74 protein-coding genes and 1 pseudogene (1 of these 75 running past the window's edge) are annotated in these 83,982 nt (G+C 71.8%); 26 read left to right on the top strand and 49 right to left on the bottom strand.

The genetic code is table 11. From position 1 onward, the window contains the following. From OM076_RS11450 to OM076_RS11440, 3 genes and pseudogenes are all read right to left on the bottom strand, one after another. Positions 1-1,890, bottom strand: a pseudogene (locus tag OM076_RS11450) (hypothetical protein); the annotation flags it as partial. A 54-nt stretch (positions 1,891-1,944) separates the two neighbouring features. Continuing rightward, positions 1,945-2,649, bottom strand: a complete 705-nt coding sequence (locus tag OM076_RS11445) for an aminoglycoside adenylyltransferase domain-containing protein (protein WP_270039997.1) — start codon at positions 2,647-2,649, stop codon at positions 1,945-1,947. Beyond that, positions 2,642-3,064, bottom strand: a complete 423-nt coding sequence (locus OM076_RS11440; RefSeq protein WP_270039995.1) for a GFA family protein — start codon at positions 3,062-3,064, stop codon at positions 2,642-2,644. Before OM076_RS11440 ends, OM076_RS11445 begins: the two co-directional genes overlap by 8 nt. Before the next feature lie 67 nt (positions 3,065-3,131). Here OM076_RS11440 and OM076_RS11435 point away from each other — a divergent pair, with 67 nt between their 5' ends. Further along, complete coding sequence (locus tag OM076_RS11435) at positions 3,132-4,052, top strand: DUF5996 family protein (protein ID WP_270039994.1); 921 nt, start codon at positions 3,132-3,134, stop codon at positions 4,050-4,052. Here the strand turns inward: OM076_RS11435 and OM076_RS11430 are convergent. Further along, complete coding sequence (locus OM076_RS11430; RefSeq protein WP_270039993.1) at positions 4,039-4,245, bottom strand: hypothetical protein; 207 nt, start codon at positions 4,243-4,245, stop codon at positions 4,039-4,041. The genes OM076_RS11435 and OM076_RS11430 overlap by 14 nt on opposite strands. Before the next feature lie 353 nt (positions 4,246-4,598). After that, a complete protein-coding gene (locus OM076_RS11425; RefSeq protein ID WP_270039992.1) occupies positions 4,599-7,334 on the bottom strand; it encodes an EAL domain-containing protein in 2,736 nt (911 codons plus the stop codon). Here OM076_RS11425 and OM076_RS11420 point away from each other — a divergent pair. Then, on the top strand, positions 7,333-9,009 hold the full coding sequence (locus tag OM076_RS11420) for an FAD-dependent oxidoreductase (protein ID WP_270039991.1): 1,677 nt from the start codon (positions 7,333-7,335) through the stop codon (positions 9,007-9,009). The genes OM076_RS11425 and OM076_RS11420 overlap by 2 nt on opposite strands. Positions 9,010-9,012: 3 nt before the next feature. Here OM076_RS11420 and OM076_RS11415 read toward each other — a convergent pair whose 3' ends face one another. Next, positions 9,013-10,476 carry a WD40 repeat domain-containing protein gene (locus OM076_RS11415; RefSeq protein WP_270039989.1) on the bottom strand — a complete coding sequence of 488 codons (1,464 nt, stop codon included), beginning with the start codon at positions 10,474-10,476 and terminating at the stop codon, positions 9,013-9,015. A 75-nt stretch (positions 10,477-10,551) separates the two neighbouring features. Between OM076_RS11415 and OM076_RS11410 the strand changes: the two genes are divergently transcribed. Next, positions 10,552-10,989, top strand: coding sequence for a DUF6325 family protein (locus OM076_RS11410; protein WP_270039988.1), 438 nt, complete (start codon positions 10,552-10,554; stop codon positions 10,987-10,989). After that, the gene (locus tag OM076_RS11405; protein WP_270039986.1) at positions 10,986-11,210 is read left to right on the top strand and encodes an SHOCT domain-containing protein; all 225 of its coding nucleotides are present in this window, start codon (positions 10,986-10,988) and stop codon (positions 11,208-11,210) included. Before OM076_RS11410 ends, OM076_RS11405 begins: the two co-directional genes overlap by 4 nt. Here OM076_RS11405 and OM076_RS11400 read toward each other — a convergent pair. Continuing rightward, positions 11,207-12,574 carry an SH3 domain-containing protein gene (locus OM076_RS11400; RefSeq protein WP_270039985.1) on the bottom strand — a complete coding sequence of 456 codons (1,368 nt, stop codon included), beginning with the start codon at positions 12,572-12,574 and terminating at the stop codon, positions 11,207-11,209. The genes OM076_RS11405 and OM076_RS11400 overlap by 4 nt on opposite strands. A gap of 19 nt (positions 12,575-12,593) precedes the next feature. Here OM076_RS11400 and OM076_RS11395 point away from each other — a divergent pair, with 19 nt between their 5' ends. The 3 genes from OM076_RS11395 (at position 12,594) to OM076_RS11385 (ending at position 15,352) form a co-directional block, all read left to right on the top strand. Next, positions 12,594-13,031 (top strand): PPOX class F420-dependent oxidoreductase, encoded by a 438-nt coding sequence (locus tag OM076_RS11395; protein ID WP_270039983.1) that lies wholly within the window; start codon positions 12,594-12,596, stop codon positions 13,029-13,031. Positions 13,032-13,407: 376 nt separating this feature from the next. Next, entirely contained in the window at positions 13,408-14,028 is a 621-nt protein-coding gene (locus OM076_RS11390) for a YegP family protein (protein WP_270039982.1), read from the top strand. Positions 14,029-14,038: 10 nt separating this feature from the next. Then, entirely contained in the window at positions 14,039-15,352 is a 1,314-nt protein-coding gene (locus tag OM076_RS11385) for a sigma-54-dependent transcriptional regulator (RefSeq protein WP_270039981.1), read from the top strand. Between the two features lie 3 nt (positions 15,353-15,355). Here the strand turns inward: OM076_RS11385 and OM076_RS11380 are convergent, their stop codons facing one another. From OM076_RS11380 to OM076_RS11355, 6 genes are read right to left on the bottom strand one after another with little or no spacing between them, the layout of a single operon-like run. Further along, positions 15,356-17,143, bottom strand: a complete 1,788-nt coding sequence (locus OM076_RS11380; RefSeq protein WP_270039980.1) for a hypothetical protein — start codon at positions 17,141-17,143, stop codon at positions 15,356-15,358. Between the two features lie 17 nt (positions 17,144-17,160). Beyond that, positions 17,161-18,501 (bottom strand): hypothetical protein, encoded by a 1,341-nt coding sequence (locus OM076_RS11375; RefSeq protein WP_270039979.1) that lies wholly within the window; start codon positions 18,499-18,501, stop codon positions 17,161-17,163. 4 nt (positions 18,502-18,505) lie between these two features. Next, positions 18,506-19,957 carry a hypothetical protein gene (locus OM076_RS11370; RefSeq protein ID WP_270039978.1) on the bottom strand — a complete coding sequence of 484 codons (1,452 nt, stop codon included), beginning with the start codon at positions 19,955-19,957 and terminating at the stop codon, positions 18,506-18,508. 30 nt (positions 19,958-19,987) lie between these two features. Further along, positions 19,988-20,413, bottom strand: coding sequence for a hypothetical protein (locus OM076_RS11365; RefSeq protein ID WP_270039977.1), 426 nt, complete (start codon positions 20,411-20,413; stop codon positions 19,988-19,990). Positions 20,414-20,443: 30 nt separating this feature from the next. After that, entirely contained in the window at positions 20,444-22,774 is a 2,331-nt protein-coding gene (locus OM076_RS11360; RefSeq protein ID WP_270039976.1) for a metallophosphoesterase family protein, read from the bottom strand. Between the two features lie 32 nt (positions 22,775-22,806). Then, positions 22,807-24,051: an RNA polymerase factor sigma-54 gene (locus OM076_RS11355; protein WP_270039975.1), complete on the bottom strand. Its 1,245-nt coding sequence runs from the start codon at positions 24,049-24,051 to the stop codon at positions 22,807-22,809. A gap of 102 nt (positions 24,052-24,153) precedes the next feature. Here OM076_RS11355 and OM076_RS11350 point away from each other — a divergent pair, with 102 nt between their 5' ends. After that, positions 24,154-24,981 carry an amidohydrolase family protein gene (locus OM076_RS11350; protein ID WP_270039974.1) on the top strand — a complete coding sequence of 276 codons (828 nt, stop codon included), beginning with the start codon at positions 24,154-24,156 and terminating at the stop codon, positions 24,979-24,981. Here the strand turns inward: OM076_RS11350 and OM076_RS11345 are convergent. Next, entirely contained in the window at positions 24,876-25,247 is a 372-nt protein-coding gene (locus OM076_RS11345; protein WP_270039973.1) for a protease inhibitor I42 family protein, read from the bottom strand. The genes OM076_RS11350 and OM076_RS11345 overlap by 106 nt on opposite strands. Before the next feature lie 60 nt (positions 25,248-25,307). Here OM076_RS11345 and OM076_RS11340 point away from each other — a divergent pair, with 60 nt between their 5' ends. Then, entirely contained in the window at positions 25,308-25,586 is a 279-nt protein-coding gene (locus tag OM076_RS11340; RefSeq protein WP_270039972.1) for a hypothetical protein, read from the top strand. Positions 25,587-25,595: 9 nt separating this feature from the next. Here the strand turns inward: OM076_RS11340 and OM076_RS11335 are convergent, their stop codons facing one another. Together OM076_RS11335 and OM076_RS11330 are read right to left on the bottom strand one after the other, a co-directional pair. Then, on the bottom strand, positions 25,596-28,370 hold the full coding sequence (locus OM076_RS11335) for an ATP-binding protein (RefSeq protein WP_270039971.1): 2,775 nt from the start codon (positions 28,368-28,370) through the stop codon (positions 25,596-25,598). A gap of 59 nt (positions 28,371-28,429) precedes the next feature. Beyond that, entirely contained in the window at positions 28,430-31,315 is a 2,886-nt protein-coding gene (locus OM076_RS11330; protein WP_270039970.1) for a prolyl oligopeptidase family serine peptidase, read from the bottom strand. A 157-nt stretch (positions 31,316-31,472) separates the two neighbouring features. Between OM076_RS11330 and OM076_RS11325 the strand changes: the two genes are divergently transcribed. Beyond that, positions 31,473-32,732, top strand: a complete 1,260-nt coding sequence (locus OM076_RS11325; RefSeq protein WP_270039969.1) for a response regulator transcription factor — start codon at positions 31,473-31,475, stop codon at positions 32,730-32,732. Here OM076_RS11325 and OM076_RS11320 read toward each other — a convergent pair. Genes OM076_RS11320 through OM076_RS11255 form a run of 14 tightly spaced genes read right to left on the bottom strand, consistent with a single transcriptional unit; the run spans position 32,690 to position 48,848 of the window. After that, a complete protein-coding gene (locus tag OM076_RS11320; RefSeq protein ID WP_270039968.1) occupies positions 32,690-33,832 on the bottom strand; it encodes a hypothetical protein in 1,143 nt (380 codons plus the stop codon). The two genes, OM076_RS11325 and OM076_RS11320, sit on opposite strands and share 43 nt — an antisense overlap. Positions 33,833-33,835: 3 nt before the next feature. Further along, positions 33,836-36,076: a hypothetical protein gene (locus tag OM076_RS11315; protein WP_270039967.1), complete on the bottom strand. Its 2,241-nt coding sequence runs from the start codon at positions 36,074-36,076 to the stop codon at positions 33,836-33,838. 4 nt (positions 36,077-36,080) lie between these two features. Then, positions 36,081-37,499: a hypothetical protein gene (locus OM076_RS11310; protein WP_270039965.1), complete on the bottom strand. Its 1,419-nt coding sequence runs from the start codon at positions 37,497-37,499 to the stop codon at positions 36,081-36,083. Further along, positions 37,492-37,983: a hypothetical protein gene (locus OM076_RS11305; RefSeq protein ID WP_270039964.1), complete on the bottom strand. Its 492-nt coding sequence runs from the start codon at positions 37,981-37,983 to the stop codon at positions 37,492-37,494. The genes OM076_RS11310 and OM076_RS11305 overlap by 8 nt, the downstream gene beginning before the upstream one ends. Positions 37,984-37,985: 2 nt before the next feature. Next, complete coding sequence (locus tag OM076_RS11300; protein ID WP_270039963.1) at positions 37,986-38,330, bottom strand: hypothetical protein; 345 nt, start codon at positions 38,328-38,330, stop codon at positions 37,986-37,988. 1 nt (position 38,331) lies between these two features. Beyond that, a complete protein-coding gene (locus tag OM076_RS11295) occupies positions 38,332-40,335 on the bottom strand; it encodes a hypothetical protein (RefSeq protein WP_270039961.1) in 2,004 nt (667 codons plus the stop codon). Continuing rightward, on the bottom strand, positions 40,332-40,949 hold the full coding sequence (locus OM076_RS11290) for a hypothetical protein (RefSeq protein ID WP_270039960.1): 618 nt from the start codon (positions 40,947-40,949) through the stop codon (positions 40,332-40,334). The genes OM076_RS11295 and OM076_RS11290 overlap by 4 nt, the downstream gene beginning before the upstream one ends. Further along, a complete protein-coding gene (locus OM076_RS11285; protein WP_270039958.1) occupies positions 40,946-41,449 on the bottom strand; it encodes a hypothetical protein in 504 nt (167 codons plus the stop codon). Before OM076_RS11285 ends, OM076_RS11290 begins: the two co-directional genes overlap by 4 nt. Further along, complete coding sequence (locus tag OM076_RS11280; RefSeq protein ID WP_270039957.1) at positions 41,446-42,891, bottom strand: hypothetical protein; 1,446 nt, start codon at positions 42,889-42,891, stop codon at positions 41,446-41,448. Before OM076_RS11280 ends, OM076_RS11285 begins: the two co-directional genes overlap by 4 nt. Further along, a complete protein-coding gene (locus OM076_RS11275; protein WP_270039956.1) occupies positions 42,891-46,025 on the bottom strand; it encodes a hypothetical protein in 3,135 nt (1,044 codons plus the stop codon). The genes OM076_RS11280 and OM076_RS11275 overlap by 1 nt, the downstream gene beginning before the upstream one ends. A gap of 3 nt (positions 46,026-46,028) precedes the next feature. Beyond that, positions 46,029-46,277 carry a hypothetical protein gene (locus OM076_RS11270; protein WP_270039954.1) on the bottom strand — a complete coding sequence of 83 codons (249 nt, stop codon included), beginning with the start codon at positions 46,275-46,277 and terminating at the stop codon, positions 46,029-46,031. Between the two features lie 2 nt (positions 46,278-46,279). Next, on the bottom strand, positions 46,280-46,714 hold the full coding sequence (locus tag OM076_RS11265; protein ID WP_270039953.1) for a hypothetical protein: 435 nt from the start codon (positions 46,712-46,714) through the stop codon (positions 46,280-46,282). 10 nt (positions 46,715-46,724) lie between these two features. Beyond that, positions 46,725-47,879: a hypothetical protein gene (locus OM076_RS11260; RefSeq protein ID WP_270039952.1), complete on the bottom strand. Its 1,155-nt coding sequence runs from the start codon at positions 47,877-47,879 to the stop codon at positions 46,725-46,727. A gap of 24 nt (positions 47,880-47,903) precedes the next feature. After that, on the bottom strand, positions 47,904-48,848 hold the full coding sequence (locus OM076_RS11255; RefSeq protein WP_270039950.1) for a hypothetical protein: 945 nt from the start codon (positions 48,846-48,848) through the stop codon (positions 47,904-47,906). 257 nt (positions 48,849-49,105) lie between these two features. Here OM076_RS11255 and OM076_RS11250 point away from each other — a divergent pair, with 257 nt between their 5' ends. The 7 genes from OM076_RS11250 (at position 49,106) to OM076_RS11220 (ending at position 52,576) form a co-directional block, all read left to right on the top strand. Further along, positions 49,106-49,432 (top strand): ArsR/SmtB family transcription factor, encoded by a 327-nt coding sequence (locus OM076_RS11250; RefSeq protein ID WP_308214340.1) that lies wholly within the window; start codon positions 49,106-49,108, stop codon positions 49,430-49,432. Next, the gene (locus tag OM076_RS11245; protein WP_270039949.1) at positions 49,429-49,860 is read left to right on the top strand and encodes an SRPBCC family protein; all 432 of its coding nucleotides are present in this window, start codon (positions 49,429-49,431) and stop codon (positions 49,858-49,860) included. The genes OM076_RS11250 and OM076_RS11245 overlap by 4 nt, the downstream gene beginning before the upstream one ends. Next, positions 49,861-50,442: a dihydrofolate reductase family protein gene (locus tag OM076_RS11240; RefSeq protein ID WP_270039947.1), complete on the top strand. Its 582-nt coding sequence runs from the start codon at positions 49,861-49,863 to the stop codon at positions 50,440-50,442. An 85-nt stretch (positions 50,443-50,527) separates the two neighbouring features. Continuing rightward, positions 50,528-50,755 (top strand): hypothetical protein, encoded by a 228-nt coding sequence (locus OM076_RS11235; protein ID WP_270039945.1) that lies wholly within the window; start codon positions 50,528-50,530, stop codon positions 50,753-50,755. 50 nt (positions 50,756-50,805) lie between these two features. Next, positions 50,806-51,324 (top strand): RNA polymerase sigma factor, encoded by a 519-nt coding sequence (locus tag OM076_RS11230; protein WP_270039943.1) that lies wholly within the window; start codon positions 50,806-50,808, stop codon positions 51,322-51,324. Next, complete coding sequence (locus OM076_RS11225; protein WP_270039942.1) at positions 51,321-51,932, top strand: hypothetical protein; 612 nt, start codon at positions 51,321-51,323, stop codon at positions 51,930-51,932. Before OM076_RS11230 ends, OM076_RS11225 begins: the two co-directional genes overlap by 4 nt. A gap of 86 nt (positions 51,933-52,018) precedes the next feature. Continuing rightward, complete coding sequence (locus tag OM076_RS11220) at positions 52,019-52,576, top strand: dihydrofolate reductase family protein (protein ID WP_308214339.1); 558 nt, start codon at positions 52,019-52,021, stop codon at positions 52,574-52,576. 101 nt (positions 52,577-52,677) lie between these two features. Here OM076_RS11220 and OM076_RS11215 read toward each other — a convergent pair whose 3' ends face one another. Both OM076_RS11215 and OM076_RS11210 read right to left on the bottom strand, forming a co-directional pair. Continuing rightward, positions 52,678-53,280 (bottom strand): hypothetical protein, encoded by a 603-nt coding sequence (locus OM076_RS11215; RefSeq protein ID WP_270039940.1) that lies wholly within the window; start codon positions 53,278-53,280, stop codon positions 52,678-52,680. After that, entirely contained in the window at positions 53,277-53,816 is a 540-nt protein-coding gene (locus OM076_RS11210; RefSeq protein ID WP_270039939.1) for an RNA polymerase sigma factor, read from the bottom strand. Before OM076_RS11210 ends, OM076_RS11215 begins: the two co-directional genes overlap by 4 nt. A 129-nt stretch (positions 53,817-53,945) precedes the next feature. Between OM076_RS11210 and OM076_RS11205 the strand changes: the two genes are divergently transcribed. Continuing rightward, positions 53,946-55,085: a calcium-binding protein gene (locus OM076_RS11205; RefSeq protein WP_270039937.1), complete on the top strand. Its 1,140-nt coding sequence runs from the start codon at positions 53,946-53,948 to the stop codon at positions 55,083-55,085. Between the two features lie 141 nt (positions 55,086-55,226). Further along, positions 55,227-56,810 (top strand): type III secretion system effector protein, encoded by a 1,584-nt coding sequence (locus OM076_RS11200; protein WP_270039935.1) that lies wholly within the window; start codon positions 55,227-55,229, stop codon positions 56,808-56,810. Positions 56,811-56,814: 4 nt separating this feature from the next. Here OM076_RS11200 and OM076_RS11195 read toward each other — a convergent pair whose 3' ends face one another. The 4 genes from OM076_RS11195 to OM076_RS11180 all read right to left on the bottom strand — a co-directional run bounded on the left by OM076_RS11195 (position 56,815) and on the right by OM076_RS11180 (position 64,276). Continuing rightward, a complete protein-coding gene (locus OM076_RS11195) occupies positions 56,815-58,395 on the bottom strand; it encodes a hypothetical protein (protein ID WP_270039933.1) in 1,581 nt (526 codons plus the stop codon). Beyond that, the gene (locus OM076_RS11190; RefSeq protein WP_270039932.1) at positions 58,388-59,131 is read right to left on the bottom strand and encodes an ABC transporter ATP-binding protein; all 744 of its coding nucleotides are present in this window, start codon (positions 59,129-59,131) and stop codon (positions 58,388-58,390) included. The genes OM076_RS11195 and OM076_RS11190 overlap by 8 nt, the downstream gene beginning before the upstream one ends. An 87-nt stretch (positions 59,132-59,218) precedes the next feature. After that, positions 59,219-62,047 carry an FxSxx-COOH system tetratricopeptide repeat protein gene (gene fxsT, locus OM076_RS11185; protein WP_270039931.1) on the bottom strand — a complete coding sequence of 943 codons (2,829 nt, stop codon included), beginning with the start codon at positions 62,045-62,047 and terminating at the stop codon, positions 59,219-59,221. 309 nt (positions 62,048-62,356) lie between these two features. Continuing rightward, positions 62,357-64,276, bottom strand: a complete 1,920-nt coding sequence (locus OM076_RS11180; RefSeq protein ID WP_270039929.1) for a hypothetical protein — start codon at positions 64,274-64,276, stop codon at positions 62,357-62,359. Positions 64,277-64,403: 127 nt separating this feature from the next. Between OM076_RS11180 and OM076_RS11175 the strand changes: the two genes are divergently transcribed. After that, positions 64,404-64,691, top strand: coding sequence for a hypothetical protein (locus tag OM076_RS11175; protein WP_270039927.1), 288 nt, complete (start codon positions 64,404-64,406; stop codon positions 64,689-64,691). A 162-nt stretch (positions 64,692-64,853) separates the two neighbouring features. On the opposite strand, the gene OM076_RS11170 is transcribed toward OM076_RS11175, so the two are convergent. Continuing rightward, positions 64,854-66,212 carry an FAD-binding oxidoreductase gene (locus tag OM076_RS11170; RefSeq protein WP_270039926.1) on the bottom strand — a complete coding sequence of 453 codons (1,359 nt, stop codon included), beginning with the start codon at positions 66,210-66,212 and terminating at the stop codon, positions 64,854-64,856. Between the two features lie 87 nt (positions 66,213-66,299). Here OM076_RS11170 and OM076_RS11165 point away from each other — a divergent pair, with 87 nt between their 5' ends. Then, positions 66,300-66,935, top strand: a complete 636-nt coding sequence (locus OM076_RS11165) for a TetR/AcrR family transcriptional regulator (protein ID WP_270039924.1) — start codon at positions 66,300-66,302, stop codon at positions 66,933-66,935. Positions 66,936-66,950: 15 nt separating this feature from the next. Here OM076_RS11165 and OM076_RS11160 read toward each other — a convergent pair whose 3' ends face one another. Continuing rightward, a complete protein-coding gene (locus OM076_RS11160; RefSeq protein ID WP_270039923.1) occupies positions 66,951-67,700 on the bottom strand; it encodes a hypothetical protein in 750 nt (249 codons plus the stop codon). An 87-nt stretch (positions 67,701-67,787) separates the two neighbouring features. Between OM076_RS11160 and OM076_RS11155 the strand changes: the two genes are divergently transcribed. After that, the gene (locus OM076_RS11155) at positions 67,788-68,705 is read left to right on the top strand and encodes a serine/threonine dehydratase (RefSeq protein ID WP_270039921.1); all 918 of its coding nucleotides are present in this window, start codon (positions 67,788-67,790) and stop codon (positions 68,703-68,705) included. Here the strand turns inward: OM076_RS11155 and OM076_RS11150 are convergent. Together OM076_RS11150 and OM076_RS11145 are read right to left on the bottom strand one after the other, a co-directional pair. Then, positions 68,702-69,595 (bottom strand): hypothetical protein, encoded by an 894-nt coding sequence (locus OM076_RS11150; RefSeq protein WP_270039919.1) that lies wholly within the window; start codon positions 69,593-69,595, stop codon positions 68,702-68,704. The two genes, OM076_RS11155 and OM076_RS11150, sit on opposite strands and share 4 nt — an antisense overlap. Then, positions 69,592-70,218, bottom strand: a complete 627-nt coding sequence (locus tag OM076_RS11145) for a winged helix-turn-helix transcriptional regulator (protein WP_270039917.1) — start codon at positions 70,216-70,218, stop codon at positions 69,592-69,594. The genes OM076_RS11150 and OM076_RS11145 overlap by 4 nt, the downstream gene beginning before the upstream one ends. 81 nt (positions 70,219-70,299) lie before the next feature. Between OM076_RS11145 and OM076_RS11140 the strand changes: the two genes are divergently transcribed. Beyond that, entirely contained in the window at positions 70,300-70,842 is a 543-nt protein-coding gene (locus tag OM076_RS11140; protein WP_270039916.1) for a carbonic anhydrase, read from the top strand. Here OM076_RS11140 and OM076_RS11135 read toward each other — a convergent pair. Together OM076_RS11135 and OM076_RS11130 are read right to left on the bottom strand one after the other, a co-directional pair. Then, positions 70,811-71,515 carry a hypothetical protein gene (locus tag OM076_RS11135; RefSeq protein WP_270039915.1) on the bottom strand — a complete coding sequence of 235 codons (705 nt, stop codon included), beginning with the start codon at positions 71,513-71,515 and terminating at the stop codon, positions 70,811-70,813. The genes OM076_RS11140 and OM076_RS11135 overlap by 32 nt on opposite strands. An 86-nt stretch (positions 71,516-71,601) precedes the next feature. Next, positions 71,602-73,503 (bottom strand): LVIVD repeat-containing protein, encoded by a 1,902-nt coding sequence (locus OM076_RS11130; protein ID WP_270039914.1) that lies wholly within the window; start codon positions 73,501-73,503, stop codon positions 71,602-71,604. A gap of 277 nt (positions 73,504-73,780) precedes the next feature. Between OM076_RS11130 and OM076_RS11125 the strand changes: the two genes are divergently transcribed. After that, positions 73,781-74,980 carry a low temperature requirement protein A gene (locus OM076_RS11125; RefSeq protein ID WP_270039911.1) on the top strand — a complete coding sequence of 400 codons (1,200 nt, stop codon included), beginning with the start codon at positions 73,781-73,783 and terminating at the stop codon, positions 74,978-74,980. Here OM076_RS11125 and OM076_RS11120 read toward each other — a convergent pair. The 4 genes from OM076_RS11120 to OM076_RS11105 form a co-directional block, all read right to left on the bottom strand. Continuing rightward, positions 74,948-76,612, bottom strand: a complete 1,665-nt coding sequence (locus OM076_RS11120) for an MFS transporter (RefSeq protein ID WP_270039909.1) — start codon at positions 76,610-76,612, stop codon at positions 74,948-74,950. The genes OM076_RS11125 and OM076_RS11120 overlap by 33 nt on opposite strands. A gap of 15 nt (positions 76,613-76,627) precedes the next feature. Further along, the gene (locus OM076_RS11115; RefSeq protein ID WP_270039907.1) at positions 76,628-77,488 is read right to left on the bottom strand and encodes an ABC transporter permease; all 861 of its coding nucleotides are present in this window, start codon (positions 77,486-77,488) and stop codon (positions 76,628-76,630) included. Next, positions 77,489-78,508, bottom strand: a complete 1,020-nt coding sequence (locus OM076_RS11110; protein ID WP_270039905.1) for an ABC transporter substrate-binding protein — start codon at positions 78,506-78,508, stop codon at positions 77,489-77,491. 133 nt (positions 78,509-78,641) lie between these two features. After that, entirely contained in the window at positions 78,642-78,932 is a 291-nt protein-coding gene (locus OM076_RS11105) for an ASCH domain-containing protein (RefSeq protein ID WP_270039903.1), read from the bottom strand. A gap of 255 nt (positions 78,933-79,187) precedes the next feature. On the opposite strand from OM076_RS11105, the gene OM076_RS11100 reads away from it, so the two are divergent. Further along, on the top strand, positions 79,188-80,267 hold the full coding sequence (locus OM076_RS11100) for a sulfite oxidase (protein WP_270039901.1): 1,080 nt from the start codon (positions 79,188-79,190) through the stop codon (positions 80,265-80,267). A gap of 9 nt (positions 80,268-80,276) precedes the next feature. On the opposite strand, the gene OM076_RS11095 is transcribed toward OM076_RS11100, so the two are convergent. Both OM076_RS11095 and OM076_RS11090 read right to left on the bottom strand, forming a co-directional pair. Further along, positions 80,277-81,701, bottom strand: a complete 1,425-nt coding sequence (locus OM076_RS11095) for a hypothetical protein (RefSeq protein WP_270039900.1) — start codon at positions 81,699-81,701, stop codon at positions 80,277-80,279. Between the two features lie 164 nt (positions 81,702-81,865). Then, the gene (locus tag OM076_RS11090) at positions 81,866-82,864 is read right to left on the bottom strand and encodes a hypothetical protein (protein ID WP_270039897.1); all 999 of its coding nucleotides are present in this window, start codon (positions 82,862-82,864) and stop codon (positions 81,866-81,868) included. 66 nt (positions 82,865-82,930) lie between these two features. On the opposite strand from OM076_RS11090, the gene OM076_RS11085 reads away from it, so the two are divergent. Continuing rightward, positions 82,931-83,314, top strand: coding sequence for a hypothetical protein (locus OM076_RS11085; protein ID WP_270039895.1), 384 nt, complete (start codon positions 82,931-82,933; stop codon positions 83,312-83,314). 4 nt (positions 83,315-83,318) lie between these two features. On the opposite strand, the gene OM076_RS11080 is transcribed toward OM076_RS11085, so the two are convergent. Then, positions 83,319-83,982, bottom strand: partial view of a helix-turn-helix transcriptional regulator gene (locus tag OM076_RS11080; protein WP_270039894.1) — the 3' portion only. Its footprint extends 2,093 nt past the window's final position; 664 of the gene's 2,757 nt are visible here — the last part of the coding sequence; the start codon falls outside the window, past its right edge — the gene reads right to left on this strand; it ends in the stop codon at positions 83,319-83,321.

Raw genomic sequence — 83,982 nt, 5'->3', positions numbered from 1 at the left:
GGCGGCTGTCGCCGCGCCCGCGTGGGCGGCGGTCGCGGGCCCGCCGTGAGCGCCACCGGCGTCGGCAGTCGCCGCGCCGGCATGCCCGGCGCCGGCCGCGCCACTTGCCGGCCCGCCGTGCGCGGCTCCACCCGCCCCTCGAAGTGCGGCGATCGTGCGGCCGCCCGGGTCGATCCGGCCGTCCGGGCGGGGCATTCCGACGATCTCGGCTTGGTAGCGGGCGATCGCGTTGCCGAGTTCGGTCAGGTTCGCCCCGGGCGGGTGGCCGACGCCGACCAGCCGCGCGCATACGGCCGCGACGTCCGCCGCCTGGTTCTTGCCGCCGCGCCCGACCGATCCGCCGATGTGCAGCGCGACGAGGCCGGTGCCGGTGGCGGCCAGCGCGAGCATCACCGCGGCGTCGTCGACGAGGTGGCCGATGCCCTCCGACACCGCGCCCACCATCCCAGGACCGGCGGCCGGGGCGGCCGCGTGATCGTCACCGAACGCGCCGTCGGGCACGTCCGGCTCGATCTCCTGGTGGGTGATCGCCTTGTCGATGTCCGCGCGGGTCTTCGAGTAGCGGCTGACCCGCGCCGCCATCTGCTCGCGGTGCGTCTGCCAGCGAGCGACCGACCACTTCGCGTCGCCGCCCGCGGCGATCGCGGCGTCGGCCTCCGCCAGCGCCTTCGTTCGCCCGCCCTCGCCCCAGAAGGCGATGATGTGGTGCTTGCCGTTGTCGCGCGCGATCACGCTGCTGTTGCGGAAGAGCTCCCCGAGCGCGTCGGACAGCTGGGTCTTCTGCTCGTCGGTCACCTGCGCGCCTTCCGCGAGCGGGACCTGCTTCAGCGCCGCCTGGAAGTTCGCCCGCGCGCCCGCCGGCAGGTTCTTGTCCATCGAGTAGAAGTACGCCTGCCCGCGCGTGTCGAGCACCGACTCCGGCGTGCGCCCGCCGATGCTCTTGCCGAGCGTCTCGTGCACCTCGCCGCGCAGGTACTCGCGCTGCAGCCGCTGGATCTGCGGGTCCATCCCCGCCTGCCCGAAGCGGTTCGCCCACGCGGTGATCGTCTCCGCGTTGGGCCGGAAGAGCTCCATCATCGTCCGCTTCGCCGGCCCCCATTTCTTACCGTCGTGGACGAAGTCCTTGCCGTCGACGTCGAGGTCGGCGCTGCCCCAGTACTTGTCGAAGAGGTCGCGGCGGCGGTCCTTGATGAACGTCAGGACCTTCTGCAGCTCGCCCGCGGTGACCGTCCACTGTCCCTGCCCCCACGTCAGGACGCCGGCGTCTGAGCCCTCGACCGACGCGAAGCCGCCCTCGGCGGACGCGATCGAGCCCATGACCTTGTCCGTCGCGCTCGCGCCCGAGTGCTTGGTCACCGTCTCCTTGCCGTCGACGTTCGCGCCGTCGGAGCCGACCTCGTGCGCCGCGGGCGCGCTCGTCACGGTCATCGCCTCGACCGACTGCGGCTGCAGGCGGACCGTGATCCGCACCCCGTCGACCTCGCGCGTCTCGAACAGCGCTTTGACGTCCGCGGCCGCCGGGTCGTAGCGGACGTTGACCACGGCCTCGGTGCCGCTGACGATGTCCTCGAGGTACACCGGCAGGCGGTTGAGCGGCGTGTCGCCCTTCGGCTCGTAGGTGGCGACCGCGACCGAGTCGTCGCCGAAGTGCAGCGCCGCGGAGTACCCGCCACCCGCCGGCGTCACGACGAGCTTGGAGTCGAGCGCGGTGCGCAGCTTCGGCGCCGCGGGCTCGCGCGCGAGTCGCGAGGCCACCGCCTGGTTGCCGACCGAGCGCTGGAGCGAAAGGACCGCCGCGGCCGGAAGCAGGGGCAGCGCCTCCGGCCGCGGCAGAGCCGTGGTGGGTGTCGCGACGGGCGGGGACTCGATGAGCTCATGCGTCGCGGCCACGGCACCGGCGACCCTAGGACGACCCTGCACCCCCCGGCAATCGGTGACGCACCCTTAAATTTGGGCGAGCACCAACTCGACCACGGCATCGACCTCGGCCGCCGACGGCGCCGGCTCGGCCGGGTCCGCCCGCCGGGCGAGCGCCTTCGCCACCGGCGCCGGATGCTCGAGCCGCGCCACGGCCCACGCGGCGGCGTCGCCCTTGGAGAGCCAGCGGCCCTCGAGCGCCCACGCCCACGCCCGGCACGCCGCGATGATCGCCTGCGAGCCGTCGTAACCCGCCCACCAGACGAGCGACCGGCGATGCGCGGCGACGAGCATGGCGCGCGGCAACTCCGGCACGACCGTCCCCGGATCGGGACCGAACAACGACGCGGCGTTCTCACGGGCGATCGCCAGGTCGAGCACGAACCAGAACCGCTCCTCGGCGTCCGGGTCGTAGCCCTCGTGGTGGCCCATGCCCGGCCCGGTATTGAGGTTGAGCTGGAAGCGGGCGCCGGCGAGATCCTCACGCGCGTAGAGCACGAACTCGACGCCGCGCACCGGGCACGGCACCGCGGTCAGCGCGGCCGCCAGCGCCGACAACCGCTCCCGCGGGAGACGGTGCGACGTGACCGCCTGGACGTCGATGTCGCTGCGCGCCGGATCGAAGTCCCCGAGCGCCCCGGACCCGACCTGCCACGCCGCGATCAGCTCCTCGCCCAGCTGCGCGACGAGTCGACCGCGCAGCTCGGCGAGGTACGCGGCGACGTCAGCCATCCGCGTGGCGGCTCTCGGCGTGGCGCGGGAGCCCGTCGTCCGGGATCGCCTCCCACGGCGCCGCCGAGCTCACGAACTGCCGCACGCTGGGCCGGATGCCCGGGTCCTCGTCGAACGTGCCCATCCGGATCCCGATCGGGTCGGCGTGGCTCGGGTTGCGCCCGAACAGCGACGAGCCGCAATCGCCGCAGAACCACTTCTCGCCGCCCACCTCCGGCTTCCACGCGCGCAGCCGGTCCTCACCCGCGACGATCCGGAACGCGCCAGGCGCCGGGTGGGCATTCGGCGAGGCCGCCGCCCCGCTTCGCCGCTGGCAGCGCCGGCAGTGGCAGTAGCTCGCGGCCACAAGCGGCGCCGACACCTCGTAGCGCACGGCGCCGCAGTTGCAACCGCCCGTGAGAGGGAGGCGGGTCATCGCCGCATCATCGCGTACCGTCACGTGACGGTTGCGGTAGCGCGACCCGCGAGCGAAGGTGTGACGCGTGGAACCCGAATCCCCCTGGCCCGCGTTGCGCGTCGCCGACTGGCAGGCCACGCGCGACGCGCTGCAGCTGTGGACGCAGATCGCCGGCAAGGTGCGCATGGCGAAGGCGCCGATGGTCAACCACTGGTGGCACGTGACGTTCGCCATCACGCCGCGCGGCTTCACCACCGGCGCGATCCCGGACGGCAACCGCTTCTTCTCGATGACCTTCGACTTCGTGTCGCAGGTCCTGCGCATCGAAGTGCAGGGCGGGCGGGAGCGGGAGGTCCCGCTCGCCCCCGGCTCGATCGCGGACTTCTACGCGCAGACGATGGCCGCGCTGGAGGCACTCGGCATCGCGGTCGAGATCTGGCCCGTGCCGGTCGAGATCGAGCATGTGGTGCCGTTCGCGGAGGATGTCGAGCCGCGCGCCTACGTGCCCGAGCACGCCGCGGCCTTTCACGGCCAGCTCGTGCAGGCGAGCCGCGTGCTGGCGATCTTCCGCGGGCGCTTCGCGGGCAAGGTCAGCCCGGTGCACCTGTTCTGGGGTGCTCTCGACCTCGCGGTGACGCGCTTCTCCGGCCGCTCGGCGCCCAGGCACCCGGGCGGCGCGCCCAACTGCGCCGATTGGGTGATGGTCGAGGGCTACTCGCATGAGCTGGCGAGCTGCGGCTTCTGGGCGGGCGGCGGCGAGGAAGGCGCCTTCTACGCCTACGCCTGGCCGGAGCCGGACGGCTACCGCGAGCGCACGATCCGCCCGCCGGAGGCGTTCTACAACGCCGACGGCGGCCAGTTCCTGCTCCCCTATGAGGCGGTTCGCACGGCCGCGGACCCGGACGCGACGCTGCTCGCGTTCCTGCAGGACACCTACGAGGCCGCGGCCGACCTTGCCGGATGGGATCGCGCGGCGCTCGACTACACGCCGATCACAGGGCCATGACGACGAGCCGCGCCTCCTCGATCGTCGCGTTCGTCAGGGCCCGATAGCGCTGGATGGCCTCCAGCCGGCGGCCGGAGCGGGCGAGCGCCACGATCTCGTCCGGCACCACCGGGCCCCCGAGCGCGAGCCGCTCGGACACGCGCGCGAGCTGCGCCTCGATCTCGGTCAGCCGCCGCTCGACGTCGCCGGTCATCCGAGTCGCACCGGGAGCGGGCGGCTGTAGGTCGCGGCGGCCAGAGCGGGGGTACCACGGATCAGGATCAACACCAGTACAGCGAGGAGCATGGTTCTCATGTCTCCCAGCGAACCAGGCGCCGCGCCGCGCCACCACCGAGGTCGAACCCTGATCTTTTCGCTCAGGGCGGCCCCCAAGTCGCTGCGCGAGGCGATGTCCAAGGGGTGCCCCGGGAAAGTGTCGCCAGGCGAGAGTTAGACGAGGCACCCCTGTGCGGACCTGGGGTGCCCCGCGTGGCGTCATGCGGCGTCAGTTGCGCACGGCACCGGCGTGCCCCGATCGTCAGTGCCGACCCTCAGATGAGAGCCCGGTTACAAGGTCTCGGCGACCTCGAGCACCGGCTGCGGGCGGCCGTGGAAGTACCCCTGGGAGTAGTCGACGCCCATCTCGCGCAGCATCGCCGCCGTCTCGCCGTCCTCGACGAACTCGGCGATCGTCTTCATGCCCATGCCGCGGGCGATGTCGACCATCGACTTCACGACCAGCTGATCGGTCGGGCTGCCCCGGAGGTTGCGGATGAAGTCGCCGTCGATCTTGAGGTAGTCGAGCGGTAGGTGCTTGAGGTAGTAGAAGGAGGAGAAGCCGGCGCCGAAGTCGTCCAGCGCGAAGCGGCAGCCCAGGCGGGTGAGGCGCTCCGCGAAGGCGCGCGCCAGGTCCATGTTGGCGATCGCGGCGGTCTCGGTGATCTCGAACACCAGGCGGCCCGGATCGATGCCGGTCAGCGCGATCTCGCGCTCGATCAGCTCGGGCAGCTCACGGTCGCCGACCGACTTGCCGGAGAGGTTCACTTCGAGCCGGTGCCCGTCTTCGACGTTGTCGTCGGCGAGCAGGTGGATGGCGCGGGTCACGACCCAGCGGTCGATCTCCCCGATCAGACCGAAGCGCTCTGCGGTGTCGATGAACGCGCCGGGCGGGATGATCTCGCCGTCGTCGCCGATCATCCGGAGCAGCAGCTCGTGGTGGGTCGCGGCACCGGTGCTCAGCTCGATGATCGGCTGCCAGTACAGGACGAAGCGGTCCTCGTCGAGCGCGCGGCGGATCCGGTCGGCCCAGGCCAGGCGGGCCTGCATGTCCGCGACATGCTCGTCGTCGTGGTCGAAGACGTGGCAGCGATCGCCGCCCGCCTCCTTGGCCGCGTACATGGCCATGTCGGCGCCGGCGAGCAACTCGTCGACGCCTGACCCCGAGTCGTTGAACGGGACGACGCCGATGCTTGCGGTGGTCGTCACCGCCAAGGTGCCGATCGCCAGCTCCTGCGCGCGGACCGTGTTGAGGATCAGGTCCGCGACCCGCGTGGCCTCGTTGCGGTCGGCGCCCTTGAGGAGCACGGCGAACTCGTCGCCGCCGAGGCGGGCGACCACGTCGGTGTCGGCGAGCACACCCGTCAGCGCGCGGCCGATCATGCGGACGACCTCGTCGCCGGCGGTGTGGCCGTGGAAGTCGTTGACGTACTTGAAGCGGTCGAGATCGAGCAGCACGACGGCGCCGCGGCGACCCCGCACGGCGGCGTACTCGGCGAGCTCCTCCTCGAAGCGGCGCCGGTTGAAGAGCGCGGTGAGGTGGTCGTGGTCGGCGAGGTGGCGCAGCTGGGACTCGAAGCGGCGGCGCTCGGTGACGTCGCGCAGGATGCTGGTCACGACGATGCCGTCGGCCCCGCGAGCCGCGCTGAGCGTGACGTCGACCGGGAACTCGCTGCCGTCCTTGCGGACACCGATCAGCTCGACCGCCTGCTCGGGCGCGTCGCCGCCGGCGTCGACCCCGACGGCGTGGAAGCGGTCCGCCGCGCGCCGGCTCGAATGGGCCGCGAAGAGATCCTCCACCGGCCGCCCGATCAGCTCGCTGCGCAGGTAGCCGAACAGCTCCTCGGTGCGCGCGTTGGCGAGCACGATCCGCCGCGCGGCATCGACCTTGACGATCGGATCGGGCGCGGTCTCGAGCACGCGGGCCTGGTCCTCGGCCTCCTTGCGGGACGCGATGTCGCGGATGATCCCGCCGAAGAAGCGGCGCCCGCCGGTCTGCCAGGTCGAGAGCGAGAGCTCGATCGGGAACTCGGCGCCGTCGGCGCGCAGCCCGACGACCTCGACGGTCTTGCCGATGATGCGCGAGGAATCGGGGCGCTCGGCAACGCGCTTGAGCCCGGCGTCGTGCATCGGCCGGAAGCGCTCCGGCATCAGGAACGAGAGCGGCTGCCCGGCGACGGTGTCCCCGTCGAAGCCGAACATGCGCTGCGCGGCCGGGTTGAAGGAGATGATCCGCCCCTGGGAGTCCGCCGCGATGATCGCGTCGTTGGCGGATTCGGCGACCGAGCGGAACCGGCTCTCGGATTCGCGCAGCGCCTGCTCGGTCTGCATGCCCGCGAGCATCCGGCCGAGCTGGCTGCCGATGTGCGACGCGACCTCGAGCAGCCGGTCGTCCGGCCGGACGGCGTCGACGGAGAAGCATTCGATGACCGCGAACATCTCGCCCGCGATCGGGATCGGGAACGAGAACCCGCCGCGCAGACCGACCAGGCCGGCACACACGTGGCGCGGGAAGTTCGCATCGGCGGTCACGTCGACGATCCACTCGGCGCGACCGCTCTCGAGCACCCGCCCGGGCAGGCCGACGCCACGTTGCATCGCCGTGCGCTCGGTCTCCTCGCGGAAGCGGGCGAAGCGCGCCGGGTCGCTGAGGTACCACAGGCGCGAGGGCAGCATCCGCTCCGCGTCGGCGAAGTACACGTGCCCGACCGGCCAGCCCGTCCAGCGGCACACCTGCTCGACGCAGGCGCGCAGCGCGTCGTCGACCGACGCGGCGCGGCTGGTCGCCTCCGCGACGCGTTCGATCAGCCCGACGAGCTCGCTCGCGGGCGCGGCCGGCTCAGGCTTCCCCCGGCGCGCGACCGACACGACCGCGGCACCGACGCTGACCACGGCGGCGACGGTCGCAAGGCGCGCAGCATCTCGCTGGGTTCGGTCCATGTCCTCGTTGTTCGGCGCGCGCCGGGCGCCCTTGACAGGCGATGTTCTGGAGCGGACGACGGCGACGGCGGTAGCCTGCGTCAGCATGGCGACCACGCGGGTGATGCGTAGCGAGCGATTCCCCGACCTCGACGACGAGGTCATGTTCCCCCGGCTTTCCGACGCCAAGCTCGAGTGGTTCGCCAAGCGCGGGAAGCGGCGCACGTTCGAGCCCGGCGAGGTGCTGTACGAGCACGCGGTCCGCGACGCGCCGTTCTATGTCATCGAGCACGGCCTGGTCGAGCTGATCGATCGCAAGCCCGGCAAGGACGTCCACGTCGCGCAGGCCGACAGCCGGACCTTCATCGGCGACATCGCCGCCTTCACGGGCGAGCCGACGATCAGCGCCTGCGTCGCGGTCGAGACGACCGACGTGATCGCATTCGACCGCGCCGGGCTGCGCGACATGCTCGCCCGCTGGCCCGAGTTCGGCGAGCACATCTTCCGGACGCTGCTGGCCCGGCGCGCGTGGCACGAGGCCGAGGGCCACGGGATCATGCGCCTGATCGCCGCCCGCGGCTCCCGCCGCGCCTTCGAGGTCCGCGACCTGCTCGAGCGCAACCTCCTCCCCGTGCGCTGGTACGACGTCGACACCGACGAGGAGAGCGCGGCGATGCTCGACTGGCTCGAGATCCCGCGCTCGGAGACCCCGGTCCTCGTCCACGCCGCCAACGTCATGCGCAACCCGTCCGCGGCGCAGGTCGCGCGCTCGCTCGGCCTGCGTGCGGAGGTCGACGGCGAGCGCTTCGACCTGGTCGTCCTCGGTGCCGGGCCGGCCGGCCTGGCGGCCGCCGTCTACGGCGGCTCCGAGGGGCTGCGAACGCTGGTGGCCGAGGCGTGGGCGCCCGGCGGGCAGGCGGGGACGAGCACGCGGATCGAGAACTACCTCGGCTTCCCGAGCGGGATCTCCGGCACCGAGCTCACCCGCAAGGCGACGCTCCAGGCGCGCCGCTTCGACGCCGTGCTGTCGAGCTTCCACCGCGCCGTCGAGCTCGCCGACGGGCCGGAAGGACTCGTCCGCGTCGACCTCGACGACGGCCAGCACGTCCTCGCCCGCTCCGTCGTGATGGCGACCGGCGCTCGGTGGCGCGAGCTGAAGGCCGACGGCGTCGATCGCTTCCGCGGTGCCGGCGTCTACCACGCGGCGATGCCGACCGACGCCGAGCGCAGCCGCGACGAGGACGTGATCGTCGTGGGTGGCGGGAACTCCGCCGGCCAGGCCGCGATCCACCTCGCCTCGCGGGCGCGCAGCGTGCGGATCGTGGTCCGCGGGAACGCGCTCAAGTCGACCATGTCGCACTACCTCGTCGACCGCATCGAGCGCCACCCGCAGATCGAGGTGATGACCCAGACCGAGATCGCGTCCGTCGACGGAGCGGCCACGGTCGAGTCGGTCACCCTGCGCAACCGCGACGGGTCCGAGCAGCGGGTGACCTGCAGCGCGGTCTTCGTGATGATCGGCGCCGAACCGTGCACCGAGGCCTCGACGGGCATGCTCGCCGTCGACCCCGCCGGCTACCTGCTCTGCGGCTCAGGCGCGGCAACCTGCGACGGCTACCTCAACTGGCCGCTCAAGGACCGCGAGCCGCACATGCTGGAGACGGTGCGGCCGGGGGTGTTCGCGGCCGGGGACGTGCGCTCAGGCGCGTCGAAGCGGGTCGCGGGAGCGGTCGGCGACGGCGCGCTCGTCGTGCGCTTCGCCCACGACGTGCTCGCCGGCTGACGCTCAGGCGGCGAGCGTCTCGAGCAGCTGGCGGACCGAATGGACCGCGAGCTCGCACTCGGCGTGGCTTGCGCCGTCGGCGGCGGCGAGCCAGCTCACGTAGTCGGCGAGGCCGCTCGCGAGCGGGGTGAGCGGGCCGTCCGGGACCTCGGCGGCGGCCAGCGCCGTCACGAGCGCCGCGCCGATCGTGCTCGCGTCCGCGGCCGACGTCGCGTCGGCGAGCGCGTCCGCCGCGCGATGCCACGCGCTCCAGGCCTCGCTGCCGGTCCGGTCCTCGTCCTCGAGCCGGGCGGCGCTCCCGACATGGAAGGAGAACGCGGTGTCGGAATGACGATGGTCCTCCTGGTCGTACGCCGCGAGCGGGTCGGTGATCGCCCACCAGCGGGTGCTCTCGCACTGCACGTCCCAGATGTCGTGGCGGACGCTGCCGAGCCGCGCTGAGTCCACCTTCTCCAGGCTGACGACGCCCTCGCACGCCTCGATCTCGACGTACTCGATGATCTGGCGCTCCTCGTCGTCGCGCGGCTCGACGCTGACCGGCTCCTCGTCATCCGCCGGTGGGGCCTCGAGCACCACCACGCCTGCTCCCCAGCGCCGTGCGACGAGCCCTTTCTCCCACGACCCGAGGGCGAGCAGCGCGCCGGAGGGCGAATACGCCACGGCGCACGCGAACGGGAGCTCGAGCGACCAGCGCGGCTCGAGCGCATCGCCCGCAAGCCCGACGATCGCGTTGGTGGTGAAGGAGCTCTCGACCGCCGCGAGCTCCCCGTCGGGCGCCCACGCGATGCCGCGGCCGCCGATCTGCTCGGACTCGCGCGCCGCCAGCTCGGCCCCCGTCTCGACGTCATAGACCGCGAGACCGGCATACCGCTGCACGGCGAGCCGGCCGGAGTCGTCGAGCGCGACCTTGTCGGCCGACCCGCCGATCGGCAGCACGCGCGCGGCGTGCTCGGAGAACGGCCAGCGCCGCACGTAGAGCGCCGGCGCACCGTCGAGGTTGTTGATGAACACGAACCGCTCCCGGTCCGGAGAACATGCCAGCTCGACGATCTGGCGCCCCTCCTCATGCTCGTGCAGCAGGATGCTCCCGGTCTCCGTGTCGCGCACGACGAGGTCGCCGCGCGACGAGCACGTGACGAACGCCGCGCCACCCGCGACGAACACCGCGGCGGTGCCGGCGCCGAAGGTGCGCCCGCGGACGAGCCAGAGCTGCTCCATCGACGCCGCGTCGAGCATGATCACGTCGCCACTCGTGTTCGCCGAGACGACGCGCGTGCCGTCGGGGGAGACGTCGATCCCGTGGCCGTTGGACCACGCGACCGCGTGGGTGCGCTTGCCGGTGTGCAGGTCCCAGCGCTGCAGGCGCGAGGCGACGACGTACAGCGCGGACTCGTCCGGCGCGAAGCGCATGTCGAACGAGACGCCGAGGGCGAAGGCCTGCGCATGCGGGAACGTGTCGGAGGTCATTTGCGCGCGGACTGTAACCAGATCATCCGCCGAGCATGAGGGTCGCTCACCCTCTCGCGGCCCAGGGTGTCGAACATGGCGAATGAGGACATCGGACCCGTGGACTACGCGATCATCGCGTTCCCGGGGAGCCGCTTTACCGGAAGGATCGCCCCGGCGCTGGCCGAGCTCACCGAGAACGGCACGATCCGCATCATCGACGTCGCGTTCATCCGCAAGGACGAGGCCGGCGAGATCTCGGCCTTCGACCTCGACGAGATCGAGGAGGAGGTCCGGGCCGGGTTCGAGTCGGCGGGCGTCGCCGGTGAGACCCTGTTCAACGAAGAGGACGTGCTGGCCGCCGCCGCCGAGTTGGAGCCGGGCTCCTCGGCGGCGATGATCGTGTGGGAGAACCTGTGGGCGCGCACGATCGCCGACGCCGTCCGGGCCGCGGACGGCGTGCTCGTCGACTTCGGGCGGATCCCGCACGCGACCGTCGTGGCCGCGCGCGAGCACGAGGGAGTGGCGTCATGAGGGGGCGGCACGGACGGCCGCGTCTGCTCGGCCATCGCGACGAGCCGGAGCCGAGCCCGCCGCCGGCGCCACCGGCGATGCCGGCGCCCGCGACCCCTTCGGCTGAGGAGATCGAGCTGGTGACCCAGCTGCGACAACTCGCGCAGCTGCAGCAGGAGGGCATCCTCACGGAGGCCGAGTTCGCCGCCAAGAAGGCCGAGCTGCTCGTGGCTCAGAACTAGGTCGAGACGGTCACGCGGCGGAGCTTGTACTTGTTGAGCAGCTTGTCCTGCTCGTCCTGCGGGAGCCCGGGGATCGACTCGATCTCGGCGAAGAAGGCGCTGTCGCGGATGATCGAGTAGGTCAGGAACTTGCCGCCGAAGTCGAGCCCGTCGATGTACTTCGTGGACGCGTCACGCTCTTCCTGGGTGGACGTCTTGTTGCATTCGCCCAGCTTGAACGAGCCGCCGGCCTTGACCTTCGGTTCGCTCGTGAGCCGCTTCGCCTCGCCGACGCCGACGGCGATCGCGTCCCCGGTGTTGCCGGAGATGTGCAGGAAGGAGTCGCCGAGATCGTCGACCACGGTGACGGTGTGGCCGCCGTACTGGCACCCGTCGAAGAGGTACATCACCTGGTCGCCCGGCATCAGCGGAGCGGTGTAGGCGGCCGGGGCGGACACGAGGTTCGGCACGCCGCCGACCTTCTGGAAGGAGATGTTGGCGAGGAACTGCTCGATCTTCGTGGTCGCCGGCGCGTAGCCCATGTCGCGCAGCGCCGCGATGATCGCCGATGAGCTGGTCTGCGTGCACCAGTTCGGCTTCGGCTTGCCCTTGTCGTTGAGCCCGCCGCCGAACTTCCCCACGTTCTCCTCGCCGCCCTTGGCGGCGCTGGCCTGGTTGATCGAGCTGCGCCCCGCGTACTGGAAGAGGAACTTCAGGCTCGGCGGCAGGTCGCCGTGCCAGGCCTCCATGTAGTAGTTGAGGTAGTCGTCGAGGATCTGCTGGGCGTCCTCTTCCTCCTTCGCCCACGTGGTGACCATCATGAGCTTGTACTGGAGCTGGCGGAACCAGTCGGGCAGGCCGGCGCCGGCGTTGGACACCGGCGCGGTGCCGGTGCCGCGCAGCGCCTTGCCCGCGACATGGCCGGCAGCGTCGATCGCGTCGGTCGCCGTCTTGGCCTTCGCGGCGAACTCGGCGTCCTTGGCCGCCGGCAGCTCGTCGATCGCCGTGGCCAGCTCACTGCTCTTGACGTAGCCCTTCGTGCTCTCGAAGACCACGCCGTAGAAATCGCCCTCGTCCGAGCTCAGGTCCACCGTCTTGCCCTTGGCGAGCTCGCCGACGACCTTGCTCGACTCGTTCGGCTGCTCGTAGACGTGTGCGGTCTCGGCCTCGGCGAGCGATCCGTGGCCGGCGCCGCGGCGGATCGGCATCCGTCCCAGCACCCCCGCCCGCTGCTGCGCGAGCAGCCGGGACACGTGCGCGTTGCCGTGCGTGCTCTGCATCCGCAGCACCATCGCGACCGCTCCCGCGCCGCCTGAGACCGAAGCGCCCACCGGCGCCTGAGGAGCGGGCGCAAGGCCCGCCTGCGACTCGGCCGCCTCTTTCATGGCGCGACCCTAACCGACGATGAGAAGATCGGTCGCGATGCCCAACGTCTCCCCTGAGCTCCGGGCGCTCATCGAGCCCGGCCCGCTGGCCCACTTGAGCACGGTCAACGCCGACGGGAGCCCACAGGTGTCGGTCATCTGGATCGGCATCGACGGCGACACCCTCGTCAGCGGCCACATGCGCCGCGAGCAACTCAAGCTGCGCAACATCGACCGCGACCCACGCGTCGTGCTCTCGCTCGAAGCGCCGCGCGAACCGGGCGTGCTGCTCGCGCCCCACGCGGTGATCCGGGCGCGTGCCGCGATCGAAGGGCCGAGCGAGGACGCGTGGGAGCTGCTCGACCGCTTGGCCAAGGTCTACATCGCCCCGGACGCGCCGTTCCCGGCCCCACGGGGACCGGGGTACACCGTCCGCTACACCCTCGAGCGCGTCGGCGGCGTCGGCCCCTGGGCGTGATCCCCGCGGTTTCCGGTTTGTCGTCGCGCGGACATCGCGAAGTGTCCTCAACCTGACGTATAGGCGCCCGTGAGCGGCGTGGTTGACACGCTGCCGGGCGCTTGGGAGGTTGCCACGGAGTTTCCGTTGCGCAGTCGCGGTCCGCTTTCGACTTGGCCCGCATCTTGCAGCAGCTGAGCCGAACGGCCCGTTCGGCACGAGGTCAGCGCATGACGGCACTTGCGGCGATAGGCGATTGGACCCAGCAACGCGCTCCGGCAGGCGCGCAGCCTGCACTGTGCGACGCGATCGCCGCGGTCCAAGACGTGATCCGCCGCCGGCGTGGCTACGCCGCCGACGCGCTTCGACTGTACGGGGAGGCCCGATGAAACGAGAGATGAAGCGCACCCTGTTCGAGATCGTCGCGGACGACGATCGTTTCCGATGGCGTCTCGTCGCCGATGGAAACGAGGTGGCGCAGAGCCCCGAGACCTATCGCTCGCCCAAACGCGTGCGCCGCGCGATCTCCGCGCTGCGTCACGCCGAGGTCGTCGACACGACCGCGGACGAGTTCCGCACGATCGCGCTCCCGGTGACGGAATTCGACCTCGTGGACGGCGTCGATCCGCTGATCGTCGGGGAGCGCCTGACCCGCCGCAAGCGCCGGCAGCGCACGGGCGTGCAGGCGCAGTCCGCCGCACGCGCGGCCGCGCTGAAGGTCCGGGCCGCGGACCACGTCGCCATCGCCGAGGACCTCAAGACCGTGGCACGGGTGAAGGACGCCGTCGCCGGAGCGCTGCGCGAAGAGGCGGCGCTGCACGCGGTCCGCGGCGTCGCCCTGGCCGACGACGCGGACGCGCGCGCGGCGAGCGAAAAGTCCGCCATCGCCGCCGAGCTCGAAGCCGACGCGGCGACCAAACGCGCCGCCGCCGATGTCCTCGAGGAGTTCGCCGAGAGCGAGGCCGTCACGGCGGCGCAGGCCGACGACGAGGCCGGCGGCGGCACTTCTCGTCCCTGAGCCCACTCCGGTGCCCTCCACCGCGACGCGCTGCAACCCGGCGATCGAATCGCCGGTCGACGCGTGGTTCGAGGTCGTCGGTGCCTCGGACTCGCTCGTCCAGCCGGTCGTTCGCGGCCTCGGCGAGCGCGGCGTGCAGCTGTGCTCCCGCGACCCGGTCGCGGACCGGCCGCGCAACGGGGTCGTCGTGTTCGCCGGCAGCGCCGCGGCGGCCGCCGACTCGATCCATGCGGTGGCCGACGGCGGCTCGGAACGGATCCTGGCGCTCGCCGCCAACGGCGGCGAGCTCGGCGACGACAGCTGGGGCCTGCTGCGCGCCGGCGCGTCGGACGTCTTGAGCTGGTGCGATGCGGAGAGCTCGGCGCGCCAGGTCGCGGAGCGGCTGCGCCGCTGGCAGACGATCGACGAGCTCGTCGAGTGCGCGCATGTACAGGAGTTCCTGGTCGGCGAGAGCCCGGCGTGGCGGGCGGTGCTGCGCGACGCGGTCGAGGTCGCACGCTTCACCGAGGCCGCGGTGCTGATCACCGGCGAGAGCGGCACCGGCAAGGAGCGCGTCGCGCAGCTGATCCACGAGCTCGACCCGCGCCCGAACAAGCGCCGGCTCGTGGTCCTGGACTGCAGCACCGTGGTGCCTTCGCTGTCGGGCAGCGAGTTCTTCGGTCACGAGAAGGGCGCGTTCACCGGCGCGTCGGCCGCGCGCGAGGGCGCCTTCGAGCTCGCCCACGGCAGCACGCTGTTCCTCGACGAGGTCGGCGAGCTTCCGGCCCCGTTGCAGGCCGAGCTGCTGCGCGTGATCCAGGAAGGCACGTTCAAGCGCGTCGGGAGCAACACCTGGCGCAAGAGCTCCTTTCGGCTCATCTGCGCCACCAACCGCGACCTCGCCGACGAGCAGGCCAAGGGCGCGTTCCGCAACGACTTCTACTACCGGATCGCCGGCTGCACGCTGCACCTGCCCAGCCTGCGCGAACGCCGCGAGGACATCCTCCCGTTGTTTCACCACTTCTTCCGCGAGGCCCACCCGGAGGGTCGGCCACCCGAGCTCGAGGACGCGGTGCGCGAGCTGCTCGTCAGCCGCCCGTACCCGGGCAACGTCCGCGACCTGCGCAGCCTGGCGCTGCGCATCGTCCATCGCTACCTCGGCGCCGGCGTCGTGAGCGTCGGCGACATCCCCGATTGCGAGCGGCCGGCGCCCGCACCGCAGCGCACACCGTGGCGCGACGGAGACTTCGCGCACAGCATCCGCCGCGCTGTGGCGCAGGGCGCGACGCCGGCGGAGATCGCCGCGGCCGCGGCGGACGTAGCGTCCGTCGCGGCGCGCGGCTGAACGTCACCGGTAAGCGCCGGCGGGCGCGCCGTGGCGCGGGCCGTAGGGCGGCAGCGAGCGGTCCCCGCGCTGGGTGAGGTCGACGCCGGTCACCGCTCGGTAGGCGTGGATGTAGCCCTGGATCTCCGGGCGCCAATAGCGGACCCAGTTCGCCGCCTGGTTGGGGTCGATCACGTCCGACCACGCACCGAAGCGGATCCCCAGCAGCAGCTGCTCGCCGAACACCGACAGGTCGCGGAAGTGCACGACCGACATGTCCGCCCAGCCCTGGAGCTTGTTCATCGCCTCGACCGACCCGATCCACGGCTCGGGGTAGGCGACCATCGTCCGCATCGGCAGGAACTCGCGCATCTCCGGGCTCGCGAGGATCCACTGGTACATCAGGGCCTCGTGCCGGGCAGTCCACGGCAGGTCGCCGTACTGGTTGTGCGCGCCCTCGGTGAGCAGCAGGTGCGTCTCCTTGAGCGCGTTGAGCACCGGGAAGCCGTCGGCGATCACCGTGGTGTTGTCGTCCTGCGTGTAGAAGACCGCGCACAGCGCCAGCAGGTGGTGGTAGGCCCCGATGAACCGCGAGCGCGAGTCGGCGCCGCGCACGGGCGGACGCGGCCTCGTGGCCAGCGCCAGCCCGTAGTGGTGGTCGTACTCATACGCCCGCCGGGCGGTCGTGAGCCGGTGCTGCTGGTCCTGGACCATCCCCCACAGCAGGTTGTTCAGCGGCCGCAGGGGGTTGATGTCCATCCCGATCAGCGGATCGCGCCCGCGAGCGCGCCGGTTCTGGAAGCGCCGGATGATCGAGTTCATCGTGTGAAAGACGCCGGCCTCGTCGTTCCAGTACTCGTGCAACAGCTCCAGGAAGCACGGCTGCTCGAGCTTCTCCGCGAGGATGCCGAAGCAGATCTCGGCCGCCTCGTCGCCCTCGCGGTCGATGCCGACGATCGCGACGTCACCCAGCTGGCGGCGGATCAGCGCCAGGTACGGGAGCACGTCGAGGAACTCGCCGTCGCCGGCCGCGACGCGCTGGAGGTATTCGCGCATCTCTTCCTCGAGGCCGGCCCGCGTCACCTGCCGGTTCAGCCGCGCGCTCTCCTCTTCGACGTCTACGTTGCGGAAGTCGCGCAGGTCGACGCCGCAGTGGGTCATCAGGAACACCTCGGTGGCGGCCTTCAGGACCCGGTAGCGATCGACGTTCGGAAACGGCAACGCGGTGCGGCGCTTGACCTTGCGCAGCTTGTGCTCGGCACGTTTGCGCTCCCGGCCGCTGAGCGGCTCGTCGGACTCCGCGCACAGCAGCGACTCGATGAACTGGCTGTAGCGGTCGAAGCGGAGCGCGTTGGCGCTGTTGCGGATCGCGACCCACAGCGGCTGATCCTGCGTGGCCGGGACCGCCGCGCGCTTGAGCGTGACGGCGACGTCGTCGCCCGCCGCGAACGGCCGCGGCGTCACCTCGATGTTCTCCGAGCACAGGTCGATGCTGCCGTCGCCGCCGACCTTGGTCAGCTTGGCCGACACGCGCCACGAGCCTGCCTCCAGCGGGGTCGTGTCGAGGGTCGCCCGGATCTCGTCCCCGCCCGTATCGCCGAGGGTCACCTTGCCTCCGGTCACCGTCGTGGCGCCGAGGAGGGCGATGCGGGCGGCCTGATCCGGCGGCCGCGTCGGGCCCTCGACGATCCATTCGACCGTGTAGTCACCCGCCTCGCATGCCGGGACTGTGGCGGTCAGGAGCACGATGCCGCCGGCGGCGATCCGGGGCGGCTGGGCGGTGATGGTGCAGTGCTTGGTGGGCGTGGTCATTGTCTTGTTCCTTCCTGTCAGGTGACGGCAGCCGCGCGCCGCGGCTCGCCGGCCCAGATCGTGGGTTGGCCGACGAACATGTCGGTCTCGGTCGTGGCGCGAGCGGTCGCGAGCGAGCTGCGCACCGCCCAGGCGGAGATCAGCCGGCGCAGCAGGCGGCTCTCGCGCTCGGGTGAGAGGCGCCCGCTCGCGCGGGCCTGCCCGAGGACGGCGAACGCGACCGTGGGCGGCGTCAGCTCCATCCGGCTGGGCTCGGCCTCCCACGACGCGAAGCGATTCAACAGCGACTCGCGCTGCAGCTCCGGGTTGCGGAGCACCTCGCCGAGCGCCCAGCCACGCAGGCGCGGCGGGCGGTGCTCGACGAGCAGCGAGACGAACTCCGGCATGGTCGCCCGCAGATCGGCGATCACCGCCGTCAGACCCGGGCGGAGGCCGGCGAGCGGGTACATGGCGCGCCACGTGGCAGCCAGGCGCTCCCATTGCGGGTCCGGGTACAGGCGGTCGCCGATCGCGCAGCTGAGCAGGACCCGCACCCATGGCATGGGATGCGGGTCGTCATCGGAGGGCCGGAACACGAAGCCGCGGGGCAGGCTCACCAGGCCGATCAGGCCGAGCGTCGACCCGATGCCGATCCGGCTGATCGCCCAGTAGTCGGCCACGATCTCCGAGATCCAGCGGTCCCACATGTCCCAGGCCGGGCGCGGCCGCGCGTGCCGGCGGATCTCGCGCAGCGGGGCGCGCAGCGAATCCACGAGGCGCAGCAGCGCCGCACCCTGGTGGCCAACCTCGTGCACGAGCGAGGACGCGATGCCGTACCCGATCATCCGCTCGCGCGGGATGCGGATCAGCGCCACGGGCGTCTCGCCGCCGCCCGGCAGGCGAGTCTGGACCCGGCGGATCGATCCGCCGAGCCCGCGGTGCAGCGAGCAGATCACCGGCGGGCCTTCATAGAAGTCGCCGGGCACGAGCAGCGCCTCCGCGGCCGCCACGTCCAGGCCGGACAGCAGGACGCCGTTGTCGTGCTCGCTGCGCTGCGTGATCACCTCCGAGAACAGGTCGAACTGCGACAGGGCGCTCTGGAAGCTCAACCGCAGCATCCAGAAGCGCCGCTGCTGCTCGGCCGCGGGAGCCGTGGCGCCCGGGCCGCGCAGCCAGCGCAGGAAGGCCCGGGCGCGCCGGTGCACCTCGCGCCGGCCGGTGATCAGGTAGTCCTCGATCGCCGCCAGCGCGGCGGGTGAGAGCGCCGCCGCCGCGACATGGGTCTCCTGGAGCACGAACGGTTGGACCGCTGCCAGGCGGGTCAACAGCGCGCGGGTCTCCTGCTCCAGCAGCCAGGTCGCGGACGGCTCGTCGCGCATCGGCTCAGACGCCCAACAGGATGATCTTGCCGTCGCGGCGGATCCAGCGACCGCTCGCACCGCCGCCGTCCATGCCGCCGTAAGGGCCGAAGCCGCTCTCCTGCTGCTGGCCGTCGTCGTCCTCGTCCCCGCCACCGCCGCCGCCGCCATAGCCGCCATAGCCGCCATAGCCGCCGGAGCGCCACCCCCGGTACCGGCCGCCCCAGCCCCCGCGATAGCCGCGGTATCCGCGGTACCGGCCGCGGTAGCCGCCGTAGCCGCGGCGCCGGCCCCAGCCCCATTCGCTCTGGGCCCCGCCCGAGCCGCCGCCGGCTCCGCCACCGGCGGGCGCCTGGGCCTGCGCGTCGGCGCCGGCCGGCGGTTGCGGCGGTGGTGGGGGCGGAGGCGGCGGCGGGGGCGGAGGCGGCGGCTCGGGCACCGGCATCGGCTCGGGCGGTGGCGGCGGCGGGTACGCCCACGCGGGCGGGTACGCGTAGCCGCGATAGCCCCACGGACGCGGGCCGTAGCCGTAGCGGTAGCCATAGCCGTAGCGCCCCGCGTACGGGCGCCGGTAGCCGTAGTAGCCGCGGCCGTAGTAGCGACGCGCGTACGGGGAGAACGCGCGCAGCCCGCGGAAGAAGAACGGGCGCGCGAAGTGGCGTGCCGCGCGGAAGAGCGCGAACTCGCCCACCAGCTCCGGATCGGCGCCGGCCGGAGCCATGGCCGCGTCGCGCGCCGCCGTCGAGGTCAGCTGGACGAGGCGGCGGGCCGCTTCGTAGTGCCCCTGCTCGTGGCTGAGCTCGCCTGCTTCGGACTCGAGCATCGAGCCGCCGCCGGTGAGCGCGGCCTGCGCCACCGGTCCGACCGCGTTGATGACGGCGCGCCCCTGTGGCGAGTTGACCGCGGTGCGCACGCCCTGAACGGCGCGGCCAACGGCGTTGACGATCCCGCCGAGCACCTGCGCGAGTTCCTCCTCGGAGGAGACCTCCATCAGGCGTTCGGCGAACTGCGATTCGTGCGCGGGTGGCAGCGGCGCCTCGGCGTATTCGGTCTCGCGCCCGAGCACGGACGAGAGGATCTTGCCGAGCAACTCCTCTTCGGCCTCGCCGGCCTCGCCCTCCCCTTCGCCCTCGCCCTCGTATTCGCCCTCGCCCTCGCCCTCCTTGAGCAGGCCGCCGAGCAGGCCGCCGAGGACCTTGCCGGCGATCGGGATCAGCGGGAAGAACCGCTCCTCCTCTCCCTCGCCTTCGCCCTCGCCCTCGCCCTCGTATTCCCCCTCGTACTCGCCGGGGCCGAACCCGCTGTACTCGCCTTCGCCTTCGCCCTCGCCCTCGTACTCGGATTCGCCCTCGTACTCGCCGGGAGCGAACTGCTCCTCGCCTTCGCCGTAGCGCTCGTACTCCGACTGGCCCGGCGGTCCGTACCGTCTGCGCCGGCGCCCGCCTTCGTACTCCGACTCCATGCTTGTCTCGAACATGTGGGATCTCCCGTGCTGGTGTGCTGCTGATCACGTCGCGTGCGGGGAGAGGAGCCCGGGCGCGAACTCGCGGCCGGCCCTCCCGAGGGCCACGCCCACCGGGGCCGTGGACGCGCGCGCCGCGGCCGCCTGCGCGAAGCGGACGAACTGGCGCGCGATCTCGTAGTCGCGGTCCTCCGCGCTGATGCCTTCGAGCTCCATGCCGTAGGCACGAGCCGCGCGCTTGGCCGTCACCGACCCGGGCGTGGCGGACGGCAGCGCCGTCGTGGTCAGCGTCGGCAGGGTGCGTTCGGCGGCGTCGCGGAGCACCGCGACGAGCTCGTGACCGGCGGCGGGGGCGAGCCTCGCGCCCGCGGTCCGCACGAGCCGGCAGAGGAACGCCTCGAGCTCGGCCTCGTTGACGACGTCGAGCAACTCGGCGGCCAGCTCGCCGGCGTGTCGCTGGTGGGCGTACATGCCACGGGTCGTTGCAAGAAGCGGGCCACGTCAGCCCACGAGCGCCGGCGGCCGTGCCGGCGCCGCCGCAGTGACGGGCCAGCGCGTGCCCGCGGGGCGCGGGCCCATCGGCTCGTCCCAGCCGGCCGCCACCAGGCGGCGGATGTTCGCCGCGTCCGTGGGGTGCCCGCAGGCGCGGTTCTTGTCGTAGAGGCGCTCCCACGAGATGCTGGCCCGGATCCGCCCCGCCCGGCGCTGGTGGTTGAGTGTCTCGAGAAAGACGGCGAGATCGTGCAGGCATCCGTTGCAGGCGCTGTAGCCCCACGTCGGTCCGCGGCGCGAGTAGTTGTGCAGCGCGAGCTTGGCGAGCCGCGCTCGCCACGCGGCGGGCTGCGCGTTGACGAAGCCGACCAGCTGCATCTCCGCGTGGTGGCCGTTGGTGCAGCGCCGCCGCGGCTCGTCCAGGCCGGCGACATTGAACGTGACGACGGTCAGCGGCTCGCCTTGAGCGGGCAGGAACGCCATGCCGCCGGTCAGCGGCGGCGCGGTCGGTGGCACGTTGGGCTGGATCCAGACGTACTCGTAGCGCCGCCCGGCGACGGGCGGCGAGGTCTGCACCTCGGGACTGAGGAGGTGCCGCGGCGGGTTCGTGAGCCGCGTGCGCGATCGGTCCGTCGCCGTGTCCAGCAGCGGCTGTCCATCGCCGGCCTCCAGACGGGTGACGCAGAGCACGATCCCGCGCTCCGGCGGCGTGCCCGCGCGGGCGAGGATCTCGCGCGCCGCGAGCACGTGCACCGGCTCGGTCGGCGCCGAGGCGGGCGCGGGCGCCGGGACCGCCGGCCCCATGCCGGGCGTGGGGACCGCGGGCGGCGCCGGGACTGCGGCGCCGACGTAGAAGCGCGCCTGCACCGGGTAACCGGACCCGTCCACCCGGCCGGGCCGCCAGGCACCCGACGCCACCTTGGTCTCGTACGGGACCGAGGAAGAGACGGCGTTGCTGAGCATGGTGGGGCACGTGATCGCGAAGCGGTAGACGCTGCGACCGTCGGTGTAGCTGAAGCGGGTGTCGGAGCCTCGCGGGCTCAGCGGCGTGTCCTGCACCCAGATGTCCAGTCGCGACTGCGGCGGGATCAGCGCGGGTGGCCGCACGGCCCACCAGTTCGCGGAGTCCTTCCAGGAGGTGACGAGCTGCAGTGGCCTTGTGGTGCGGTTGTAGATCCGTCCGTAGGACGAGTAATCGCGGCCGTGCACGACCGCGGACGGCAGGCGCCGCACGCGCGCGGGCGCCACGCCGAAGCCGGCGCCGGCCGGCACCACGGCCATGATCTGTGCCGTGGCGCTCTTGAGGTCGACCTGCGTGAACGTGTACGGCGTGCGGGGCGCGTCCGGACGCGCGACGCAGGCGTAGCCGTTGTTGACGTAGTCGACCGGCGAGACGTCGACGCCGGCCACGGCGCTGTGCGTGTGGCCCATCACGGCGAGGTCGCTCGCGGTCTGCATCGCCAGCTTCTGTCCGAAGTACGCGAGGTCGTCGCCGCCGCCGCGGTCCGCGTTCGCCGCGCGCAGCGCATCCTCCCAGCGGCCGAGACGACCCAGCCACAGCGTGAACAGCCCCGCGAACGCACTCGCCGCGGCGCGCGCCGTGGTCGTCGCGCCGCCGGGCATGACGACCGGGTGCGTCTGCGGCATTCCGGTGACGCGGCAGATGTACTCGATCAGGAACGCGGCGAGGTCGTCACGCCGGTTCCAGCTGCGCAGGATGGCGGCGACATCGACGCCGGTCGGGTTGCCCATACCGGGCAGGTCGGCGGCGGTGCGTCCCCGCGGCAGCGTCCTCGACAACTGGTAGGCGATCGCGCGCGAGACGAAGTGGCCGATCGGGATCGTCGCCCAGGGCGAGCGGGAGTCCGGCGCGTTGAACATGCACTCGTGGTGGCCGTGCGTGAACACCGTGCGCTTGCCGCTGGTCCCGGTGACCGCGCGCCAGCGCCCGCCGACCAGCTCGATCCGCCCGCCGAGCGACGCGTTGAGCTCGTCGATGTCGGCCCTCGTCAGGCTGCCGTCGTGGTTTCCGAGCAGCAGGCGGACCTCGCCTGGGAACGCGCGGACGACGGCTGCGAGCGGTCCGCCCGCCCCGAGCATCCCGGGGTTCGCCGTGATGATGTCGTGCATCGTGGGCGGCCGCATCGACGGTGGATAGGTCCAGACGTCGAACAGGTCGCCGAGCAGCACGACCTCGCGAATGCTCTCGCGGTGGGCGAGGATCCAGGCGAGCGCCGCGGACAGCTGCGGCTCGTGGACCGACGCCTGGTACCAGCACGTCGGTGTGTTGTTCCCGATGTGAACGTCACTGAGGACGACTGCGTACTGTTTCGTGGCCACGCTGCGCATGGCTGCAAGAAGCGGGCCAATTCTCAGCGCAGCGACGCGGCGTTGTACCCGAGTCGCGCCCGGTGCTTGGCGACCGTCCGGCGAGCGATCGGATAGCCGGCGTCTCGCAGGAGATCCGTGAGGCGCTGGTCCGACAGCGGGTCCACGGCCGATTCGAGCAGCCGGCGCAGCTCGCCGTCGACGCCGCCGCTGACGCCGAAGAACCGCGACAGCGGGAGCATCGTGCCGTCCGGGACCAGCGCGTGCTTACCCGCGATCGCGCGGCTCACGGTGGACTCGTGGAGGTCCAGAGCGGCGGCGACCTCGGCGCGCGTCAGCGGTCGCAGCGCCGCCGGGCCGTCGGTCAGGAAGTCCTGCTGGCGCTCGACGGTGTACTCGGCGACCCGCCGCAGCGTGTTCCAGCGGTCGTGGAGCTGGGCGAGAAACGCTCTCGCCCGCGAAGCCTCCGGCGCACCGGAGCGCACGCCCAGCCGCATCATGACGGGCTCGACCAGCTCGACGGCGAAGCCGCCGTCGCCCTGGCGCACGACCACGTCAGGGACGACGTAGGACGTCACCGCCGCGGCGCGGCCGTCGAAGGCGGGGTACGGCCGCAGCCGGCGGCGGATCAGCTCGAGCACTTCGCAGATCCGCGCGCGCGGGACTCCGAGCGCTCGCGCGATCGAGCTGAACCGTCCGCGCGCCAGTGCCGGGAGGTGCCCGGCGATCACCGCGCGGGCGAGATCGGCGTCGTCGAGACCGAGCGCGTCGAGTTGCAGCAGCAGGCACTCGCTGATGTCGGCGGCGCCGACACCGGGCGGCCCGACACTGCGGATCACCCCGAGCACCCGCCCGACGTCGGCCTCGCCGACGCCGAGCTCGCCGGCGATCTCCGCGCACGAGCGATCCAGCAGCCCGTGCTCGTCGAGGCTGTCGACCACGGCCTCGACGATCGGCGCGTCGGCCGCGCACGTCTCCAGCTGCGCGGCGCGCAGCAACTCCTGGGCGTCCGGCTCGGCGGCGGCGACATCGGCGATGTCGCCGGTCGCGCGCTCGCGCCGCCGCGGCACCGAGCACACCGGGCAGCGCACCCGCCACGAGCCGCGGCAGATCGGACATTCGCCGGCGTCGAGCCGCTCCAGCGCCGCGTTGGCGCACAGCTCGCGCTCGATCAGCGTCTCCATCGCCGCGCACGGCACGGCGAGCAGCTCACTGAACGCGATCTGGGCGGGCGAGACCTCCAGGGCGACCCTGGGCGCCATGGCCATCTGGAGCGCGAACGACGACACTGTCTCAACCTCCTCGCGGCGGCGCGGCCGCAGGTCGACTCTAACGGTCCCGTGGCTGCAAGATGCGGGCCAGCTGGCCCGGATCTTGCTGGGCGCCCAGACGTGATCGTCGACTGCCACTGCCACGCCGGGATCGGCGACGGCCTGACCGGCCCGTGGGACACGGAGGCGCATCTCGGCCGCTACCTCGCGCGAGCGGCACGGGCGGGCATCGAGCGCACCGTCGTCTTCCCGGCCTTTCACTCCGACTATGCGCTCGCCAACCGAGCGGTCGCGCGCATCGTTGCCCGCTCGCGTGGCCGGCTCTATGGGTTCGCGTTCGTGCACCCGGTTCGCGACGCCGGGCGCGTGCACCCGATGGTGCGCGAGGCGGTCGAGGAACACGACTTCCGCGGCATCAAAGTGCACCGCCACGACGGCCGGATCACGCGCGAGATCTGCGAGGCGGCGCGGCGGTTCCGGCTCCCCGTTCTCTACGACGTGATGGGCGAGGTCGAGACGGCGGAGTTGCTCGCGGGCGAGTATCCCGACGTCGCGTTCATCATCCCGCACCTCGGCAGCTTCGCCGACGAGTGGCGGGCGCAGGTGGCCATGATCGGGCTGCTGATCCGCCACCGCAACGTGCACACCGACACCTCCGCGGTCCGGCGGTTCGACCTGCTCGCCGAAGCCGTGCGGCGGCGCCCGCGGCAGGTGCTGTTCGGCAGCGACGGCCCGTGGCTGCACCCCGGCCTCGAACTCGCCAAGATCGAGCTGCTGGGACTCCGGCCGGCGGACGAGCGCCGCGTGCTGAGCACGAACGTACTGCGCCTGATCGAGCCTGTTCAGCGCACCCGCACGGTGAGCCGGAAGGTCTTCGCCGGCTTCGACTTCCCGGGCCCGAAGTACTCGAGCCGGAGCGTCGTCCGCCCGGACGCCTTACCCGTGTAGCGGAAGATCGTCGTGCCGCTGCCGCCGACGCACGGCGGCTCACAGCCGGCGTTCTCGTGCCCCTGCGGTCCCCGCGTCAGCACCTTCGGATCGGGCTTGACCTTGGTCTCCCAGCGGTACCCGCAGCTCCCGCACTCGTCCAGGCTGATCCGGAGCTTCTGGTGCGCCGCGATCGTGACCGTCTTCCCGCTGTCGGAGATCGTCAGCGTCTTGGTCGCGGGCGGCGCGTGGGCCAGGCTGAAGGCGACGAGCAGGAGCGTGAGCACGGCGCGAGCTTACCCCGCGAGAAAACCCAACGGTCCGGGCGACCGGGTTAAGGTCACGTCGTGGGCGCTCCCGATCCAGACCCCGACGCCAAGCAGCTCCAGAGCTGGGCCGGGTACGGCCTCCCGCGCCTCATCGGCTGGTGCGCCGTCGGCTCCGTGCTCATCGCCATCGTGTGGTTCCTGTTCGGCGACTTCGTCTTCAACTCGTCCGAGTCCGCCTCCAATGCCGTCGCGTTCGGGGTGACGTTCTTCGCGACCATCACCGCCGCCACGTTGTGGACGCGCCACCAGGCCCGTCACGGCCGCCGCACCCGCTGGATGGGCAACTGGGGCAAGTAGGTCGCTTCGTCAGCGCCCGGCGGTGAGCTCCGTTGTGGGCTCGAGCAGCGCCGCGAGCTCGTGCCGCTTCTGGGCGCCGAGCTTGCGATACGCGTTGCGGAGATGCAGCTCCACGGTCTTGGGCGTGACGAACAGCGCCTCGGCGATCGCGCGGTTGGTCTGTCCGGCGGCGGCGCGTTCGGCGACCCGCCGCTCGGACGGCGTGAGCGCGGCGAGGCCCTGGAGCGCCGTCGTGCGCGGGCGCCCGCCCGCGGCGTAGAGCTCGCTGCGCACACGAGACGCCAGCGAGCTCGCACCGCGCGCGTGGGCGAGCTCGAGCGCCTGGCGCAGCGGGTCACGCGCCTCCGTCGGCCGGCGGGCGGCGCGCAACGCGCCGCCGAGCGCGGCCAGTGCCTTGGCGTGTTCGAGCCGCGCCGGAGAGCGTTGCGCGAGCGCGACGGCCTCCTGCAGATGCCCGATCCCTTCGGCATGCTCGAGCGTGCCGAGGACCCGCAGCGCCCGAGCCACGATCGACGGCGCGCCCCAGCGGCGGGCCGCCTCGACCTCCTCGGCGGCCAGCGCCAGCGCCTCCTCACGGCGGCCGAGCTGCTGGAGCGCGACGGCCTGGTGCGCGCGCGCCGGCGTGTCGACCGCTGAGAGGTGGGCGAAGCGGCGCGCGGCTTCGCGGGCATGGGCCAGCGCCTCTTCGTAGCGCTCTTCGGCGAGCAGCTGCTCGGTGAGGCTGTCGAGCCAGTAGCGCGTCCCGTGGGACGCGTCGCCGCGGTCGCTCACCGCCTCGAGCTCGCCCCGCGCGCCGGCGAGGTCGCCGCGCTCGCGAAGCACGCCGGCCAGCCACGCGGCGGTCTCGGTGCGGCCCTCGCCTCCGAGGTTGCCGAGCGTGAGCTCCTCGACCGCGTCGCGCAGCGAGGCCTCCGCCTCGGCCAGTTCGCCATGGCGGTAGAGCGTGTAGCCCCGGAAGACGCTCGTGGCCGCCTTGGCGCTGAGCGAGCCGCGCGCGTGCGCGCCCGCCAGCAACGCGGCCCAGGCGTCGAGCGCCTCGTCGCGGTCGGCGAGCACCAGGACCAAGGTCGCCGCGACCGACAGGACGAGGTTCTCGGCGCGGATCAGCTCCCAGCCCTCCAGCGACGCCAGCGCCAGCGCCGCGCACTCGGCGGCCGAGCCACCGCCGTACGCCCACTGGTGCGCGGCGATCGCCGCGAGCAGCTTCGGCCCGGCTCCCGGCGCCAGCGGCAAGCGCCGGTGGCGCTCGAACCGCTCCGCCGGCACCGGCTCGCTGGCCCCCAGCAACGGCGCCGTCAGCTGCAACGCCTCAAGCGCCGCGAGCAGCAGCCCGGCGTCGGGTGGCAGCTCCTTCATCGTGCGGCGGGCGAGCGCCACCCCCTCATCCGCCCGCCGGCTCATCGCCAGCGCCCGCGCGAGCTGCAGCGCCGCGGCGCCGCGGGCGAGCGGGTCCTCCATCAACTCCAGCGCGGCGGTCAGGTGCTCGACCGAGTCGCTGAGGTTGTGCCCCTTCTCGACGTTCGCGAGCGCGAGCAGCACCTGCGCGCGGCGCTCGGCCGGCGGTGGCTCGGCCAGCGCGCGGGTGAGATAGGACGTGGCGCTCGTGGCGGAGCCCGCGCGCTGCGCGGCCCGCGCCGCCTCCGCAAGGGTGTCGACGACCCACGCCTCGCCGCGCTCCGGCGCGTGCATGAGCTGCGTGGCGACCGGCCCGGGAGAGCTCGCGCGATCCCGCAGCAACCGCGCCGCGCGCTCGTGCGCGACCGAGCGCTGGTGGACGGGGACGTCCTCGTAGACGGCCGCCCGGATGACCGGGTGCACGAACGCCATCGCCACGTCGTCGGCGAACACCTCGGCGCCCACCAGCTCGCCGGCCGCGGCCACCGCCGCGACGTCGTCCAGGCCCGCCAGCTCGGCCACCAGCGGCAGCGCGGCATCGTCGCCGAGCACCGCGGTCGCGCGCGCGACCGCCGCGGCACCGGCACTCAAGCGGCCGATCCGCACCAGCACCGCACGCGACGCCGCGCGCGGGGCGAGCGCGTCGACGTCCGCGAGATGCGCCGCGTCGGGCGTGACGCCCTCGGCGCGCAAGGTCTTCGCCAACTCGACCAAAAGCAACGGGTTCCCGCCCGTCGCGCGGTGACAGGCGCGGGTGAACGCCTCGTCGGCACCATCCTCGAGCAGCGCCGCGCACGCGCGCTCGGTCAGCGGCTTGGGCTGCAGGGCGACGGTGAGCGGGTCGCGGGCGATCTCCCCGATCAGGTGCGCGTGCGGGTGGCGCTCGAACGGGCGCACGCCCAACACGAGCGTGCCGCGGAGGCCGTCGAGCCGGCGGACGAGGTAACACAGCCAGCGCAGGGACGGCTCGTCGCACCACTGCAGGTCGTCGACGACGAGCAGCAGCGGGGCGTCCTCGGCGAGCGCGATCGTCAGCCGGTACAGCGCATGCAGGATCGCGAACGACGCGTCCTCGAACCCGACGCCGGTCGCCGGTCCGTCGAAGACCTCGCGGGCCGCCGCTGCCGCGCCCGCGAACCACGGCTCCGAGACGGCGCCTTCGAACAGCTGACGGACGACGCCGAACGCGAGCCCGCGCTCGAGCTCCCCGGCGCGGGCGCTGAGCACCGTCACGCCGGCCGCGCGGGCCTCGCGACGCGCTTCGGCGAGCAGCCGGCTCTTGCCGATGGCCGCTGGTCCCTCGATCACCAGCAGTCCCGGGTGACCTTGTGACGCCGCACCGGCCAGCGCCCGCAGGACCGACAGCTCGTCGTGGCGCTCGAGCAGCACAGGCCCATCCTAAGCGGGCGGGAGCCGGGGCCGTTCTCGGCCCCGGCTCCCCCCTGCCGTTACGGCGTCGTCGTCGACAGCGTGAACGTCAGCGTCTTGCCGTAGGTGCCGGTACGCAGCGCGTCCCCGGCGTCCACGTGCTGGCGGAACTCCAGTGCGACCGCGTCATTGCTGAGCGGGGCCGCGTAGGAGAGCAGCGACAGCGGCGTCGCGCCCAGCGCGCCGAACGGCGTGTCGGCGCCGGCCCGCGTCGCCCGCACCTGCAGCGCCTGGGCGAGCGCGAAGGTGCCGTTGACGAGATGGCCCGCCGCCCCCCCGCTCGTGTCGGCGACCGACAGTGCCGCGTCACCCGCGGTCGAGGTCACCGTGGCGGTCGTCGCGGCGCTGTAGTCCTTCGCGATCCCCGGCGTGAACGGGCCGAAGCTCGCCGGCCCGCCGATCGTCAGCGAGAGCGTCGCCGGGACCGACCCGCCGACGTCGCCGGGCGTGTTCGCCACCCCCGGGAACAGGTGGGTGAGCATCCACTGGCCGCCGAGGTCGTAGACGTCGACGAGGTCGCGGAAGCGCATGTACATCTCGTGCTGCTCGTTGGGCATCACGTGCGTCTGGAACTCCAGCGACGGCTTCTGCGCCTTGATCGCACGCACGACCGCGACGTTGTCGCTGAAGTCCACGTTGCGGTCGTCGTCGCCCTGCTCGAGCAGCGTCGGCGCCGTCCATGACGCGAGGTTGGCGACCGCCGCGTTGCCGTTGTTGCCCGCCATCTCCCACGCGACGTGGAAGATGTTCGAGTTGCGGGACACGCCGAGCGTCGTCAGATAGCCACCGTAGGAGAGACCGTAGATGCCGACCTTGGCCGGGTCGACCCCCGCCTGGGCGAGCAGGAACGCGGCGCCGCCCTGGATGTCCTGGTACTCGGACGCGCTGGTGTTGCCGCGGCCCGGGAACGTGCGCCACGCGTTGCCGTACATGATCCCGCCGCGGTAGTCGACCGACAGCACGACGCAGCCGTGGCTGGCGAAGTACTGGTTCATCTCGTACAGCACGGTGTAGGTGTCGTAGTAGTGGTAGCCCAGCAGCATCTGCCGCGACGGGCCGCCGTGCGGGAAGATCAGCGCGCAACCCGTCGGGTGGGTGGGCGTGAAGAGCTGCCCGTGCACGGTCATGTGGTCGACCGACGACGGGAACGTGACCGCGGTCGGCTCGACGAGCTTGTCGACCGGATAGGTCGCCGGAAGGTCCGGGCCGCCCTTGGAGAGCGAGCCGGCGGCGTCGCGGATGTAGATCGTCGGCGGGACGTTGTAGCTGCCCTCGACATAGGCGAGCTCACCGTCGGCGAGCGGCATCGGCGCCCACTGGCTCGGGTGCCCGCCCGCGAGCTCCACCGGCGCGCCGCCGTGGAAGCCGACCGAGAACAGGTGCCGGCGCGCGATGTCGCCGATGTTGGTGGCGATGACGATCGACTTGTGGTCGCGCGCGACCTGGGCCGTCTCGACCTCGCCGTCGCCGGGCGTGAGCAGCGTCGCGGTGCCGCCGGCCGCGGGCACCGAGTACATGTGGCGCCAGCCGTCGACCTCCCACGTGAACGCGAGCATCCCGTCGTCGGACCAGAAGATCTGGTCGCCCGGCGTGCTCTCGAACGTCGGGTTCTCGTCGAGCGCGTAGTAGCTCGCGCCGGCGCCCGTGGTTCCCTGCCACACCTTGCGCGGCGTCAGCGTCGCCGCGTCGGCGGCCCAGATCGCCCACGGCTGCCCGGAGATCGTGCGCCGGAACGCGATCTGCGTGCCGTCGGGCGACCACACGGGCGCGGCGTCCGTCGCCCCGGTGTGGACGACCGCCGCCGTCGTGTGCGTGGTCATGTCGAAGATCTCGACGCCGCTCGAGCGCGTGTACATCAGCTTCGAGCCGTCGGGGGAGAAGCGCAGGTTCGACGGCGTGCCGCTGGCCACCGTGAACAGGGGCGCCGGGGTGCCGGCGTCCGTGAGGTGGCCCTCCGCGTCCCACGTCAGCGAGACGCTCATCACGCTGCGGCCGTTGAGCCAGACGAGCATGCTGTCGTCCGGCTTGAACAGCGGCGTGAGCCCGTCGCCGAGCAGCCGCGGCACGCTCGAGCGCGAGGCGACGACGTAGACCAGGCGATGCGGCGTGTCGACGTCCGAGCCCGGGTTGAGGATCTCGCCGTCGCCGTTGGGTGAGCTGTCGCGCACGTACGCGACGGCGCCGCCGGCGCGCGAGAGCGCGAGCTGCGAGAGCTCCCGGCCGTCGTCGTCCGGGTAGTTGACGATGCGCCGCGACGGCGTGCCGGAGCGCATGAAGTAGATCGCGCGGCTGCGCGCCTCGCGCGTGATGTAGGCGACGGAGCGGCCGTCGCCGGAGGCCTCGGGCCCGTAGGAGATCGGCGCCTGCAGGATGTCCGCGACCGTGAACGTGTCGTTGGTACGCACCGGCGGTTCGGTCCACGGGCCGAAGGACGGCACGTCCGCCGTGACGGGCTGGTCCGCCGACCCCGGGAAGCTGCGCGTGAACGACATCTGCTTGCCGTCCGGCGACCACACCGGCCCGCTGTCGATCCCGAACGACGGGTCGACGTAGCCGATCTTGTTCGTCGGCAGGTCGTAGACCGCGATGAACGCGTGGTCGCCGCGCGGGTTCTCGAACCCGACCTGCTTGCTGTCAGGCGAGTACACGATCTTGCCGACGGTGCCGCGGATCGACAGCAGCCGCTCCGGGTCGCGCCACGTCCCTGACGTACTGGCGCGCGTCTGGTCCCACACACTCTTGGTGTCGGCACCCGCCCACGCGGCCCGCTTGCCGTCAGGCGAGAGCACCGCCCCGGCCGGTGGTGGCGCGGCGGCATGTGCCGTCGCCGTGGCCGCGCCGAACGCGGCCCCCGATACCAGCGCTATCGCGCACAACGACCGCGCGCCGATCAGACCCTTGCGCAAGTTCGCTCCCTCTCTCTTGCCGGCTTCCCTAGAGCCGATTGCGCGGCGATGCTAAGCCCGAGTTGTCAGCGCGCTGATCGACGATGCCCGATCGGGGGATGCGTGTGCTGACATCCAGTGCGGAGGGGGCCTGGGAAGTCAGAGGGGGGTCTGATCAATGAGGCGACTGCGCCTTCTTGTCGTCGACGACCACGACGTGGTCCGGTCCGGCATGCAATGGCTGCTGCGGCGGGCGCCGTGGGTGGAGTCGTGCGCGTGCGCCGGCACGACGGCCGAGGCCGTCGCGCTCGCCCGCTCGCTCGACCACGACGTCGCGCTGGTGGACGTGCAGCTCGGCGAGGAGAGCGGGCTGCGGACGTGCCTGGAGCTCCGCGGCGTCGCGCCCGGGATGCGCGTCGCGCTGCTGAGCTCGCGCTGGGATCTCGTGCCGACCCGTCTGGCGCTGGACGTCGGCGCGCTCGGCGTCGTGTCCAAGGAGGCGCGGGGGCGTGACCTGCTCGCCGCTGTGCGTACGCTCGCCGACGGGCTCGAGGTCGACGTCGCCTGCCCGTACCCGGAGCCGGTCCGCTTGCTCCCGTGGGATCGCGAGATCCTGGAGCTCGTCGCCGCCGGGCTCACGAACGCCGAGATCGGCGTACAGGTGCACCTCGCGTCGGGAACGATCAAGCAGCACACGGGCGAGCTCTACGCCAAGCTCGGCGTCGCCAATCGCGCCGCCGCGGTGCACGCCGCGCGGCGGATGGGGATCATCTCGCCGGCCGGTGGCGCGGAACCCGTGCCGCTGGACGGCACGCCCCCGGCGAGCGCCGTCGACGTGCTCGTGGCCGACCGCGCCGACGCGACCCGCACGGGGTTGATGGTCGCCCTCCAGCGTGAGCCGTGGGTCGGGCAGTGCCGTGGCACGTGCGACGCCGACGACACGCTGGCCACCGCGCGGCGCACCCACCCCGGCGTCGCGCTCGTGGGCGCCTTCGGCGGTGACGACGGCGTCGAGGTCAGCCGCGCGCTGACCGCCGCGAACCCGGCGTTGCGGACGATGCTCGTGCGCGAGGACGAGCCGCCCGCGCCGGACGTCATCCGCCGCGCACGAGCGTCGAGCGTCGTGCTCAAGCGCTGGGACGCCACGCGGATCGCCGCGGCCGTCCGCGCCGTCTGCGCGGACGCGGTCGCGGCGCGCGCTTGGAGCGCGGAGGACCGCGTCTCGCCGCGCGAGCGCGAGGTCCTGCGCGTGCTCGTGACCGGCGCGACGAACGCCGAGATCGCCGGCCGCCTCGGTCTCTCCCCGCACACGGTCAAGCAGCACACGCGCAGCATCTACCGCAAGCTCGGCGTCCGGAATCGCGCCGCCGCCGCCGGCCGCGTCGAGGCCGGCGCCTATCCAATCCCTGTCCTGAGCCGCATCAACGTGCCCGCGTAGCGCGTCCAGCTCGCCGCGTCGCCCGCGCTCGCCGACACGCCCTCGGTTTTGAGGATCTCGCTGACCTTGTCCGAGGGTGTGTTGGCGAGCGTCTGCAGATCGGTGACGCCACCCCTGATCAGGGCCGCGCGGGCGCGTGTCGGGATCGATTCGAGCCGGTTCACGTCGGCGGTGCCGATCTCGGTCACGCCGGAGTCGATGCCGAGCGCGGCGGTGACCGCGACGTCGGCGCCGACGCTCGTGCGCACCTGCGAAGCCTCGCGCTCGGAGACGTCCTCGACGAGCGCGTCGAGGTTCTTGTACTTGCTGCCTGCAGGCAGGACGTTGACGACGTCCCGGACCGAGCGTCCGTCGGTCAGGATCTCGTCGCCGAACTCCTTGACGAGATCATCGCTGGAGACCTCTTCGGGGAACCGCTTGCGCACGTCCTCGGTCTCGACGATGTAGCGATCGAGGTTCGCGGCGCCCTGCACCTTCGGACCGACGAGCACGTCGATGCCGACCGTGTCGAGCGTAGGCAGCAGCAGCGTGCCGCTGTCGGTCTGCCAGACGCTGACCTTCTTGTCAAAGAACTGCGTCGTGCCGGTGTACTTGCCGAAGTCCAGCAAGCCCGCGTGGCTCGGGATCTTCTCTACGGTCGCGCCGCCGCCGCTCGTGTGGCCGGCCTCGTAGACGTCGGCGTTGAGGCGGTTGATCTCGGTGCGGATCTCGCCCAGCAGCGCGTGCAGGCTGGCGCGCATCTCGGCCATGCAGGTGAAGACCTGACCGAGGCCGCCGCCGAGCCGGTCGAGGTCGCGCTCGATCTGGTGGAAGCGCTCGTTGAACCCGATCTCGCCGGGGGTCTGCCCGGCTTGCACGACGTTCTCCCCGTCCACCCAGTCGGGGTGCTCGAACTCGCGTGCGAACGGGGCCGGCGTGCATGCGGGCTCCGTCTCAGGGAACGGCTCGGCGAAGTTGAAGACGCGCTTGGTGCGGCCGAGGTTCTCGAAGATCCACGAGCCGACGATGACGCTCGCCTCGGATTTGCTCACGCCCTGCTTGACGATCGTGCTGTAGAGCTGCGTGATGTCGATGCCGTCGAAGGCGATGCTCTCGGCCATCCGTCACTCCTCGATGTGGTCGTAGGTGCCGCGAGCGCGGCGCCGCTGGTAGGTCCTGAACGTGCGCGACAGCGCGGGGCGCAGCGGCTCGGGGACGCCGTCGCCGTCGAGATCGACGTGGTCACGGCGCAATGCGAACGTGTTGATCTCGACGCCGATCGGGCAGATGTGCCCGAGCAGGTTCATCAGGAACTCGTACTCGCCGAGTGAGAGCACGGCGTCGTCGCCCAGCTCGACGCGCACCTCATACGGATCGGTCAGCCCGGTGCGCACGTAGCCGAGCACGACGACGGCGACGACGCCGGGCTTGAGCGGGCGCAGGACGGTGCGGCTGCCGACCGCCTTGATCGTGCCGGCGGCACCACCGAGCGGGACGACGTACCAGCGGAAGCCGGTCGCGCGGCGCTCGTTGAGATTGATACCGGCCTGCGGGAGGCCGATCACGCTCACGACCAGGAGCAGGCGATCGCCCGGGAGCGGTAGCGGCAGAACGGCCGCCAAGTGGTTGGCTCGCAGCAGGCCCACGAGCTCGTGCAGCGCCTGTGCGGCTTCGGGATCGCCCTCGGTCAGCTTCGCCGCGAGCGTCGCGTCGAGCGCCAGCGTCTGCACCAGCTCATCAGGCAGCAGCTCGAGTGCCTTCACCACCGCGCCGACATCGCCCACGACCGGCAACCCGGCCGCGCCGAGTACGTTGGTCAGCGGCGCGCCGGGCGCGGGCGTGATCGCACCGGGCCACATCTCGCGCGCCTGGCCGTCGGTCAGCACGTGCCACTCGTCGTGGCCTGCCGCCGCCCACTCCTGCGCGGCGTCCGATAGCGCCTGCGCCAGCAACGCGTTGGTGCCAGGGTCGCCGGGCGCGTGGAAGCGCGCTTCGAACGGCGTGTCCGTGCGCAGCTCGGCCTGGTCGGCGCCGGTGATCTCGAGCCCTTGCGTGGGCAGATGGGAGAGCATCAGCGCGTCGCTGCTCGTGCGGTGCACGGTCTGTAGCCCGCACAGCTGCCATGCCCAGCGCACGTCGGGGTCCGCCTCGGGCGGGCCCGACCCGGCGATCAGCGCCTCGATCGGCACGTCCTCCGTCGGCTGGCGCGCGTCGTTGAACCATCCCTCGAAGATCTGCGCGGCCTCCTCCTCGGTGGGAGGCGTGACGTCGACCGCCAGCCCGAGCTCGTAGCGGCTGCCGCCGCCCGGGTCCTGCGCGCGGGTGACGTCCCACACCTTCGTGATCCCGAGTGCCCGGAACAGCCGGCCCGCGCGGTCCAGCGCCGCGGCGAGCGCGGGAGCGACGCCAGCGTCGGCGGCGAACGCGAAGGACGTGCGTACGCTGTTGCGCAGGCCGAGGATCGCCTCGCGGCGCTCGGCGGGCAGCGCCCGCGCGGCATGGAGCGCGTCGGCGGCCGGGTCGTCGGCCGGGAACAGCAGGCGGTCGCGCCGGATGACCTCGAGCAGGTTCGCGCGCTCCGGCCCGTCGCCCGCGTTGAGCAGATGCACGGCGACCGCGAACGGGTTGTCGGCCTCGAGGAAGCGGGTGTCGGGCGCGAGCGCCTCGACGGCTCCCCGCGTCGGCATCAGGAAGCCGCGGTAGAGCCCGATCCGTCGCGCGTAATCAGCGTCCGCCTCGACGCTGCCCTGGCGCGCCAGGACCTGGTCGGACTCGGCGTCGTAGATCAGCTCGTCGGTGAAGCGCGCGACGCCGGCGTCGGCGCCGATGCGGTCGAGCGCATCACGGCGCGCATGCTCCAGCCGCCGCATCGCCGCGACCTCGCGCAGCGTGCGCCGGACCCGCTGCTTCTCGGCTCCGGCCGCGTACATCAGCCGCCCCAGGTTGCCCTCCAGCACGTGCAACTCGAGCAGCGCGTCGAGTGCGAGGTCCACGACCGGCGCATCGTCGAGCGTGACCGCGAGCCGCAGCGTGAACCCGGGCACGACGCTCTCGCCGTCGGCCAGCGCCGGCGAGTAGAGCGGGACCGACCCGCCGCGCTCCGACCACGGCGCGAGCGTCGCGTTGCCGAGTTCGGTCCCGGTGTCCAGGAACGTCGTCGCGATCCGCACCGTCTCCTCGCCGAGGTCGCGTCGCAGCGCGGCCAACACCACCGGATGGCGCGGCGACCAATCGACGACGTAGTCGCCCCCCTCTCCGCGCGAGAGCTCGACCCGCCGCAGCGCGCCTGTATAAGGACCGGCGAGCTGCGCGGCGAGGTGCGCCTCGAAGGCGGAGCCTGGACCGGCGAGGTCGACAGACGCCATGGCTCTAGACGATCTCGAACGGTCGCGGGTCGTCCATGTCGACGAAGGCCGGGATCTCGCTGGACTGCAGCTCGACGTTCTCGCCGCAGCCGAGCCGCTGCAGGCTCGACCCGGTGGGTGTGACGGACAGATCGAGCGAGCTGACCTCAGCGGGGTGGCGGACGAGGTGGACGTCGCGCACGTCGGCGATCCCCGGCTCGTTCATGATCGCCCACACGACCTCGCTCGAGCGCACCGGCTCGCCGACCGCGAGCTGGTCGACGTACGCGCGCAGCCGCGCGTAGAGGCGCATCCGCAGCTCGCGCGCGGCGGGCGAGGCGTTGACGGCGTCGCGTGAGCCGGTCGGCAGCGGCAGCCCGCGCACGACGAGCTTGGCGTCGACGCTCACCCCGACCTCCTCGGCGCGCTCGACGGCAGCGTAGATGCCGATTGGGCGCAGGTCGTCGAGCGCGGTCTCGACCGCGGCCTTCAGTCCATCGGGCCCCTCCCAGATCGCGGCAGGCGTCGGCGCCACCAGCACGCTGAAGTAGTACGGGTTGCCGAGGTCGCGCTCGGCGTTGAACAGCCGCTCGATGAAGTTGAAGTTGCCGTAGATCGACTGCGTGATGTCGAGCCCACCCCGGCCGTCGAAGACCTGCACCTGGCGCACGCCGGCCACCAGGGCGACCGCCTGCTCGACCGCCGCTACCGTCCAGAGCGAGCGCGGCGCGCGCAGGAGCAGCGCGCGATAGCGCGCGTCGGGCCACTGCAGCTCGCCGCCGGTGAGCGGCTCGGTGTGGACGATGTCGACGAGCTCCTCGCCCGCCTCCTGCTCGGCGGCCTCCAACTCCATCAGCGCGGCGTCGGCGCGATTGAAGCGGTCGATCTTCTGGTTGGGCGCCGCCGGGGAGAGGTTGTGCGAGGGGCCGGGATGGAACGCGACCACGGCGGGCGTGCGCTCGGGCGCGGCGGCGGTCAGCACCACGGTCTCGTCGAGCGCCACGTGGTGCCCGCCGGCGGTGGAGAGCCGGGCGCCGCGCGTGAGCGTCAGGCGGTCACGCCCCGCGGGCAGCTTGGCCTTGAGCTTGAGCGTTACGTGCCCGCGCGCCGGCTCGTGCGGGCGGGCGATGCCGAGATCCTCGCCGAGCCGGCTGAGCGCGGCGCCACGCGCCGAGACGACGTAGCCGTCGTCGTAGACGGAGCCCACCGCGGCCCACAGGCGCGCGTCCTCGAGCGCGGCCAACTCGAGCACCTTGCGCAGCACCGAGCCGCTCGCGAGGTCCACGTCGTCGCCGAACAGCAGCCGCGCGGTCGCCAGCTTCTCGGTCAGCAGCCGCGCGAACGACTTCGGCACGAAGCCGGTGCCGGTGATGCCGAAGCCCTCGGACGCGGTCGAGCGGATCGCCTCCGCGTCGATCGCCAGGACGTCCTGCACGTCAGACATTCGGCACCTCGCCAATCCGGACGTCGAGACGGTCGTCGGCGATCGTCTCGATCTGCACCTGCACCTCGAGCTTGCGTCCCGCGCGCAGCTCGGCCGCCTCCGGCGTGTCGGCGCCGGTGGCGGTCAGGCGGCCATCGTCGAGCTTGACGTCGAGGATCCGCCGCACGCGCGGCTCGCGCTGCAGCAGCTTGATGACCGCGACGCGGATGCGCTCGCGGGTGAGCACGGACGGCGTCGCCTCTACGAGCGCATTGAGCCCGTCGAAGCCGAGGTTCGTGTCGAACACGTCGACGCCGAGGGCGGTCGTGAAGGCGATCGACAGGTCCTGCGCGAGCGCATCGACGCCGCGGACGAGCTTGAGGTCGCGGCCGCCGGATCCCCGCTCGAGCACGAGGTCGCGCGCGAGGTCCAGGCCCGGGAAGATCGGCTCGAGCGCCGGCGTGAAGCCGAGCGCCCGCTCCTGCGCGAGGGTGCGGTCGTCCATCGTCAGGAGGCCTTGAGCTTGGTCTGGTTGACGGTCACGCTGAGCTTTTCCGGGACGTTGGCGGTCGAGCCGCTGCCGACGCCGGTGAGCGTGTCGAGCGCGACCGGCTTGCCGGACACCTTGAGCTTTGTCGCCTCGCCCGTGGCCGAGGCCACCGTCTTGCACTGGACGATCACCGGCGGCCCGCTCGCGTTCTCGAGCTTGCAGCCGGAGATCTCCATCTTGTCGATGCCGTCGATGCGCAGCGCGGCCTTGCCGGCGACCTTGAGCTTCGCCTGGCCGGTGGTCTTCACGCTGCCCTGCGAGGCACATTTGATGGCGCTGCCCTCCGTCAACACGCCGCCCATGTCAGTCCCCCACCTCCATCGCGTCTTTGACGTGGACGTCGACCTTCTTGGCCTTCATCGTGATCGTGCCCGCGTCGCCGGCGTCGAGCGTGATGCCCTTGCCCGAGATCAGGATCGTGCCGTCCTGGCGCATGACGATCTTCGCGTGCTGGCCCGTGTGCTCGATCGTCACGGTCCCCATCTCCGCGGGCTCGGGGCGCGTGCCCGCGTTCTTGAGGCCGGGCTTGCCGACGCGCACCGTGAGGTCGCCGACCTCGATCACGCGGCTGCCCTCGGCGTCGGTGAGGTCGTTGGTCACCTTGCCGGTGTGCTCGGCCGGCGTCGCCTGATCGGGGATCGAGGCGCGCCGGTCCGCGGGCACGTCGACCGGCAGCGAGAGCCACCAGTCGCCCGCCTTTGAGATCGGCCCGCGGCCTGACGTCCACAGCGCGCCGAGGTCGACCATGTCGTCGAGCTGGCCGTTGCGGTAGCCGAGCGCGACCCGCATCCCCGGATAGCGTGGCACGACGAGCCCGGTCTTGCCCCACGCGAAGGGTGAGAGGTACGGCACGCCTTCGAGCACCGACGGCTGCTTGCGCCGTGGCTCGAGGCGGCGCGCGCCGCGCGCGCGGCCGTCACCCGCGGCCAGCCCTTCGAAGACCTTCTCGGTCTGCGCCGGCGGTTCGACCTTGCCGGTCGCATCGGTCACCGCGGCCCGCACCTCGCCGACCTCGATCACGCGCGTCTCGCCTCGCGCCATGCGAGCGGCGAGGCGGACCGCCTCCGCCGCGCGCACACCCGGATCGCTGCTGGCCGCCGGAGCGGGCACGACGGGCTGCGAGGACCCGTCGACGCGCTTGTCCCAGGCGTCGTCGCCCGTCCCCGGGACCGAGATCGCGCTGACCAGCGTGACGAAGCCCGCGGTGCGCGAGAGCGTGTGACGCACGGATGTCACGTACGCCTTGACCAGCTTGGCCGGATCGGCGCCCAGCGCCGGCAGCAGCGGTGCGGCGAACGCACCCGCCAGCGCGGCACCGAAGCTCGGGGTGGTCGGGCCGTCCTCCGGGTAGGGCGGCTCGAAGGCGACGACGTGCCCGGGTTTGAGGTCCGGGCGGCCCTTGAGCGTGAGCGTGTAAGTGAGCGGGCGCGGCGACGGCTTGTCACCGAGCGTGGGCACCGCGAACGGGTCGCTCACGTCCTGTCCGGAGGCCGTCACGCTCAGCAGCCCGCTCGCGAGCATCAGCGTCTGCGCATCCCCGTCCGGGTACGGGATCGGCCGCTTGCCCACGTGCACCGTGCCGTCGCGGATCAGCAGCATGCCGCGCCCGTACTGTTCGAGGTTCAACTCGAGCGCCCGTGCCATCCGCTCGACGCCCTCGCGGTAGAGCAGGCCTTCGGCGAGCGCGACGGATTCGTCGCCCGGCTGCTCGCCGACGTCCTTGGTCATGCGACTGCCGATCGTTCCCCACGTGGCGAACTCGACACCGGTCTGCTTCTGGATCTGCTTGAGCGCGTCGGGGAAGTTCGTCGCCGTCATCGCCGGCCGGACACGCTGGGTCAAGCCCGCGAAGGCGGCCTCGACCGCGGTGATCTCCGTCTCGTACGCGCGCGCGCCGGCACGGCGCGCGACCGACAGGATCGACAGCACGGCGACCAGCGACTGGTCGAGCTGTTCCCCCTTCGGTGCGGCGTTGGCGCCGATCAGATTGGTCAGGTACGACAGCGGGTCGCTGTTTACGTCACGCCAGTACAGGTAGAGCTTGATCGCGAGCGGGCGCTGGTCCTTCTTCGGGGCGATCTTCGCGTGGTCTGCCTCCGTCAGGTTCTCGATCACGATCCGGTATGCGCCGCGCGAGAGACCCTCGGACAACGTCGCGTCGATCGACGCGTAGTAGTCCGTCGAGGAGAGCTCGAGCTCGGAGGATCCCTTGACGCCGTTGCCGTCCTGCTGGCGGAACGAGAGCAGCCAGCCCGCGTCGTTTCCGACCTTGACCTGGTCGAGCTGGCCCGCGGCGAACGGGTTCATGACTGCGCCTTTCTCAGGAACGCGCGCTGGCGCGCGAGGTGCGGCGCGCGCCACTCGAGCCCGAGATCGGACTCGATGCGTTCGATCAACGGCGTGCGCTTGAGGACGAACCGGCTCGGCGGCGGCGGCCCGAAGGCGCGCGCGGCGAGGTCGGCGCGGCGCCAGCCGAGCTCGACGAACGAGCCGAAGTCACCCGCGCCGAGGACCGTTCCCGCACGCAGCTGCCACGCGCCGACGCACACCTCGAGCACCCCCGCGCCACCATCGTCGCGACACATGCGGCGCAGGCCGGCGACGACCGGCAGCGAGCCGAGCACGTCCGTGCCGGCACGCACGACGAGCCGCAGCGGCGCCCGGGCGCCGAGGCCGGGGAGCGGCGTGCCGGGATCGAACGGAGCGAAGTCGGGATCGGAGGTGCCGACGAGCGCCGCGGGATCGGCGGCAACCCAGCTGCGCGCGAGGCCGGTCGGGAGCACGAGCACGGCGTGGTGCGCGGCGCCGAGCGCGATCCGCTGCGGCAGGCCTGCGATCAACGGCACACGGAGCGGCGTGAAGCCCTCCGGCAGCGCGCTCGCGGGATCGGGGACCAGCAGGGCGGCGAGCACGGTGATCATTTGCCCAGCCCGTCCGAGAGCGCGCCCACGCCGATGCTCGCGACGTCGAGCAGCTTGCCGAGCAGGCTCGGCCGTGGCACATGGATCATCGTGATCGACACGTCGAGTACCTCGCGGCGTGTCGCGGACGCCGTGAACGACAGCGACTGCACCTGCATGTCGGTGCGAATCGTCATCGACGTCACGAGGATCAGCCCGCCGACCGCGCCGCCGCTCATCGCCGCCAAGGCCGTGCCGCGCTTGCTGGCCTCCGCCATCGTCTCGAGCGCGAACTTCCAGGCGAAGCGCTCGACGCCCACGAGCACGCCGGCCAGCGTCACCGTGTCGTCATGGGTGGCCACGATCGCCCGGTGGGCGGTCGAGCCGATCGGCGGCAGGTGGTAGGTCTCACTGAGCGAGAGCTGCGTCACGGACCACAGCGGGATCGGGAGGATGCCGTCGGAGATGATCGCCGACGGCACGTGGGCGTACTGCATGAAGCTCTTGCGCGAGCCCTTCACGGCTGCTTCCTCTTGGTCGGCTGGATCTCGAGGCCGAGGTCCTTGAGCGCCTGCGTGAGCTCGACGACGTTGCCGGCCGCGCTCGTGACGCGCAGCTTGACCTTGCGGTCGAGGAGCGCCTTGCTGATCAGTGCCGGGTGCGTGCCGGGGTCGCCGGCGGCCTGGATGCGCTCGATCTCGGCGGCGGCGTCCTCCATCCGGCGCGGCGAGTCCTTCACCTGCGGGTCGGGGATGAACGCCGGATCGGCCTGCTGGAGCTCGGCCAGCTTCCCGCGCACCGCGGCGGCGTCGTCGCGTAGGTTGGTGACGAGGTTGTCGGTCAGGGAGCTCACCTTGTCCACGCTCGCGGCTCGGTGCGACTTGTCGTCGATCAGCCACAGCCACCCGTCGCCGGTGATCCCGACCAGGTCGGTGCCTCGAGTTCTGACGTTGGTGTCGGGGCCCTTGAGCAACGTGTCGACCGAACTGATCGAGAACGCCGCCGTGTACTCGCCCACGACGCCGCGGCCGTAGGTGACCATCTCGTGGCGCACGTAGGCACGGAATCCGCCCGGGTCGCTGCCGCCGCGCTTCCTGAAGGCGGCCCACAGCTCGCCGAGCGCCTGGGGGTTGTGCAGCGCGAGTTGCTGCACGATCCACACGTCGTTGCCGACGGTGACGGCGGCGCGCAACCGCGCGTCGGGAATGCGGGCGAGCGCCTCGGCCAGACGCGGCTCACTCACCTGCAGCGCCGTGGTGCGCTCCTTGCCCACCGCCTTGATGGCTTTCTCGAGTTCGGCCAGCTCGGCAGCGCTCAGCTTGTCATGCAGCTTGGCCTTGAGCTCCTCGACGCCGAGACGCTGGCCTCGCTCCTCGCTTGTGAGCGCACGGACGAGAGTGCCCGGCTCGAGCTCGGCCGCCCGGCGCAACGCCCCGCGCTGGTCCTGCGGGAGCGCTTTGACGGCGTCGCGTAGCGCGTTGACCGGCTCGGCGTGGGTGCCCGGCACGGGATCGACGTCGGCCAACACGGACCGGTAGTAGTCGAGCGAGTCGTCGACGAGCTTGAACGACTCGTCGGCCCCGGACAGCGCGCGTTGCGTGCGGCGCAGGTCGTGCAGCTCCTGACCGAGCTGGTCGAACGTGCGGCCGAGATCCTCGGGCCGCACGCCCGGTGGTAGCTCACCGCCCTCGAGCACGTGGTCGAGGATCGCGGCGATGTTGTCGCGTAGGACCTCGATCCGCTCGAGACGCGTGATCGCGTGCGTCATGTGCACGTCGCCGACGTCGTCGACGACGCGCCGGATCAGCCGCTCGAGCAGCCCGCGCGCGTGCGCCTCGCCGCCCTCGCTGTGGCGTGCGAGGTTGGAGACGAACGTGCGCAGCCGCGGGTTGCGCTCCGACGCTGCGCGGATCGCGGCGGCGTCCAGGCGCCGGCCGGCCCCGAAGCGCGTCGTGCCGCCCATCAGTGCTTCTCGTCGTGGTCGAGAATGGCGAGGAGCATCTGGGCGCCCTGCGGACCGCCGACGGACGCCCTCAGGGCGTACTCGCGCTCCTTGTAGGCGAGATACGGCTCGAGCGCGTGTGAGACGACCTGGTCCATGACCACGTTGGTCGCCAGCTCGCGCACGAACGTCTCGAGCAGGTCGCGCGACGCGGCCTCGATGATCTGGCGTGTGGCGGCGCGCACCACGTAACGGCGCGCCGACTTCAGGCCCGCGTAGAGGCCGGCGCGCAGCGCGACCTTCGTGCCCTGACGGACCGCACCGGCCGCCGTACCCACCTCCGGGAGGAGCGATAGCGCGAGCCCGAGATAGGCGGCGAACAGCTCCATCTCGACCTCGGCGCGCGTGAGCACCAGCTCGGGGTCGATCATCGAGGCGAACAGCCGCTCTTTCTCCTTTGCCGCGAACACGTCGCCCACGGCTACGGCGACTCCCACTGCGACGCCGAGCGGCGGGCAAAGCACCGACAGGCCGACGATCCCGATCATCAGGAACGCGCCCGACAGCGCCCTGCGTCCCTGCTCGGAGTCGAACAGATAGTCGATACCGCTCGCGTAGAAGCGGTCGCCGCGGAAGAACTCGCCGATCTGCTGGTGCGCCTGCTGATGGATGCCCTGCAGCGCGTACTGGCTGTACGGCACGGTCGCCGAAGGGATGTCCTCGGCGATCCGGCTCGCTCCGAAGGCGAAGCTCGGGTCCCGACGCGCCTTGCCCAGCATCTCGGTGTTGTTGTCGCGCATCTCGAGCAGGACCTTCCAGAGCTGGTTGCGGATCGCGGTCGGATCGGACCGGAATCGCGTCATCAGCTCCGGCACGTCGGTCATCTGCTTGACCAGCGGGTCGATGCCCTCGGCCGTACCGCGCTGCATCACGATCGCCTGCTCGAGCTCGTGCCGCGACCACAGCAGACCGGCTTTGTCGCGGATCTTCGCGACGCCGCCTTCGGTGACGATCTCGCCCGCGGTGCCGGCGCTGGTCGTCACCCCCTCGGCGGCGAGGAAGAGGCCGGAGACCCCGCGCGCCGCGCTCACCCAGGCCGTCGCGGGGTTGAGCACCGCGACCGCCGCCGTCGCATTCCCGCCCACCTTCCCCGTAATCGCCTGCACCCAGTCGGCGGCCTCGTGATTCTTCAGGCGATCGCGCAGCGCGTGAAGCTCGACGGAGTCCGCAAGCAGCGAGGCCATCAGGCGCTCGAAGATCGGCGCGTAGGTCGTGAAGTTCCGGATGCGCGCGTCGATGCCCTCCTTGGAGGCCAGGAGCAGTTGCAGCAGCATGGCCTGGCACGCGGGCAGGAACAGCCACATCACGCCCTTGTTCATCGCGGGCGTCATCGCCTCCCAGAACTTCAGCTGCCAGCCCGCGGTGTTGCCGGCGTAGTCGCCGGTGATCTTGCCGCGATGCTCGGGCGAGGCGTAGAGGACCATGATCCTCTCCATCAGGTCGCGGATGCGTGGCACGACACCCGCCAGGTGGCGTAGGAACTGGATCGCGGGCGAGGCGACGGGGCGGAAGTCGAGCGATCCGAGGTTGGCCTTGGTATTGCGCGCGGGGCGGGTGAAACCGGGCCGTTCCTGGACGCCGATGTAGCGGGAGATGTCGGCGCCGCGGCTGGCGATCATGGCGGCCGCGTGGGTGCAGAACGTGGCCGGGTAGTGACACGGCGTGCCCAACTGCAGCCGGTAGGCGATGTCGTCCATCAACCGCTTGAGCGACTCGCCGGCGGCACCGAGCTGCTCGAGGCTGGGCTCGCCTTCCAGCGGCTCGCACGTGAGCGTGCCGGCGAAGATGTCGTGCGCGACGAGCGGGAAGAGCGAGCCTTCCTCGTCCGTGCCACGGGCCTCGTCCTCCACGAACACGAACCCGCCGCGCCCGGCCCCTTCACCTTCGCCTTCGCTCCCGCCGGTCCCGTCACCCTCGCCTGTCCCGTCACCCTCGCCGCCTTCGCCGTCGCCGCCGGCCGCGCTCGTCGCACCCGCCCCGGCTTCGCCTCCGCCCGGCGCGCCACCCTCGCTCTTGCCCGTGGGCGGCTCGAGCTCGCCGAACTTCAACGGGCGCTCGTGCGTGACCGGCAAGAGCAGCGCGGTGCCGGTCCAATGCGCGTACCGCTCGTGCTCCGCGGTGAGCATGATGATGGCCGTGGCGCCGGACATCCGCACGATCAGAAGGCTCGTCGGATCTTGTCCCTTCGCCCCTTTCAGCAGGCCTTCCACCCGCCGCCCGACCTCGGCCGCGACGGCGCGCTGCACGAGCTCGGTGTACTCGGTCTCGCTCGTGGTCGCGCCGCGCTTGCGCCGCTGACGGAGCTGGGCGTCGATCTCCGGTCCCATCAGCTCGGCGATCGCGGCCTCCAGTCCGAGCTTGCCGGACACCACCCGGTGCTCGGCGGTGGCGCGACCCGGCGGCACGTCGATCTTCTTGCTGCGAAAGTCGTTCCCGACGAGCCCGTAGGACGAGAACTCGGCGAACGAGAGGAACGTGCTCGCCCCTTCGACGGTGATCAACCACTCCTTCTTCTTGCCGCCGACCCGCGCGATCAGCCCGCGAGGTGTGCCGGCCGGCACCGTGCCCCACCGGGGCGTCAGCGCGAAGAACACTGGGCCGCGGGACTCGGTGAGCTCCCCGGCTTCGACGTCAAGCCAGTCGGTGATCGTCGGGTTGATGACGAGCTCCCCGGCAGTAACGGTCGCGTGCTTTCCGCCGTCATAGCTCGGCAGGTCGTACGTCCCCAGCAGCGTGTCGTGGCGCTCCGGGTCGGCGAGCTCGGCGGGCGGCTCGCCGAGCGGGATCGGTGGGTGCGTGCCGTCGCCCCGCGAGAGCTCGCCGAGCAGGCCGTCCAGGGCGGTGCGCAGCTCGGCTTCGAGGGTGTCGCGGGCCTCGGGCGCGATCCCGGCGAGCTGGTCGCCGCTCCACCGGAACTCCGGCGCGCGCGGGGCGACGGTGACGTAGCCGCCGCGGCTGTCGAGCACCTCCGCGCGGGACGCCGCCAGCGCGCGGCCGACCGCGGCGGTGAACGCATCGACGACCTCGTCGGGCCGCTCGAGGACCGCGGCGCGGTCGACGCGCATGCGGACGGGCACCTCGACCGAGACGGGCATGGCTCAGGCGAGCCCTTCGAGGTTGCGGGCGAGGCGAGCGAGCGCGCGGTCGGCGATCGCATCCGCGTCGATCACCGCACCGGCGGCGCGCACCTCGATCTCCACCGGGAACGCGTACGTGATGACGGCACGGGTATCGTCGGTGACCTGCTCGCCCTCGGCCTCGCTGCCGCTCGCGGGCAGCATCAGCTCGCCCGCGTGCACGAGCGCGATGCCGGTCCGCGTGACGCGGGTGGGGCGTGGGTCGTCCATGCCTACGGCAGCTTCACCGGGTCGGCGGACTTCGCATCGACCGCGGCGCCGAGGCCGAAGCCGCTGAAGGTCGCCGCGGGCGCACCGGAGATCGTCGCGGTCGTCGGCGAAGCGCTCGTGATCAGGCATTGCTGGAGCACGAACGACGAGAACGACCAGTCGTCACCGTCGAACTCGAGCAGGGTGATGTCGAACAGCGTCCCGTTCATGGCCAGCGCCGTGAGCGCACCGACGACGTTGCCGATCGCCTTGACGGTCATCGAGAAGTTGATCGATGGCGGCGAGAAGATCGCCCCGATGTGCGTCGCCTCGAGCGAGTGCAGCGCCTCGGCGTTGAGCGAGAACGACGGACTGAACGTGTCGATCGGCGAGATCGTGACCGCTTGCCCGCCTTGAGGCGTGTATTGGACGGCGAGCCGGGTGTTCCACTCGGGCACGATGGCCTCCTCAGAACTTGGCGACGAGGGTGAGGACGAGCTTGCTGACCGCCGGGCCGTAGAAGATCGTCGTGACGAGATCGACGGTGCGGTTCTCGCGCGCCGTCTTGAGAATCGCGCTGTCGGTGGCGGTGCGAGCGGGCTCGGGGATGCTCAGCACGTCGAGCACCGGGATCGAGATCAGATAGTCGTCGATCACCGCGGCGCGCTGCAGGACGCCGAGGATGCCGTCGACCTGGGTGCGCAGTAGCGTCATGCCGGGCTTGGTGATGCGAGCGTCACCGACCAGGCCGATCAGCCCGGCGCGCAGGCGGAACTCGATGTCGTCGAGCGTGCGCACGAGATCGATCCACTGGTTGTCGGCGCCGAACAGGTAGCCGTCGCCGAAGTGCAGCGACTCGCCCGCGATCAGCGCCGGGTCGATGATCGGGATCACCTTCGCCTCGGCGAGCTTGGCAATCTCCCCCGGCGCGTATTGCTGCGGGATCGGCATCGTGACGCCGTTGATCTTCTTGAGCACGACGCTGTAGTGCGGCGGCAGGCTCGCGACCGCGGCCATGCCCGCGGTCGCGATGTCACCGTTCGCGCCGCGGGCGGCGAGCAGGACCATCCGGTTGGTCGAGCTCTTCAGCGGCTCCGACGTCGCCAGCACGTCGGCCACGTAGGTCGTGTTCTTGGCGGTTGCCGGGTCGACCATCGCGAAGCCGATCTGCCGCTGCCCGCCGGCGGACATCGTCTCGACGTGGGCCTTGAGCGCGAGCAGGCCGGTGGGCGGGTCGGCGGTGCCGACATCGACCTCGTTCGCGAGAGAGACCATCGTCACGTCGTCCGCGGCCTCGAGTCCCGCGAGCGCCGCCGCGTAGTCGTCGCCCTGCACGCGAACGCCGTAGATCTTCGACGGCCGCGGGTCCTGCAGCATCGCGAGGACGAGCGACTTGTAGAGCGTCGTGGCGACCACCGCGCCGTCGCCGTCGCGTTGGGCGAACAGCGTCGCCGCATCGTCGAGTGTGTCGACGCGCTCCGGATGGTTCGGAGTCGCGGTGCCGCCGCCGTCGCCGTCCGGCGTCTTGCCCACCACCGCCACGACCCCGGGCGCGCGCTGCACCACCGGCGGCGGTGGGGGAACGACCTTCACCTCGACGTAGGGATAGGCAGCGACGGCCATGAGCTCTCTCCAGGGGTTGTCAGATCAGTCGACGGTCACGAGGGCGATGCCCTCCCGGGCCAGCCATTGCGCCGCGGCACGCGCCCGCGCCGCGCGCCGCTGCACGTCGTTCATCGCGGGCGTCCCGCCCGGCCAGCCGTCGTCCGCGAAGGCCAGCCTCGGGACGATCCACACCACCGCGACTGGCTGACGGCGGCGAACGTCAGGCTCCACGGGGCGCTCGAGACCGAGGTCCTGCACCTGCTCGCGGACCATCCGGCTGTCGGCGAGCGCCTCGGCGATTGAGAATCCCTTGTCGCGGATCAGCACCGCGCCGGCGAACGGGAGCGCCCGTGGAGTCGCGGGTCCACCGGACGGTGGGCTGAAGCGCAACTGCACGGACGCAGGCTGGACCTGCTCGCGCAGCTGCTCGACCAGGTCACCGGCACTCGCCGCGCCCACTCCCACCAGGAGCCGGTCGAACGCCTGCTCTGTGAACGCGTCGGGCTGGTCGAGCCCTGCCCGCACCCGTGTCAGGAGGCGCTCGCGACGCTCGCTCTCCAACGCCGCGGGGTCTCCGGGTAGCGCACCGAGGTCCGCGGCGATCTCCCGGTCGACGTCGAGGCTGGGCAGAGCGACCTCGACCGATTCGACCGTTTCCAGCGCGTGGCTCGTGCGGACGACGATCGCGCCGCGCCAGAGCGCGTCGACCCGCAGCGGTGACAGGTCCGCGAGCCCGTGCACCTGTACACGCAGCTCTCGCCGCTCCGCGCCGGTGGCGTCCGCCCACTCGCCGGTGACCGTCGCACGGCGGGTGGCGACGTAACCGAGCCGCACTTCGTCGAACAGCGGCGTGAACGGAGGCGATACAGGCATCGCCTCGGTGTCGTACGTCGCGTTCACCAGCGACTCCATGGCCGCCGCATCGAAGAGGGCGGAGCGGGTGTCCGGATCAGCGAGCCGGACGATGACACCGTCAGCGAACTCCACGGTAGATCCCACCCCTATCCGATGCGCTCAATGCGTGTCAATGGAAGGTCCAGGTGGGTCGTTCGATCCAATTCGGTCGAGCAGTTAACTATTGCTGACCTTCTCCGTAGCACCAGGTAATGGACGATCAATGCTGCGTCGCACCGCCAGCGCGTCCGCGGAATCGTCCGTCGGTCGCGACGCCGCGCTGCCCCACGGCCCGGGACTCGAACAATTGAGGAGGCACCATTCGGTGCGCGCCATGCTAAGGTGCACCGATCGGTTCACTATCAGCAACACTGGACGGCACGTTCTTCGCCCTCTCGGACCCCACGCGACGTGGGATCCTCGAGCGTCTCGGGCGCGGGCCGGCCACGATCAGCGAGCTGGCGCGGCCGTTCGGGCTGACGCTGAACGGGGTCAAGAAGCACGTCGGGATCCTCGAGCGTGCCGATCTCGTGACCACGGAGAAGGTGGGGCGCGCGCGTCAGTGCCGCCTCGGCGCGGCGGACATGGCGGAGGCCGGCGCCTGGATCGAGACCCACCGGCAGGTCTGGGAGCAGCGCATGGATCGCTTCCAGCGCTACGCGGAGGAGCAGGCGTGAACCTCGAGTTCGAGCGTGTGATCGCGGCCCCACCCGAACGGGTCTTCGACGCCTTCACGAGCCCCGGCGGCCAGCGTGAGTTCTACGGCCAGGACGACCCGGGCTGGATCGTGGAGTCGCGCTGCGACCTGCGCGTCGGCGGCGTCTGGTCGATCGCGTTCGGCCCGTCGCGAGGCGAGCTCTACCACCACCGCCACGTGTTCGAGGCGATCGAGCGCCCGCGCCGGATCGTGATGACGACGACCGAGACCCGCCTCGACGGCTCGAGCTTCCAGACCGCGCTGGAGTTCGAATTCGCGCCGCGCGACGGCGGCACGCTGATGACGATGCGCCAGTCCGGGTTTGAGAGCGAGGCGCTGCGCGACGAGCACACCCGCGGGCTGCCGAACGCCTTCGCCCGCCTCGCCCGATCGATTGAGAGGAGCTAGATGTCCCGTTCCGTTCTCTACATGTCGATGTCGCTCGACGGCTTCATCACCGGGCCCGACGACGACGCCTCGCAGGGCCTTGGCCGCGGCGGCGAACGCCTGCACGCGTGGCTCGGCGAGAGCGACGAACGTCCGATGTTCCATCCCCCGGGCGCCAGCGGCCAGGTCTTCGGCGAGCTGCTGGCGACGGGCGCGGTGCTCGTCGGCCGGCGCACGTTCGACCACGCGGGCCAGTGGGGCGGCGACCACCACGACGGGGTCCCGATCTTCGTTCCGACGCGGGGAGCGCCGGGCGAGCCGGCCTCCGACGGCGTTCACTACGTCACGGACGGGATCGAGAGCGCGATGGCCCAGGCGAAGGCGGCCGCGGGCGACCGCAACGTGCTCGTGCACGGCGCGAGCACGGCCCAGTCGTGCCTGGAGGCCGGTGTGCTGGACGACCTCGAGATCCACCTGATTCCGCTGCTGCTTGGCGCGGGCCGCCCGCTGTTCGGCGCACTCGGCGACCCTCAGGCGCTCGAGCTGACCCGCGTCATCGACGCTCCCGGCGTGACACACCTCCACTACCGCGTGACGGCATGAGCGCCTTCCGCCAGTAACCGGCCAACCTTTCTCCAATCGGGCGGGTCTTGACATTCGCATCCGTCAACGACCCGAAAGGTGCACCATGTTCAACCCGCTCCGCAGCACCAATGCCGCCAAGCGCCGCGTCGGCCTTCCCGCGGTCGTCGCGCTTGCCGCACTGGCCGTCTCGGCGCCGGCGATGGCGACGCCGATCCCGACCACGGCCGGACCGGCGCCGACGACGACGGTCGGCCTGCCCGGGGCGACAACTCAAGGGATCATCATGCGCGACGGCGGCGTGTGCGACCCCATCCGCCACATGGGCTGCTGACTCGTAGCCGTTCGTCACATCTCGGGGGCGGGACCGAAACTCCCTGATGAGTGAGCGAGCGACTCGACCAGCCTGAGGCGTTTGCGGCGTTCTACCGCGAGCACGAGCGACTGCTGCTCGGGTTCTTCATGCGCCGGACCGGGCAGCCCGAGCTGGCGGCGGACCTCACGGCCGAGACGTTCGCCGCCGCACTCGTCAGCGTGCGCAAGTTCGATCCCGCGCGCGGACCGGCGGTCGGGTGGCTGCTGGGGATCGCGGCCAACCAGTTCCGCAAGGCGTGCGAGAAGGGCAGCGTCGAGGACCGAGCGCGACGCCGGCTCGGGATGCCCACGATGGTGCTCGAGGACGAAGCGCTGAAGCGGATCGAGCGGATCAGCGGCGACGAGCGGGTGCAGCAACTGCTCACACACCTCCCGCCCGACCAGGCGCTCGCCATCCGCGCTCGCGTGATCGACGAGCGCTCCTACGGCTCGATCGCCGCTGAGCTGCGGTGCTCGCCGAGCGTCGTGCGTCAGCGGGTCAGCCGCGGGCTGGCGACGTTGCGGTCGATCGCGAAGGAGTCCGAATGAGCGAACTGCCGTTTCTGGAGAACGCGCTGCGCGACGCGGCGCGCCGCCGGCGAACCCGGCGGCGGGTGGTGCCGACGGTCGCAGTGCTGGTGATCGCGCTGATCGCCACCGCGACCGCCCTCTCGTTCACCGCCCGCGACGACGAACGCGTCGCGACGCCGCCCAAGCCGTGGCCGGCCGTCGTCCGTCACGGCGCGGTGATCAGCCTGCCGCCTGGCTGGGAGCTCGCGGACAAGAGCCTGACCCCCCATCTGAAAGCCCCGCGTGAGCTGTTCTCGGCCGCGACGTTCCCGCTCGCCTACCGCCAGGGCCGCTGCAACCACCAGCCCGACGGCGCCGCGCGGCGCATGACCGCGCGCGACGCGTTCGTCACGGTGCAGGAGGGCGCCGCCGGCGCTCCTCCGCGGCCCGCGCATTTCGCGCCGTCGAAGCCCAACTCTTTCGAAAGCTGTCTCGCCGACCGCGCGGACGTCGAGGGCTACCTCTTCCAGTTCGCCGACGCCGGCCGCTCCTTCTACGCGATCGTCTGGGTCGGCACCCAGGCGTCGAAGCAGACCAAGGACCAGACGTTCGCGCTCCTCGATCATCTGCGCTTCCGAGCGAAGTAGCCAACGCGAGGCGGGAGCGGTTCAGTGGTCCCCCGAAATCCACCGATGAGCGATGAGTTCACGCGAGGGGGTAGGTCTGTACCGACGTGAGCGATAGAAAAGTGGTTCTCAAGATGGTCATGTCCCTCGACGGGTTTGTCACCAGCCCCGACGGGACCCATGAATGGATGTTCGAGTGGTTCGGCGGCGACTCGGGCGAGTGGAACCGCCGCGCGCTCGAGGAGGCCGGCGTCCACGCGATGGGCCGCCGCAGCTACGAGATCATGGGCCCGCACTGGGCCGCGTCCGAGGGGCCGATCGCAAGCGCGATGAACGAGAAGCCGAAGGCGGTCTTCTCCCGCACCCTCGAGAAGGCGGAATGGGGCCCGGCCGAGATCTTCGGCGGCGACCTGACCGCGGCGATCGCGGACTTGAAGGCTCGCGACGACGAAGGGACGGTCCTGGTCCACGGCGGCCCCGGCTTCGCCCAGTCGCTGACCCGTCTGGGCCTCGTCGACGAATACCAGCTGACGACGGTCCCGATCGCGATCGGTGCGGGGCGCAGCCCATTCGCCGAGCTGGGAGAGCACCTGAAGCTGGACGTCGTCGAGGAGGAACGCTTCCGGAGCGGAGCCCTCGCGCAGATCCTGGTGCCGAAGCGATGAGCGCCCGCCGACGAGAGTGTTGATCGTGGGCTGCGGGAGCAGCCGAGCGCCGTGTCTCCGGTTCGTCGAGAGATGATCGGCCCGTGAATTCGGTCTTCGCCCTATCGCTGCCGGATCCGGATCGTCTTCAGATCCGGCTTGACGGTGACGGTGATCCCGCCTTCGCCGTCGGGTGGGGCCAGGCCGATGTACGCGCCACGGCGCTGGAACCGGCTGCCGGGCACGCATCCGACGCCTCGTTCGGCATCGGGATGGTCCGTCAGCGGGTCGGGGACGCTGAGGCACCACTCGGCACCCTTGCGGGTCAGGAGCACGTGACCTTCGAGGCCGCGGACCTCCCAGGCGCGGACGACCCGGTGGCTGTCGTCGAGCAGACTGAGCGCCTCCTTCAGGCTGGAATCGTCGGGCGCGACGGGCGTTGCGCGCAAGTCCTTCGGGTCGAGCTTGGGCATCACGCGCGGGGTCCCGGCGGGCGACGGCGCAACGGTCGGCGTGAACGTCGCCGTAGGCGTGAACGTCGCCGTCGGCGTGGCCGGGACCTCGTCGGCGGGCTGCGTGCCGTCGCGTTGCCCGATGAGGATCAGGGCGGCGGCGACCGCGGCGACGGCGATCAGCGCGGGGACGAGCGGCCGGCGGCGACGCCGATAGCGGCGCTCCGCGGTCTCGCGCAGGCTCTCGCGCAGCGTGGGCAGCAGCTCGCTCATCGCTCCTCCAGGACGTCGCGCAGCGTCGCGAGCCCGCGGCTGACGCGCTTGCGCGCGACCAGCTCCGAGCAGCGCAGCCGCGCGGCGATCACGTCGTAGGGCTCTTCGTCGAGGACGCGCGCTCGGACCGCCTCGGCCTGGGATGGGGGGAGCGCCGCGAGGAGCTCGTGCGCGGGCTTGGTGTCGAGCGCGTCGACGCGCTCGAGCTCCTCGTCGTCGAACTCGAGCCGCTGGGCGCCAAGCCGACGGCGGGCGCGGTCCTCGACGCGGCCGCGCTCGATCGACCGCAGCAGCTTGTGGCGGGCGATCCCGAGCAGCCAGGCGACCGCGGGCGTCTCACCGGGCCGGAAGCGCTTCGCAGACGCAAGCGCGGCGACGAACGTCTCGGCGGTCAGGTCGACGGCGAGTTCGGCCGACGTCGTGCGGCGGCGGAAGTACGCGACCACAAGCCGCTCGTGACGCACGTAGAACACATCGAACGCGGCCGGCCGCTTCGGCGTCAGGCGCAGCAGCTCCTCATCGCTCAACTCCCTCACACCCGGATCCTCCGGTTCGAGCCGCGCTTGTGACCGAGCAATCGGCCAGGTCCCCCCACCCGCAGGCGCGCTCCTAGCCGACATAACGCTTGTGCCGCTGACGCCGAACATCCGTTGAGCCATGAGCCATTGTTCAGGAAGTTCACAGGCAATGAGCTAGATTCGCTTGTCGTGAATTGGACGAGATCTTTCCTTCTTGCCGCGTTGGCGGCTGTGGTCCTGCCGGCGTCGGCGTCGGCCGCGACGGTCGAGCGCGTCGGCAACGAGATCCACTTCGTCGCCGCGGCCGGCGAGACCAACATGCCGAGCTACGGCATCGCGTCGGGCATCCTCATCGTGCGGGAGTACGACAACCCGGTGCAAGCCGGCGCCGGATGCACGGTACGGCCGGGCTCTTCCGACGAGGGAGGCTCGGTGCAATGCCCGGCCGACGGCGTGACGCAGATTCGCTTCGACCTCGGCGACAAGAACGACCGGTTCTCAGGAGACGAGGAAGACAGGAAGCTGGCGGTGCAGGCGTACGGCGGCCCCGGCGACGACGCGCTCTATAGCGGGTCAGGAAACGACCTTCTCGACGGCGGTGACGGCCGCGACAGCCTCAACGGTGGGCCGGGCAAGGATGTCGTGCTCGGCGGTGCCGGCAACGACAGTCTCAGCGACGGCGATTCCGACGGCGATCGCGTCGATGGCGGAGCCGGTGATGACAATCTCACCGGCGGCGTCGGCAACGACTCCCTTCAGGGCGGCTCGGGCGACGACAACTTGACCGGCGGCGACGGCGACGACGCGCTCGACGGCGGTTCCGGAGACGACAGCCTCGACGGTGGTCGCGGTGACGACCGGCTGACGGGCGGGCCCGGCGACGACGATGTCCTCGGCGGCCGTGGAGCGGATCGCATCGACACCGCAGACTCCCAGGCAGAGCACACGCTGACCTGTGGCCAGGGCAGCGACCACCTCATCGCCGACGCGCATGACGCCATCAACGTCGACTGCGAGGCATTCGAAGTTGCACGCCTGAGCACCACAACCGCGAGCGTCTCGCTCCCGGTGGCCTGTCCCGAGGGCTGCACGTCAGGACGGGTCGTGCTCACCGTCGCGGGCCGGCGCCTCGGTGAGGGCAAGGTTGGCCGCAGCGCCGCCCGCGTGCGCTTCACACGCCGGCTGACGAAGGGACGCCACGGCAACGTGCGGGTCACGATCGTGGCCCGCGACAGCGCCGGCCGCACCTACCGCAGCCGCGGGCGCTGCACCCTCCGCACCCGCTGACCCGACCAGCCCATCAGCCGTCGCGCCCGGATCCGCACCGGGCGCGACGCGCTCGACACTTCGCGTCCGCGTGGATCGAGAGCGTAGTGCCGGATACCGGGTGTTTGTCGCCTGTGATCGAGCCGATCTAGAGTCGGGCCGATGGAGTCGGTCCGCCGCCCGCGTGCGGCGCACTCCCCGATGGACCCGCAGCGCCCGCGCCGGCACGCGCCGCGCGCCGATCTGGCGGTGCTGGGGCTCCAGCGGTCGGCCGGCAACCACGCCACGGCGGCGCTGCTGCAGCGTGCGCTCAAGCCCGCGTTCGCGCAGCAGCCGGTCTGGTATGCGCCGTTGCACCAGCTCGCGCAGGAGTACAACGACCTCCGCGGGGCGAAGGAGCTGTGGGGGATCCTTCCCAAGTGGGCCATGAAGAATCCGGCAGAGGCCCGACAGGCCGCGCTGGCCAAGCTCGGAGAGGTCGAGCGCTGGGTCTATGGCTGGTTTCGTCAGCGTGAGAACCAGGACCGGACCGCCGATCCGGAGTGGGCGCCGATGCGGGCGTTCCTCAACCAGCTCCAGACGGAACGCGACGGCCTGGTGGCGCTCGCACTGAGCGATGGCGGCGATCCGCCACTGGCCAACTTCGCTCAGTTGCAGGGCGGCGAGCAGCAGCAGGTCCGGGAGATCTGGAACGAGCTGATTCGCGAGAAGTCGGGTGACATCGACCTCAGGATGGGCCTCGCCGTCGACGGCGCCGACAAGGCCGCCCGGATCCGCCTCCTGGCTGACTTCTCGCGCCTGCTCGAGACCGAGACCGGCAGGATGGTGGTCGGCGGCCTCAGCGGGGAGCAGCCACGGCTGACGGTCACGCCGGCCAAGGGCGCGAAGTTCGTGGCGTCGCCGGTCAACGAGGCGTACGAGGGCCTGACCGTGGGCGCTCCGCCGAAGGCGACCGAGCAGTTCGTCTCCCTCGTCCTGGACGGTCTGTCCGTGCAGCAGCGCAAGGTGGCGATCAACGACGCCCGGGTCCGCAATCCGGACGCCCGTGGCGTCTCGCTGACCACTGCCGCCGACGGCACGCTGCACTTCCGCTTCAACACGGGCACCGGGTCCAACGTCACGGTCCCCTCGGGCGCGCAGGACACCTCGGATCAGGGGTCGAGCCTGGCACTCGGGACGAACGACTTCGCGATCATCGCCCCGACGTTCGTCAGCCTCGGTCACGAGCTCGGGCACGCGCTTCGCTCGCTGCACGGCATCACCGCCAAGGACGACGAGGCCACCGACGCGATGCTCGCCCACGCGTTCAAGAACGTGGTGGTGGGCGATCGCAAGGAGGAGTTCTTCAACATCGACGTGATCGAGAACCGGATTCGCGCGGAGGCCGGACTGTCGCTGCGCGGAGCACACGCCGACTGGTCCGGCACCGAGCTGGCGCGCATGTTCGACGTCGCGCAGGCGATCAACCTCGCGGCCACTAACGCCCACCAGCTGGCGTCGGCACAGCTCGGGCAGGAGATCGCGCAGCTGAGGATCGCGGCCGATGCGCTGACCGACGGCCTACGCGATGCCCTGGAGCGCCGCCGGAAGCGCAAGATGCCGCCCAGCGTCGACGAGATCCTTGCGTTGCGCCTGTCCGCGGCCACGATGCGCCAGCAGGCGACCAACCTGGAGCAGCGCGCGACGGTTATCGGGCAGCAGCAACAGAACGTCGTCGCGCTCAAGCCGCTGCCGCAGCGGTTGTGACCGGCTACGGGGCGAACATCTCGGCGGCCAGGCCGCGGGCCAGCAGGGTCGGCAGGAGCACCAGCGCGACGACGAACTGCGGCAGGGCGGACGGGCCGTCGTGGACGACGATGCCGATCGGGACTGCGCCGGTGGCCATGGCGACCAGCGGCCAAAGCACGATCCAGCCGAAGATGAAACCGACGCTCATGCCGCTCGAGTCGCCGTAGGTGAAGGCGAGCAGGCTCGGTGGGAGTGTCCCGCCGCGGCGGCTCGAGAGCGCGGCGCAGAGCGTGATCGAGGGGGTGGCGAGCACGGCGAGAAGCGCGGCGGCGCCACCGTGGTCGGGCAGCGCGCCCGCCGCGGCGCAGCCGGCGATCGCCAGCAGCGCGCCGATCACGACGACCACCAGCGGGACGAGCGCGTGCTGGACCAGCACCTTGCCGATCGGCGCGCGCAGGAGCACGCGGACGCGTCCGGGCTTGTCGACCTCGGCCCGCAGCGGCTCGAGGAGCCGTGAGGCGCCGGCGTAGATCGTCAGCGCCCCGGCGCCGACGGCCACGGGATGAGCGCCGTTGATGAGGCAGATCGCAGTCCCGCCTGCGGCCAGTACAAGTGATTCGCCGAGCCGTTGCGGGACGGCCAGCGCGGCGATCGCGTCACGCCAGGCGACGGCCAGGCGCGGTGACCGCGGCGGCTTGAGGCGGTTGGCGCCGCGCGCGGCGACGGGCCCGGCGCTCACCGCCGTGAGGCTGCGCCGGACGTAGCGGGCGTTCATGGAGTACATGGCCGCGACCGCGCCGCCGCGGGCCTCGGCGCGCAGGAGGTGGCGCTCGGTCGGCGTCGCGCCGCGGCGGCGGACGGCGAGCGCGGTGATCGCCGCGGTGAGCGCGGCCAGCAGCACGACGGCGACCGGCCACGCCGCGGCTGTCCCGGCCAGCGGCTGCACAGCCCACCCCCACGGTCCCGACCACAGCGCTATGTGACGCCCCGCCGGCGAGGAGTCCGCGAGCACGACCAAGCCGGCCGCGACCACGACCGAGGGCCAGGCGGCACGGCGCGTAGCGCGGTCGACGCGCGCGGAGCCCGCCACGAGCGCCGCGCCCACGACGCCGAGTAGGCCGAGGATCGCGATCGCGACCACGAAACCCGCCGCGCGCACCGCGTCGACCCCGCGATGGTCGCCGGCGACACCGACGACGACGAGCCCTGCCACGACCGCGGCCGCGCCCGTCCACATCAGCAACCCCCGGATCAGGCGTCCCAGGACCAGCTCCGCGCGGCGTAGCGGCGCGCCGAGCAAGTGGGTGATATCGGCCACGCTGAAGACCACCGGACCCTGGACCGCGCCCCAGCGCATCACCGCCAGCAATGCGACGAGCGCGATCGACGGTCCCCAGATGCCAACCGCGTGCGGCGTCGCGACCTCCGAAAGCGCCGCGCTCGCCGTCCCATAGACCAACGGTCCGCCGATCGCCAGCGTGATGAACACGTAGTACGCGGGCTCCAGCCGCTTCAGCAGCGACGGCGGCGCCTGCACGACGTGCCAGAAGCGACGGATGTCCCGGACGCGCGTCCGGCCGCCGGCGGCGACGAGCTCAGGCATCGGCCGGGAGCCAACCGCGCTCGGCGGCGCGCTTGCGGACCGCGGCCCACGGGCCGTGGTCGAGCACCTCACCCTCGCCGAGGACGATCGCGCGATCGGCGACGCCATCGGCGAACGCCATCTGGTGCGTCGTCAGCAGGATCGCGGTCCCGCTCGCCTTGGCGTCGAGCAGCAACTCGACCAGCAGCGCCTGCGACGGCGGGTCGAGACCGACCACGGGCTCGTCGAGGACCAGCAGCTTCGCGGGCCGGATCAGCGCACACGCCAAGCCGGTCTTCTGCTTGAGGCCGCGCGACAGCTCAGCGGGCAAGAAGTCGGCGCGATGCGAGAGACCGAGACGCTCCAGAAGCCCGTCGATCCGCTCCTCGATCCCGTCGTCGTTGACGCCGTGCGCGAGCGCGACGAGCGACAGGTGCTGCCGGACCGTGAGGTCGTCGTAGAGCATCGGCGCGTCGGGAACCAGCGCCAGCGCGGCGCGAGCAGCTTCGGCGTCCGGCTCGCTGTGCGGATCGTGGCCGCAGACCCGCACGGTGCCCTCGGTCGGCTCCAACAGCCCCGAGATCGTCCGGACCGCGGTGGACTTCCCCGAGCCGTTGGCGCCGATCAGCGCCACGCACTGGCCGGGCTTGAGCTCGAGGTCGAAGTGAGCAAGGCCGACGAGACGGCCATAGTGGCGGGCGAGCCCGGTGACCTGCAGGGGGATCGCGTCGGGAGCGATCGTCTCGGCGGCGGGCACTCCCACCAGTCTGACAACTGCCGCGCCCCGGGGACGATCGAGCGCGCGCAGGTCGAGGACATCGCTTACCGGGTGACCGGCAAGGGGTCACACAGCCCGACCAGGCTGATCTCCGGAAGCCGCGCCGGCGAGGTTGGCACGCGCGGTCAACGTGTCCGGGTGCTCGGAGCCGAGGAGCCGCTCGTACTCCGCGACCACCGTCTCCTGAAGGGAGACGGCGTCGGCGAAACGCTTCGCCGACCAGTAGGACGCCGCGAGGTTGGCGCGCGCTCTCAGCGTGTCGGGGTGCTCGGAGCCGAGGAGCCGCCCGAGGTCGGCCAGCACGGCTTCCTGAATCGGGATGGCATCGGCAGTGCGCCCGGCCGATCCGTACGCGTTCGCGAGATTCCCTCGAGTCCGCAACGTGTCGGGGTGCTCGGAACCGAGGAGCCGGTGCCGCGCGGCCAGGAGCGCTTCCTGAAGAGCGATGGCGTCAGCGGTGCGTCCTGCCGACCGGTAGGTGCCGGCCAGTTCGGCGCGAGCCCGCAGGGTGTCGGGGTGGTCCGGCCCGAGCACCCGCTCGAGGTCGCCAAGCACTGCTTCTTGCAGCGCGACCGCATCGGCGATCCGCCCGGCCGACCGGTAGGAGCCGGCGAGGTCGACGCGCGCCCGGAGCGTGTCGGGGTGCTCAGGACCGAGCACTCGCTCGAAGCTGGAAAGCACGGTTTCCTGAAGTGCGATCGCCTCGGCGATCCGCCCCACCGACCCGTAGGAGTATGCGAGGTCGGCTCGCGCGGCGAGCGTGTCGACGTCGTTGGTGCCGAGAAGGCGCTCACGGCCGGCGAGCACCGTCTCTTGGAGGGTGATGGCATCTGCCGTTCGGCCGGCCGATCCATACGCGGCGGCGCGCAGGGCGACGGCCCCGAGCGTGGCCGGGTCCTCCGGGCCGAGCCTCCGCTTCGCCACGCTTTCCGCGATTTCCGCCAGTTCGATCGCGCGTGTGTGGTCACCGGCGTGCAGGAGGTACTCACTGGCGCGGCAGGCCAGCGCCACCGGTCCGATCGGAGGGAGGATGTCTCCGGCGGCGCGAGCGAACGCTCGGACGTGAGCGACGAGCGGCTCGCACACCGGCCAGGACGAGGGCACAGTGCTCTCGGCCGGGAACGTCGCATCGAGCGCTCGCAGGGCCGCTGCCGCCGCGGCATGGTCTCGCCGTTCGATCGCGTCCTCGCGCACGACCTTCTGCAACAGTAGGTGCACGGTCACGCCAGTCGGCTCCGCGTCGACCAAGGAGAAGCGGTGCAATGTCCCGATGGCCTCTCGTAAGACACGGCCTTCGCGAACATCCCTTGGATCGGCGAGCAATCCCGCGAACAACGAAGCCGGGACGAGGTCCGGCGCCAGCCATGCCGCGAAGTCCAGGACGCGTGGCGCCAGGGTCGCATGGCCTGCGGCGGCGGCGATCGAAGCCTGCCAGGTCGACGCGACGGTTCGCTCGTAAAAGACCTCGCGACTCGACTCGAACAGCTCTCGGGCCGGCAGCCCGTCGAGCATCTCGCGGTACTCGTCGAATGACGCTCCTTCGGCGCAATACGCCCCGGCGTGCGCCAACGCGAGCGGCAAGCCACCAAGCGCGTGTGCGAGCCGGCGTGCTCCAGCACGGTCCTCCGGCCGGCCGGCCCGGTTCACCAGGACCTCCGCGCCCGTATCGTCACCGAACGCATCCAGCGCCAGCATGCGACCGAACTGCTCGAATCCCCGATGCCTGGAGGTCACGAGCACCCGGCCCAGTCCCGAGGTCGGCAGCAATCCAACCAGCACCTCGGGTGAGGCGACGTCGTCGTAGACCACCAACCACGGCTCCTGCGCGGCGCGCAGCCAGGCGAGCACGCGCTCCACGGCGTCCGCTGGGGCGAGACCATCCGCACCGACGCCCAACTCGCCGGCCAGGCGCGCGAGATCACTGACGCCTCCATCGTCGGCCCGGATCCACGCCACAACGTCGTACTCGCCGAGGTGCTCATGCACGTAACGAGCGGCCAGCTGCGTCTTGCCGAGCCCACCGAGCCCCGTGATCGTCTGCGTGACAATGGCGTCGTCGTCGGTGGCGAACGCCCGCTCGAGCTCGCTGAGCTCCGCCAGGCGTCCGCTGAACAACGCGGCTTGATGCGGGATGCCGAAGCGCACGCCGCGCCCCGGGAAGACTGGAGCCGCGGCGCCCGGGAAGCCCGGCGCGATCTGCGGCTTGATTCGCGTGGGCGCGCGGGCGAATTCGCGCAACAGACGGTCCCGCGCGACGGCTTCGTCGAGGCCCACCAGATCGGTGTAGATCTCGGCGCCGAGGATGCCTGTCACCGGGACCTCGCGGACGCGGACGATTCGCAGCGATCCTCCCGCAATCGCGGCGTAGAGCTCCTTCATCGTGAAGGTCGACCGCAGGTAGTCGGGCGACAGCACCGCGAGCGTGACCTCACACCGTTCGCTCGCTTCGTGCATGAACTGGACGAAGTTCATGCCCGGCAGCGCGTCCCAGGCCTGGAGCTTGGTCGGATGGCCGGCAGCCTCGAGCTGCCACGCGATCCACTCTGCCCACGCCCGATCCGCTTGTGTGTAGCTCACGAAGGCGTGCGCGGCGTGCTCAGCCACAGCCTTGACCCGAGCCCCGTCTACGCCACCGAGGGAGGATGGAAGACCGTGTGCTCCCGCATCCGGAGACCCTCGAGTGGAGCGCGCAGCGGCATGCTGAAGGCTGCGCTCACATCCGGGTTTCTTGCGGCCTTCGCGATCAAGCGGTCCAGCCGTGTATTGAAGGCCCGCACGCGCGGCCCCGGGATGAAGTCTGTGGTCTGCCAAGTCCGGGTCGGGTGCTCGTGCGTCCTGGTGACGGACCGAGTACCCGGATGAATCGCGGGGGGCTGCGGATACGTGATGACCCATTGGCCGCCCGGACCGAGCCCCGCGCGTGCCGTCTCGGTCATCGATCCCGCTGCCGGCGCCAGCGAGATGGCCAGCACCGTCAGGAGCAGGGCGCTACGGCGCCACACGCCTGCGAGACGCCGGGTCGCGATGCGATCGGCGGTTCGGACTGGGCGGGATTGCGGTTCCGTCGGTGCTCACTCCCTCGGGTCTGAAGCGACCCTTCTGAACGACGCTACGCCTACCACAGCACGCCTGGTCTCCGATAGACGAGTGAGCCCGAAGTCCCTCGTGACGTGCGTGGCATAACGCTCTAGACAGAGCTTGCGGTTAGCCACCGTGATACGTAGTTGTCATCCTCGTGACGGGCACGACCGCGATCCGGCGCTCGGTGGCGGCGGGCGCGTAGAACAGGAAGAGCTGGATGTAGCGCTTCCCGAGGAGCGGGTCCACGTTCGCGCGAAAGCGCTTGCGGCCTTCGCCCTCCACGACGGTCCCGAGGAACGGATCCTCGAACGCCTTGTCGTCGGACGGGACCGCGATGATGCGCGCGTTGCGCAGCGGCCGGTCGGTGTGCCAGCTCACCGCGATCTTCTTCCCGCGCCGGACCGCCTTGAGGCCGAGGAAGCGCGGCAGCCGCGGGACGCGCAGCTTGGCGGTGACCGACCTGCGGGCCACCGTGCGCACGCCGGGCGCCCCGGCGAGCACCTGGACCGGCACGGAGTCCGGGCGCCGGAGCATGATCGGGTCGTAGTCGGGCAGGATCTTCAGGCGGCCCGAGCCGGCCGCCCGCAGCGAGTGCCGGCCGCTGATGCCGTCCGGGACCGTGGCGCGCACGTCGCAGGCGGCCGAGCAGCGAAACGGAATCGCGAGGCCGTGCGGAATCTGCACGACGCGGCCGATCTCGACCGCCGGCGCCGGCGGCTCCGGCGCGGCGGGAGCGCCCTCGATCGCGAGGTGCAGGCGATAGTCGCCGCCGCTGGAGACGTCCGACCACCCGATCGCGGGCCGGCCGTCCGCGAGCATCACCGGCGTGACGGAGTCCGCGTCGCGCAGCGGGCCGCTCAGCGCCTGGACGCCGCCCGGGAACGTCGCGACGGTCGCCGCGGTCCAGGTCAGCCCGCCGAGCGTGTGGGCCGGCGCCCACGTGAACACCGGTCGGCCGTCGGCGGCGAAGGCGGCCCGCGGAGCGCGCCCGTCGTCCTCGGCAGGGGCGCCTCCGTCGAAGTCCGCGAGCTCCTGCGCGTACGCGTGCACCGGCCTCGCGCCGACGCGCTCCGGCCGGCCGAACGGTCCCGGACCGTCGCGGCGGATCGCATACGCCTGGACGTCCGACAGGTCCAGCCACGCGACGATCGCGGCCCCGTCCGGCCGCAGCGCCGCCGTCGGGGAGCCCCCGAGCAGGGTCTCGGTGTAGCCGAGGTCGGCCACCTTCGCGAACGTGCCGCCGGGCGGGCGCTCCAGCACGGGCGTGTGCTCCGCCTCGTCGACGATCGCGAGCGCGCGGCCGTCCGGCGCGACGGTGACCGAGAACTGGTGAAGGCGGAGTTTCTCCGACAGACGCTGCGCCGGGCCGAACGGCGCTCCGGGCGCGGCCACGGCGCCGAAGAGCCGCTCGCGCAACGAGTCCTTGGCGCCGTCGGCGTTCCAGAGCGCGGTGACGGTGCCATCGTCCTGCATACCCAGCGCGATGTGCGGCGCCGCCAAGGAATACGTCTTCAGCGACTGCAGTTCGATCGGCGTGCCGAACGCACCGCCCGCGGGGCGGCGCGCGACCAGCAGGCGCGCAGCGTTGTCCGAGCCCGACAGCGTCGTGTCGGTCCACGCGACCACCGCGTCGCCCCCGGCCGAGACCGCCGCGACGGGGTTGTCGATGGAGTGGCCGTCGGCCTCGGCGATCGTCTGCGCGGGTCCCCAGGCGCCCTCCGGGTCGCGGACCGCGAAGGCGATCCCGTCATACGTCTGCTCGACCACGATCGCGGCCCCGCTCGGCTGCGCCATCGCGAGCGGGCAGTCGCCGAAGCCGTCACCGAGCGCGACATGCACCGGCGCGCCGAATCCGGACGCGGTCGCCTGCATGAACTCCGCCCCGCCCGGTGCCCAGCGCACCACCTCCCCCGGCGCGCCCGTCGCCCGCAGGCAGCGCGCGGGGCTCGTGACCGTGAGCGGCGACAGCTCGCCGAACTGCGCCGCAGAGGCGGCGGCCGGGGTCGCGGCGAGGACGAGCAGGGCGAGCGCGAGCCGGTACATGGACCGACTCTCCGCGAGACGCTCGCGGCCCGCAATCGGGGAGGGACCCCGAACTTTTCGGGCCGGAGTGGAAGTCTCATCGTCTCGGCGTAGCATCGGCTCGATCTGCGACCGGAGGAGGAGCGGCATGTTTGCGGTCATCGGACGCGTGAGGATCAAGACCGGAGCGGAGGAGCAGACCCGTTCGATGATCGCGGAGGGCGGCGTCTCGATGATCAAGGCCATGGCCGGATCCGGTTCCGCGTACTGGGCGAGAACCCTCGACGGAGACCTCATGCAGCACTCGTTCTGGCTCTTCGACACTGAGGCGAATGCACGCGTCGCGGAGGCGACATTCAACCGCCTGCGTGACATGCCCGACGCCCCCGCGACGTTCGTGAGCGTTGACGTCTGTGACGTCGTCGGTCAGGTGTAGCGCCGCGCGACGTCACCCGCACCCGCGCACGGAACGAACCCGGCTTGCCGCGCCTGGTCGCGCGGCGCACTCGGAACGTTGGCGGTTCCGTCCAGGCGGGGGCATTGGTGCAGTCGGCATCGCCGGCGATCCGTCGGGACGGCGGGAGCGCGAGATGGCGGTCTACGCGTCGGGCGGGATGTTCTGGTTGAGCCGGAACACGTTGTCGGGGTCGTACGTGGCCTTCACCGCGGCCAACCGCTCCCACGTCGTGCCGGGGTACGCCGCGCGGACGCGCTGGGGGCCTTCGTCGTCGAGGAGGCCCGCGTACGCACCGGGGTCGCCGTCGTCGAGCTCGGCCGAGAGCCCGCGCACCCACGCCTCGTGTTCGGAGCGCTCGGAGGTGGACGGGTCGTAGATCGCCGCCACGTTGAGCATCGTCCGGCTCGCCCGGTGGGTGAACGCCGTGGCGTCCGCGGGCACGCGGGCCACCGCGCCGCCGAGCACGCGGATCTCGCAGGCGGCCAGCGTCGCCGACGACTCGCCGATCCGCTCGAGGATCGTCTCGGCCTGCGTGGTGCCGACCCTGCCGGCGAACATCGTGCGCGCCACCGCGAAGAGGCGGGAGGCCTGCTCGTCGGGATACAGCTCGGGGTAGCGCAGCGGCCGGAGGAGATCGGCGACCGGCTCGGCGAGCGCGCGGAAGGGCGCGAGGGCGCGCTCTCCCGCCTCGACCTCGCCCGCGTAGACCATCCTCGCCATCACCACAGGGCTGCCGTGCCGCTCCTCGGACACGAACGGCAGCGGTGGCGCGAGCATCACGTTGGCGATCGTGCTCAGCTCGTCCGGGGCGGCGTCGGCCTCCGCGACGAAGCCGGTGATCACCTCAGGCGTCGCCGGGAGGACGAGCAGCCCGCCGATGACCGTGTCGACCGGGTGGAGCCGGTACTTCATCCGCGTGACGACGCCGAAGTTGCCGCCGCCACCGCGCAGCGCCCAGAACAGCTCCGGCTCGGTCTGCGCGTCCACGCGGCGCAGCCGCCCGTCGGCGGTGACGATCTCCGCGGCGAGCAGGTTGTCGATGGTCAGCCCGTGCTTGCGCACGAGGAAGCCGATGCCGCCGGCGAGCGTGATGCCGCCGATCCCGACCGACCCCGTGTCGCCGAAGCCCGTCGCGAGCCCGTGCTCACCCGCCGCGACGGTGAACGCGCCGGACGTCAGGCCCGCGCCCGCCCAGACCGTTCGCCGGGCGGCGTCCAACTCGAGCGAGCGCAGCGCGGAGAGGTCGATCACGCTGCCGCCGTCGGAGACGCCGTGGCCGGCGGGGCTGTGGCCGCCGCCGCGGACCGCGAGCTCGGACCCGGTTTCGCGGGCGTTGGCGATGACGCGCGCGATGTCGTCGGGCCCTGCGACGCGGGCGATCAGCGCGGGGCGGTGGTCGATGTGCGCGGCGAAGACGGTCCGCGCTCCGTCGTAGGCGGGGTCAGCTGGGCCGATGACGCGGCCCTCGAGATCTGGGGCCAGCCGGGAAGTGAAGGTCATCGTCGGACTGTTCCTTCTTGTGCAGCGAACAAGAGCAACCTTAGGGAAGTCTTGTGCGCTGCACAAGAGGTGGATACGCTGCTCGCCATGCGCAGGCCGGCGTCGACCTCTCACCGCGGCGTGACACGGCAGGCCGTCGTCGAGGCGGCCGCCGACCTCGTCGCGGCCGACGGCCTGGAGGCGCTGAGCGTCCGGCAGGTGGCCAACCGGCTCGGCGTGTGGCCGACCACGGTCATGCATCACGCCGGCGGCCATCGCGACGGTCTGCTCCCGCTGCTGATCGAGCACCTGGCGGCCGGCATCCGCACCGACTCGGACGGCGACTGGCGCGCACGGCTGACCGACCTCGGGCACGAGATCCGTCGCGTCGCGCTCGCGCATCGAGGCTTGGCGGATGTTCTCCTGCGCTCGGGCGCCACGGGCCCGCAGGCGCTACGCCTCGCCGACGCGATCCTCGACGCGCTCCAGGACGCCGGCCTGGATCCCGACGTCGTGCAGGACGCCTACGACGTCTTCCTCACCTACGTGCTCGGAAGCGCCGGGCGCCAGACGACGGCCACCGCCCCTGCGCGCTGGCGATCGTTCGAGCTCGCGCTCGCCGAGGCCGAGCCCGACACCTACGCCGCGCTCCGGCACGCGACCCGCGGCAGGACGGCTCGTGACGACGATGCGCGCTTCGCCGGCGGCCTCGACCTCGTCCTCGATGCCATCGCGCCACGCTGACCCGCGGGTGGCGACTCATTCGGCGGTGGAGCCGCGCACCTCAGCGCGCCCCTTGCGACAGACGATGTCCCACGAGGCTTCGCCGTTGAGCGCGGCCTCGCAGCGGAACCCGCGGTTCGATCGGTGCGCGCTCGCGCACAGGTGCTCGTAGCAGGCGCCCGAGTCGGCCCAGCGGCCGACGCGCTCCATCACCTCCCGCGCGACCTTGCATGAGGTGTGTGCGGCGGTCTCGACGCCGATCGTGAGGTGCTCGCCGTCGACCCTGCTGTGGCACTCGCGGGTGTGCCGTGCGCGCGGGCAGCCGAGTTGCGCTTCGACGTGCGGGGCCGGGTCGGCGGACACCCTGACGGTCCCGGTCCCCGTGACGCGCTGCGTGTCGCTGAGCTCGAGCGACACCTCGATCGGCTGCCCGTCAGTCAGCTGGGGCGACGACTCGGCGAGCCAGAGGTCCTCGGAGTAACACGTCGGACGCAGGGGCCAGTACTGCATGCCAGGAATGTCATGCCTGCCGCCGGCGGCCTCGAGCGACGCGCCGTAGTTCGCGAACTCGGCCGAGTACCCGACGTTGTGCTTGAGCGGGCGATTGAGTCGCACCCAGACGTCGAGCGTCTGCTGCTCGGCGTCGTAGAGCACGAGCGGCGGCGTGACGAACCGCAGCGAGCCGGCGAGCGGAGCGGCGGTCCGTGGTGGGGCCTTCGGCGGCACCTCTGCCGCGCACGCCGCGAACGTCACGGCGATCGCGCAGGCCGCCAATACACGAAGCATGCGGCTGAAGCTAGGCCTCGCCCGCGAGCCCGCCAACCCCACCTAGGTGGAGCCGGGAGCCACCGCGCCACGTGCGATGATCGGCGGGTGATCACGCGCGCCGACGTCGACGCCGCCGCCGCGCGGATTTCCGGGCGGGTGCGGGTCACGCCGGTCGTGGAGGTCGATGCGGGGGCGACCTGGTTCAAGCTCGAGCTGCTTCAGCACACCGGAACGTTCAAGGCGCGCGGGGCCTTCAACCGCGTGCTGTCAGCACAGGAGTCGGGCGAGCTCGACCCGCGGGTCGGGATCGTGGTCGCCTCCGGTGGGAACGCGGGGCTGGCGAATGCGTATGCCGCGGCGGCGGTGGGAGTGCCGGCGACGGTGTTCGTCCCGACCACGGCGCCGGCGGTCAAGGTCGCGCGGCTGCGCGCCTACGGAGCGACCGTCGTCCAGGCCGGCAACGAGTACGCCGAGGCGTTCGAGGCCGCCGTCGGTCACGCCGCGGCGGCCGGCGCGGTCTACGTCCACGCGTACGACCAGCCCGAGGTCGCCGCCGGGGCGGGCGTAGGCGGAGCGGAGTTGCTCGAACAGGTCGAGGTCGACACGATCGCCGTCGCCGTCGGGGGCGGCGGGCTGATGGCGGGCGTCGCCGCCGCCGCGGAGGGGGTCGCGAAGGTCGTCGCGGTCGAGCCCGTCAGGTGCCCGACGCTGCACACCGCGCTGCGCAGCGGCCGCCCGGTGGACATCGGTGTGTCCGGGGTCGCCGCCGATTCGCTCGGCGCACGGCGGATCGGCGAGATCGCCTACGCCGTCGCCACGCGAACCGGCGTCCAGTCGGTGCTCGTCTCCGACGACGACCTGATCGACGCCCGGCGGCGCCTGTGGGACGAGCACCGGATCGTGGTCGAGCACGGCGCCGCGGCGGCGTTCGCGGCGCTGACCAGCGGCGCTTACACGCCCGAGCGCGGCGAACGCGTCGCGATCCTGCTGTGCGGCGCGAACACCGATCCGTCCGATCTCTAAGACACTCGCACTCGCGCGCGGACGGCCTTCGTGACCACCTGCGTCCCCGCCTGCGCGGTCGCGGTGAGGGTCACGGACAGCGAGCGATGCCGCTTGAGCGAGCGCAGTGACCTGGCGGCGAGCTTGAGCGAGACGGTCACCGCCTTTCCCGCCTTCGCGCGATAGCTCGCCCGCGCGATCGCCTTGCCGCCTGCGCGGAGCGTGACCGCACCGGCCGCGTCTTGGTTGAAGGGCTTCAGACTCACCTTCACGACGCCCTTGCCGGTGGCCGTCAGGTGCGTGGACTTGGCGGCGACCGCGAGCTTCGGCGGCGGCGGAGGCGGTGCGGGCGTCCCGGGCTCGGGCGGAACCGGCTGCACCGGCGGGGCATCCGGGAACGGGAGCGGGCCGAACTCGTCGAGGAACCGCTTGTGCGAGATCTGGCCGTCCACGCAGGTCGGCGCGGCGCCGATCAGGCTCGTGTCGACCATCGTCAGCGTGATCGTGTTGCCCGCGACCGTCTTGGTCACGCTCTGCGCCGCGCGCAGGACGCGATCCGGCGGAGGCGTCACCGAGCCGGAGGCGTCGTTGTCGCCGGGAAGCGTCGGCGCTTGCTGGAACCCGGCGATGGACGCCTGAAAGTCCGCGCACTGCGACGCGCCGACGAAGAGCCGCGCGCCGAGGTTCCCCCAGGCGTCCGCGCTCGGCGGCCCGTAGAACGTGTACGCGACCGACCAGGTGCCGGTGACCGGGTCGATCGTGGAATCGATGTGGCTGAAGTCCTGCGACGCGGGGAGGCCGGGATCGCGCGGGCTGTCGGTCGACGCCGTGGCGGCCCTGGCCGCCGGCGCGAGGACGAGCAGCGCGAAGAGGGCCACGACGATGGCCCGCGGCGAAGCGATCTTGCTCATGCGGTGATCCGTTCGATGATGGTGGTGTCGCCTCCGAAGTCGACTCCACCGGCTTTCGCGTCGGCCGGTCCGAGCAACCCGAGGAGGAGCCCGAGGATCGGCTTGGGGGGTCCCGTGAGGGTCGCGTCCGCGCTCTCGGCGGGCCCGAGCCGGGTGTGGATCGTGCCGTCGCGTGTCTCGATCACGATCGGCTGATCGCCGGTTCGCAGCTCGACGGTGACCGGCGGCGCGTCGGGCGTGCGGTCGGTCAGCATCAGTCCGATCGCGCCCGCCAGCCAGTGGCTGCGGACGGCGTCCTCGGGGTTCTGCTCGGTCATCAGGGGCAGCCCCCAGCGGAAGAGCTCGTCGAGCAACGGGCGGAGATCCTCTCCGCGTGGAGTGAGGCGATAGAGGGTGGTCGCGATCGGCGGGGGCGCGTCCTCGCGTGTGATCACGCCGGCGTGCTCCAACTCGCGCAGACGGTCGGCGAGCAGGTTGGTCGCGATCCCGGGGAGTCCGCCGCGCAGATCGGTGTAGCGGGACGGCCCTCGCAGCGCGAGCTCGCGGACGATCAGCAGGGTCCACCGGTCGCCGACCACGTCGAGCGATTTCGCGATCGCGCAGTACTCGCCATAGGACCTCATCGCCGCAACAACTCTAGCAGCGACTTGAGATTCACGTTCAGTCACTTGATTTTCTTGTCTAAGACGTTTAGAAACTCCTCCATGCAAACGCCTTTGACGCGCAACCGCGCCTTCGCCGCCGCCGGCGGTCACGAAGGCGCCGTCGTCTTCCCCACGCTGCGCCTGTTCGTGATCACGTGCCTCGACCCGCGCGTCGACCCCGCGCACTTCCTCGGTCTCGATCTCAGCGACGCGATGGTCGTCCGCAACGTCGGCGGCCGCGTCACCGACCAGGTGATCGACGACGTCGCCTTCATCGGCCAGCTCGCCGAGAGCTTTCTCCCCGACGGCCCGCTGTTCGAGGTCGCCGTCATCCACCACAACCAGTGCGGAGCCGGGGCGCTCGCCGACGACACGTTCCGCCACCGCTACGCCCAGCGGATCGGCGCGGATGAACCGTCGTTGCGCGAGTACGCCGTGGTCGACCCCGAGGCGACCGTCACCCGCGACGTCGAGCGCCTCCGCTCCGCACCCGCGATCTCGCCCCGCATCGCGGTGTCCGGGCACGTCTACGACGTTCTCACCGGCCTGGTGGACACCGTCGTCCCCGTACTCAGTCGAGCCGGGCGAGCGCCTGCTTCATGATCTGCTCGGCCTTCGCGCCGGAGTCCGCGCGCTCGCCGGTCTTCTTGATCTGCGCGAAGCCCGCATACAGGATCGCGTTGTCCTTGTGCAGGACGATGGTCACCAGGTCGTCGTAGGTGTCGGGGTTGACATCACGCGGCGCGGTGTGCGCGAGCTGCTGGGAGAACCCCGTCCATCCGTGCAGCTCGAGCGGGCGGGTGTTGACGGTGTAGGAGCCGATGATCTGGGGCGGCCCACCGAGGATCGTCCACGACGCCGGGCACTTCGACACCGTCGCGTTGACCTTCTTCATGCCGGCCTCGGCGAGCTGCGCGTTGTGGAACACCACCGCACCCTGCGTGACGACCGGCGGTGAGTCGCTCTTCGGATTCTGCGGGCCGACGATGAAGCGGCCCGTCGAGTTGCCGCCCTGTAGCTCGACGGCGGGGGTCATCGCGTCGACCGGAGCGTCGTCGGCGCGCTGCACGTACGGGCACGTCGGCACGCTGTCCTCGGGCGTGTAGATGATGTGGCCCGCGACGCCCGTGTCCTCGAACGCGATCGTGCCCTTGCCGAGGTCCGCGGGCTTGACGAACCCGGTCTTGATCGAGGCCTGCGTAAAGCCTGACGAGCCCTCGCCGGAGCCGCCCCCGCAGCCCGCGAGGGCGACAGTGGCGGCGACGATCGCCGCCACGGTTCTCGATGCTGATGTGCCCATGAATCCGTTCCCATCTTGCCATCGCGGGGCGGCGCCGGGTGGCGCCGCCCCGCGATCGCGAACTACGGCGTCGTCGTCGACAGCGTGAACGTCAGCGTCTTGCTGTAGGAGCCGGTGCGCAGCGGCTCGCTCGAGCCGATGTGCTGGCGGAAGTCCAGCGACACGGCGTCGTTGGAGATCGGCCCGTTCCACGTCAGCAGGTTCAGCGGGCTGGCCGAGGAGCCGACGTTGTTGAACGCCGTCCCCGTGTTGGCCGCGTTGCGCGCCCTCGCCGTCAGCGGATCCGTCAGGCTGAACGTCCCGTTGACGAGGTGCCCAGTCGCGGTCGCCGACGGATCGGCCACGCTCAGCAGCGCGTCGCCCGCGGTCGAGATCACGTTCGCGGTCGTCGTGGCGTCGTACGTCCTGTCCACGCCCGGGGTGAAGGCCCCGAAGCTGCCCGGTGCGCCCAGCGTCAGGCTCAGCGTCGCAGGCACCGAGCCGCCGGCGGTGCCGTCCGCCGTCCCGGTGTAGGTGACCTTCGCGCCGTCGCAGCCGCCCCAGCAGATGCCGTCAGGCGTGCCCGTGACCGTGCCGTCGAACTTCAGGACGTCGATGCCGCGGTTGTAGTCCGCGACGTAGATGTAGCCGTTGTGCCAGTACGACGCCGAGGCGGAGCCACTCGTGACGCCGGTCGTGCCGGACGGGACGCGGAAGTAGCCGACCTGCGTCGGGTTCGCCGGGTCTGACATGTCGAGGAACCGGGTGCCCTGGCCGTACCAGGCCTGGGCGACGATGTTGCCGTTGGTCGTGAACCAGTGTGCGGAGCAGCTACCGGTCGTCGCCGAGCCGGGCTTGCCCCACGGCGTCCAGTGGCCGACCAGGTTCAGGCGGAACGGGTTCTGCGGCGTCGAGTTCCAGCCCTGGCCGTCGTAGCTGCCCGCGAGCGAGACGACCTTCAGCTCGCCTGCCACCGAGCAGGCGACGATGTTCTCGTTGGTGACGTACAGCAGGTCGCCCGCCGGGTAGTTGCCGACCTTCTGGGTGATGTGCTGCGCGTTGTGGTCGAAGTAGCCGAAGAAGTCGTCCGTCGCCGTCGCGACCAGCGGGGTCGTGCCGCCCGCGTAGGGGATCGGGTCATACGCCGTCGCGACGCGGGTGACCTTCTTCACCGGGTCGTAGTGGGTGCCGACCGTGTAGTAGCCGCGCACGCCGCCCTCGCCGGAGGCCCAGGCGATGCCGTTGCGGTCGACGTCGACGCTGTGCACGTAGCCGGTCTGGCCGTCGAAACGCGCGGTGTCCAGTGGCGTCGGGTACGTGTACGGATGCGCCGGGTCGGAGATGTCGGTGACCCAGATCGGCACGCCGCCGCGCTTCTGCGAGTACGCCGGCTGCGGGAACCAGTCCGGGTTGTTGCCCGGGGTGCCCGTGCCGTACGGGCCGACCGACCAGAGGTACTGGCAGTCGTTGATACAGGTGCTCGTGTGCCCGGCCGGAACCGGGTGGAAGGTGACGATCTTCGGGTTGTACGGGTCCTTGACGTCGATGATGTAGACGCCGGTCTGGCCCGTGGTCAGCGTCCCGCCGAAGCCGCGCGGGTCACGGCTGAGGAACACGAGCTTGCGCTTCGGGTCGACGGTCATGTTCTCGCCCTCGTAGAAGCGATCCTGCGTGTCGCCGGCCACGCGCAGCTGGGCCGCGGTGACGCGCGCCACGTACGAGGGGTGTGCCTTGTCCTTGAGCGACCAGATCGCGAGGCCGCCGGTCCCGTCGGCGAACATGAAGTCGCCGAGGTCGCCGCCGTAGTCGATGAAGTTCGCTCCCGCGTACCCGCTCACGCCGCGGACGTTGTCCTGGAACGTGACGTGATCCGTGACCGCGTTGGTCGGGACGTTGTGGGTATCGGGCAGCGGCGTCGGTGTCGGCGTCGGTGTCTGCGCGAGCGCCGCTCCGGCGCTCCCGAGCGCCACTGCACCGACCGCCAAGCAGGCTCCGGTGAGCGCCTTGACGCGTCGTGTCGTGCGGTTCCCTCCGTACAACAGGTCCCCCTCTCCATCTGACCCAGGCTCGGTCACTCCGATTGCGACCGGACTCTCTCTTTTTTGATCCTATCGTCGTATGTGGACCGGTACGTCTAGATATCTGTAGGAAGCTCGGCGAGCCGAAAGCGACGACCGTCGGGCCGTACGGAGGCGACTGAGGGGACCATGAGCGTGGCGGGTGGATTGCGTGACACGCGGCCGCTGAATACGATCGCGCCGAATGCGGATCGCCGCCTCGCGAGCGCCCGGAGCACAGCGCGTCGTCGCTCCGCTGGAGCTCTTCTTCGACCTCGTCTACGTCTTCGCGATCGGGCAGCTCGCGCACCACCTGGTCGAGCACGTCGATCTGCGGACCGGTGCCGAGACGGTGATCCTGGCGCTCGCCGTCGTCCACGCGTGGTACATGACGGCATGGGGCGCGAACTGGCTGGATCCGGACCGGCTGGCGGTGCGGCTGCTGCTGATCGGACTGATGTTCGCGAGCCTGCTGATGTCGGTCGCGATCGGCGACGCGTTCGAGGAGCGTGCGTGGCTGTTCGTCGTCGGCTACCTGCTGATCCAGGTCGGGCGCTCGGCGTTCCTGATCGTCGCTCTCCGCGGGCGGGCGCTCGGGGAGCACTTCGTGAACGTCCTCGTCTGGGAGCTGCTCGCGGGCCTGTGGTGGGTCGGCGGGGCGATCGCCGAAGGCGACGCGCGCCTCGTGCTCTGGGGGCTCGCGGTCGCGATCACATACGCCGGCGTGTCGACCGTGCACTGGCTTCCCGGTCGCGGCCGGCGCATCGACCTCGCGAACGCCGAGATCGCGAGCGAGCACCTGATCGAGCGCTTCCGGCTGTTCTTCATCATCGCGCTCGGCGAGACCGTGCTCACGATGGGCTCCGCGTTCACCGCCGCGCCGTTCGACCTCGAGCGCCTGCTCGCCCTCGCGATCGGCTTCGCGGGGACGGTCGCGCTGTGGTGGTGCTACTTCGAACGCGCCGAAGCGATCGCGGTCGAGGCCGCCGAGACCACCGAGCGGGCCGGCACGATCGGCTGGTGGGGCACGCTGACGTTGACGCTCATCGTGCTCGCATTGATCGCGATCGCCGTCGGCGACGAGATGGCGATCGCCCATCCAGGCGATGACGCGACCCTCGGCTTCACGGTCCTGACGTTCGGCGGGCCGGCGCTCTTCGTGCTCGCCCAGGCCATGTTCATGCGTGCGGCGCGCGGACATGTCCCGCGCTCGCGGCCGCTGGCGCTGGCCGCGCTCGCGATCCTGGCGATCGCCACCGCGCCGCTGACGCTGATCGCCGGCATCGCCGCGGCGACCGCCGTGCTCGTGGCGATGGCGATCCCGGACACGGTCGGCGAACGCGAACCGGCCGCGATGCCGTCAGCGGCCCGCTCAGGTGACGGCGATCTGCATCCACGTCCGTGACCGGCACTCCTGGAAGATGTCGATCTCGCCCGTGTGGCCGTTGCCGGTGAAGGCGAGCTCGGAATCCCATGGGTCGAGCTCGGAGTGCGTGACCCGATACCCGGCGGCCTCGAGCGCGCGCACGTAGTCGTCGTGGGCTGAGCGGATGCTGCGCTTGAAGTAGCCGTGCGTGGACCACTTCGCGTCATTGCCGGTGAACGCCACGCCGGGGAGGGTCGGGAAGCCCTCCGGCAGGTCGGGCTGCACGCGGGTGTCGCCGATGTCCGAGCAGGGGCGCGTGGAGACGATCGGGACCTCGGTCTCGCCGCGGTGGCGGAACAGGTCGCCGAGCTGGTGATGCTCGACGGCGGCGACGGCGACGGTCGCCACGAGCAGGCTCGTGAGCGTCGCCTGGGCGAGCCGCGGGGAGAGCCCGCGGCTCAGCGCGCGCACGCCGAGCAGGAGCGCCGCGGCCGCCGCCGTGGTCGCTCCCAGCCAGAACGGGGCGGACGGCGACACGTACGTCCACAACACGCCCGCAGCGATGCTCGCCACCAGCGCTGCGGCCGCGGTGGCGGCGTAGAAGACGCCGTAGGCCGTCCCGACGTGGCCCTCGGTCACGTGGTCGGCGACCCACGCGCGGCCGACACCCTCGGTGGCCGCGACGTAGACGCCGTAGAACGCGAACAGCGGCCACACCGCCCACGAGCCGGGAGCCACCGCGAACCCGACGTAGACGAGCACGAACACGATCACGCCGAGCGTGAAGATCGCCGCGCGCGGGAGGCGATCCGACAGCGCGCCCAGCGGCCAGGAGAGGCTCGCGAAGACGACGTTGTAGCCCGCGTAGGCGAGGACGGTGAGCAGCGTCGCGAGCCCCAGGTCATGCGCGCGCAGCAGCAGGAACGCGTCGCTCGAGTTGCCGAGTGAGAACACGACCCAGATCAACAGCACGCTCCAGAACGAGCCCGGCAATGCCCGCGCCCCCGCCAGCTCCGGCGCGTGCTTCTTCTTCGCGTTGACCCCCGACGGCGGCGCCTCACGGATGCGCCGGATGAGCAGCAGCGTCACCGCCCCGGGCAGCACGCCGACCCACAGGATCGTCCGCAGCGAGCACCCCGCGGCGAGCAGCAAGGCGGCCAGCAGCGGTCCGACGATCGCGCCCACCGTGTCCGCCGAGCGGTGGTAACCGAAGGCCGAGCCCATCAGCTCCTTGGGCGTCGAGTCGCGGATCAATGCGTCGCGCGGCGCGCCGCGCGTGCCCTTTCCGATGCGGTCGGCGATCTTCGCGCCGAGCACCCACCCCCACGTCGGCGCGGCGGCCACGCCGGCGCGCGCGACCGTCGAGAGCCCGTAGCCGGCCATGATCCACGGGCGCCGCCGCGGCTCCGTCGCCGCGCGGTCGGAGAGCCAGCCGGAGATGAGCCGGAACCCGAGCGCCATCGCCTCGGCGACGCCCTCGATCAGGCCGATCAGCGCGATCGGCGCGCCGAGCGTGATCACGAGGAAGAGCGGGACGATCGGGTACGCCAGCTCGCTCGCCGAGTCGTTGGCCAGAGAGACCAGGGCGAGGAGGCGGACGTTCTCCGGCAGCCCCCGCCGCGCCGCCGCGATCCGCGCGAGCCCGCGCGGCTTGTTCTCGACCTGCGTCATGCGGGGATCGCCCCGTTACTCCCAGTCGATGAGCACGTACTCGAGCAAGCCGATCACCACGTAGGCGATCACCGCCACCAGGACCATCGTCAGCGCAGCCGCGAACAGCAGCGGCGCGTCGTACTGCCCGCGCGCGAACTCCATGAGGTAGCCGAGCCCTTCGCTCGCGGCCACGAACTCGGCCACGATCGCGCCGGTGAGGGAGAGCGTCGCGCCCATCCGCACGCCGGCGAGGATCGTCCGCAGCGCCAGCGGCAGCTCGATGTGGATCAGCGTGGTCCAGCGTCCCGCTCCTTCCGTCGCCGCCGCCTCGACGAGCGTGCGATCCACGTCGGCGATCCCCACCGCGGTGTTCACGAGCATCGGGAAGAAGACGATCACCGCGCAGATCAGCACGTGCGAGGCGAGCCCGAGCCCGAACCAGACGACGAGCAGCGGGGCGAGCGCGAGCATCGGCATCGCCTGCGTGGCGGCGATGTACGGCGACAGCACGCTCGCGAACACGCGCGACTTGGCGAGCGGGTAGGCGAGCACGGACGATGCGACCAGTGCGAGCAGGAAGCCGAGGAACGCCTCGCGCAGGGTCGCCCAGATGTGGTGCCAGATCACGCCCTTGCGGGCCAGCAGCCACCACTCGTGCGCGACCGACCACGGGGACGGCAACGAGTAGTCGGCGACCACGTTGAGCTGGTAGATGAGCGCCCACAGACCGAGCCCGGCGAGCACGGAGATCGTGCTGATCGCGAGCGAGCGCAGGCCGCCCGCGCCCACCGGCCGGCGGCGCACGCCGCTGCGCCGACGCGTCGCGCGAGAGCGAGCGCCGTACGCGGCGCTCGCGACCCGCGCCTCGTCGGCCACCAGCGGCGTGCTCGCCACTTACATCCTCACGTTCGCCAGGTCGGTGAACCGGTTCGTGAAGACGTTCTTCACGGAGGGCGCGCCGGCCTTCGCGATCGCACCGATCGACTGCATGAAGTTCAGCGTGGTCGGCCAGGCCGCGGGGTTCGACCAGCCGACCTGGTGACCGGCGACCGGCTGCTGGTACTTCATGCGCGCGTCGAGGATCAGCTTCTGGGTCGCGATCTGCTTGGCGGAGATGACCTCCGGCATGCGCTTCAGCGCCATCTTGAAGGCGGCGTCCCGGTGCTGCAGCGTGTACTTCTCGCCGCGCATCGTGGCCTTCACGAACGCCGTGACCTCGGCGGGGTTGCTCTTGATCAGCTTGGTGCCGGCGATGATGCCCGTCGACACCAGGTTCTTGTAGTCGGACACCTTCATCACGTGCACGAGATGGTTGAGCGCGCGGGCGTTCACCGGCTCGTTGTCGGTGAAGGTCATCGCGACGTCGATCTGGTGGTTGATCAGCGCCTCGGTCTCGGTGAAGCCGACCGCGATGACCTTGACGTCGGAGCGCTTGAGGTGACCGGCCTGCAGCAGGGCGCTGAGGCCGTAGTCGGTCGAACTGCCGGGCGCCGAGATGCCGATCGTCTTGCCCTTCAGGTCAGCCGGCTTGTTGATCGTGGGGCCGCCGTCGGCCAGCCACATCGCGCCCACCGGGTACTGCTCATACTGCTGCGCGACGACCTGCACCCCCGCGCCCTTGGACACGCCGAGCAGCGCGGCGTCGCCACCCGCGGAACCGAACTGGAACTTCGACCCGTCGGCCACCGCCTGCGGCGGGTTGGGGAGCTTGTCGTAGTTGAGGGTGACGTTCAGCCCGGCTTGCTTGTAGTAGCCCATGTCCTGAGCCACGTAGTACGGAGTGGAGACCACGTCGGGCTTGAAACCGAGCGCGACGGTCACATTCGTCGCGGCCCCGGCCACGCCGGGCGCCATCGCACCCGCGGCGAGCATGCCGGCGACGGCCGCCGTCAGGCGGCGCGCACTTCCTTGCATTGATTCCCTCCTTCGCTCTACAGGCCGCCGAACCACCGGCAGCCATCCGGTGTCTGACCCCCGGGCCCGTCTCGGTTACCCCCCGGACGGGGCCGTCCGCTTGATCAATATCAAGCCCGGAATGAGCGCTTCGTTAGAGGCTCACGACATGGAGCTCGATCCGGTAGACGAGCGTCTCCTCATCGATCGGCCCGGCGTGCGCGGCGCGGTCGCGCAAGGTCTCGCGGTCGGGCTCGCCCGCCCGCCGGACGTCCGCCTCGGTGATCGCCGCGAACGGGACGAGCTCGATCGCGTCGATCTCGATCAGACCGGAGCCGACCCGGTAGCGACCACCCTCCTTGACCTGTGGCCGCTTCCACAGCCGCACCGACAGCGTGATCTCGCCGGCCAGGACGTCATCGCGCAGCTCACGGCTGAACTCCACCCCCGGGACGCTAGCCGGTGACGCGCGTTCACCCCATGCAGGTGATGCGCGCCGCAATTGGACTGGAACGCTCTCGACGATCCACAAGGCCCGGTCGTGCAACTCGCCGACGGCGGTTCAAGCCCCCGAACGGGCCGTTCACCTCGGAGAGGGACAGCCGATCGGGCACGCGATCGCGATCATGATGAACGCGCACCGGCGCTCAGCCGCGACCCGTCCTTCCGCGACGCCGACTACTGATCAGGAGGGTGAGACATGGCAGTCGAAGACGATCTCGCCCGCGCGCGCGCCGCGCTGCAGATGATCAACCCGGCTCCGTACAACGCGGAGGCGCCGCCGCAGGCACTGGCCGGAGAGATCACCCCGATCGAGTTCCACTACGTGCGCAGCAACTTCCCTCTGCCGGCGCACGACGGCACGCTCGAGGTCGGCGGCGCGGTGGACAACCCGCTCACGCTGACGCTCGACGATCTCCGCGCCATGCCGGCGCACGAGCGCGCGGTCACGCTCGAATGCGCGGGCAACGGCCGGCTCGAGCTGCGGCCGCTGCCGAGCGGTGAGCCATGGGGCGGCTACGCCGTCTCGACCGCCCGCTGGAGAGGCGCCCTGCTGCACGAGGTGCTGCAACTGGCGAGTCCCAGGGCAGAAGGCGTCGACGTGCGCTTCCAAGGCGCCGACCACGGCGCATACCACCTCAACCCCGTCCTCGCGGACACCGACCGCGACGACCTCACCTTCGTCCGCGCCCTCCCGCTCGCACATGCCGCCGATCCGGCGGCGGAGATCCTGATCGCCTACGAGATGAACGGCGAGCCGCTGGGTTCCGATCACGGCTCGCCCTTCCGGATCATCGTCCCCCAGTGGTACGCCGTCGCCTCGGTGAAGTGGCTCAAGCGGATCGACGTCCTGACCGAGGCGTATGCCGGTGAGTTCCAGACCGGGCACTACATGTACGAGTGGGCCGACCGGCCGGCGGAGCCCGTTGACGTCATGCGCGTGCGCGCGCGCATCACCGCGCCGGCCGCCGGATCGACGCTGAGCCCGGGTACGTGCACGGTGCGCGGCAAGGCCTGGTCGGGAACCGGGCCCGTGACCCGCGTCGACGTCAGCCTCACGGGCGCGGGCGAGTGGCACGCGGCGCGACTCGATCCGCCCTCCGGCCCCTATCACTGGCAGGACTGGTCGTTCGAATGGCAGGCCAACGACAGCGGCCGCCACACCCTGCGCGCCAGGGCCACCGATGCCGCCGGCAACGTCCAACCCGAGGTCCCGCCGTGGAACCGGCTCGGCTACGGCAACAACGCCATCGAGGTCATCTTCGTCGACGTCGTCTGATCCGCGCGACTACCTGACACCGACGCTCCAGTCTCCGCTGGGCGCTCCCGCCGGGCGGGCGAGGCGCAGGATGGCGTGCCCGCGCAGCGCGACGACGGTGTGGACGATCCCGTCGGTGCTCGCGGTGATGTGGCGCAGCGTGCGCCAGCGCCGCCCGGCGCGGCGCTGGAGCGTGACGCGGGCGCTGCCCGCGCGGGGCAGCAGCGCCCACACCTCGACGTGCCGGCGGTCTCGCCGGACGCCGGTGAAGGGGAAGCGGAAGGCGCGGATCACTGCGCGCTTGGGCCGGTCGCGCGCGGGATCGAGCGGTGCGGCGCGATCGATCCGGTACAGCCCGGCGGGGTGGTCGGGCTTGTCGGCCGGGTCGCGGACGAACTGCCAGGCGACCAGGTCCACGCCCTCTCGCCAGAGCCGGAACAGTGCCCGGGGAACCCAGCGCTGAATCTGCTTCGCGCCCGCCCCGCGGGAGCCGGTGTCCCAGTTGACCTCGGTGACCCAGAGCCGGGCGTGGCGGTGCCCCGAAAGCGCGAGCAGCCGCTTGAGCTTGTAGATGTCGGCGATGCTCACGTTGCCCGCGTCGCGTGCCGCGACGTCCGGGTCGGTGACCGTCAGGGGGTGGTGGGCGAGCACGTCGAAGCGCGCGGGATCGTCGCATCGCTCACGGTGCGGCACCGGGCCGGAACCGAGGCACAGCAGCTCCTGCCAGAACCGCACCGGCGTCATCCGGCCCTCCCCGTCGCGCGGGTCGCCGTTCGGGGCGGTCCCCGCGGTCGCGACGACGTTGGCATGGTCGACGCCCTTGACGCCGTCGTAGAACGCGTTCAGCAGCGCCCGGTACTGGGCCGGCGACCACGCCGTCCACGCGCCGTCCTGCGCGACCCATTGCGGTTGCAGGAAGCGCGGCAGGTTGGGCTCGTTCCAGGCTTGCCAGAGCCCGACGCGGGGCAGCGTGCTGCCCGGATCCAGCGGGTCTGGGAAGCGGCCGGAGTAGCGGCGGGCGGCGGCGGTGGCGAACCGTCGATACGCCGCGGGGTCAGGTGCCCAGGTCCCGCCCGCCGCGAAGCGCCAGCGTTCCGGCGCCTCGTAGCGCCATGGCGCGCCGCCGACTCGCAGCAGCGGTGTCAGGCCGTGCCGCACCGCGAGCCGGGCGAGCGTGTCGACGGCGCTGAAGTCGTAGGCGGGATCGGCCGGGTCGGTGGGGTCGAGTGGCAGGAACATGCCGGACTCGACGCGCGACCAGATGAGCGGCAGCCGCGCGACGCGTGCGCCGGCCCGCGCGCCCCGGGCCAGGACGGCATCAGCCAGCCGGGGGTCGCCGAGCAGCGCGCCGCCGTCGGAGATCGCGCGCGTGAACGGCTGAGCCTCGGCGGGCGCCGCCACGGCGACCGCGACCGCGACGGCGACGGCGACGGCGACGGGGAGGCCGGTTCGCAACTAGTGTCGCGATTCGTAGGTTCGCACGTGCATAGCGGCCCGCATCGTCGTGGCTGGCGTGCGGCGGCGAGCTAGCTCGTACCGGGCGTACTTGCGAGCTCGCCGGCGCCCGCCGGGCGCGGCGAGGCGTCCGGTAGGCGCCTGCGAACTTCCGAATCGGGACACTAGCGCTTCAGTTTCACGCCGGCGCTCGCCGTCTGCGGCTTCGCCCCGGCGCGCGCCGGCGTAAATGTTGCCTTGACGGTCACGGCGATCTTGCGCGCGGCCTTGAGCAGCTTGCGGCCGGCCGCCGACAGCTTCACGGTGACCGTGCTCGTGCCGGCCGCCGTGGCGGTCTTCTCGCCCGCGCCGATCGGCTTGCCGCGCGGCCCGGTGAGCGTCAGCTTGACCTTGCCGGGCTCGGAGAACGCGAACGGCAGGCGCACGCTCTTGCGCTTCGCGAGCTGACGCGTCTTGAGGGCCTTCAGCCTGGCCGCGGTGGACGCGACGGCTGCCCTGACCTTTGCCCGCACCTGCGCGTCGGTCGGTGCGGCCGGCGCCGTGGTCGTGGTCGGAGCGTCGCCGGCGGGGGTCGAAGGGGCGGGGCACGGTGCGACCTTGGCGTAGCGCACGAACTCGACGCCGACCTTGCCGTTGCTCTGGAGCCCTTGTGTGACCACGAACGCGACGTCGCCGACCGCGAGCGGGCTCTGGAGCGTCACGGTGAACGGGTTGCCCGTCGTGTTGATCGAACGGTTGACCGCCGTGTAGTCGTTGGCCGGGAAGGCACCGGCGTTGTAGACGCTGTGGGTGTCCGAGCGCGTGGCCGTGAAGCTCACGTGCGGCGCGCAGGCGTCGGACCCGATCGTCGGTTGGCCGTCGTAGGCCGCCGTCGCGCTCACCGCGTTGCCGTCGTAGAACCGTGCGACGTCGCCCGCGAGCAGGGTCGGGACATCCAGCGACGCGTAGTAACCGGTCGTCGGCGACGTGGCGACGACGGCGCCGTTGCGCACGAGGTCGAGGTGATGCAAGATCGGACCCGTGGAATCCTGGGCAACGATCGAAGCCGTGCCGTCGTCGTCTTGGCTGAACCGGAATCCGACGTCCCAGGCGGACGCCGCGGCCGGACAGACGCATGCGGCGGCGGCGATCGCCGCGAACGTGACACAACGGTTGCGTAGCACTTTAGGCTCCTCTCCCGGTGACCTCCCGACTGTATGAGCAACGCGAAGACCGTGCATGAGAGGTGGATGAATCGGGCTGCGTTCCCCGTCGTCGTGCTCGCGCTCACGCTGCCTCCGCCGGTCTTTCAGGGCCCGCCGCTGGGAGGGCCTGACGCGCCGCCGAGCCCGATCGGCCCCGCCCCGCCGCTCGGCCCCGAGCTCCCACGCGTTCCCGTGGTGATTCGCGGCACCGCGGCCGACGACGTCCTGACCGGCACGGCGGGCGATGACATCATCGAAGGCGGCGGGGGCAACGACCTGATCGATGGCGCGGGCGGGGACGACACGTTGCTCGGCGGCCCGGGCGACGACACGCTGCTCGGCGGCCCTGGCGACGACCGTCTGCAGGGCGGCGCGGGCCGCGATCACCTCTACGGAGGCCCGGGCCGTAACCGGCTGCGACGGGACTAGCGGTTCAGCCTGGCGCGGGTTCCAGCAGCGCCGGGAGATCGCGGCGGTTGCGTGCTCCGAGCTTGCCGTAGGCGTTGCGGAGGTGCAGCTCGACCGTCTTCGGCGTCACGAACAGCGCCTCGGCGATCGCGCGGTTGGTCTGGCCGGCCGCGGCGCGTTCGGCGACGCGCCGCTCTGACGGGGTCAGTGAGGCGGGGCCTTGGAGGGCCGTCGTGCGCGGGCGGCCGCCGGCGGCGTACAGCTCCTGGCGCACCTGGGTCGCGAGCGCGCCGGCACCCAGCGCATCGGCGAGTTCGAGCGCCCGGCGCAGCGGTTCGCGCGCCTCGCTGGGCCGGCGGTCAGCGCGCAGGGCGGCGCCCGCTGCGGCCAGCGCCTTCGCGAGCTCCAGGCGCGCCGGCGAGCGTTCCGCCAACGCCGCGGCCTCACGCAGGTGCGCGAGCCCGTCGCCCTGCTCGACGGTCCCCAGGGTCCGCAGCGCCCGCGCCATGATCGCCGGCGCGCCCCAGCGCCGCGCCGTCGCGACCTCCTCGGCGGCGAGCGCCAGCGCCTGGTCGCGGTGCCCGAGATGGTGGAGCGCGAGGGCCTCGTGCGAGCGCGCGGGCGTGTCGATCGCGTGCATGGCGGCGAAGCGCTGCGCGGCGTCGCGGGCGACGGCCAGCGCCTCCTCG

The organism is Solirubrobacter ginsenosidimutans (assembly GCF_027587205.1).
Note: the sequence above shows the minus strand (reverse complement) of the source record. Positions and strands in the feature narration are given on the sequence as shown.

Coding starts and splice junctions, on each gene's coding strand:
- OM076_RS11200 (WP_270039935.1), top strand. CDS start 55,227: ATGGAGTCGGTCCGCCGCCCGCGTGCGGCGCACTCCCCGATGGACCCG.
- OM076_RS11145 (WP_270039917.1), bottom strand. CDS start 70,218: ATGAGGTCCTATGGCGAGTACTGCGCGATCGCGAAATCGCTCGACGTG.
- OM076_RS11420 (WP_270039991.1), top strand. CDS start 7,333: ATGGCGACCACGCGGGTGATGCGTAGCGAGCGATTCCCCGACCTCGAC.
- OM076_RS11315 (WP_270039967.1), bottom strand. CDS start 36,076: ATGGCGTCTGTCGACCTCGCCGGTCCAGGCTCCGCCTTCGAGGCGCAC.
- OM076_RS11170 (WP_270039926.1), bottom strand. CDS start 66,212: ATGACCTTCACTTCCCGGCTGGCCCCAGATCTCGAGGGCCGCGTCATC.
- OM076_RS11120 (WP_270039909.1), bottom strand. CDS start 76,612: ATGACGCAGGTCGAGAACAAGCCGCGCGGGCTCGCGCGGATCGCGGCG.
- OM076_RS11160 (WP_270039923.1), bottom strand. CDS start 67,700: ATGCTTCGTGTATTGGCGGCCTGCGCGATCGCCGTGACGTTCGCGGCG.
- OM076_RS11425 (WP_270039992.1), bottom strand. CDS start 7,334: ATGCTGACGCAGGCTACCGCCGTCGCCGTCGTCCGCTCCAGAACATCG.
- OM076_RS11405 (WP_270039986.1), top strand. CDS start 10,986: ATGAGGGGGCGGCACGGACGGCCGCGTCTGCTCGGCCATCGCGACGAG.
- OM076_RS11440 (WP_270039995.1), bottom strand. CDS start 3,064: ATGACCCGCCTCCCTCTCACGGGCGGTTGCAACTGCGGCGCCGTGCGC.
- OM076_RS11415 (WP_270039989.1), bottom strand. CDS start 10,476: ATGACCTCCGACACGTTCCCGCATGCGCAGGCCTTCGCCCTCGGCGTC.
- OM076_RS11375 (WP_270039979.1), bottom strand. CDS start 18,501: ATGCGCGACGAGCCGTCCGCGACCTGGCTGCTGGAGCAGGAGACCCGC.
- OM076_RS11445 (WP_270039997.1), bottom strand. CDS start 2,649: ATGGCTGACGTCGCCGCGTACCTCGCCGAGCTGCGCGGTCGACTCGTC.
- OM076_RS11370 (WP_270039978.1), bottom strand. CDS start 19,957: ATGTTCGAGACAAGCATGGAGTCGGAGTACGAAGGCGGGCGCCGGCGC.
- OM076_RS11430 (WP_270039993.1), bottom strand. CDS start 4,245: ATGACCGGCGACGTCGAGCGGCGGCTGACCGAGATCGAGGCGCAGCTC.
- OM076_RS11295 (WP_270039961.1), bottom strand. CDS start 40,335: ATGAACCCGTTCGCCGCGGGCCAGCTCGACCAGGTCAAGGTCGGAAAC.
- OM076_RS11400 (WP_270039985.1), bottom strand. CDS start 12,574: ATGAAAGAGGCGGCCGAGTCGCAGGCGGGCCTTGCGCCCGCTCCTCAG.
- OM076_RS11310 (WP_270039965.1), bottom strand. CDS start 37,499: ATGTCTGACGTGCAGGACGTCCTGGCGATCGACGCGGAGGCGATCCGC.
- OM076_RS11140 (WP_270039916.1), top strand. CDS start 70,300: ATGCAAACGCCTTTGACGCGCAACCGCGCCTTCGCCGCCGCCGGCGGT.
- OM076_RS11270 (WP_270039954.1), bottom strand. CDS start 46,277: ATGGACGACCCACGCCCCACCCGCGTCACGCGGACCGGCATCGCGCTC.
- OM076_RS11320 (WP_270039968.1), bottom strand. CDS start 33,832: ATGGCCGAGAGCATCGCCTTCGACGGCATCGACATCACGCAGCTCTAC.
- OM076_RS11260 (WP_270039952.1), bottom strand. CDS start 47,879: ATGGCCGTCGCTGCCTATCCCTACGTCGAGGTGAAGGTCGTTCCCCCA.
- OM076_RS11280 (WP_270039957.1), bottom strand. CDS start 42,891: ATGGGCGGCACGACGCGCTTCGGGGCCGGCCGGCGCCTGGACGCCGCC.
- OM076_RS11325 (WP_270039969.1), top strand. CDS start 31,473: ATGAGGCGACTGCGCCTTCTTGTCGTCGACGACCACGACGTGGTCCGG.
- OM076_RS11275 (WP_270039956.1), bottom strand. CDS start 46,025: ATGCCCGTCTCGGTCGAGGTGCCCGTCCGCATGCGCGTCGACCGCGCC.
- OM076_RS11380 (WP_270039980.1), bottom strand. CDS start 17,143: ATGACCACGCCCACCAAGCACTGCACCATCACCGCCCAGCCGCCCCGG.
- OM076_RS11165 (WP_270039924.1), top strand. CDS start 66,300: ATGCGCAGGCCGGCGTCGACCTCTCACCGCGGCGTGACACGGCAGGCC.
- OM076_RS11305 (WP_270039964.1), bottom strand. CDS start 37,983: ATGGACGACCGCACCCTCGCGCAGGAGCGGGCGCTCGGCTTCACGCCG.
- OM076_RS11085 (WP_270039895.1), top strand. CDS start 82,931: ATGAATCGGGCTGCGTTCCCCGTCGTCGTGCTCGCGCTCACGCTGCCT.
- OM076_RS11110 (WP_270039905.1), bottom strand. CDS start 78,508: ATGCAAGGAAGTGCGCGCCGCCTGACGGCGGCCGTCGCCGGCATGCTC.
- OM076_RS11225 (WP_270039942.1), top strand. CDS start 51,321: ATGAGCGAACTGCCGTTTCTGGAGAACGCGCTGCGCGACGCGGCGCGC.
- OM076_RS11235 (WP_270039945.1), top strand. CDS start 50,528: ATGTTCAACCCGCTCCGCAGCACCAATGCCGCCAAGCGCCGCGTCGGC.
- OM076_RS11240 (WP_270039947.1), top strand. CDS start 49,861: ATGTCCCGTTCCGTTCTCTACATGTCGATGTCGCTCGACGGCTTCATC.
- OM076_RS11395 (WP_270039983.1), top strand. CDS start 12,594: ATGAGAAGATCGGTCGCGATGCCCAACGTCTCCCCTGAGCTCCGGGCG.
- OM076_RS11410 (WP_270039988.1), top strand. CDS start 10,552: ATGGCGAATGAGGACATCGGACCCGTGGACTACGCGATCATCGCGTTC.
- OM076_RS11215 (WP_270039940.1), bottom strand. CDS start 53,280: ATGAGCGAGCTGCTGCCCACGCTGCGCGAGAGCCTGCGCGAGACCGCG.
- OM076_RS11300 (WP_270039963.1), bottom strand. CDS start 38,330: ATGGGCGGCGTGTTGACGGAGGGCAGCGCCATCAAATGTGCCTCGCAG.
- OM076_RS11365 (WP_270039977.1), bottom strand. CDS start 20,413: ATGTACGCCCACCAGCGACACGCCGGCGAGCTGGCCGCCGAGTTGCTC.
- OM076_RS11100 (WP_270039901.1), top strand. CDS start 79,188: ATGGCAGTCGAAGACGATCTCGCCCGCGCGCGCGCCGCGCTGCAGATG.
- OM076_RS11125 (WP_270039911.1), top strand. CDS start 73,781: ATGCGGATCGCCGCCTCGCGAGCGCCCGGAGCACAGCGCGTCGTCGCT.
- OM076_RS11290 (WP_270039960.1), bottom strand. CDS start 40,949: ATGATCACCGTGCTCGCCGCCCTGCTGGTCCCCGATCCCGCGAGCGCG.
- OM076_RS11175 (WP_270039927.1), top strand. CDS start 64,404: ATGTTTGCGGTCATCGGACGCGTGAGGATCAAGACCGGAGCGGAGGAG.
- OM076_RS11195 (WP_270039933.1), bottom strand. CDS start 58,395: ATGCCTGAGCTCGTCGCCGCCGGCGGCCGGACGCGCGTCCGGGACATC.
- OM076_RS11180 (WP_270039929.1), bottom strand. CDS start 64,276: ATGTACCGGCTCGCGCTCGCCCTGCTCGTCCTCGCCGCGACCCCGGCC.
- OM076_RS11150 (WP_270039919.1), bottom strand. CDS start 69,595: ATGAGCAAGATCGCTTCGCCGCGGGCCATCGTCGTGGCCCTCTTCGCG.
- OM076_RS11390 (WP_270039982.1), top strand. CDS start 13,408: ATGAAGCGCACCCTGTTCGAGATCGTCGCGGACGACGATCGTTTCCGA.
- fxsT (WP_270039931.1), bottom strand. CDS start 62,047: ATGGGTCATCACGTATCCGCAGCCCCCCGCGATTCATCCGGGTACTCG.